This is a genomic window from Fictibacillus sp. FJAT-27399 (assembly GCF_001510655.1).
Taxonomy (GTDB): Bacteria; Bacillota; Bacilli; order Bacillales; family Fictibacillaceae; genus Fictibacillus_C; species Fictibacillus_C marinisediminis.
The window spans coordinates 1,186,744-1,302,086 of sequence record NZ_LMVC01000002.1 but is presented as its reverse complement, the minus strand read 5'-3'; the positions used below and the strand labels follow the sequence as shown (position 1 = coordinate 1,302,086).

The following is a 115,343-nucleotide window of genomic DNA, read 5'->3' as shown; positions in this document are numbered from 1 at the left end:
GGTAAATGGCGATAAGGGTGCTGTTATCAATTTGGATAATACCGATCCGAAGCATTTTCACAAAAGAATGAAGGCCTTCACTCCTGAAGATGCCATCATTTACGAGCTTCATGTCAGAGATTTATCCATGCATCCAAAAAGCGGCATCAAGCATAAAGGAAAGTTCTTGGGAGTAGCTGAAGAAAAAACAACCGGGCCAGCGGGAGTAAAAACAGGACTGAACCATATTAAAGATCTCGGTGTTACACACGTTCAGCTGCTTCCAATCTATGATTATAATACGGTTGATGAGACAAAATTGAATGAACCGCAATTCAACTGGGGCTATGATCCTAAGAACTATAATGCACCAGAAGGCTCGTATTCTACTGATCCTTATAAGCCAGCAGTCCGGGTCAATGAGATGAAACAGATGGTCAACACCCTGCATCACAACAAACTTCGGGTCATTATGGACGTGGTATATAACCACATGTTCGCAGCAGGGGAGTCTAACTTCCAGAAGCTTGTACCGGGCTATTATTTCCGCTATAACGAAGATGGGACATTGGCGAACGGTACAGGTGTGGGGAATGATACGGCATCAGAGCATAAGATGATGCGCAAATTTATCGTAGATTCTGTGAGCTATTGGGCCAAAGAATACAATCTGGATGGTTTCCGATTCGACTTGATGGGCATCCATGACGTTGAAACGATGAACCAGGTCAGAAAAGCATTGAACACAATTGATCCTTCTATTATAGTGCTTGGCGAAGGTTGGGATCTCAACACACCGATTGATCCTGAAACCAAAGCGAATCAAAAGAATGCCGGAAAAATGCCGGGAATCGCTCATTTCAACGATGGCATACGTGATGGTCTAAAAGGCAGCGTGTTCAATGATACAGATAAAGGATTTGTGAACGGTAAACCGGGTACAGAGGATGCCATTAAAGAAGGTGTAAAAGCAGGCATCGATTATCCAAGCACGACGGCGACCTATAAAGATCCGCAGCAAGTGATCACATACGTAGAAGCTCACGATAACCACACCTTATGGGATAAATTGCAGCTGACCAATCCAGAGAGTTCAGTTGATACCCGTAAGAAAATGCACAAGCTTGCGTCCTCTATTATCCTGACGTCACAAGGCATTTCGTTCCTGCATGCCGGCCAGGAGTTCATGAGAACGAAAGGCGGCGATCATAATAGCTACAGATCTCCTGATTCTGTGAACCAGCTTGATTGGCAGCGCCGAGCAGACTTCAGCAAAGAAGTAGATTATATGAAAGGCCTTATCAAGCTGCGCAAGAGCCATCCGGCATTCCGAATGAGAACAGCACAGGATATCCGAAGTCACTTAATGTTCCTTCCAGCTCCGAAAAATACAGTCATTTATGATCTGAAAGGACACGCAAACAAAGACAAGGCAAAAGATCTAGTTGTCGTGTACAACGCCAACGAAACTGTACAAACGATTTCTCTTCCAACGGTCGGACCATGGAAGGTGCTTGCCAATGGTGAGAAAGCGGGAAACAAATCACTCGGTACCCTGCTGGGCAAAAAGATAAAGATTCCTGCACTTAGTGCTGTAGTTCTTGAAGGTAAATGATAAAAAGTCTAAAGGCTGCCGGCGTAACCCGGCGGCCTTTTTGATGTCAATTTGTACGAAAACTCAATTCAATCACTATTCACTATTAACAGTAGATTACAGAATATTCATACTATATAATCCGAAGTAGGAATGATACTCAGGGAGGGGACCAGCATGAATGAAATAATAAGTACAAACATAAAAGCTGAAGTGAGGATTCGGGAGGTGTGGGAAGCCAAAAAGAGGATCGGTTCCTTGATAAAAAAAACACCTGCTGTTGAATCTTTTATTCTATCTGAAAGAGCAGGACGGCCTGTTTATCTTAAACTTGAGACGGTTCATGATACAGGAGCATTTAAAGTCCGGGGGGCAGCGAACAAAATTTTAAGTTTAAGTGAAGAGGAAAAAAAGAGGGGAGTTACAACGTATTCTACGGGAAATCATGGAATGGCAGTAGCCTATGTGGCGAAAAAGCTAGGCATTGAGGCCACTGTTTGTATATCCAACCGGGTGCCAAAAGCAAAAGTTGATTCTCTTAAGAGACTGGGTGCTGTCATTGAATTTTGTGGAGAAAGCCAGGATGAGGCTGGCGAAAGATGTTTCACATTAGAAAAAGAGCAGGGATTGACCGTGATCGAGCCATTCGATGATCCGCACATAATCGCAGGACAGGGTACCATTGGTTTGGAACTGCTTGAAGATATTCCATGTTTAACTGATGTGATCGTGCCGCTTTCGGGTGGGGGGCTGCTATCCGGCATTGGTATGGCGGTTAAGTCAAACGACCCGGGGATCAGAGTGACTGGGGTTTCCATGGCAGAATCCGCAGTGATGTATGAAAGCCTTAGAGCAGGGAAACCCGTAAAATTACCTGAGAAGGACACGCTTGCTGACAGCCTGCTCGGAGGAATTGGCCTGGACAATCGCTATACCTTTGAAATGGTAAAAAGGTATATGGACCAGGTTCTATTAATCTCTGAAGATGAAATTGCCTACAGCATGGCCTATATGATGGATCATCACCGAATGATCATGGAAGGAGCAGCAAGTACTGCAATTGCAGCATTATTAGGAAAGAAAATAGAGCGCCAGGAAGGAGCAATTGCTGTCATTATCACAGGCCATAATGTAGATCTTTCGGTGGTACAACGAATTCTTCAAACCTACTCACCTTCTTGAAATTACCCATTTTTCCGTAAGATTGTACAGGGGAATTTGGTTTTGTGTTGAAAATATAGTAGAGATCTTCCCGATTATTGTGATGTGCTATATTTAACAATATGTATAATTCAGGAAGGAACATCTTGCGGTCAGGAGGGTTCATATGAGGTTAGCAGTAGGGGATATATTAAACTTCGAGATTATGAAAAATGCCAGAGTACGAACTGGGGGCCATATCCTGAACGAACGGTATGTTCAATGGATTTCTGCTATAGAGATGCCAGTAGAGAATTTTGTCCGCAAAAATGAAGTGGTCCTGAGCACGGCCATTGGGTGCGGCCATGATGTTTTGTTATTCAAAAAATTTGTTGAAGACATCATACAATCTGAAGCTTCAGCGCTTATTATTGCTTTAGGCCGTTACATATATGATGTTCCAATAGAAGTGATGGTGCTTGCAGAAAAACATAACTTTATCATTATCGAAATTCCATGGGAAATCCGTTTTGCTACCATCATTGAAGATGTTCTTAGAGAACTCAATGACAGGCAGTTTAAAGACCGGGAAAAATCCGAAAAAGTTCAGCAGGAACTCCTTAAACTCATTCTGAAGGAGACAAGCCTGAACGAAATATCCGGTTATATTCAAAAACATATAGGCTGTCCTCTCGTTATTACGGACAGAGCGGGAATTATTCAGGACAGGGCTGAAGCATGCGAGCTTGACGCCAGATGGAAATACTATGACATGAAAGATTGCATCTCCACAGAAAAAACACCTGCCGTTCTGCCGCAGGATCCGATGTTTCAAAAGTTTCATCTTATTGAACGTGAGGGTGAGTCAATTCTTCAACTGCCAATACTAAAGGCTTCAGGTGATATACAGGGATATTTATTTGTTCTGCCTCCAAACGATTTGGTGATCGAAGAGTTTTTAAATCAATACCGTGTGAACGTGCTCGAACATTCTGCTACCACGATCGCTCTTTGGCTGTCGCGCCAAAATGCCATTGAAGAAACGGAGATACGTCTTCGCAGTGATTTTGTTCAGGAATTGGCAAAAGGAGAGTTTTCTTCCCGGGAACAAGCTGAATCCAGAGCAAAATTGCTCGGGTTTAATATTAAACTCCCTTATGTTTGTATTGCTGGCTATCCTGAAAACCTGGAACTATTGTTTAAAAAAAGAAAGCAGCACTATGATTCGTATGAGCACTGGCTTGACAGCATGATCCGCTACATTGAGGAAGAAATTTATTATGCGGCACAATATCTAAAAAAAGAAGTGATGATGACCTATCAAGGCGAAAAACTTATTCTTTTTGTAGAAATCACAAGCAATGAGAACCCTGCACATCATTTTTTGGATCTGGTTGAGAGGCGTCTCCGGAATCTGCTGCCGGATGTCATCATTTCATGGGGAATCGGCGGGCATCAGGAGGAGGTTACTGGGTTTAATAAAGGATTTGACCAGGCAAAGACCGCACTGCAGATTGGAAGAAATAAGAAGGGAGCAGGACACCGGGTACTGTATGAAAACACAAAGGTTGATCGGGTGTTGTTGACTCTTGCACAGAACGAAGAAATGAAAGAAATCATCGTATCAGCGATCGAACCGCTTATTCAATATGACCAGCAGCGCACTATGGATCTTATCGGAACGTTCACCACCTACAATGAATGCCACGGAAATGTGAGTCAGACCGCGCGCCTGTTAAATCTTCACCGGCAATCCCTATTGTACAGGCTTCGTAAAATAGAGACCCTGACCGGCCTTTCCCTGATCGACACGGATGATTTATTTTTATTGGATCTCAGTATCAAAACCTGGAAGTTAGGGTTAACTGAAGCACGATATCCTATTAACAGCTAAATACATTCAAAGATAAATTAACAATCTTTTATTTATAAAATATTTGAGAGCTTGTCTGAACATGGACAAGCTCTTTTTTTATGTGTGCTAGCTATTCTGAAAAATTGACTAAAACTTTTTACAAAAGTTCATACATATTTGCAGATGATGAATAGATGGAGGGTGTTCTATACTAAGTTTATAAATTAATTATTCATAAAATTCTAATAATTATACAGAAACAGGAGGGAAGGTCCTATGTCATTTGGGACAGCTGAATATCAGGAAAGAATTTATAAAACGAAAAAGAGTATGGCAGAGAAAGGAATAGAAGTCCTCCTGATTACAGACCCGGCCAATATGAACTATTTGTCAGGATACGATGGATGGTCGTTTTACGTCCATCAAATGCTGATCGTCATTAATGACGAAGATCAGCCGATCTGGATCGGCCGCGGCCAGGATGCCAATGGGGCAAAAGCAACGTCATGGCTTTACCATGAGAACCTGATTCCTTATTCCGACGATTATGTCCAATCGGACTCGAAGCATCCTATGGATTTTGTGGCCGATATCCTAAAGCAGATCGGGCAGGACAAGCGTTCGATCGGTGTGGAGATGGACAATTATTATTTTACGGCTAAATGTTATGAGCAGTTAAAGAAGGGGCTGCCCAATGCTTCGTTTAAAGATGCCACATTATTAGTAAACTGGGTTCGCCTCGTAAAATCAGATGCCGAAATTACGTATATGAAACGCGCCGCTGAAATTGTGGAAAATGCCATGATGAAAGGAATCGGGCTCATTAATGAAGGCGTCAGGGAATGTGATGTGGCCGCCGAGATTTTTCATACCCAAATCAAAGGGACGAAAGACTTTGGCGGTGACTATCCGGCGATCGTGCCCCTGCTGCCTTCAGGAGAAAAAACGTCTACACCTCACTTGACCTGGACGGATGACCGGTATAAAAAAGGGGACTCCGTCATTTTGGAACTGGCAGGCTGCTATAGACGGTATCATTCCCCGCTTGCAAGAACAGTAAATATCGGACCGCCATCCGACAAGCTCAAAAATCTTTCCGATGTTGTAGTAGAAGGGCTGAATGCATGCCTGGACATGATCAAGCCGGGAATTGCCTGTGAGGAAATTGAAGAAACGTGGAGAAAGACGATCCACAAAAGCGGCATTGTTAAAGAATCAAGGCTTGGCTATGCGATGGGACTTAATTATCCGCCGGACTGGGGTGAGCACACGGCAAGCATCCGGAAAGGAGACCGAACCATTCTGCAGCCGAATATGACCTTCCACCTTATCCCCGGAATCTGGCTTGATCAATACGGTTTTGAAGCCAGCGAATCTTTCCGGGTAACAGCGGACGGCTGTGAAGCCTTTGCTTCAATGCCAAGACAGCTGTTTATCAAAGATGGAGTACTGGAAACGAACATGAACTAAAAGGGGTGAAGGGAAAAATGTATATTTTCACAGAACAAGAATTGAAGCAGCATATCTCATTAAACCCGGAGGCTCTTTCCGTTGTTGAAGAAGGCTTTTCTTACCTAGCCGAAGATAAAGTAACCATGCCGCCTATCATGCGGGTTGATGTTCATGATCAGAACGGAGAAGTGGACGTGAAAACCGCCTATGTCGAAGGGAAAGACATGTTTGCGATTAAAGTGTCTTCTGGATTTTTTAACAATTACCAGATCGGCCTGCCGAGCGGAAGCGGACTGATGATGCTCATCAGTGCAAAAACAGGTGTGCCGAAGGCGATCTTGCTGGATAACGGTTATCTTACCGATATTCGTACGGCTGCCGCGGGTGCTATTGCTGCTAAATATCTATCAAGAGAAAAGATACAAACCGTTGGCGTGATCGGCTCAGGAAGCCAGGCGAGATACCAGGTAAAAGCCTTGCGGCTAGTAAGGGACTTTCAAGAGGTGCTCGTCTATGGTCGGTCAGTTGAACGGGCGAAGGCCTATGCTGAGGAAATGTCAGCTGAACTTGGGATTGAGGTAAAAGCGGTCGAAAGCGCAGAGGCGGTTGTACGTAACAGCGATCTCGTCATTACAACAACGCCGGCAAAGGAACCGGTGATTAAAGCAGAATGGCTCCATCCAGGAATTCATATTACAGCGATGGGATCGGACGCCGAGCACAAGCAGGAACTCGAGGCTGAAGTATTGGCACAGGCCGGCCGGCTTGTTTGCGACACCATCGCTCAATGTGAGCGGTTGGGCGAACTTCATCATGCATATGATCGAGGACTTTTATCCCGTGAACAACCTATCGTTGAGCTCGGGGAGCTGACTTCGCAAAAAACAGTAGGCCGGCAGGATGAAGAACAGATTACGGTCTGTGACTTAACCGGAACAGGAGTACAGGATACCGCCATCGCTTTGTTTGCTTTTCAAGAAATGTTGAAACGAGGACTTGGTTTGAAAATAGAAAACAAAGAAGCAGCCTTAAAAAATTAACGAGGAGTGATCTCATGACAAATCAAAACGTTAAAGCAGGCACGAAGTCCGTGTGGGCAGGGGAAAAAGAGTATTTGGTGCACGGTGCTACTCAGGTGCCGGTCGTTCTAAGTGTAGCGTATGGCTACGACGATATGGATGAATGGTATGACGTCGCCATCGGGAAGAAAAAAGGGCATATATACGGACGAAACACAAATCCGACGGTCCAGGCTTTTGAAGACAAAGTAAAAATTCTCGAAGGAGCCGAAGCAGCTACGAGTTTTTCAACTGGAATGGCAGCGATCAGCAATACACTTTCTACTTTTTTAGTGCCTGGTGACCGGATCGTCTCCATCAAGGATACCTATGGCGGAACCAATAAAATATTCACAGAATTCCTCCCCCGGCAGCAGATCGAGGTTGCGTTATGTGAAACCGGAAACCATGAACAGATTGAAAAAGAAGTAGCAAAAGGCTGCAGTATTCTGTATTTGGAAACACCAACCAATCCAACGGTTAAAATTACAGACATTGAGAGGATGGCCAAAGCAGGACGTGAAGCGGGTGCGTTAGTGGTAGTTGACAATACGTTCGGAACACCGATCAACCAGAATCCGCTCGCTTTGGGAGCAGATCTTGTCATCCATAGTGCGACCAAATTTTTGGGAGGACATGCCGATGCGCTTGGAGGCGTAGTCTGCGGTTCGGGGGAATTGGTGGAAAAAATCTATCATTTCCGTGAAATCAACGGAGCAACGATGGATCCGATGGCTGCTTACCTCATCTTAAGGGGGATGAAAACCCTTCAGCTGCGTGTTCGCCAGCAAAGTGAAAATGCAATGGAGCTTGCTAAATTCCTCCAAACGCAAGACTTGGTAGAAGGAGTTTATTATCCTGGACTTGAAACACATCCAAACCATGAAATTGCGAAAAAGCAGATGAAGGGATTTGGCGGAATGCTCAGCTTTGCGGTAAAAGGAGGCGTCGAAACGGTCAGGGACCTGCTTCCAAAATTGCAATTTGCTAACCGTGCGGCCAATCTTGGCGCAGTGGAAACAACCGTCGGCCCTGCACGTACGACAAGCCACGTGGAATGTACACCGGAAGAACGGGCGGCGATGGGAATTCCTGAAGGATTGATCCGCATCTCCTGCGGCATAGAGGACATCGAAGATATTATTGCAGACTTTGAGCAGGCTTTTCAACATGTGGAAATTGCTTTAAAAGTCTAAAAGATAGCAAGTGTGTTTGAGGAGATGAATGACAAATGGCAAATCATCAGTTTGTTGCTGCTTCGGTAAAAGGGTTGAATGAAAAATTGATTGCATGGAGGCGGCAGATCCATCAAAACCCTGAAGTCAGTTTTCAGGAATTTGAAACGTCAAGCCTTGTGGCAGAAACATTAAGGCGGATTCCCGGAATGAAAACGGAGATCGGAGTGGGTGTTCCCACTGGTGTTGTAGGAACCCTTACCTCAGGGGAAGGACCGGTCATCGGTATCCGCGCAGACATGGATGCCTTACCCATTCATGAGAAAAATGCAATTGGTTACAAATCCGGGAACGAGGGTGTGATGCATGCTTGCGGTCATGATGCCCATACGTCCATCCTGCTGGGGGTTGCCAGCCTTCTGGCAGATGCATTTGAACGGGGAGATATACAGGGTACGGTAAAATTTGTTTTTCAGCCGGCAGAAGAAAGCATTGATGAACAAGGACTTTCAGGTTCTCCGTATATGGTTCAGGCAGGAGTCTATGATGAAGCAGACGCAGCCATAGCCCTCCATATGTGCCCTTGGCTTCCGGCTGGTGCTATTCAAGTGAACGATGGCTACAGCATGGCCAATGTTGATGTGTTCCAGGGCAAAATTTATGGAACAGGAGGACACGGTGCTTATCCTGAACAGGGAACCGACCCCATTTGGATGCTGGGGCCTGTCATGCAGGCACTGCATGGCATTGTGGCACGGAAAGTATCGGCAATGGAGTCAGCCGTGATCAGCATAGGTGAGATCCATGCGGGTTCGGCAAGCAATATTATTCCTACCGAGGTATCCATATCGGGAACGATTCGCAGCTATTCACCTGAAATACGCGGCATGCTCGCCTCAGAATTGGAAAAGGCGTTTTCGATTGTTCAGCCTCTAGGAGGAGAGTACTCTTTCAAAGTAGACCGGGGCGAGCCTGCGCTGAAGAATCATAAAACCATCAACAAGTGGTTTATGGAGGCGGCAAGAGAGCTTTATCCCGAAATCACGATTAAAAGAGGCCCGTTTGGAATGGGCGGAGAAGATTTTGGATATGTAACACAGAAAATGCCGGGTGCCATGTTCTTTTTGGGATGTGCCGAGCAAGGACAAGACCAGAGAGATTTGCACACTCCATTTTTTGATATAAATGAAGACTGCCTGCCAATCGGGACAGCGATTCTAGCACAGACAGCTATAAAGTATTTAAAAGGCGAGGTATTCCTGCCAAGCCGTGAAAAGGTGGAGGTAGACACATATGGCACATAAACTTGCTTTTATTGGGTTTGGAACAGTCGGCCAGGGATTGGCTGAAATTCTAAGGGACAAGCACGAAGATTTAAAGGCTAATGAGCATTTTGAAGCTGAAATTGTGGCCATCTCTGATTTTAACAAAGGTTCAATCTATCACCCAAACGGTCTGAACATTAATACGGTTTTACAAGTGCTGCGGAATACTGGAAATCTGGAAAACTACCCGCCGGTCCCTGGCCTCGTGACCGGCTGGGACAGCCTAAGGACCATTCGTGAAACTAATGCGGATACCATTATTGAGGTTTCCTATACCGATGTACGTACAGGACAGCCTGCCATCGATCATTGCCGGACGGCATTCTTGGCGAAAAAAAATGTGGTCATGACCAATAAGGGCCCGGTTGCATTGGCGTATAAGGAGCTTTCTGAATTGGCAAAAGGGGAAGGCGTGTACTGGGGATTTGAGGGAACAGTTATGAGCGGAACCCCTTCATTAAGGATGCCTGCTGCCGCTTTGGCGGGGAATGAGATTACAGAAATTCGCGGCATCTTAAACGGTACTACCAATTTTATCTTAACCAAGATGGAAGAAGAGGGAGTAATGTATGAGGAAGCGTTGAAAGAAGCCCAAAAACTGGGTTATGCAGAAGCCGATCCAACCAGTGATGTTGAGGGCTATGATGCGCGATATAAGATTACCATTCTGTCAAACTATGTGATGAACGAACCTTTGCTGGTAGAAGAAGTATCATGCCGGGGGATTACAGATCTCACCCTGAAGGATATTGAAGAGGCAAAAGCCGAAGGGAAACGGTGGAAACTGCTGGCCAAAGCTCGTAAAGAAAACGGGAAAGTTAATGCTTCTATCGCTCCTGAAAAGATCGATATGACTGATCCGCTTGCTTCCATCAGCGGAGCTGTAAACGCCATTGCTTATGATTGTGATCTCTTAGGAACTGTTACGCTAAGCGGAGCAGGTGCAGGTAAGGTTGAAACAGGCTTTTCCTTGTTAATCGATTTAATTAACATTGATCGCGAAAGAAAACTCGTAAACATTTAAACAGTGGAAGGCGGGGATGTTGATGACGACTCAGGTTGCTGGCCAAAAGATGTTTTTAGCAGGAAAATGGGTACACCGTGATAGAACCATTGAGGTTCGGGACCCGCAGGATAACAGAATGATAGACACTGTTCCTGCAGCTTCAAGAGAAGATATGCTGGCTTGTATTGAGCACGCAAAAGAAGGAGCAAAGATTGCCGCCGCCATGCCGGTGTATGAACGGATGGCTGTCATTCATAAAGCGGCAGACTACATTGAAGCCAATAAAGAAAAGTACGCTTTGACCATTGCGAAGGAAGGCAGCAAGACGATCCGTGAAGCTGCAAAAGAAACCGAAAGATGCATTCAGACCCTCCGTATCAGTGCAGAAGAGGCAAGAAGGATTCAGGGGGAGACCATTCCCTTTGACCAAATGGAAGGGAACAACAACCGGGTCGGCTACTATCAGCGTTTTCCAATTGGAATCATTGGCGCGATCACTCCATTTAATGACCCCCTGAACCTGGTCGCCCATAAAGTAGGGCCGGCAATTGCTTCAGGAAACGCTATCATCGTAAAGCCGGCAACGGTCACTCCGCTAAGTGCGCTGCTGCTTGCTGAGGCATTTGCCCATGGGGGGCTGCCTACAAAAGTATTGTCCGTCATTACGGGACATGGAAGCGAGATTGGAGATGTTCTTGTCACTCACCCAGCCATTCGGATGATTTCCTTTACAGGAGGAGTAGAGGCTGGAGAAGAGATTGTAAGAAAAGCCGGCTTAAAAAAGGTGAGTATGGAACTCGGCTCTAATTCTCCGGTTATTGTTCTGGAAGATGCGGACTTGCATGATGCCGTTGAATCCACAGTCTCCGGAGCCTATTGGGCAGCCGGCCAAAACTGCCTGAGTGTGCAGAGAATCTATGTTCAGCAGAGCATTATGTCCGATTTTGAAAAGTCGTTTGTTACGCGAACAAAACAGTATATCGTAGGCGATAAGCTGTCAGAGCTTACCGATATAGGTCCGCTAATCACTGAAAAGGAGGCGATGCGTGTAGAGAGTCTTGTGAATGAAGCCGTTGATAAAGGGGCTGAACTGCTGACAGGAGGCAAGCGTAATCAAGCGTTTTATTCTCCGACCGTTCTAAAGAATATTCCGGATGACAGCACAATTGCAAAAGAAGAAATTTTTGGCCCGGTTGTACTCCTATACGCTGTTGCGGATGTGGATGAGGCCATTGAAAAATCCAATGAAGTAAGCTACGGACTGCAGGCAGGTATTTTTACAAAAAACATTGATAAAGCTCAAAAAGCGATTGCCAGGATGGATGTAGGAGGCATCATGATCAACGACAGCAGTGACTACCGAATCGATGCCATGCCGTTTGGCGGGGTGAAGAAGTCAGGCTTGGGACGGGAAGGAATTAAATTTGCGATACAAGAAATGACAGAACCAAAAGTCGTTTGTTATAAACTATCTAACTGAAAAGAGATGAGTGAGAAAACAAGCAAGATTTACGGTATTAAGAGGAGGTACGATGTGGAAAGAGGACAAATAGAAAAGCTGACCAAAGAGGATATCACAGTTGTTGACAATAAAATTGCGAAAAAATCAATATTTGGAACATCTCTTGGCAATGCCATGGAGTGGTTTGATTTTGGCATCTATTCCTACTTAGCGGTTACGATTGGTAAAGTATTTTTCCCTGAAATCGATCCTTCTGCCCAGTTAATCTATGCTTTTGCAACGTTTGCGGTGGCATTTATCGCGAGGCCGATCGGCGGTATAGTGTTTGGAATGATGGGTGACCGTTTAGGCCGAAAGAAAGTTTTGGCCATAACGTTAATCATGATGGCCATTGCCACATTAAGCATCGGACTCATTCCGGGCTATGCAACGATCGGAGCCGCAGCACCAGTTTTATTGCTTGTTGCAAGAATGATACAAGGCTTTTCTACCGGAGGAGAGTATGCAGGTGCGATGACGTTTATCGCTGAATCTACACCTGATAAGAAACGAGGGTTTATGTCAAGCGGCCTTGAAGTCGGAACACTTGTCGGGTTCATCGCCGGATCGGGATTAGTTACTCTGCTTACCTTTCTGCTTGGATCTGAAACTATGCTTGAATGGGGCTGGAGAATTCCTTTCTTAATTGCCGCACCTTTAGGGCTGATCGGGTTTTATTTCAGATCGCATCTGGAAGAAACCCCGGCATTCCAGGCGATGAAGGAATCGGCAAAAGAGAGGAAACAGCAAACCTCCCTGAAACATATTTTTACGGAGCACTGGCGTTCCCTTTTGATTTGCATTGGCGTCGTTTTTTTCTATAACACCATAAACTATATGATTCTTACGTATATGCCCTCTTATTTATCAGAACAGCTTGGTTTTGGTGAAACAAAGGGGCTGGTCCTCATCCTATTTGTCATGATTGCAATGATTCCCTTTGTTTTGGCAATGGGATACTGGGGTGATCGGATTGGAAGAAACCGCCTGATTAAAGGAGCGTTAATCGGTACGATCGTACTCAGCATTCCGGCGTTCCTCATGATGGGCACGGGTTCAAGCATTTTGGCTTTTCTGGGATTGCTGACCCTGAGCTGTTTGTTTACAGCCTTTCAAGGCACATTACCTGCTGCATTGCCGTCGTTTTTTTTCACAGAGGTACGATATGGTTCCTTGGCGATAACGTACAATGTTTCAACCTCCATCTTTGGCGGAACTACACCTTTAATCGTAGCATGGCTCGTTAAAGCAACGAATAACAGTATGCTGCCGGCTTATTATTTGATCACGGTCTGTGTTATCGGGATTTTTGTAGTAGCATTATTCGTTAAAGAAACAGCAGGAAGGTCATTAAGGGGATCGTACCCCGCTGTAGAAGATCCTGGTGAGATAAAGGAAATACTAATGAATTCAGAGGAAGCTTTGTGGTGGAAGGAAGAAGTTCGGGAGAGAAATGAAAGAGCAGCATTGAAAGAAAAAATAAGCATTTTGGGATCTCAGCAGAAAATATAGGAAACATCCGATAAAACTGTTGCAGGCTGCCGAGGCTGACTCGGCAGCCTTTTTATATGAAAATGGTTAGTTTGGGATCGATTTAGGGAAAAGGTTTAGTACAACAACTTTTTAATTTTATGCAGTATGAGGAGGCACGCTGTGGATAGAAAAAATAGTAATAGATTACAAAAAGAAGATATTACGGTTGTTGATACAAAAATCGCAAAACAATCGATCCTGGGGACCTCGCTTGGTAATGCCATGGAATGGTTTGATTTTGGTATTTATTCTTATTTAGCGGTAACCATTGGCAAAGTTTTTTTTCCTGAAGTCGATTCTTCTGCCCAGGTGATTTATGCTTTTGCGACATTTGCAGTAGCATTTATCGCGAGGCCGATCGGCGGTGTAGTGTTTGGAATAATGGGTGACCGTTTAGGGCGAAAAAAGGTACTGGCCATTACATTGATCATGATGGCGATTGCAACACTCAGCCTCGGGCTAATACCCGGCTATAAGTCTATCGGGATTGCGGCGCCCATCCTTCTGCTGGTTGCCAGATTGGTGCAAGGCTTCTCAACCGGCGGAGAATACGCTGGGGCCATGACGTTTATTGCAGAATCAACTCCGGATAAAAAGCGCAGTTTTATGTCAAGCGTTTTAGAGGTAGGAACTTTGGCCGGCTATATTGCTGGTTCAGGGCTTGTGACCCTGCTGACCTTTATTCTAGGTTCGGAAACCATGCTGGAATGGGGCTGGAGAATTCCGTTCTTTATTGCAGCTCCACTAGGTTTAATCGGTTTATATTTCCGTTCTCACCTCGAGGAAACACCTGCTTTTCAGGCAATGGAGGAAGAACAAGAGGAAAAGAAAAAGGATTCGTCTCTTAAAGAAATTTTCCTCAATCATTGGAGGTCCCTATTGATCTGTGTAGGCATTGTTCTCTTTTACAATACAATTGTCTACATGGTGCTAACCTATATGCCGACTTACCTTTCTGAACAGATCGGTTATGGAGAAACAAAAGGGCTGCTGCTCATTCTCATTGTGATGGTTATTATGATTCCTTTCGTTTTGGGAATGGGGTATTTGGGTGACCGGATTGGAAGAAATAAAATTTTGATAGGAGCTTTGATTCTAACCATTATTTTAAGCATACCGGCCTTTATGCTGGCGGGGAATGAAAATGGCAATAATGCCTTCTTCGGAGTGCTGATTTTGGGATGTCTGCTCACCGCTTTTCAGGGAACGCTCCCGGCAACACTTCCTTCTTTATTTTTTACAAACGTTCGATATGGATCACTAGCCATTACTTACAATGTATCTACTTCCATCTTTGGCGGAACGACTCCGCTCATTGTTGCCTGGCTGGTGAAAGAAACCAATAATAAACTGCTGCCGGCCTATTATTTAATGGCGGTCTGTACGATCGGTATTGTTGTTGTAGCTTTCTTTGTCAAAGAAACAGCAGGCCGTTCATTGCGTGGATCTCTTCCAGCTGTTGAAGACCCAGGCGAGATCAAAGAGATCTTGCGGGATCCTGATGAAGCTTTATGGTGGGAAGAAGAAGTGCCAGCTAGTGAGGGAAAACCGGTTGGTGAGAGTAAACAAGCGTAAAACTGTATTTAATGAGGCTGTCGAGGAGACTCGGCAGCCTTTTTTATGGTGTCTCGTCGGCGAATTGAACCAAAATCGAGGAGAATTGAACCAAAGTCCAATTAATTGAACCAAACTGAATATTGAGATAACTTCGCCGAGGGTTTTTCAGATGATTCTCCGTTCATTCATTATTCGGCAGGTTAAAAGAGGATTAGAAGACCGAGAGAAGAATAGTTTTTTAGAAGACATGGAATAAAGAAAGGAAGTTACAGATGAAATTGGAAACAGAACGGTTAACCATCATACCCTGCAGCAGACCATACATAGAATCACTATCGCCTGATGCATATCCAATCAGAAACCAAATTAAGTCCTACGTTGAACAGTTAGAACAAGACCCTGAGCTATACGGATGGGGTGTGTGGCTGGTCACAGAAAAGGAAACGGGAATGATTGTCGGAGATATTGGATTCAAAGGGAAACCCAGTGCCGAACGAACAGTAGAGGTCGGTTATGGAATCATTCCGTCTGCTCAGCAAAAAGGATACGCCACCGAATCGGTAAAGGCGATAATCGATTGGGCCTTTACTTCTGACCAAGTTAACCGTGTCATTGCAGAATGCTTGATAAACAATGATCCTTCCATCCGTGTATTGGAAAAAATGAACATGAAGCGTTTAGGGCAAGAGGGTGAAATGCTGAATTGGGAGTTAAAATAGGAAGAAGCGGGATTGACTAAGAATACTGCAGCGTTCTCATGATATGAGGGCTGCTTTTTTATTTTAGTAAAACTTTCAATTAATTTTATGATAAACTGTAAGTAATTGGGAGTTGTTTGGGAATTGATCTTAAATAGACTTCAAACAACAAGAGAATAAGCAATTGAAATAGCCTTCAATGGAAATGGGGTTTGTTGATGAAAAACGGCTGGGGAGCTGCGTTTGTGTTATCTTTTATCGCAGCAGGAATCTATTTATATGTGGTTAATTACGGGTACCACACCAAAAAAGAGGCACTGCAGAAGGGCTGGACGAAAGAAGCCATTGAATTAAACACGGAGAAGGTTCAATCGGTTACTGTCCCCAATAGCCCTTATGTTCTGGAGATAACGAACGCACCTCATAAAATTTATGTTTTTAAAATAACAAAGCATTTCGGTAAATATAAAGCATCCCTGGCTGATGTATATCTTTTATATCAGAGCATCAATAAAGATGGAATGTATTTTAACAAAAATTTACTGGAATTTGGTTTCGATACAGACAAACCGAGGAATAAAGATATTTATATTGATCATCAAAAAATGAGATACCTCTCTTTGGGCAAGTACTTTTCTAAAAGCAAGTTTGCCTGGAGCTACCAAAACTTATCCTTTTATTACCCTGAGCATCCAATGGAAACAAAGGCTATTGGTCCTGCATATCACTAAAAGCAGCATTCGAACGAGACATCATGTTCTTGTTCTTTTTTTAATTCATATAGATTAAAAAGCTGGAAAAACGGGTACTAGTACTTCTGACCTGTTTGTAATAAAAATGTAACATTTGTGAGATGTATTCGTATTATTTTCTATTAAAATAGTATAAAATTGGTGTTCAGGAAAAATAAACTATTTCAGCATAGGGAACAGCATGGAACAATTTAAGGAGAGTTAATGATGGAAAAGAAAAATTCAGCTTCACGATTGGAAAGAAGAAAACAGAACAAAAGGCCTAAACGTTTTCGAAAATTCCTTACATACAGTACACTAACTTTTCTTGTTCTCTTTCTTTTAGTGGTTATTGGCGGGGGGGCAACCGTATTTTCAGTTGCAAAAGGCGCTCCTGAATTGAACCCCGAAAACCTGAAGTATTCACGTACTTCCACCGTCTATGACATGAACAATGAGAAAGTCGTTTCAATCAGCGGGAAGGAAAAGAGAGATTATGCTCACATTAAAGATATTCCGCCGCTCGTTCGGAACGCTTTTATTGCGACAGAAGACGTTCGATTCTACAAACATAACGGAATTGATACGAAAAGGGTCGCAGGAGCCATTCTTTCCAATATAACTCACGGATTTGGTTCAGAAGGTGCCAGTACAATCACACAGCAGGTTGTAAAAAACTCGTTCTTATCACCAGAAAAGACAGTAACTAGGAAGGTACAAGAAGCCTATTTGGCGATCCAGCTTGAACGGAAATATTCCAAGGATCAGATTCTTGAATTCTATTTAAATAAAATCTACTTCGGAAATAGTGCCTATGGAGTAAAAACAGCAGCAAAAACGTATTTTAATAAGCCTCTGGACCAGCTGACCATCGGCGAGGCTGCATTGCTTGCCGGACTGCCACAGCGTCCGAGCGGGTATGATCCATTCGTACATCCAGAGTTAGCGGAACAGCGAAGGAATGTGGTCTTGTCGCTACTGCACAAAAACGGATATATTTCTGAGCAGGAAAAAGTAAAAGCGCAGCAGCAGCCAATTAAGAAAATGCTTGTGAAACCTAAGAAGTCTCAGCCGAGATACGAAGCGTTTTTACAGCAGGTCATTAAAGACGCACGAAAAGAAGGCATTTCTGAAAAAGAACTGTTTGAAGGCGGATTGAAAATCTACACGACGCTTGACCAGGATGCCCAATCTCAAGCAGAAAAAATCTTATCAACGGAGGATTATATCCGTTACCCAGACAATAAATTTCAGGCGGGGGCCGTTCTCCTTGATACTGAAACCGGCCAGATTCGTGCTATAGGCGGCAACAGGCTGGATGACAACAAACAGGCCATCAGAGGATTTAACTATGCGACCGATACAGAAAGGCAGCCGGGATCGACGATTAAACCGATTCTTGACTACGGCCCGGCGATTGAATACTTGAAATGGTCTACGAGTACTCCGATCAAGGATGAGCCGCTCGAAATCAACGGCAAGCAGTTCCAGAACTGGGATAAAACCTATCATGGTACGCTTTCTATGAGAGAAGCACTCGTCCAATCGTATAACATTCCTGCCATAAAAACGTTCCAGGCAGTAGGAGAAGCGAACGCGAAACAGTTTGCAGGAAACCTTGGAATTAAGCTGGATACGATCTATCCGTCCTATGCGATCGGCGGATTCAATAAAGGGGTTTCTCCATTAACGATGGCCGGTGCGTATTCTGCTTTTGGAAACAAGGGCGTCTATCATCAGCCAACAACATTAAGAAAGATTGAATATCCGAATGGAGAAGTGAAGCAGTTTAGCCATCAGCCAAAAACTGCCATGAGCGATTATACAGCTTACATGGTAACGGATATGCTGAAGAGTGTTGTCAATAACGGAACTGGCCGCATGGCTCAGATTCCAGGATTGGATGTAGCCGGTAAGACAGGAACGACGAACCTTCCGGCCAATGTCTATGGCAACGGCTCGACCGATTCATGGTTTGTCGGTTATACCACACGCTATACAGCAGCTGTCTGGACAGGATATGATCACCCGGGCCAGGATGCTTATGTAAAGAAAGAAGACCAAGTGATCGCTAAGCTGATCTTTAAAGAACTGGTATCCCATGTTTCAGCAAATAAGCTCACTGCCGATTTCCAAAAACCGGGATCTGTCGTTTCACGAGGCTCTGAGCTTTACGTGCAAGGAACTTCGATGCCTGCTATAGCACAGCAAAGCCATAAGGAAGACAAAAAAGAAGATCCATCAGCTGATGCTGAAAAAGAAAAGCAAGATAAAGAAAAAGAGAAAAAAGAAGAAGAACAAAAGAATAAAGATGATAAAGAAAAACCTAATGATGACGGTAAAACAAAACCGGATACTCCTGTCACACCGCCTAAAGATGATCAAGGCGGCAGCGATCAGGGTGGCAATGGCCAAGGCGGAAATGGCGGAACAGATCAGGGTGGGAATGATCAAGGCGGAGGAAATCAGGATAAGCCGACAGATCCAACAACTCCGCCTAAAGATAAGCCAGGAGACGGAACCACCAAACCGGGTACAGGTGATAAACCAACGGATCCTGAAACCGAGCCGCCGAAAGAACAGGATGATAGTAAAAAACCAGCGGAAACAAAGCCAAGTTCCTTGGAAAAGAATACCGTTGAAACAGACCAGTAACGTGAAAACCAGCACCTAGGTTCTGAAATCAGAACTAGGTGCTGGTTTTTAAATGCTCTGATTGAATCAATTCTTTATAGGATCCGATTTTATGATCCAGCATCTTTTCAGTTTCCTGAAGGGTGGTGATTTGCTCCCTCACCGAGGTTCGATGCACTTCGAGGAGACGGAGACGTGCTTCCCGCGTATGTTCTCCTTCTTGATACAGCCTTGAGTACTCCCTCATTTTACCCAACGGCATTTGCGTCTGTCGTTTGACTTAGAGTAAACTCTAACCCTTATAATCACCACAAGGCAAGAAATTATTGGAGGAGGTACTTTTTATGAAATATACCGTAATTACAGGTGCAAGTTCAGGAATTGGGTTTGAAACGGCGCTTGAATTTGCCGCACGAGGAAAAAACTTGGTAATCGCTGCACGCCGCGAAGAAAAATTGGAGGAGTTAAAGACAGAAATCGCGAAGGCTGACTCAGAATTAGAAGTTGTAGTTCGTGTCACTGACTTATCTGTTGCGAAAAATGCGTACGAGCTGTACGACAGCTTAAAAGATCTTGAAATTGAAACCTGGATCAACAATGCCGGGTTCGGAAACTTTGCTTCTGTAGGGGATCAAGATTTAAATAAAATAGGAGATATGCTTCATTTAAACATCGAAGCATTGACGATCTTGTCGTCTCTCTTTGTTCGTGATTATGCAAACACAGAAGATACACAGCTGATTAATATCTCTTCAGCTGGCGGTTATACGATTGTAGGGAGTGCGGTTACGTATTGTGCGACTAAATTTTACGTCAGTGCTTTTACAGAAGGACTTGCACAGGAATTAAAAGCAAACGGAGCAAAAATGCAAGCGAAGGTTCTGGCTCCTGCTGCCACTGAAACCGAATTTGCGCAGCGCTCCATGGATTTGGATAAATTTGAGTATGAAGGTGCGGTTCCTGAGTACCACACGGCTAAACAGATGGCCGGATTTTTGCTGGATCTCTATGACAGCAGCAAGGTTGTAGGAATTGTGAATGGCGAAACCTATGAGTTTGCGCTTAAAGACCCGATTTATCCGTATGTATCAAGAACAAGATAAATATCATTACTGAAAGGGTGGAGCTGATATCAGCTCCATCCATTTTAATGGTTACATCCAATTTCTCTTTTGCTTCGTAAAACAGTAATAAAACCATCCAATATATCATGACTCACAGTAAATCCTTTACGTTTATAGAATTCCAGTGCGTTAGTATTGCCATTTGAGACATAAATAAAATAATCTTCCACATCGTCAAATTGCTTGATCCAATCCATGGACATATGAAAAAGTTTGGATCCAATCCCATATTGCCTGTACTCTTCTTTAATATAAAATTGAGATAAACAGCCTACATGATCTCTGTTAACAGAAGAAAGATCAAAAAAAGTGGCAAATTCATTGGCATAGGCTTCTTTAGGAGAGATATTGGAATATACATAACCTACGATTTGATCATCATCTTTAACTACTACCGTATAATTGTGAACGGCATTATTTATTGATGGAATCAGCCTTGTTTCAAAATTCATATTGTCAAACAATTCAGGTGTTATGTAGGATTTTGATTTTTGAAAGGCCATGAGTTCATTGCAAATTTCTCTGCAGCATTCAATTTTTTCATCAGGTAAAACTTCATATTTTAACTTCAAAACTATCACTCCTTTATTTATCCTGCTTTTAATCAACTACGATATAATTTTATTACATAATCAAAGTAAAACAAGTGCAGTATTTTATTTCTAAGTCAGAAAAAACTTATTAATGGAGAACCAAGGACTTATCATTCGAAAGCAGTTTATGGAAATTCCACCAAGAGTAGAATACTCACTGACCAAAGCAGGCGAGGACCTGATCCCTTATTTAAAATCACTGGCTGAATGGGGAAAGTCCATGCAAAATTAAAATACGTCTCGATTGATTATGGTATATAATGGAATTGATGGATCTTTTCAGACATGTTTTTTATTTTGGGTGGTGTGTGACGGAACGCCCTTACAGAATATTTGCGATAGATGTACAAAAGAAATTACACTTAAAGATGGTTTAGTTACGGTAACGATGTTTTTTGAGGTGATTCCTTATCACGAGGAGTGCTATGCGCACGATCTAAAAAGAACAATATCTTTCTTTCTTAACAACCGTCGCTCAATGGTCTCTCAGGCAACATTTCTATGGTGATCTCTCCATTTTATTTGTGTTATGGTTGGTCTTTTTTACGGAAGGGTCCTTAAGGTTTGTTGCCCTTCTCGTTCGTTCTTATCCCGATTTTATACCGATTGTAATCTTATCTGGCGTATGAATGGCACTTGGAAGCTTAGGGGAAAGATGGATACATAATAAGGAAAGAACAAAGGGGAATGAGTGAATGCTTGATTATAAAATTAAAACGTACGAAGAAGCCATTGATATTGTGAATGAAGTAGGGTTGCTGCCGCTTGCTCCTTTGTTTCCCGATTATCCCTCACTTAGCAGTATTACGGTTAAGGAAAATTGGTATACGGAGACCGAATTTGATCCTTGGGGCTGGAGAACACGGTTTGCTGCAGATGGAATAGCCGCGTACGGAAAATTTGTTAAGAAAAAATCTGTTCTCATCTCCCGCGAACTCCTTCCTTATATAAGAACGGTTCTGGGGAATCCAATGTCTGTGAAGGACCGTTATTATAATGGCATGCTGTTAAAAGATGCCTTCGATCTTCACTCACACATCCTGCAGGAAGAAGGAATTGATACGAGGCTTTTAAGGGCAAAGGCTGATATGAAAGCAAAAGAGAAAAAGAAAGCCTTCGACAACGGATTGCTCGAGCTTCAGGCCTCTCTTGATATTGTCGTCTCAGGTACAAAGGAGAAACAAAATGCGATCGGCGAAAAAAATGGCTGGAACAGCACTTCCTATGAGACGATTGAGCATTGGACAGAAAAAAATAAGATAGAAAATATAGAGATTGATCGAGAGGAAGCACTCCAGAAGCTTTTACAGCATTTTTCAGTAATCAGCAGTCCAGAGTCTATGAAAAAATTCCAGAAACTATTTTTGTAAAAATAGGAGTGGGGCAATGAAACGAGAATTATCCCAGCTGGTTTTTACTTTTGTATTTGCAGTCATTCTGTTTTATTGTGTACGATATTTTCTTGCGACCAACGATGAAGCCATCACTTTCATCCTATGTTTATTTGTTACCCACCAGTTGCTTGAGAAAAATCAGTGGTTTATTGATTGGTATCTATCTTTTAGTACTGAAGGAGAGAACAATGATAGACGATAGACAGAAAAACTCCTGAAGTAATTCAGGAGTTTTTTTCATGCCTCACATATTGGATCAGCGATTAGCATGGAAGGGTTTGGGTATATAAATAGGAGTAGGGGATGAACCATTGAAGGAGTGAGTAGTTTGGCAGAAAGCAGAACGGTGGGACAATATTTATTGGATTGTTTAAAAAGAGAAGGAATATCAGAAGTCTTCGGGGTGCCGGGTGATTATAACTTTTCATTGCTTGATACGCTTGAAAGCGATAAAGGCCTTTCTTTTATTACGAATAGAAATGAGCTGAATGCAGGATATGCAGCAGATGCATACGCACGGATTAACGGTATATCGGCGCTCATTACAACATTTGGGGTCGGCGAAATGAGTGCGACGAACGCAATTGCCGGCGCATTCAGTGAAGACGTGCCTGTGATACAGATCGTTGGCTCGCCAAAATCAAAAATGCAGAAGGATAAAGAGCTGGCTCATCACACATTAATGGATGGTGATTATGATGTTTTTCGAAAAGTGTACGAAAACATCACCGCATATACGGCTGTTCTGACACCGGAAAACGCAGCTCGGGAAATCCCGGCTGCCATTCAAGCAGCAAAGCAAAAGAAAAAGCCGGTTTATTTAAGTGTTGCGATCGACTTGGTGACTCAGCCGGTCATCTTTCATGAAACGGAAGTAACACAGACGAAGACCAGTCAAACCGCACTTCAGGCTGCGCTAAAACAGATTACTGGAATGGTGGAAGAGGCAAAGAAAGCAATCATTCTTGTTGATATGAAAGCCATTCGCTACCGGCTGCAGGATCAAGTGCAGCATCTAGCAGAACAACTCAAAGTTCCTGTCGCTTCACTCATGCAAGGGAAGAGCGGGTTTGATGAAAGCCATCCACAGTACATCGGTGTATACGGTGGAGCTTTTGGACAGGAAGAAGTAACTAAAATGGTTGAAGAAGCCGACTGCCTTTTTGCGATTGGCGTACAATGGACCGATGTGAATACGTCAAAACATACAATTAAACTGAATCCCTTAAAAATTGTTGAGATCCAGCCTGAATCTGTAAAGGTCGGAGCAGCAAGTTATTTGAACGTAAAAGCGGAGGACCTATTACATGAGTTAACAAATATTGGATTTAAACAGGAGAGTTCAATCGGTGACATCACATTTCCTTACGATACGGTGAGCGGCGGGGGAGAGGAGCCAATCAAGGCTGCATCTTACTATCCAAGATTTCAGCACATGCTCAGGGAAAATGATGTGGTTGTTGTTGAGACGGGTTCGTTATCTTATGGAATGTCACAAATCAGGCTGCCGAAAGGAGCGATTTATATTGCACAGGGTGGCTGGCAAAGCATCGGGTTTGCTACTCCTGCGGCGTTCGGGGCATGTATGGCGGCGAAGGACCGGCGTGTTCTTCTTTTTACCGGTGATGGCTCTTTGCAGCTGACCGTACAGGAAATCAGTTCGATGCTCGAGAGGGGATGTAAACCCATTATCTTTATTTTAAATAACAATGGATATACCATTGAAAAGTACTTGAACGTTAAAGTGGAGATTGAGAAACAGAAGTATAACGAGATCCCTTCCTGGAATTATACCAAGCTGGCAGAAGCGTTCGGAAGAGATGCGTTTACGAAACAGGTGAGGACGAACCAGGAACTGGACGATGCCATCACTGAGGCTGAACGATTACAGGGAGAAAAACTTTGTATGATCGAACTGGTCGTTGAAGATCCGATGGACGCGCCGGAATATTTGCAGAAGATGCGTGCATTTTTGGAGAAACAAGAAAAAGAGAAGTAATGAAGGAGGGCCTTCCAATGAGGAAGGCCTTTTTTTGATAGACCGACTTATCGAACGGCCAGGCTTTCGCATACTTCCTGAATCGAGCGGTAGGTGATTTCCACCATCTTGTGCAGTTCTTCATCAGTCATGGACAGGATCGGCATCATCGTAATGACCGAGCCAAGTTCCCGAATGATCAGTCCATGCTCCCGGGCATTTTGGATAATACGGGAGATAACGCCTTCCTGGACACTGAACGTTTCTTTGGTCTTACGGTCCTTCACAATTTCAATACCGATCATCAAGCCTCGCTGCCGCACTTCACCGACATTAGGAAGCTCATAAAGGGTATCCAATTTTGTAGAGATCTTTTCAGCTTTTCGCTGAATGTCCGCCACAAGATTCCGTTGTTCCATCAGCTCTATATTTTTTAATGCGAGGGAACAGGCGAGCTGGTTGCCGGTATACGTGTGGCCGTGATAGAAGGTTTTGTGCTCGTCCTGTTCTCCTAAAAAGGCATTAAAGATCCTGTCATGTGTGATGGTAGCGGCAAGCGGCATGTAACCGCCGGTGATTCCTTTACCCATGCACATTAAATCAGGAACAACGTCTTCCTGCTCGCATGCAAACAGTGTCCCAGTTCGCCCGAAGCCGACTGCTACTTCATCACAGATCAATAGCACATCGTATTTTCGGCACAGCTGTTCGACCCCTTTTAAGAAGCCTTCAGGGTGTGTCAGTATGCCGGCAGCTCCTTGAACGAGCGGCTCCATAATTACTCCGGCGATCTCTTCGGAATGTGATTTTAAAAGTGACTCCAGTTCAGTAAGGCAGTAATCTTTTACTGCTTCTTCATTACCCAGATCTGTCATCCGGTAAGAATAAGGAGACGGAGAAGGGATGCGTTCAAAGAGAAGCGGCCGAAAGATTCTGTGAAACAAATCCATCCCTCCGACACTTACAGCACCGACTGTATCGCCGTGGTACGCTTCGTTCATTGATACGAATTTGTTTTTACTGGCATATTTTTCAGAATCGAGATTTTTCCAGTATTGGTAGGCGATCTTAAGCGCGATCTCTACTGCTGCTGCTCCTGTATCGGAATAAAATACGTTGGAGAGATTGCCCGGTGTGATCTCAGCCAGTTTTTTAGCCAACAGGATGGAAGGAACATTCGCTGAACCGAGCAGGGTGGAATGGGCAACTTTCTCCACCTGTTCGATGAGTGCTCTGTTCAGCTCTGGTTCTCTGTGGCCGTGGACATTCACCCATAGTGAAGCGTAGCCGTCGAGATACCGGTTGCCTTCTGTATCGTAAAGGTAGCTGCCTTTTCCGCTCTCTATAATCAGCGGTTTGGACTCTCGGTAGGTTTTCATTTGGGTAAAAGGATGCCAGACATACTCTTTGTCCCATTGTTCTAGTTCAGTGTATGGAGTACTCATTGAAAAACACCTCATTCAGTAGCTGTAAATAGTGTTGGTCTTTCAAAAGTGATGCAATGTAAGCAGGCAGATCCTCTTTTACATTCTTAAAAGCTGGGATGCGCACAAGCGGCTCCAGACCGGTCAGTTTTGTTATCGTTTCAACATTATCTCTGTGGATTATATTGTCATGTTGAAAGAAATTAAAAAGGATGGTTTTGATATCAATGTTCTGCAAGGCTGTATAGAACTGTGTGGTAAGAACATGATGGATGGATCCAAGTCCGCTGTTTGAAACGAAAATGACAGGCAGTCCACAATCTTTAATAAGATCAGCTGTCATATAAAAATGCGTATCCTGTTCAATGAGAGGGACGGCAATCCCGCCGGCACCCTCAACAAGGACAATCTCGTATTCTTCTTTAAGTGCGTGAATTCGATCAATGACGCGCTGTTCGTCAACCTTTCTGCCTGTCAATTTAATCGCGAGGTGGGGAGAGGTTTCCGGCTCCAGCATATACATGCCGCAATCTTTAACACCGAGCTGTTCCTCATACCAGGAGATATCAGGATATGTATGATTTTCACGATCAAGGCCGGTCTGAAACGGTTTGAATATCGTTACGCTTTTTCCCAAGGAAGTGAGGGATAGGTACAGCAGGCTGGTGGCCACCGTTTTACCGATTTCGGTTCCGGTGCCGGTTATAAAGTAGGCTTGGCCCATGTTCTTTCATTCTCCTTTCTGTTGATGAATCGTGCCATACGGGGACGGGTCTGCACGATAAATACCGCACATAAAAAACAGAGAAGCAAGTCTCCGGGAACAGGCAGCAAAAAGCCGTAAAGAAACGTTTGGCTTAGCGTAAATGGCGTATTCACAAACCAGTTCATGGCGGCATAAAGCCAAGCACAGCCGAAAAAATAGACAGTTAGCAGTGAGGCTAAATTAGCAGCAAACACAGATTTAACTTTTTCAAGCTGAAAGCGGTGGATAATCCAGCCGTTGACAAAGGCAGCGATGACATAGCCGATTAGATAGCCAAAAGTCGGTTTAAATACATAGCTGAACCCCCCGCCATCAGCAAAAACAGGAATTCCGATGAGGCCGATCAAAACATAGCAAAGCTGGCTGATCAGGCCCAGTCGCGGACCGAGCAGGGCACCGGCAAGATAGACCGATAGAATCTGCAGGGTAAAGGGGATATACGGGATGGGAACCTTAATAAATGCACCAATTGCGGTCATGGCAGCAAATAAAGCTACATACGATATGCTTCTGGCGTTCATGATGATCACCTCCTTCAATATTAAAAGCCTAGTACAAGTTTGCCTGATTAATAAATTAAATGTCAACCAAAAATAAAATTAAGTTGACATTAGGAATGAAAAAGATGACCCTTAAACTAAAGGGTCATCTTTTGAATTCTTATAATTGTGCAAATTCCTCTACCAGTTCCTCAAACCGTTTCAGCGCATTGACGATCGGCTCTGGGGTTGTTAAGTCGACACCTGTCTTTTTCAAAAGATCGAGCGGATAATCAGAGCTTCCGCTTTTTAAGAAATCCAAGTAGGAGTCAAGAGTCTGTTGGTCGCCGTCTAAGATTTTTGTAGCGAGGTGGATAGCTGACGCAAACCCTGTAGCATATTTGTAAACATAAAATGGACGGTAGAAATGAGGGATTCTGGACCAGCCGTATTTCACTTCTTCATCAAATACCACAGTATCGCTGTTGTATTCTCTAAACAGATTTTCATAGATTTGGTTGAAAACCTCAGCATTCAGCGGCTGGCCTCCTTCTGCGAGTGCGTGGGTTTTCATCTCAAACTCGGCAAACATCACTTGCGTAAACAATGTTCCTTTGAACTGATCGATAAAATGATTCAGCAAATGTTTTTTAATATCTTTGTTGGTTTCCTTGTTCAGCAGGTAATTGATCAGAAGTACTTCGTTAACGGTAGAAGCAACCTCTGCGACAAAAATGCTGTAGCCGGCTGTGATTTTTGGCTGCTGCTTATTGGAATAATGGCTGTGCATCGCATGTCCCATTTCGTGGGCCAGCGTAAAGAGGCTGTCTAGATCATCCTGATGGTTCAGAAGCACGAAAGGATGAACGCCGTACAACCCAAGATTATAAGCTCCAGAACGTTTTCCGCGTGTTTCCCTAACGTCGATATAACGTGCATTTTTAAACTCTTTCAATCGTTCAACATAATCCTCGCCAAGCGGAGCGAGTGCTTTAACCATCGTTTCATAGGCTTCTTCATAGGGAATGTCCAGCTTAACTCCTTTTACAAGGGGAGCGCTAAGATCGTATTGGCGCAGCTCATCAAGTCCCAGTTTCTCTTTTCTGATTTCTGTGTACCGATGCATGGACTTAATGTTTTCTTTTGTGGTGGCTATGAGATTTTCATAGACTTCTTTCGGTACGTTATCACCAAATAAACCTTTTTCAAGAGCAGAAGGATAGTTGCGGATTTCAGCAAGCGAGACATTGTTTTTAACCGCTGATGAAAGGGTGGAAGCAATCGTATTTTTTAATGCCACGTAGGGTTCATAATAAGCTTTGTATGCTTCTTTTCTTACTTCACGGTCTTCATCCTCAATCAATTTTGAATACATGCCGCGGGTCATTTCTACCTTTTTACCATCTTTATCAGTGACTTCGCCGAACTTAATATCCGCATTATTAATCATGCTGAATGTGCCGCTTGGAGAGGAGAGCGCTTCACCCAGGCGGGAAACAATCTTCTCCTGTTCTTTACTCAGGACATGGGACTTGTAGCGAAAGGAATCAAACAGATCTTCTTCAAAGTAGTTCAGCCCTTCATCCTCTGCGATATATTCCTTCAGCTGTGCTTCGTCCAAACTTAACAGGAAAGGCATAAAGAATGAAGTGGCAGAGCTGATTTTCACTCCGGCATGCTTCGCACGATCCAATAAGGATTGAGAATCTGAGTTTCGAGTATCCACGTCCACATTCAGCATGGCATAAACATAAACGAGATTGAAGGTGTAGGAGAGCTCTTCTTGTTTAGTGAGATATTCAAGCAGTGACTTACCTGAATCAATGTTTCCATCAAACGCCTTTAATTCTTCAGCCATTACCTTCACCTGTTCATAATCTTTTTCCCATTCAGCCAGTGAAGGATAAATATCGGTCAGGTTCCATTTCTCTTGTTCTGGAACGTCATTTCTTGATTGGTATGTGGTCATATAAGTAACTCCTTCTGCATGAAATATCTTTATTCTCTTATGTGTATTATAGGTCCCATAATATGATTATTGAATTTATTAGACTTATAGGGTGGATTCTCCTTCTTTCAAAGGAAATAAGAGGAAGATGGAGAATGAAATAGGTTAGAAAAAAAACAAAAAGATAGGAAACCTGCGATGACAGTAATAAGGAGAACGAGGGGTTCAGCTGTTTTAATGGAAGAAGGCCGAGTGGCTTTGATTAAAAGAATAAAAGATGATGAAGTGTATTATGTGTTTCCTGGAGGGGGTACAGAGGACGGAGAAACACCGGAAGAAGCTGTTGTAAGAGAGGCTTGGGAAGAGCTGGGTATTGTCATCACGGCAGGCAAATGCATAGCACAAGTTGAGTTCAATGGGCCCCAGTATTTCTTTTTTTCTGAGATTGTCAGCGGTGTTTTCGGAAGCGGTGAAGGGGAGGAGTTTTACAGTAGCGGGCGGGGGAGCTATGAACCGATTTGGGTGCCTCTTGATGAATTGCCGAAGTTGGATGTGAAACCGAAAGAGCTGGTGAGAAAGATCCTTGCTGATAAATAAGTGGGTGGACATATAGAGGTTTTGTCGAAGGTATTCAATTCGATAATAAATGAACTTTGCCTTCTCATACACCGACAAAATTGGATCAAAAAAACTAAAAAGCCGGCAAGGGCTGTGAAAACTCACAGAACTTGATGTGCCGGCTTTCTTTTTTGAAGAATTTCTTTAATTTGGTCAATGGCTTCTGCAATATTATTAACTTTTAAAGTAATTCGCTGGTCTTCTGGATATTCGACATCATGATGCTCGTAACGTGGATCATAATAGTGCTCAAGCAGCAGGCGGACTGCTGAATGATAGTTTCCTTCACTCAGATCATGTTCAATCTGAGCAGCTATTGGTGTATGAATGCGTCGTTTGATCTTTTGAAATGCGGCAAGACATTCCTCGTGATGCTCCCACGGAAGATAGTCTTCAAGGATATGATTGACCCGTTCCTCAATCGGCATGTCCAGGAAAATATGGAGACCTTGCTGCTTTTTATCCGTTACAAAACCCGGAAGCACGACTTTTCCGATTCGTTTGCTCTCAGCCTCCATCAGAACAAAAGGTGTATCTTTCAGTGCAAACAAATGATGAAAAAGGAGAGATTCAAACATTTTCTGGTTGTTTGGCTGAAGACCGATTTCTCCAAAAATGGAACCGCGGTGACCGGCCAATTGCTCAAGATCAAGAACGGGAAATCCTTGCTTGGCAAGCTCTTGAAGGATTAATGTTTTACCGGTGCCGGTATTTCCATGGAGAACGCAGGCTTTGGGAGCAAACTCCATCTCCTCTAGGTTTTTTATAATCCACTGCCGGTACACACGGAAACCGCCCTGCAGCCGGTAAGCACGAATTCCCATGAGATCAAGCACGGTCGCAGTCGTTCTGCTGCGCATTCCTCCTCTCCAGCAAAAAACAGCTTTGGGTCCAGCGATCTTCGAGAATTCTTTAATAAAAGCAGGAAGCTTGGCAGAAACAATCTCGAGTCCTCGTTCCTTAGCGGCTTCAACACTTTGCTGTTTATATAGAGTCCCAACTTCAGCACGTTCTTCATCATTAAAAAGAGGGATGTTCAAACTTCCCGGAATCGTAGAATCCTTAAATTCGGAGGGTGACCGTACATCAATGAGTGTAATCTCTTTTTTATTGTAGGATGACATAAGCTTTTCAATGGCAATATCCTGAAACACTGGTTTTTTCCGCCCTTCTGTACTGCACGTCTATATCCTATTATAAAATACTTCTTCTCTAATTTCATTTTAGCCGAATTTTGGAAAGCTTAAAAATATGTTTTTGCAGGAACTGTGATATAATTTACTATCCAATCTTAAGGTCGGAAAAAAAACTGGGGTGGGGTATATATGTCTCAAATCAATCATAGTGTTCAAAATGGAAAATCCACCAGCAAAGAGGCAATCTGGGTCATTGTTATATTCATGGCGGTTGCTGCGGCTGGTTTGCTGTATGTAAAATGGTGGCCGTATTTTCAAAAGGTGATCTCAGTTTCAGCTACTCATTCTATCGGTCCATCGATCCTTGGTGATCAAGCAGCTTCGGCGTCACCATGGGTAACTGCTTGGGACTATGCAAAAGTTTATTTTCAGTCTGTATGGAAAGCTGCATTACTGGGGGTCTTACTCGGTTCGTTGATTCAAGTGCTGCTTCCGTCACGATGGCTGCTTAAAGTGCTTGGAAAAACATCGTTTGGCAGTACAGCAGCAGGAGGATTGGCGTCCATTCCAGGCATGATGTGTACTTGCTGTGCGGCGCCCATGGCCGTGGGGATGCGCAAGAAGAAAGTGTCGATTGGAGCAAGCCTTGCTTTTTGGCTAGGTAATCCGACCATTAACCCGGCAACCCTGATTTTTATGACATTTGTATTATCATGGAAATTTACGGTACTGCGATTATTCTTTGGAATAATACTCGTGTTTGGTGTCAGTTACTTTGCCAATCGTTTTGCCAAAAACGCTGAGCCGGTAGATATGGAGAAAGTGCCCGAAAGCAAGAACTTTGAGGAAGAGGAAGGACCGTTTTTCATCAGATGGATGAAGAGCCTGGGCACCATGCTGCTCCATATTGGACCAGCTTACATTTTTTCGGTGCTTTTACTTGGTGCAGCACGTGTCTGGCTGTTTCCGCAGCTAAGTGAAACAGCGTCCAACAGCTTGTTTGCTGTTATCGGATTTGCTCTTGCCGGCATGCTGTTCGTTATTCCGACTGCTGCCGAAATTCCAATTATCCAGACGTTTATGCTCGTAGGTCTTGGTGCAGGACCTGCGGCTGCCTTGCTCATTACACTGCCGGCGCTAAGCTTGCCGTCCTTACTCATCGTTTCGAGATCCTATCCCAAACGTGTTCTGTCGTTTGTCACCTTATCGGTCGTCGTTTTAGGTGTGTTTAGTGGAATGGTGGGAATGCTGTTTCTTTAAGGCTTACTTCTCTCTGACAGAATGGGTTGCACAATTTTACCATAATCGTGTTATACTAATACCAACAATGTGAAGGAGGTATCCAATTAGACATTATGTGGAACTGATCCCCTTGTCGATCATGAAATCTGATTGCACGGCAAGTGATGCTCTGCGGCTTTGGAGCGGGATGGGATACGTATGTCTATAGGAGACCCTCAACGGTTAAATTCAATGTATCAGTGTGCTGAAGCTGGTCTAACGGTCAATGCACTTTGAGGTGTTTTTTCGTATCTTTTTTCGCTTACCCAAAAACCGCAGGAATGCGGTTTTTTTTCGTCTTCAGATATCATGAGTCCCTATTGCCTTTGAACGAAACGCAAAGCGGTGATTTTTGATGACTCTATTAAGCTGTCACGAATTAAGTAAAGAATTTGGCGAGCGCCTGATTTTAAAAGAGGTTTCTTTGAATATAGACTGTAATGAAAGGATAGGTTTGGTTGGTGTTAATGGAGCGGGAAAGACAACTTTGGCTAACCTGATTTTCGGAACACTTCAGCCCGGTAAAGGTTCTATCGTTAAACATAAAAATCCACTGAAGATCGGTTATCTTCAGCAGTCCACCTCCTATACGACTAATACTTTTTCGCATATGCAGAGTGAAGAAGAGGATTTTCTGCAGATGACCAGCCGTCTCGGTTTAAAGAAAGTACAGAATTGGGATGAGAGCCGTTTCTCAGGATTAAGCGGAGGGGAGAGGACGAAGCTGGCTATCGCACATATCTGGTCAACAAGGCCCGACCTTCTTATACTGGATGAGCCGACCAACCACCTTGATTTTAAAGGAGTCGAATGGCTGATTCAGGAGCTGAGATCATTTATAGGTACCACACTGATCATCTCGCATGACCGGTATTTTCTTGATCAAACCGTGAATCGAATCATTGAACTGGATGATGGCAAGTCTGTTGATTTTCCGGGGAATTATTCATTTTATCGGGAAGAGAAGGAGAGAAGGCACCATGCACAGCTGAATCAGTATGAAACACAGAAAAAGTACGAGCAAAAAATACAGTCTGAGATTGAAAGGCTGGACAACTGGTCGTCGAAAGCACATAGAGAAGCAGGAAAAGTCGGTAAGATGGCAGATATGCGCGGCACAAAAGAATTTTACAGAAGCAAAGCAAAGAGCATGGATAAACAGATCAGTTCCCGGATCAAACGCCTGAAAAAGATTGAATTGGAAGGTGTGGAAAAGCCAAAGGAGGAAACAAAAATACAGTTTGGCTGGGACAATCCGGAGAAACGGGGAAAGCGGCTGGTGGATGCGAAGGAAATCTCCAAATCTTTTAGTTCTCGACCGCTCTTTCAGAAAAGCTCGTTTTATATTAAACGAGGTGAAAGACTGGGATTGACAGGTCCGAACGGGTGCGGCAAGACGACGCTCCTTAAAATGCTGACAGGTAGGGAGACCGTCGATTCGGGTGAGCTTTGGATCAGTTCAAGCGCAAAAATGGCCTATCTGACACAGGATGTTACAGACCTCCCATCGGAACAAACGGTAGTAAACTTGATACACGATGTTTTTGAAGTCCGGTCAGAAGCCTCTACGGCCCGGACACTGCTCGCCAATATGGGGTTTGATGAAAGAATGCTGAAGAAGCAGATTCATCAATTGAGTCTTGGTGAACGGATGAGGGTGAAGCTCGCCTTGCTCATCATGCAGAAACATGATCTTCTGATTCTGGATGAGCCGACGAATCACCTTGATCTGGCAAGCAGGGAACAGCTTGAGGAAGCATTGCTGTCGTTCAGCGGTACACTGCTTATCGTTTCCCATGACCGCTATTTCCTGGAAAAAACGTGTGAAAAGCTGCTGGTTTTTGAAGATGGAAACATAAGAAAAACGCAAAAGGGCTTTAAAGAGTTTGCTGAAGCCAAACAAAAACCGGTACAGCCGCAAAATCATAAAAAAACGGATCTTCTTGAAAAAAGGATGATTATTGAGAACCGAATCAGTGCTGTTTTGGGAGAGCTTAGCCTCCTGTCTCCTGGTGATAAGGAATACACGAGGCTGGATCAGGAGTTTAAGCGGCTGATGGAGGAGAAGAGAAAGCTTTCTTAGCAATACGGAATAACCAGACAAAAGCCGTCCCTAAATCTCGACGGCTTCTGTCATTCTTCCAGCTTTTTAGATAACTCCTTTAAGTCTTTGTTTTTTCCAATAATGACGAGAAGATCGCCGGTTTTCAAAGAATAATCCGGACCAGGAGCAACCGTAACCTCTTCGTCCGTATGCCGGATTGCAATGACGTTCAGCTGGTATCTGGCTCTGATGTCGAGGGCTTGTATGGTTTGTCCGACCAAGTCTGAAGGAATCTTAATTTCTTCTATACTGTAATCGTCCGATAATTTGAGATGATCGATGATGTTCGGATGCATCAGGTTTTGAGCGAGACGAAGCCCCATATCACGTTCAGGGAAAACCACCTGATCTGCGCCGATTTTGGTCAGTACCAGCCCATGGCGTTTACTGAGTGCTTTGGCGACAATATAGTGAACTCCTAATTCTTTTAACAGGACGACAGTTAAAATACTGGCTTCCATGTCATCCCCGATTGCAACGATTACAACATCAAAGTTTCGGACACCAAGGCCTTTCATACTGTCCTCATCTGTACTGTCAGCGATAAATGCCTGACTCAGGCCATTCTGTAGATCTTCCACCTTATCTTCGTTAATATCAATACCAATAACCTCGTTGTCTTCCTCATAGAGTGCTCTTGCTAAATGTGATCCAAACCTTCCGAGTCCGATTACTGCATATTGTTTCTTCATGCTCTGTTTTCTCTCCTTCATTTTAGCCGATCAAATATTTTCCTTTTGGATAGCGATAGAGTTCTTTTTCATTTTGTTTAGCCAAAGCGATGGCCACGGTCAGAGGTCCCAGCCTACCGATAAACATCGTTAGTGCAATAATAATTTTGCCGAACGAAGAAAGATCGGGTGTAAGTCCCATGGACAATCCCACCGTTCCGAATGCAGAGACCGCCTCAAACAGGATTTTCAAAAAGTTGTTTTCCTGTTCTGTGATCGAGAGCAACATCGTCACCACAATAACAAGAATCAATGCACTTAAAATAACGGTCAATGCTTTATAGATCATGGTCGGAATAATCCGCTGTTTAAAGAACACCACATCCTCTTTTCCTTTGATCTGTGACCAGGCCGCTCCAAACAATGTCACAAATGTCGTAGTCTTGATCCCGCCGCCGGTTGATCCTGGTGAAGCCCCGATAAACATAAGAATAATAGTTAGCAACAGAGTAGGATGAGCCAGGTCCGGAATGTTCAGAGTATTGGAACCGGCCGTCCTTGGAGTTACTGCTTGATAAAAGGAAGCGAGGAGCTTACCAGAAGGAGATAGAGGCTGAAGGGTCTTGCTGTTATGCATCTCCAACAGGAAGACAAGAACAGTGCCGGCCACAAGCAGGATAGCGGTCGTGGAAAGCACGACCTTTGTATGTAAAGAAATATTTTTTAGTTTTTTCCGATGTTCGATAAGGTCACTGACAACTATAAATCCAATTCCTCCTAGAATTATAAGGATCCCGATTGTCAGCGTAACGACGGGGTCTTCTTTATAATCCGTCAAACTCTTAAATCCTCCCATAATATCAAAGCCGGCATTATTAAAATTAGAAACGGAATGAAAGATGCCAAAATAAATGGCTTTCTTAACTGGCATGTCCATGGCAAAGCGGAATGAAAGCAAGATGGAGCCAAGCAGTTCCGAAACAAACGTAAACAGAACAATGGTTTTCGCCATTTTTACAATGCCTTGGGTGGAGGAATTATTTAACGCTTCCTGCAGAAGAAGACGTTCACGAAACGAAATTCTCCGGCCGACGATTAGTGCAAAAAAGGTGGAGAACGTCATAAATCCAAGACCGCCAATTTGAATGAGAGAGAGTATAACCATTTGTCCAAAAACGGTAAAGGTATCTCCGGTATCCACGACGATCAGCCCCGTGACACACGTTGCTGAAGTTGAGGTGAAAAAGGCGTTAAGAAAAGACATTCCCTGTCCGTTACGAGTTGCTTCAGGCAAGCAAAGGAGAAAAGCTCCGGCCAAAATGATAGCGGCAAAGCCTAATACCAGTATTTTAGGAGGAGTCAATGCAAAGCGCTTCCTGCGATTTCGATCTGTCATATTTGGCCTTCCTTTCAGCAAATGGTGATTATGTATTACCCTTTATTATCCTATTTTAATGCTTAATTATAACGGCAGTAGTTTATTGCATTTGTTTTTGTTTTAATTGTTAAAGGATATAAATACTTTACATCAAGAATATTGAACTCCTCCAAGGCCATTCTGGCATATAAAAAACAGCCCATCTGAACCGTGCAGATGGGCTGTTTCCTTATTTTTTTACTCCCGTATAAATGTGAATCGCATCTCTCAAGAACTCAGCAGTCCCCAGCTGGTCTTTGTCATAGTGCTGTTTGAACCGTTCGTCGTCCACGTACATTTGCGCCAGGCCTGCATGAGCTTCTTTGCTGTATTCATTCCAGTAAAAGCAGAGCCATTGCTTATGAAGTTCTGCCGCCTTCTGGGCAAGATCTCCAGCAGGATCCCCTGTTTTAAAGGCTTCAGCTAATGAGGTCTTCAGTTCGTCCGCCAAATGAGTTACTTCCTCATGATTTTCCTTCGTCATGTTTTTCAGCTTTTCATTGGATTGATTAATCATATTATCACCGTATTTTTCACGAATCTCTTTTCCGTATTGTTTCTCGTTATCATCAATGAGCTTCTGTTTAAAGCCTTCGAATTTTTCTTGATCTGTCATCGTCATTCTCCCTTCAGATGAAGCAATCGTTTTTTCCACATTCGTAATAAGCAGTTCCAATTGCTTTTTCTTGTCAAGGAGCTTCTCACGGTGTTCTTTAAGAGCCTCAGTCCCGTTAAAGGAAGGGTCAGTCATGATCTCCTTAATCTTTTCCAGACTGAGTCCAAGCTCCCGGTAGAATAAAATCTGCTGCAGACGGTCGACTTCCGGCTGGCCATAGATCCGGTAACCTGAAGAATTGATCCTTGCCGGCTTAAGGATGCCAATCTCATCATAATACCTTAGTGTTCTCGTACTGATTCCGGCCAGTCTTCCCAGCTTTTGCACCGTATATTCCATGTGATTACCTCCTGACATCCTAAATGTACACCTTGACGCAGCGTCAATGTCAAACCTGTTTTTAAAAGGCTCATTTCTAAAAGATTGTTGCTTTGGGAACATTTTTGTAAAGAGCTTCAGTGACAAGTTGATTGGAGTGGAAGGTGCGAGACTCCTCGAAAATGAATTTCACATTTTCTTCGTGCGATATAACGCTGCCGAAGCCTTCCTTGTCCTGCGGGACGAGCGTGACAGGGGAAACCCGCAGGCGCTTTCGCCGAGGGGTTCAGCGCACGCCCCGCGGAAAGGGAGCAGCCTGAAATGGAAATCAACCACTCCCAAGGGCAACAAAGGTTACGAAAACAGCCAAATTTAAAGGGTAAAGATGGCTTCTTTCAGTCTTTTTACAAGAAAGGCTGCATCCTCATCCGTAATATTCAGAGGGGGAGCAAGAGTAAGCACATTATTAAAGCCCGCAACCGTGTCTCCGTTTTTGCCGATCAGGAGTCCTTTCGCCTTGCATGCACTGATGACTCCGTTAACCTGGTCTACTGACAGCGGTACTTTCGTTCTTTTATCCTGAACAAGCTCTATGCCGAACAGCAGTCCCTTCCCTCGGACGTTTCCAACATAAGGATGTGCTTCAAGTTCAGACAGCTCCTTTAATAGCTCTGCTCCCTTCTCTCTGGAGCGGTCGATCAGATTTTCGTTTTCCATGATCTCAAGGTTTTTCAGGGCGACTGCACAGCAAGCCGGATTTCCTCCAAACGTATTGACGTGGCGGAAGTGATCATACTCTCCGTCTCCTTTAAATGCCTCGTAGATCTCACGTTTTACAGCTGTTGCAGACAGCGGCAAGTAAGAACTTGTAATCCCTTTTGCCATGGTCACAATATCAGGCTGCACGCCGTAATTCATGAAACCGAACGCCTTACCCGTCCGTCCAAAACCGTTGATGACTTCATCAGAGATGAGCAGGGCACCGTGTTTTTCACAGATTTCTTTTACTTTTTTCATATAGGAATCATGCGGGATGAGGACACCGCCCCCAGTAATGATCGGTTCCATAATGACACCCGCAATGGTTTCCGAAAGCTCCCATGTCATCACCCGGTCAATCTCAGAAGCACATTCTTCACTGTAGGACTCGGCATTATGATAATCAGGGAACCGGTAACTATCAGGTGGAGCAACATGGAGAAAGCCCTGTCCGAGCGGTTCGTATTTGTACTTACGCTGCGCCTGCCCGGTTGCCGCAAGAGCACCCATGGAGTTGCCATGATATCCTCGGTAGCGGGCAATGAATTTACAGCGTCCTTGCTCGCCCTTCTGCTGATGGTACTGCCTTGCGATCTTAAAGGCTGTCTCATTTGCTTCTGATCCGCTGTTTGAGAAAAAAATAACATAGTCACCGCCAAGCCATTGATTCAGTTTTTCACCTAATTCTATGGCTGGCTGGTGGCTTTGTGTCAGGGGGTAATAAGGCAGCTCTTTTAATTGGCTGTAAGCGGCTTCGGCCAGCTCTTTTCTCCCGTATCCCACATTGACTGACCACAGACCTGCCATTCCATCCAGATATTTTTTGCCTTCATTGTCTGTAATCCATGATCCGTCTGCTGATTTCACGACCATGGTAGAAGGGTTATACCGTTTCATAGAATGCCAGATGTACTGTTCATCTTTTTGCTGAAGAAGATCCCTTTGCTCGGTTTGCATCACAGTCTCTCCTCTCAAATTAAACAAAACGGGAAGTGATCATTTTTTTCTTTGTAAAAAAGTTTAGGCCGTCCTTACCGTTCGCATGCAGATCTCCATAGAACGAATCCTTTGCCCCGGAAAACGGAAAGAATGCCATTGGAGCTGGCACACCAACATTAACGCCAAGCATGCCAGGCTCAGCTTCTTCACGGAATTGGCGCACAGCTTTTGCATCCTGTGAATAGAGGGTAGCTGAGTTTCCAAACCTTGATGTGTTGACAATTTCAAGCGCCTCATCCAAATCGGCAGCCCTAAGAATACTGAGAACCGGAGCAAACAACTCTTCCCGAGCAATCATCATATCAGGTGTTACCTGGTCAAAAATCGTTGCCCCAAGAAATGTTCCGTCAGCATGGTCGCCCATATCTTCTCTTCCGTCCCGCACTAATACAGCGCCTTCTTCCTTGCCTTTTTCGATTAAGCCCAATACTTTTTCACGGTGGCTCTGACGGATGATCGGTGTCAGCAGAACATCCTCATCCATGCCATATCCCATTTTCATTTCATCCGCTTTATCCTTTAATGCTTGAACAAAGGTATCCTGATGGCCGACTAATACGACAGCGCTGCACGCCATACAACGCTGGCCAGCACTTCCGAACGAGGAACTTAGGACGTTCTGGACCGCTTTATCCAGATCAGCATCCGGCAAGACGATATGATGATTCTTTGCCCCTGATAATGCCTGAACTCTTTTTCCTTTAGCTGCTGCTTTTTCATAGACGTACTTCGCCACTGGCTGAGAGCCGACGAACGAAACCGCTTTCACATCTTCGTGCTCAATCAGTCCGTTAACGACATCGTGGGCACCATGGACAATATTGAAGACTCCTTCTGGCAATCCTGCTTCTGCCAATAGCTCTGCAAGACGGTTAGCAAGAATTGGTGTTCTTTCAGAAGGCTTCAGTACAAACGTGTTTCCGCATGCGATCGCCAGCGGAAACATCCAGCATGGCACCATCATCGGGAAGTTAAAAGGTGTTATGCCTCCTACAACACCGAGCGGATATCTAAACATTTCTGAATCAATGTCTTCAGCGATACTGCCAAGGGACTCACCCATCATAAGGGATGGAGCTCCACAGGCAAACTCAACACATTCAATGCCGCGAAGTACTTCCCCATAGGCTTCTTTATAGCTTTTGCCGTTTTCCATAACGACAAGCTGTGCAAGCTTGTCGTGGTTTTCTGTTAACAGCTGCTGGTATTTAAATAATACTCGGGCACGCTTTGGCACGGGAACCTTCTTCCAAGTTTTAAACGCTTCTTTCGCTGCCTGCACTGCCTGTCCTACCTCTTCCTTCGTCGAGATTGGCACGCTCGCAAGAACTTCACCCGTAGCCGGGTTGGGCACATCGAGAAATTCAGAGGCCGATGAATCCACCCACTGGCCATTTACGAAATTTTTTAGCGTTTGAGCTTTATTTGTCAACACTGTCATAAAATTACCTCCCGTAACAATTTTTAAAATATTCTAAACTTTCCAATTCTATTATATCTGTATAATACACAACTTTCATTAGACATAACGTAAAATGGTTTCCCGTAATTGGTGTACATAATGGTAAATAAAAAGAGACTGATATAGGTTCAGCCTCTACAGTTCCATATATTCATGAGCCATCGCGGCAAATTCAAGGGCTTGGCGCTTTCCGGGTTCCATAAAATCTTTGCCCAGCAATTCCTCCAGCTGCTTAATCCTGTGGTACAAGGTCTGCCTGACAATAAAAAGATGGCCGGCTGTTTCTTGCTTGGAACCGTTGCACATTAAAAATACCTTCAGTGTGTTCAGAAGTCTTGTATTATTCTTTGTGTCATATTCAATCACAGGCTTGAGATAATCTTGAATAAAATCATCGAGCTCTTGATTGTCCTGAATCATGGAAATCAGGCGGTACATGTGGAGATCGTCATAAAGCGGACTGATTTTTCCTTTTGCAAGTTTGGTTTGAAGCATTAACGCCTTCTGAGCTGTATCATAGCTTTTATCCAGTGCACTTAGTCTGCTTATCCATTTACCGACCGCCATAAATAGCAAAGGAATATTCTGATTTTCCCTTGCCAGATGGATTCCTTTGCGCACCCTTTCTTTGTATGAAGAAGCATCCCTAAGATTAATGAGGATAAAGATAAGATGGTCGCTTTTTACATAGGGCAGGATATAAAAACCGAGTGGTTCGAAAATGGACCGGATAACAATCTGTATGTACGGATATTGTGTTTCAGTAAAACCGGCCTCTCCGTTTTCCAATTCAACACAAAAAACAGACGCCCCTTGATGCCGGCCTTTCATTCCCAAATATACGAGATGCTTTTCGATCTCCTCGTCACGGTGGCGTCCCTCCAGCCACTCTTGCATCCAGCTGTTTTCTTCCGCTCTCTTTTTTTCAGCGGTATACATCTCCCGGAGCAGCTGGTTGGCAAGGGCTGTAGCCGTCCGGTCTGCCAGGAGGATGTGCAGATCAGTAATCGGCTGGTCTTTCGAACAGAGAATCAGCTCTGCGAATAGATGGTCAAGTGCCTGGATCGGCTGCCTTACCACAGAGGAGCTTTCCTGGTTTTTTTCAATAAAATCCAGCCATTCTTCCTGCTCTGGAGAATCCACGGCAGGGAACAGTGTCACGTTTTTCTGGCTGTGTATAAAAACCACCTGCATCTTGACGGATTGGTGGAGAAGTTTAAGTATATTTTCCTGTGGTTTTGAGCTCAGCAGCAGCTGATTCAGCGCTTGTGAAAAACTCTCAAGCTCTGTGATCATCTTAAAATGCTGCTGGATGAGATAAGTATGCAAGTCCTGGGTAATATCGATGAAACGGACTTCTTCTTCAAACAATATGATGGGAAGCCCGTGATTTTCAGCAGCTTCAAGAACCGATGCCGGCACAGCCGACAGTTGAGTTCCAAGCTCGATGCATAAACCAGAAACATTCAGCTCAATAAGTTCCAGCACAAAGGAAAGAAAGGCTTGTTCGTTGTCTTTCCATGCCATACCTGTCGAAAGAATTAGCTCGTTTCCGTTGAGGAGATTTCCGATCTGAGCGACCTCCATCACGTGAACCCATTTGACGAGACGGTTCAGCCCTTTGCTGCCGGCAGCCACTTTCGCTTTAGAGAAGGTTGTTCTCTCCAGTACATCATTCACAGTAATTTTCAAATGAAGAACGATACCGGCACCTCATTTCTGTCAGAATTCTTTTATTTTTCACTCTTTTATTGTACAACAGGCGAAGCCGTTTGGGCTAATGATTATCCATTTCAAAATTATCATACAAGTCGTTGTCATACGTAAGTGTGCAACTGCAGCCAGTGTGGACTGAAATATTGAATCCTATGTTGCCCCATGTAAAGAAACTAGAGAAGGTCGATCTTTTGAAATAGAAAAGGGGCTGTCCTGAAAGTCGAAAATTGACCTTCAGGCAGCCCCTTTTTGGCTTGAAAAATCTTCAATGAAAAGTTAATTGAAGTGGAAGATGCGAGACTCCTGCGGGACTAGCGTGACAGGTGAGACTCCCGCCGGTGCTTGCACCAAGAGGCTCACCGCACGCCCCGCGGAAAGCGAGCAGCCTGGAACGGAAATCAACAGCTTACAGACTTCTTGGACAGCCCCTTCAGCGTGTGCTTTAAGGAATGGCATATATTTCAACGGTAAATTCTTTCCCATTTGATTTTTCCGGGTTTGCAATGTAGATGTCTTTCGTAGTTTTTATATCTGTTGTAGACCCGTCGCTCAAATGATTAAAAATGGTTTCATCAATACCCAGGTTGTCATCATGCATCACATCAAACTGAGCAGTTTTTGGACCTGAGGTGACTTTCCATTTCAGTTTGCTAGTATAAGCAGGTATGTTTTTTAGGGAAAAGTTATCGCTGGATCTATGGTCCTGTCCTGGCTTGGGAGTACCATATGATGAAATGGTCCCCACTTTTACAGGAGCCTTTACTTGTACGTAAAACGGATCATCATCCAATATACGGTCATAGGCATACCAGGCAGCAAGCCATCTTCCTGCCGCATTATTGGATTCCTTTGGTATGAGTTTGACCGAAAACCAATCCTGGCCATTTGTTGATGACCCTTCCCAAGTGGAAGCAAATGGGAATTCATCGCACTCTTTACCTGTCCGGTCTTCATCCTTAAATTCCTTGTTGCATACGGATCTAGTCTTAGCCCTGTTTTTTGCATATTCTTCGGGATGCCTTTTCGTATACATACGTGTAAGAGGACGGTCTCCCAATGCTCCAGGTATTTTTTTCCCTAACTTATAAGGTTTGGTCTTCTCCGGATGATCCATCGCAAACTTCCAATGTTCACCTGCTTCTTTTAGAGGAGCGAATTCCGCCTTGGTAATCGGTACATTTAAAACGGCATCCGTTTTACTAAATATCGCTCCCTGCCAAAAATGCTGGTCTGGAAAAGCAAACATGTATTTTGCTGAATCAAAACGAACTCTCTGTTTAATACCATCAATGGTTTTAGTAAACTTCTTAGGTGCATGCTTAATGGTGAGTTTGGGCCAGAAATCCATATACCCGAGCTGATCAGGGTTATATTCACTGGCAGGAGGAGCATTTGAAAGGAATGTTTTCAAACCAAAGTTTGTGTTTTTCCACTGGGCAATGGTACGTTCTATGGCAGGAGTCTTAGAATCGGGTTTGCAGTCACCTGCATTGATTTTAGCCTGACAAACTAGATCAATTTTCAGTTTGGCACCGTTTAACGAAGGATTGGTAACAAGAATATCATCAATGCTGTAATATACTCTCATTTTCCGACTCTGATTGGATCCGTATCCGATTTCTGTAAACTGAATTTGCACACCGTCATATGAGCAGAAACCAAAGCGGCATGACCTTGGTATCTGGTAAGTAGCCACATGGGACCAACAGAAAGAATAATGATTTTTTATATAGCCTGTTTTTGAGCTGCTGGATGGGTTGTCTCGGCACTCTTCTACAGTACTGATATGATCATAATCAAATGCCGGCGGCTCCCAGCCCAACGCAGTAAACGTTGGCGGTCCCATCTTTGATTCATATGCCGAGTTGCTTTGCTTGTCTTCTTTTCTTAGATCTCCTAACGTCTGAACTCTTTTTAGAGTTTTTTCCTGAATCGTTTCCTCGCTATACCTTTCTACAGATTTCCCTTCCTTCATGAGCATTGTTGCCTGTTTCATCTTCTCTTTACCGCTTTGAAGCCAATAACCTCCTCCGTTTGGATTTGATTGTGCCTCTGCTGGTGTAACTATCCCAATGATCAAAAATAACAAGAGTGCAGCGGAAACGGTCAGCCTGTACGACCTGGACATTTCATTACCTCCTCTTTTATTTTGATTTGGAAACCAGGGCTTTAAAAAAAGGGAAGGGCTTTGTTCCCCGCATATCGACCTAGTACTCCCCTTTTACATCCTCCAAATCGGAGTCATATTACTATACAAACATATCATTTACAATACATTCCATAGAAAATACTTCCAAAATACCAATCAACTTTTTTCAATTGAAATGAACTAGGTAAATAGGTTAACTGCAAAGGTCATAGTAAAAAGCATCCTCCTATGAATCGGAGAATGCTTTTTCCCCAAAATATTATTTTACCCAAGAACCAACTATCGGATATTGGTAAGGCCGGTCATTTAATGCACGGAAAATCCCCACTAAAGGGGCGATGATTGCCATTAATCCAAAAACAATCAAGAATGGCAAACCGATGAGTACCCATGAGAAGAATGCCGAGATAGCGATTAACACCCCAATTACAATATGAAAGAGCGCAGCTTGAAGCGCCAGGCTTTTCACTTCCCGATCAGATATCAAAAGGTAAACGATCAGCGGTACGAGTATAGGTGCAAACCACGTACTGGCGTGAATAAGAATTCGAAGCCCTTTATGTTCCAATTATCATAAACTCCTTTTTCTGCTGTAATAAACTATATGTTTAGTTTATTTGATTTCCCCCCATTTTGTAACTCGCCTTGAGTCTAATTTTACATACGCCTCAAGTCTTATGAGTATAAGCGGAATGTGCTTGATGCTGCCAGCGCTGAAGCTGCTCCATTCCTTTACGGCCATTCAGCAGCTGTTCTGCCAGTGCCGTTCCTTCCGCCATGGAAGAGGTATGCCCAAGTATATAGAAGCGCAGCCCTGCGTTTAGAACCACTTGATTCCGATATGGGGCAATCTCTCCTGATTTTTCTCCTGCTAGTACTCTTTGAATAGTTGTACATTGCACATCAGGAGTCAGGTTCTCTTTGTTTACTTCCTTTGCATGCTTTAATCCATAGTCCTCCGGATTAATAATGATAGATTCACTTTTCTCTTGGGTTACTTCATAAATAAAGCTGCTTCGGTGTACAGGAAGATCTTCTGAACCTTCCGCCCCCTGCACGATAAATGCTTTTTCATAGGTTAGCCGCTGAAGGCTGGGTATGATTTTATTGACTGCGGATCGATGAAAAACACCAAGGATAATGTATTTGGCACTCGAAATATCCAGCAGCTTCTCAACCGTGTTCATGATTGTCCGCACGCCGATTTCTTTGCGTATTCTTCTTAATGAACCAAGCGGTGGACAAAGCTTTTCCGTCCACCCAAACCCGATCTCTGTCTGATCAAGAGAAGATTCCACTTCTTCCAAGCTATGCGCGATCGGAACCTTTAAATGGTCCAATATTGTTTTTAATGAAGTTCCGTGTTTAGGAGGAAGCGATTCATCCGCATGCAGAAACACTGGCAATCCTTGCTGTGATAACAGGATACTTACAGGAATCGTGGCGGCAAATGAGTTTCTGCCATTATAAGGGCCTGCGCAGTCGAGTATCTTTCGAGTGGTCTGCTGCGTCAAATGCTCGGTATGGTTTCGGAATTCATGAATGAAAGCGAGAAGTTCATCCGGAGTTTCCATCTTGATGCGTTCGGCCATAAAAAATGCGGCGATTTGAGCATCCGTTGCCTCCCCTGAAGCAATACACGCAGCAGCTTTAAGCGCCTCTTCATATGTGAGGTCTTTGGCACCCCGCTTTCCTCGTCCTACTTCTTTAATCCATTGCTGCATATCCGTCACCTCTCATATCTGTTAATTTTAGAATTATCTCATTTTTTAGCCTGAAAGAAAAATAAAAAAAGAGATTCAGTTTAAGAATCTCTTTTCCTGTTTCTCTATTACAGCATTCCCAGCCTTTTTTTGGTTGCCGGTCCCACAATTCCGTCGACTTTCAGTTTGTTTGCCTTTTGGTACTTGCGTACAGCCGAATCTGTATTTTTCCCGAAGATGCCGTCGATTCCTTTCGTACTGTAACCTTTATTGGTAAGTGTTCTTTGCAGCTCTTTCACTTCGGTTCCTTTGCTCCCAAGCTTCAGGTTCCCAGAGGAGTTCGCAGGAAGTGAGGATGGTTTCAGACCGTTTGCCGCTGCTATGGAATCATAAGATTTGCTCGAACTCGCTATCACCACAGGTGTATTCACTTTCACCTTGCTGAAGAGCCACTGTACTTCGTTGTTGTACATGCGGATACAGCCGGCACTGGCATAGGTGCCAATGGAATTCGGGTTGTTGTTTCCGTGAATAGCGTAAGTGGTACCCCATGTCCCTCTGGCATTTAATCCCATCCAGCGGTTTCCAAGCGGGTTCCTCGGATCTCCTCCAGGAATATGGCCAGAGTAGTACGGCCGGTTAACGATTTTGTTTACAATTTTGAACTTTCCTTCAGGCGTAAAAGACCTTTCTCGGCCAGTAGCCACTTTGAACACACTGTTCAGCCTGCTGTTTTCATAGTAGGCCAGTTCATTCTTTGATTTGTTGATGATAATGAATTGGCTTACTCCAGCTGCACTGGCAGGCTGAGCAAAAAACAACACAAAACTGAACGTTAAGAGGAGCGCTAAAAATTTCTTCATCTGTTCCCTTCCTTACTTTAAATTTACGTTTGTTGCCAAACAATAAATCATATGCTCCTCCGCAGGATTTAGATTACAATTTTTACAAATTTATTTCATTTCAATGAAAACCGCTTCTTCGGTATCTTGTTAAAGTTACCAACCCTCTTTCTTTTGGAAAGAAGTCATTGATAATCTGGTGAATTGATCTTATCCTTAGATAAACAAGAGGATGAAAGGAGTAAACCATGAGCACCTTCAAGAAACAGCAGAATGGCATCTTCCCCTCAGTCTGCCCTCTGGATTGTCCGGATCAATGCGGTCTGCTTCTACATAAAACAGATGGGAAAATAACGAGAGTTCAGGGAGATCCAAATCATCCCGTTACAAAAGGGAACATCTGCAACAAAGTAAGAAATATGCCGGAACGAATCTATGATTCGAAGCGGCTGACCACTCCTTTAAAACGGACAGGCCCTAAAGGGTCGGGGCAATTTGAACCAATTACATGGGACGAGGCAATAGAATCAATCGCCTCCAAATGGAAGAATCTTATAGCATCTGAGGGTCCTGAGAGCATTCTTCCCTACAGTTTTTATGGAAACATGGGGATATTGAGCGCTGAAGGCATGGACAGGCGTTTCTTTCACCGTCTCGGTGCCAGCCGCCTGGACCAGACTATCTGTTCAGTGGCAGGATCGGTTGGCTATAAATACACAATGGGAGGAAGCTTTGGAATAGATCCTGAAGACACCATCCATTCAAAATTAATCATCTTTTGGGGGATAAATGCAGTCAGCACCAACATGCATCAGGTCGCACTGGCGCAAAAATCACGAAAAAACGGAGCAAAAATCGTCGTTATTGATGTCCATAAGAACCGGACAGGTATTCTAGCAGACTGGTTTATTCCTATTCTTCCGGGAACAGACAGTGCTCTTGCTCTCGGCTTGATGAACCTCCTTTTTGAAGAAGGCCTGGCGGATCTGGAGTTCTTGCAAGAATACTCCATCGGCTATCAGGAACTCCGGGAACATGTAAAACAATATGATCCCCATACCGTAGCAGCAATTACCGGTATTCCGGTTGACGATTTAAAGGAACTTGCAGCGCTATACGGTACCGTCTCACCTTCTTTTATCCGCATCGGAAACGGTCTGCAGCATCATGACAACGGCGGTATGGCTGTCCGTACCATCGCATGCCTTCCAGCCATAACAGGGCATTGGATTGTAAAAGGCGGTGGCGCGATAAAAGGAAACTCCGGCTACCTTGCCCACAATACAGCAGCGGTTCAACGGCCAGATCTGCTTGAGAATAAAGAGACACGCGTCATTAACATGAACCAGATCGGAAGTGCTTTGCTTGACTTAAAGCCGCCCATCTCATCGATGTTTGTATACAATTGCAATCCAGCTGTAGTAGCTCCGGAAGGGAATAAAGTACGCAAAGGGCTGGAACGGGAAGATCTGTTCATTGTCGTTCACGATCTGTTCCTAACCGAAACAGCGTCCTATGCGGACATCGTGCTGCCCGCTACCTCATCGTTTGAAAACACGGATTTTTATACGTCCTACTGGCACAAGTACACACAGATACAGGAACCTGTAATCGAGCCATATGGGGAAAGCAAGTCCAATCCCGATGTTTTCCGCCTACTGGCCGAAGCGATGGGGTTCCAGGATGATGTGTTTACAGATTCTGATGAAGAAATGATTGAACAGGCGTTCCATTACCCGGCCAATTCATATATTGAAGACATTGATTTGCAGGCGTTAAAAGAAAATCAGTTTGTCAAAGCAAAAAACACACCATTGTTTCCAGGAAGACTCCCGACACCAAGCGGGAAAATCGAGCTGTATTCCAAAAAGATGGAGGAAGACGGCTACCCAGCACTGCCGACGTATATTCCACTTCCTGCTGACGGTGATCATCCATTTTTATTCGTACCGGGACCCAATCATAATTTCTTAAACTCGACGTTCAGTAATAACGATAAACATATCCAGTTGGAAAAAACACCTCAGCTGCATATCAATTCGAGAGACGCAGCTGAACTGAACATTGAAAACGGAGAAATGGTAAGAATATGGAACAATCGTGGAGAATGCTTGCTGCAGGCATCCATCGGTGAAAACGTTCTGTCCGGAGTAGCGGTTACACAGGGGCTTTGGGCAGACCTTCCTGGTACAAAACAGTTAGTCAACGTTCTAACGCCTGACCGGGTCGCCGATATGGGCGGCGGTGCGACTTTTTTCTCCGGACGGATCAGTATTGAAAAAATACAATAAATAACCAATAGGAGGAAACGATGTATCAGAGCAGCATCCGGCCAAAAAATGATGACCGAAAGAACGTGAATACGACTTTGAGCCAGTCATTGTATAAGGAATTAAAAGCATTGGCAGCAAAGCTTGACAGACCTGCAAACGACCTTCTAGAAGAAGGCATGAGGCACGTACTAGAAAAATATAAAAATAAGAGGACTTCAAAATAAGCAAAAAAATAAAGGATGTACGCCCCGCTCATGAGGTGTACATCCTTTTGCTTGTTTCAGGCTGATGCAAGTACAATTGAAGATTGATCCTGCCATCTGATGAAACAGATATCCCTTCACTCTCGAGAGAAAACCGTTGCACAGCGTGCATTTCTTCGTCTGTAAACCCGATTTCTCCCTTTGCATTGATGACCCGATGCCAAGGAAGGCGATGCTTTTTACTCATCGAATGAAGAATTCTCACAACCTGTCTTGCACCGCGGGGACTTCCAGCGAGGCGGGCGATCTGTCCATAAGTCATGACTTTTCCTTCAGGTATTTGTTTTATGATAAGAAGTGCCCGGTCAGTAAACGTCATAGATACATCCCTTTCAACGAGAGGTTTACTGTTAGTGTACAACAAAAATTCGGTACAACCCAGTGAGAGCTGTACCTAAAAAACTAAATCTGCCGTTCTTTGATAAATCCACGCTTACTCATAAAGTTAACAATCTCCTCTCGATAACATTCAGGATTGTCAAAATAGACCGCATGGCCAGCTTCAATACTAACAAGCTCTGTGTTCGGTCTTTTTGACACCATTTCCTGAGCATGCTCAGATGATAGCACTCTGCTTCAATAAGGCCGGAACGGTTGAGGCGGTCCATTCTTTCCAATAGTCCCCGTTTAGTTCACGTTGTGAGCGGAGGATGTCCTCCACGTCGAATGGAAGCCCCCACCTTTTCAATGTTGAGATGATTCAGCAGAGCAATCGCGTCTTCAACATACAAGTCATTTTCATAGCTTGACGGACGGCCGGATTCACCGTGCCCCCTCTGATCAAGCGCAATCATACGGCAGGCTTCCTGAATATGTTCGGCTAATCCTTCTGCAAAGAGCCCCTCATTCATGTGTCCGTGCAATGCGAGAATAGTCGTTCCTTCCCCGCCAAAGTCCAAATATGAAAGCCTTGTGTCCGGTCCATCAAAAAACAATCCTTTCTCATTTGTTTTCTTTTTCATCATAAGTGATCTCCCTCTTTCCTAATGTTTAATCAGTAAAGATTAAACATGTTTACGTCATAGCCCTGTTCCTTCAAATAATTAAAGAGCTGCGCCCGGTGATGCTGAGCATGAGTGACGATTTCAATCAGCCATTTGGCCTGCACAGTCCCATGATCTAAATAAAACGGCTTCGTTTTCTTTTGAAGAAATTCTTCATCCGGCATCTGTTCCATATAGCTCCTTACATCCTGCAGCCCATTTTTCATCCTCACGATCCATTGTTCTGGCTCGTGATCAGAGGCAACCTCCGATTCGAGTTCCCGAACCTCTTCTTCGCTTTTCTCCTGCAGGATCAGAAGGTCAGTAGAAGGCACGGAAACGAGGTGCAGCACCAGTTCATGCAAAGATCTCATGTTTTCTCTTGGGCGGTAATCCAAGTGGTTCGGTGATATTTTACCGATTAAATTTGTTGAAGTTCTTACAATCAGCTCCAATTCTTCAAGAAGCATCTCTTTCAATTCGTTTATTCCCTGCATCTTGCTCACTCCATTTCACTTATTTGATTTCTTTAAGTGCTAATGTACTTGTTGTGGTTTCATTGTAGCTTATAATAGTGACAGGGAATGTCATAAATAAAAAATGGAGAAAATTAAGATGTCAAAATCGAAACGTATCCTGGAATTAATGATGACTGTAAACCGAAAAAGAAAGTTTACCGTAAAAGAACTGGCTCAGGAATTTGACGTATCACAACGCACGATACTCCGTGATCTGCAAGAGCTAAGCGAGTTGGGCATCCCTCTGTATTCAGAAGTGGGCCCCCATGGAGGCTACCAGGTGCTGAATGAACGGATACTACCCCCCATCGTTTTTACGGAAGAAGAGGCCGTCTCCATTTTTTTTGCAGGCCACGCTCTGCGCCATTTCTCATCATTGCCGTTTGAAACGGAATACTCTTCAGCGCTAAACAAATTTTATTTTTATATGTCCGGTGAAGTCAGGGACAGGATTGATGAAATGAAAAATCGTGTAGACATCATCACCCCTCATCGGAGCTCAAAATCTCCCTATCTGTCTGCTCTTCTGAAGGCGTCCATCCAGCAAAAAGTCATTGTGGTGGAATATGCATCTAAGGGTTTAACCACAAAAAGGGAGATCCAGCCGATTGGAATTTATGCAAGCAATGGTTTATGGTACTGTCCTGCTTATTGTTTTCACCGGGAAGATTTTCGGAGCTTCCGCTGCGATCGTATCCAAAATGTTGGCTATCCTTCGAAAAAAACTGAACCAATGGACTTTTCCTCGCTTCACCTGGGAAACAGAAGATCCCACAACCAGCCAAGAGAAAAACTGGTCAGGCTCAAAGTTGTACTGAACAAAGAGGGCGTCCAGCAGTGTGAATCAGAAATTTGGGCCGCACCCGAGCTAAAGACACGAAAAGATGGCACAGGATGGCTAGAGTGTCCAATTCCTATAACCGATTTGGACTATTTTGCGGAATTTTTTATTGGATTGGGTAAAAAAGCGAGGGTAAAGCAGCCTCAAGAATTGCTTGAACTCATGAGGATACGACTGACGGAATTATTGGACCTTTATAAATAAAAAGGAAAAAACCGGGGTCACAAATGGGCCCGGTTGGTGTTTACGTAAAATATTCAATTTTCGCATTAGGAAAGTATTTGTCAATGTCTGACTCCAGGCTCTCCCGCAGCTCGTGTTCTTCCTCCTTACTGTAGATATACTTTCCAATCCCATAGCGGCCCCACTTATAGCGCCGCTCTTCTTCATTCATCTCAAGTTTCGTTTTTGGATAGTTTTTCTCGATTACCCGTTTGGCTGGTTTTGTAAATCGATGCTGAATCATTTCGAACGTAATATCATCCCTGGCACTTTGGGGAAGTGCGGCATCCAGCTTCTCAAACAATTGACGGTATCCCTCCTGCCAGCCTTCATGGATATAGATAGGCGCTACGATGAAGCCCAGCGGGTATTCCGCATTGGCAACCTTTTTTGCAGCCTCTATCCGCATGTCGAGGGGCGATGTTCCCGGTTCAAAATATTTAATCACATAGTCAGCATTCACACTGAAACGGAATCGCGTGCGTCCGTTATGTTTTGCGTCCAGCAGATGATCGACATGATGAAATTTGGTTACAAATCGAAGGCGTCCAAGGTCAGACTGGCCAAAATATTCAATGGCATGCTTCAATGTATGTGTCAAATGATCGATTCCAACAATATCGGACGTACAGGAAGCTTCAAACCGTGTGATCTGCGGAGCTCGTTCTTCCATATATTTTTGAGCCTGGTCCAATATTTCTTCCACGTTCACATAAGTGCGGATATAAGGCTTGCTTCCCATCGTAGTTTGAAGGTAACAGTAATGGCAATGTCCCATGCATCCGGTGGCAAATGGTATGGCATACTCAGCTGACGGTTTCGAGGAATCAAAATTCAAGGTCTTCCGGACGCCGACAACAAGTGTTGATTTGGCATTCCTGTATTTTTGCAGATCGTTATCTCCTGGGATATTTCGCACTTGATTATGTGAGGTTGTTTCCCGGATCTCGAGGCCCATATCTTCAAATTTCTTTTTCAGCTGAACCCCAAGAGGGTACTCCAGCGCTCTCGGTTCAATGTATACCAGCTGCGGTACAAAAGGTTTAATCAAAAATTACACTCCCTTTACTGATACTGTTCATAATCAAAGATTTCTTTATATTGCTTCTCTGCTTCTTCAAAGGTGTCATATACAGCATCATCTTCGGCCAGAAGATGATAGGACTCGTGCAAAAACAGCGCCACTTCATTCTCATGTTCAGGATGCTGGACAATTTCACCCTGCGTAATGTTTGCAACATTCGGCGTATGCGGGTTTCTATAGATGACAAAGACTTGATCGCCGGCTTGATATTCCCTTTTTTGCATGTTGATCCATTCCTTCCTGATAAATTGCTTTCCGTTTCTATCCTTGCCCCTAGCTCCTCTTTTTATGTTAGGCTTAGTTAAAGCATATTGTTGATTCTCAATCATATTGGGCATCGCATACTGATGCTAAAAGAGGCCCTCAAGTCTTTTTCTCCAATAATAAGGAGTGATCGCTGGCGATGATAAGAGCCGGCTGATTTGTGAAACAAATGAAGCGCCCGAAAAGCAGATGGGAAAAGGTTGCTTATACCTTTCTGATTTTCAGAAGGCGTTCAATAACACCCCACTAAAAATCAACAACATGGACTAACAGAACTTTATGTTAAAAAAGTATAGAAAAAAGACTTTCCTTATCGGAAAGCCTTCGTTTATTCATCATATGGATTAATGCTGGCCAAGACTTGATGATCCTCCCATTTTCCATTGATCTTTACATTCTTAACAGCCAGGCCTTCTTTATGAAAACCCGCCTTCTCTAAAACCCTGATCGATCCGACGTTATGCGGCATAACACCGGCTTCAATGCGGTGAAGTTTCAGTTCTTCAAATGCATACTGTACGATAAGCTTGGCTGCTTCTGTCGTGTACCCATTACCATTATGCTCCTGATCCAGGAAATATCCGATGAACGCACTCTGAAGGGAGCCGCGCAGTACTTGAAAAAGATTGATCGTGCCAATTAGCGCATGCTTGTTCTTTGTAAATATACCAAACTGATAATCCGAATCATTTTTTTGAGATTGTTCATATTCTTTTATCCTTTTCCGCTGGCCTTCTATACTGTAAAAATCGTCGGGACGTCCCATGGAAAATCGCTCAAAAAAACTACGATTTTTCTTTTGCAATTCAAGCAGCGCCTCCGCATCTTCCAACGCGAACGGCTTTATGTATATTCTTGCCCCTAACAACAGATTCCCCCCTCTCTTATAAGCGCACCTCATTTGAAACTTCAAACATGTAGCTGACGGTCTGTTTTATTATTTTACTTCATTAATAACCAGTTAAACATTACCATAAAAGGACAAAATTTTCACGTGGTAACTTGTTTTTTCATTCTTTTTACTGTAGCGATGCCTATGATAAAAATACAGAAAACCGCAATAGCCGACACCATGATACCTGCCCAAACTCCAAAGGGAGGAATGGTGTGAAGCGATTTATATAAAAGCAGTGCACCAAATGACAAAATAAATAAGGTCACTGAAAAAAGAAAGAGCAAAACATAATGCACAATATAAAGGATCATGAACCGGCTTAAGGGCATATGCTGAAGCGTTAGCCCCTCCCAAACAAAATCTATTAATCTTTTCATTGCGGCCTCCTTTATAACCATAATAGACATTCGGAGGAAAAGTTATTCGTATATTCTTACTTTCAGCACATTTTACTTAACACCCTCATTGGCTTCGGCTATAATGTGTATATTCCAATCAGAAAGGTCGGATATTAAAATGCGCCAGCCTACAGTCTCTATTCCACGACCCTTAGTACGGCTTAATCAGTGGTTTATTGTCCTTTCTGTTGCGGCAGTTTGGTTGACAGGCTTTGAATGGGTCCTTCTTCTCCCGCTCGCTGCAGGTGTCTCTGGACTTTTGTTCCGCTTTAATCCGGTCATGCAGTTTGGAAAGCTGTTTCTGCAAAAACCACCTTCTTCCTATGTTCCGGAAGAATGGAATCAGCAGCAGTTTAACCAGAAGATTGCAGTGGCATGCCTTTTCTTCGCTTATCTTTCTTATATCCTTCATTACACGATCGCTGCCTATGTATTTACGATTATGGTTTTCTTTGCCGCTTTTATCGCGATCCTCGGATTTTGCATCGGGTGCTTTATCCGTTTTCAATGGCAGCAGTATCAATACCGCAGATCATCCAGCCATTAAAAAAGCAGCGTTCCTGAATATATGGAACGCTGCTTTTTTGTTATACGTTTAATATATGCTGTTTTGCTAGAAGAATAAGAGCAGCGATCATTAAGATTCCTGAAACAGCTGCTTCCGTATTGGAGCCCGTCTTGGTATATAGCGGAGACCGAAACCGTAAAGGAATCGGATACAAAAATTGAATGCCTCTGGATGTGCAGGCATCCAGAATGAGATGGCTGATCACACCAGCGAGTAACCCATATTTCAGATTCAGACTGTAGGTTGAATGGAGGTCATCAGCAAGCAGGATGACTGCTGCAATGAACAGCCAGCTATGTGTAATCGTTCGATGACCAAACGTTTTGCTGACAAACTTTGAAAATAGCTTTGTTTTTCGCCCAGCCCATGAATTAGGATGGCATAGGTCTGGAAGCAGACTGCCGAGAAGCCCTGCTCCATAAAAGACAAGCTGATGGTCTAAGGAAGCTGGTCCATCTATCCATTCGTTTACAAGTGCTGCCGCTGCCAAACCTCCCATTAAATGTGTGTTCCCTTTCATCGTTCACCTTTTTTCTTGTTGTTAGTTTACATAATCCTATGCAGGTTAACTAGTAGAGAGAAATAACAAAAGAGCAGCAATTGCTACTCTTTGTTTTCTTCCGTACGGACATGCTCCCATACTTCTGTCACTTCACCTGAATCACTGATATCCACGACATATGAACCGTTATTATACCGATCTGCATTTTTAAGTTTTGCCGGTTCAACCAGTACGATACTGTTGTTCTTTGTTTTTACTTCATAACTGGCATTTGCATTTGCCAGCTCCAGACCGATGACACGGTGTGGATTGCTTTTCAGTTCCCGCAGCATGACAAGCCCGCGTTTTGCTCTTGATGATTTATCAAATTCCGTAATCTTCATTTTTTTAACAGATCCGCGATGTGTAATTAAGACAAGCTGGCTGGCTTCTTTTTCAGGCAGCGCTTTTCCGCTCACAACAAAATCGCCATCTTTAAGGTTTATTCCTTTGACTCCAGCAGCCCGCTGTCCGACCACATTGATCTCTTCCTCACCAAACCAGAGACCGTATCCATAATGTGTAGCGATAAAGACATCCTCACTGCCGTTCGTCAGGTGTACATCGATCAATTCATCGTCGCCTTTAAGCTTGAGAGCCATCAACATCTTGTTATACCGCTGTGCCTTATACTGCATTAACTCTGTTTTCTTTGCCATCCCTTGTTTCGTGAAGAAGACCAGGAATTGATTCTCCTGAAATTCCTTGACAGGTATGACTTTAATCAGCTGTTCATCACGGTCGAATCCAACCATGTTGGCCAAATGCTGGCCTGTATCCTTCCATCGTGCTTCCGGAAGCTCATAGACCGGCATAAAAATGTAATTTCCTTTGCTTGTGAAAATCAATATAGTATCGGTTGTGTTCAGCTGAGAAGCCATCAGAAGCCGGTCAGTCTCTTTCATCCCAGGCGCTTCTCCGTTTGAAGCGGAATAAGAACGAAGGGACGAACGCTTGGAGTAGCCGTCTTTCGTTACGGTGACCATCACTTCTTCTGAAGGAATCATGACCTCCATATTGATTTTGATTTCTTCAATTTCATCTTCAATCTTCGTTCGGCGTTCATCACTATATTTCTTTTTGATTTCAGCCAATTCCTTTTTGATTACATTGAACAATTTAGCTTCACTGTTTAAGATGCCTGTTAAATAAGCAATTTTCTTTTCAAGTTCTGAAGCTTCATTTTCAAGGGTTGTTACGTCCGTATTCGTCAGTCTGTAAAGCTGTAATGTAACGATCGCTTCAGCCTGAGCCTCTGTGAAGGAATATGTTTGAATAAGATTGTCTTTCGCATTCCGCTTATCTTTTGAACCGCGGATGATCGCGATGACTTCATCAAGAATTGAGATCGCTTTAATCAAGCCTTCAACGACATGCTGGCGTTCTTTCGCTTTGTTAAGATCATACTGGGAGCGCTTAGTAACAACTTCTTTCTGGTGCTCGATATAAGCTGAAATGATTTGTTTGAGCCCCATCAACTTCGGCGTCTTATTATGGATGGCGACCATGTTGTAGTTGAACGAGATCTGAAGGTCCGTATTCTTAAACAGAAAAGCTAGTACGCCTTCAGCATTACCGTCTTTTTTCAGTTCAATAACGATACGCATTCCAGTACGGTCGGTTTCATCCCTTACTTCGGAAATTCCCTCAACCTTCTTGTCCAGCCGTAGCTCGTCAATCCGTTTTACCAGGTTGGCTTTGTTTACTTCAAAAGGAATCTCGGTAATAACGATCTGCTGCCTTCCGACCTTTAGATCTTCAATCCGAGTCTTCGCGCGTACGATCACACGGCCTTTACCTGTTTCAAACGCTTTTCTTATGCCTTCTTTTCCTTGTGCGATTCCTCCTGTAGGAAAATCTGGCCCTTTGATCACCGTCATCAGCTCATCGAGAGTCACGTCGGGATTAGCGATCTGCATCGTTACAGCGTCAATAACTTCTCCAAGATGATGTGGCGGAATGTCTGTAGCATATCCAGCAGATATACCGGTTGATCCGTTGACAAGCAAGTTCGGATATCTTGCAGGAAGTACGACAGGCTCATCAATCGTATCATCAAAGTTTGGTGCGAATTCCACCGTGTTTTTTTCAATATCCCTTAACAGTTCCGAAGAGATTGAAGCGAGTCTTGCTTCGGTATAACGCATGGCCGCTGCCGGGTCTCCGTCAACACTTCCGTTGTTGCCATGCATTTGGATCAGCACGTTTCTAACTTTCCAGTCCTGGCTCATCCGTACCATCGCCTCATATACGGAAGAATCTCCATGGGGATGATAGTTCCCGATTACGTTACCGACAGTTTTTGCTGATTTTCGGTACGGTTTATCGGCGGTGTTGCCTTCCTGAAACATCGCGTACAGAATACGTCGCTGTACTGGCTTCAGGCCATCCCTGGCATCAGGCAATGCACGGTCCTGAATAATGTATTTACTGTACCTCCCAAAACGGTCTCCGATGACCTCTTCGAGCGGTAAATCCATAAATCGTTCTACTAATGACAAAATCTAAACCTCCTCAGGATACTGCTGATCTGATATGTTTTCATTATCCAGAATGTTGGTATCCTCGTTTAACCCGAACTGAACATGTTCTTCAATCCATTTTCTTCGCGGCTCTACCTTGTCTCCCATCAGTACGGAAACCCTTTTTTCAGCTCTGGCAGCATCGTCGATCTTCACACGGATCAATGTTCTCGTTTCAGGATCCATCGTTGTTTCCCAGAGCTGATCAGCGTTCATCTCACCAAGTCCTTTATAGCGTTGAATGATATAGCCTTTTCCGACCTTTTTTATCGCCGTTTTTAACTCATCATCATCCCATGCATATTCGATGATTTCTTTTTTTCCGCTTCCTTTGCTCACCTTGTATAGCGGCGGCAGAGCGATGTATACTTTTCCGTTCTCGATCAGCGGTTTCATATAACGGTAAAAGAAAGTCAGCAGCAGGACTTGGATATGCGCGCCATCCGTATCCGCATCGGTCATGATGATGACTTTTTCATAATTAAGGTCTTTCACTGTAAAATCAGAACCTACTCCTGCTCCAAGTGCATGGATGATCGTATTGATTTCTTCATTTTTAAAGATATCCGCAAGTTTTGCTTTTTCTGTATTGATGACCTTACCCCTTAGAGGCAGAATCGCTTGAAAACGCCGGTCACGCCCCTGCTTGGCTGAACCTCCGGCAGAATCACCCTCTACGAGATACAGTTCGTTCTTGGCAGGGTTCTTTGAGGTTGCCGGGGTCAGTTTTCCGCTTAGCATCGTGTCTTTCCGTTTGTTCTTCTTGCCGTTACGCGCATCTTCTCTCGCCTTGCGTGCTGCTTCCCGTGCCTGGGCGGCTTTAACGGCTTTCCTGATCAGCATTTCACTGATCTGAGGGTTTTCCTCAAGAAAGTACGAAAGATTGCCTGAAACGACGCTGTCGACGCTTGATCTGGCATCACTGCTGCCAAGCTTGCTCTTCGTTTGGCCTTCAAATTGAAGCTTTTCTTCCGGAATGCGGACCGAGATAATAGCGGTCAAGCCTTCACGAATGTCGGATCCGTCCAGGTTCTTATCGCGTTCTTTTAAAAGAGATACCTTTCGGGCGTAATCATTCATGATCCGTGTGATAGCGGTTCTAGCACCTGATTCGTGCGTTCCTCCGTCCTTCGTACGAACGTTGTTAACGAACGAAAGGACGTTTTCTGCGTACCCGTCATTAAACTGAAACGCAAAGTCGACTTCGATGTCATTTTGAGACCCTTCGAAACTGACTACAGGGTGCAGCACATCTTTATCCTCGTTCAAGTACGTGACGAAGGCTTCAATGCCTGACTCATACTGATACGTATCACTCTGTCCGGTCCGTTTATCCGTCAGTTCAATCTTTACGCCTTTCAATAAGAATGCCGCTTCTCTTAACCGCTCACTAAGCGTTTCATAGTTATAATTGGTCGTGCTGAAGATCAAGGCATCCGGTTTAAAATGAATGATCGTCCCCGTCTTCCTTGTCGTACCGATTTCCTCGAGCGTTGTAACCGGCTTGCCGCCGAATTCAAATCGCTGCTGAAAGATCGTACCGTTCCTGTGAATCGTCACTTCGAGCCATTCAGACAAAGCGTTAACGACTGAGGCGCCTACACCATGGAGACCGCCGGACGTTTTGTATCCGCCCTGGCCAAATTTACCCCCTGCATGCAGAATGGTCAGGATTACTTCCGGTGTCGGCTTGCCCATTCTATGCATACCAGTCGGCATACCCCGTCCTTCGTCTCTGACGCTTACACTGTTGTCTTTATGTATCGTGACATATATATTATTGCCGTGCCCCGCGAGTGCTTCATCGACGGCATTATCTACGATTTCATAAACAAGATGATGCAATCCTCGGCTATCGGTGCTCCCGATATACATACCAGGACGTTTTCTGACTGCTTCAAGGCCTTCTAATACCTGTATGGCATCATCGTTATATTCTAAATGTGGTTTACTAGCCAAAACACTTTCTCCCTTCAAAAAACTTGCAGTATAACTAATCATACCAGAACATTTGTTTCTATTCCAGATAAGAAAAGCGTAAGCGACCTGGGACGAAATGTGTTTATATTTCGTCTTCGGAGGACCTAAACTGAAGCCAGACATTCCTTCTCTGCCAGCTAATTTTATATTTTCCTGCATCTTAAAAAATGATAGACCGCTTTCTATTTTAACTTTTCTGCTTCAATCGTGCAAAAACCTTTTGAGTTTACACAAAAAACCACCCCATCAAATCGGGTGGTTCAAGCTTATCTGACTAATCTGGCGTACTCGATTTTGATGCATTTATCCATGATGGAAACCGTTTGATGTTCCTTCAAATAGTCATATGCTTCATCGTTCGCAAGTCCTAGCTGTGCCCAAAAAACATCTGCCCCGATGGAAACGGCATCCTTCGCAACCTCAAGCAGGTATTCACTTCTGCGGAAAACATTCACGATATCAACATGACCTTCAATCTCCTGCAATGTTTTTACCGCTTTTACCCCAAGTACTTCATCAACTGCCGGATTTACCGGAATGATTTCATAGCCGGCATCCTGCATGACCGAAGATACCATGTAAGAAGTTTTCATGGGATTGTCCGAAAGGCCTACAACAGCGATCCTCTTTTTTGATGTGAGAATATCCCTGATTTCATGATCAGCCGGATTTTTAAAATGCATACCGTTTCCCCCTTAAGATTTCGACTAATACTCTATATATGAACCTAAAATCCGATTTTCAAACACATGAAAATGCCAGCCGTTATGGGGCTGGCACGTTTTAAGACTAATTCAGCTGATAGATCGAGGAATACTTCTCTTCAAAATATCGGATCAAATAGTCAGGATTTAAGCCCTCACCTGTAACATCTTGAAGGATTTCCATCGGTTTTTTCATTTTCCCGTATTGGTGGATATTTTTGCTCAGCCACTCCTGAACTGGTTTAAGATCCCCTTTTTCAACAAGCTGATCAAAGTCAGGGAGATCACGGATTAGGGCTTCTTTTAATTGTGCTGCATAGATATAGCCCAATGCGTAAGAAGGGAAATAGCCAAAGCTGCCTCCTGACCAATGAACATCCTGAAGGACACCCTCACTGTCATTCTCGGGCTTCACTCCGAGATATTCCTGCATTTTTTCATTCCAGATACGAGGAAGATCTTTCACTTCAATTTCATCGTTAAATAAACCTTTTTCAATCTCATACCGAACAATGACATGAAGAGGATAAGTCATCTCATCTGCTTCAATACGAATCAGTGAAGGTTCTACTACATTTATCGCTTTATAAAAACTCTCCAGATCTACATTATCGAACTGGCTACCTGCATATTGCTTGAGCGAAGCATAATGATGATTCCAGAATCCTTTATGGCGGCCAACGAAGTTTTCCCAGAACAGCGACTGTGACTCATGGATACCCATGGATGTACCCGTGCTGAGCGGTGTTCCTACGAGTGCTTCTGATAGGTTTTGCTCATATAGGGCATGTCCGCCTTCATGAATCGTACCAAAAATCGCTGTACGGAAATCTTTTTCCACATAGCGGGTCGTTACACGGACATCTCCAGGATTCAAACCAATAGCAAACGGATGGACCGTTTCATCCAGACGTCCTGATTCAAAATCGTATCCCATCTCTTTTAGGACATGAAGACTGAATTCCTTTTGTTTCTCTTTTGGGAACGCCTCAAACAAGAAAGCCGTCTCAGGCTTCCCAGCTTCGGTCACCTTCTGCAAGAGCGGAACGATGCGATCGCGCAGTTTAGCAAACGTCTCATCCAAAATTTCTACAGTGACACCAGGCTCATACATATCCAAAAGGGTATTGTACTTATTGCCTTCATAGCCCCAATATCCGATAAACCGTTTATTAAATTCCACAAGCTTTTCCAAATAAGGCTGGAACATAGCAAAATCAGATTTGGCCCTCGCTTCTTCCCAAATGCTTTCTGCTTTTGACTGCAGAATCACATATTCCTTAAACTCATCTGCGGGAATTTTTGTATTGCGGTCATAATCTTTTTTGACCTCATCCAGCGTTTTTCTTGTTACTTCCGAGAGCGAATCATAAACGGAGCTTACAGAAAGTTCTTCTATGTATTTTTTCATTTCATCTGATGTGGACATAGCAAATACATCCGCAGAAAGCGTACCTATGACTTCTGAACGCTGGCTGACTCCTTTTTTTGGCGCACCTGTACGCAGATCCCAGTACATCAAACCAATGGCTTCATTCATATGCGTCATTTTTTTTACGTAATTAAGAAATTCCTTTTCTACCGATTGCAAGGTCTGTGACATTATGTTCTTCCTCTCTAAACTTAAGTAAATTAACCATACCATCTAATTATTCGGCAGAAAACATAAAACTCCTGCAAGAAAGAAAGGCAAAAGCGCCCTGAAAAGTCCGACAAGCGCTGGAGATCTTACACTGCATCACGTTTTTTTGTGTTGTGGAGTAAGAGTGAAGCGACCTAAGACGAAATTGTGATTTATCAATTCGTCCTCCTAAGACATTGTGATTTATCAATTCGCCCACCGAGGACTTAAGCTGAAAACTGAAATTCGTTTTCAGCCCTGGGCGCTCGAGCTAGACATCACATCTATGCCTTTTTAAGGCTGTCTTGGAAACATAATTAATGTAAACGTTCTAGAAATGAGGAGGTTCCATGTTCTCCTCTGATGCCAAATTCGTAAGATAACGTCTGTTTTAATGCATGATCAGCTTCTATAAAAGCCTAATGATATTGATCACCGTATTGTTCTTTTAATGCTTTTATCGTTTCATACGCGCGCTTCAGCTGCAGGATATATTCCGCATTCTGTTCCAATGCCCATCACCTCTGATCACAGTATGGCCGGTTCCTGTGTTAAGCATTACTCATCCAACAAAAAAGATCTCCCGAAGGAGATCCTTTATGTTAGCTGCGGGGCTGTCTTTTTCCGAAGTACTGGTAATAATCGGTCTTAATATGCCCATTATATAATTTTCTCTTTTTCGTAGCTGCTTTGCCATAGAGCTGCTCAAATTGCTCATTGGAGGTAATGACATATACCGACCAAGTTTCAAGTGGACGGAAGACCTCACCCATGTCTCTATAAAGCTGTTTCACTTCTTCCTTCTCACCCAGACGTTCCCCATAAGGCGGGTTGCTGATCACATATCCGTACTCTTTTCTTGTCGTAAAATCTCTGACCTGCATCTGTTTAAACGAAATGAAATCGCCAAACCCAGCTTCTTCAGCGTTATTGATCGAGAGGTCGATCATTTTATGGTCGATATCCGATCCTTGAATATCAAGCGGTGTATCATACTTGGCGAGATCATGCGCTTCTTCAACCGCACGATACCATACTTTTTTATCAATCCAATTCCAATTTTCAGAAGCAAATTCTCGATTAAGCCCTGGCGCCACATTCTGCCCGATCATGGCTGCCTCGATCGGAATGGTTCCTGATCCGCAGAATGGGTCTACAAACGGCTTGTCCGGTGTCCAGTTCGTTAATTTGATGAGAGCTGAAGCCATTGTCTCTTTTAGCGGCGCTTCACTGTGCAGGGCACGGTAACCCCGTTTATGGAGGCCCGTCCCGCTCGTATCAATCGTAAGAGTAGCCAAGTCTTTTAATAGTGCGACTTCAATTCGATAAAGAGCACCATCTTCCGGAAACCATGTTTCTCTTTGATAAGCATTCTTCATCTGATCGACTACAGCTTTTTTAACGATGGCCTGACAGTCAGAAACACTGAATAATTTTGACTTAACGGACTTTCCGATAACAGGAAATTCTCCATCCTCAGGGATAAAATCAGACCAAGGCAACGCTTTCGTCTGTTCAAACAGTTCATCGAATGTTTCCGCTTTAAATTCTCCGACAAGAAGTTTAACACGGTCTGCGGTCCTCAGCCATAGATTGGAGCGGCAGAGGGCAGACTCGTCTCCTTTAAAAATAATCTTGCCGTTTTCAACTTTTACGTCCTCAAACCCAAGGTCACGGACTTCCTGTGCAACAATGGATTCCAGGCCCATGGCTGCGGTAGCAATATACGTAAGATTCATAAGAGATCTCCTCATGGTTGTTTTTCCAGTCTTAATATACCCAAAATTGTTTATGTAAAAAGAAAAAAGGCCACTAGGGCCCTCTTACATTCTCAAGTGTCACCAATAACGTTCTGTAAGCCATGTTCTGTTCCATCGTACTGCATTCGGCTTCCGCCTCGTACTCCGGTGGTAATCATCTATCTCCAGATGAATAGTCATCTGTTCTTCTTCGCGTTCAATTCCGCTCAGAAAACTCCCCTACCATAATTTGGGTTTCTCGCTCGTGGGGTTTACCGCGTTCCACTCTTGCCGTTTCCGGAAAGACTACGTCACTGTGGCACTTTAAAGGTAGTGTCACCATATCCGAAGACTTAGGTGAGTTCCCTGCCGTTAATCCAGTCGAAACCAGAATACCCTGGCTTATCTTTTCGCCAGGCACGAACACTACGGCCATCGCAGACCGTGCGAGCATGGACTTTCCTCAACATCTTTAAAAAGATGCCGCGATTACCCGAACGTTATTAGTTTTAAATTGTCAAAGCAAAATTTAGTATAGCAGGAAGCTGTTTAAAAATCAAATGGATAATAATTACTGAATCAATCGTAAAGTTTGCTTCCGAATACGTGCTTTTCCAGATTTGACAGACGCTGAAGAATGTCGGAATTAATGTTCATGGATGATGTTGGAACTCTTCTTGTCTGTTCAGATGTATTTTGCACTTCTTTGCGAAGCCTGTTGTTTTCCTGAATGACTTTGTCAAATTCCTTTTGGAAGTTCTCATAGTCTTTAATGATCAAATCAAGAAATTTATCTACTTCATCTTGATCATAACCTCGAAAACCCTGTTTAAAATCTTTTTCGAGAATTTCTTTTGCAGTCAGATTCAATCGTTTTTCTCCATTCATCGGGCTCACCTCAATGTTTAACTTCATTTTTCCTGCGTTCGCAGCATAATTCAAACAAATACACCGTTCTTTATTTATACATGATGACTTTTTATTAAATCTAGCCTATATTTTTTCAAATTCAATAGAAAAAGTCAATTTCTAGCCAAATCATTCCCAAAATTCCCCTTTGGCGTCCTGTTCATCCTGATAGATCAGTTCAAGGTCAGACGGTGTGATATATAGTACTTCGTATGCCGGATCTTTTTCTTGCCTCCGTCTGGCAGGTTCAAGATAAAAACGCGGTGTTCCCGGAGTATCTTCATCATATAAAATGAGCATCCCATCGGTTTTCTGCACAAGAAACCCATTTTTTGCGGCCAGCTGCTTCGGACTGAAGTACGGTTTATTGGAGATCGATTCTACAAAATCCGCCTGCGCCAGCAGTTCATGATACTGCTCCTGCCGGGCTTCGTTCCAATTCGCTTCCTGATCCAGGAATGGGGTAAGCACTGCAAGTTTGAGATCCGGAAATCTTTGATCCCGAAGCTCAACAGCGACTTCCCCCGCCCATATTTCAACACCCGGCTGGCCGCTGATGATCACCCATTCCAGTCCTTCTTCCAAGAGCACTGTCAGTTGTTTCTCAATGGCTTTTTTTATATAGTGTACCCCCGGATCTTTCTCTTTAAAAATCCCGAGTTCATGGGATTTATATCCAGTTATCAGCAAGTTTTTCACCATGAACTTCTCTCCCAGCACTTCATTTACTTTGAAAAAAGGAACCAATCAAAATGATCAGTTCCCTCACGTAACATGACTAAATTCATTTGCAATAAAAAACGTCAGTCCCAAAACAAGAAAAAATGCAAATACTACCCATTGCCTCACGGATCCATCTCTCCATCGCTTAATATACTAGCATATTTTTACAGGAAAATTGCCGATTCCCCAAATTTCTACATCACGTGTAACGTTTTAGCGATTATCGTCAAAGCGGCGCACATTTTGCGCTTGCCTGGGGAATAATTATTATTTTCCTATGAAAAATCTCTTTTTTTATTCTACACAAAAAGTGTCCAAATTTAAATACATTTATCGGCCAAAATTTATATTTTTTTAGGAGTTTTCACATTTTTTTCTTAATCTCTGAATTCTGTTGTCAAAAGCGGCTTTTTCTTTCTCTTCCGGCCGTTTTAACAACCTCTTTTTGCTCTTCCAGATCCCGTACGCAGCTTCTGCATAATAAAGCGCTTTTTCATAGTCTTTTCCCTGATGTTCATGCCATTTCGCCAATTCGACATACGGTTCTTCATCATTTCCCAGCGAACCATTGGTGCAAAGTTCCTGCCAGAGCGGAACTGCCAGATGATCTTGCTTTGTTTTTTTATAAAGAGCCGCTGCTGCCTTTTTGGCCATTTTACTTTGGCTTCCTTCCCCGTTCATCATCTCCGTATATTTTTGCAGAGCAATGCCAAACTGGCCGGCAGATTCATACCACCTTGCCGATTCATACTGTTCAATGCTCGTCACTGCAGATCCGCCCTGCAGGAGTTTGGAGATATGGATATAGAGGGAAATCAGCGATAAAACATCCCATTCATTATGGGTCATGACCCCTTTTACAAGTTCGGGATCGTTTTCTTTTAAATATTGAAAATAGAGCATGGGCGCCAGATAACCTGGAGTGTCATGCTCCCGCTTCACACCGAGGATCTCCTTTTCAACGACAGAGAGCCTTACGGATTCAAGGCTCTGTTTCCAAAGCCTTCTGGATCCATGGAGAAGATCAAAATGTCCAAACGCCGGCAGAGAAGGTACAAAATCCCGAATCAATGTATGTCTCGTTTTAACTTGAGGCCAGTCAAAGGATTTCCCATTGTACGTAACCAAGTTTTTCAGTTCCTTGATTTGAGTTAAAAAAAGATGGTACATCGCAATTTCCGATCCAGGGCCTGGAAGGAAAAACTGTTTCACTTTTACCTGATCTTCTTCCACTTGGCTGTAGCCGAGGAGAAAGATGGTATTTCCTGCTCCACCGCTTAGTCCAGTCGTTTCCGTATCAAAGAAAACAAGATCGGATGGATATAGGTCATGAGAAGATAGCGGATGAACGGCACCAGCCTTCCTCCAGTCTTCCATCACTTCTTCCAGTTCTTCGAATGAATAATTTCCCCAGCGCTGATCCAATGGATAGCTGACTTCCCTGACGAGGCAATAATCTTCTTCATAAAAATAAGGCGTCGTTTGAAAACTGTTCCAAGCTTCATGATGCTGAATGACTGGCTGAGAAGGCGGCGTCTGGATGCTCGTCCGGGCTTCCTTCTTCTCAGAGACGAGGTGCTTCTTAAAACGATTCAGTTTCGACTGCATCGACATTTTCATCTCTCCTGACTGCATCCAGCAGCTTCAGTGCCAGAAATTTCGCATTTTCCCCTTCAAGCATTGTTCCCGTACAAGAAGGGCATCCTGCTTCACAAGGGCATGTTTGGATAACCTGGTAAGCTTCGTGTATCACCGTATCCCATATCTTATATACATTCTCACTCAACCCGATTCCGCCTGGATACCGGTCATAAAGGAAAATAGTCGGCTTTCCGGAATGAACCGCTTTGATCTGCGGAACAACATGCAGATCGCTCGGATCGCACATAACAAAAAGCGGAGCTACATGCCGGAACACATTTGCAATCCCGATCAGCCCCTGTTCGATGGAGCTTTCACGTATATTTTGAAGCTGATCCCGGTCAAATTCAAGCCAGGTAGCTGACGTGTGAAGCTCCTCTTCCGGAAGATGGATGGGGCCAGATCCGATATTCTCATGGGTTTCAAATTTTATTTTCTTAAAAATGGTAGCCATCGCATTGACGGTTACTTCCCCAAATGCCCTCTCCTGATCTTTCAGCTTCGTATTCTTGTCGATTTCGAGCACTTTTAAGGAAACGGCAAGATTGGCATCTGTAAAATAATCAACATCTACTTCCCGGACGAATGCTTTCTTTTCTTCATAATCCAGTTTTTCAACCTGATATTGAACACCCTGATGAAGATAAATGGCTTCTTCATGCAAAAGAGTCATTGAGCTGAAACGGTCCATCTCCCCGATGATTCTTACGTTTGCTACATCACTTTGATCCACGATCACCACATTTTCCTGAGAGGCGGACCGTAACGAAATGTTGTGGGCCGGAAAGGAATCGTTCATCCAGAAGTATCGTTTTCCCTGATGATGAAGGACTTGTTCTTCCGTTAAAAACTCAAGTATCTCTTCAATCTCTACTCCCCCAAATGCATCTCCTTCTTTAAAGGGAAGCTCATATGCCGCACATTTGACATGATCCACAAGGATGATCAGATTTTCCGGGTTGATACGGGCAGATTCAGGCGACCGGTCAAAAAAGTATTCCGGCTGCTGAATGATATACTGATCCATCGGACTGGAGCTAGCGACCATGATCACGACAGATTCATCCTGACGGCGGCCCGCTCTTCCCGCCTGCTGCCACGCACTGGCGATCGACCCGGGATACCCTGTTAAAATACAAGCGTGGAGCTGTCCGATATCGACACCAAGCTCAAGGGCGTTTGTACTGACGACACCCATAATCTCCCCGTTTCGCAAGCCCTTCTCGATGGCCCTCCGCTGGGTCGGAAGATAGCCGCCTCGATACCCTTGAATGGACTTCATGCCGAATTCCTTTTTGGCTAGTTCCTGAAGGTACGTCAGCAGAATTTCCACTCTCACGCGGCTTCTGGCAAAAACGATCGTTTGGATCTTGTTTTTAAGAAACTGGCCTGCAAGATCTCTCGCCTCCAGTGTGGCTGATTTCCGAACGTTCAGCGGCTTGTTCACAATCGGCGGGTTATAGAAGATGAAGTGTTTCTTACCGCTCGGCGCGCCGTTGTTGTTGATGAGTTCCATTCCTGTTCCCGTGAGATTTTCCGCCAGTTCTTTCGGATTGGCAATCGTAGCTGAAGTACAGATGAAGATCGGATCGCTTCCATAGAATGAGCAAATTCTCTTCAAACGGCGGATGACATTTGCGACATGGCTGCCAAACACCCCTCTGTATGTATGGAGCTCGTCGATGACGATATACTTCAGGTTTTCAAACAGTGAGACCCACTTCGTATGATGAGGCAAAATCGCTGAATGCAGCATGTCCGGATTTGTCATAACGACATTTCCGGCTTTTCTTACCACCTGCCTGATGTTGGCCGGTGTATCGCCATCATACGTATAGCTCTTGATATCAAGACCGATCGCATCAATAAACTCGTTGATCTCAGCCTTTTGGTCCTGTGCGAGCGCTTTGGTCGGAAATAAGTACAAGGCTCTGCTGTCCGGGTTCCCCGCGATTTCTTGCAGGACCGGCAAGTTATAGCACAGGGTTTTCCCTGAAGCTGTCGGCGTGACCGCGACAAAACTCTTTTGGTTCTGTGCGGTTTGGAAGGCAGTCAGCTGGTGGGAATATAGTGAAGTTACTCCCCTGTCTTGTAATGCTTGTTTTATATGTGGATGAAGTGTTTCAGGTATTTGCCCTGTCAACGCTTCTTTTTCTTCTATTATTTTCCAGTGAACAATCTGTTCATTAATGGAAGGCTCCGTTCTTAATAATGCAAGCAGTTCCTGCATCGTTTTTTTCGTTTCCATATCGTCACCTCATCCTCTATTTTATCGAATAAACGTTCGTAAGAAAACTAATATCTCATTTAGGGGGGATTGGTGTATGTAAATTGTTGCGACGGAACCGGGAAAATAAACAAAAACTTAAAATCCCTCTCAAAATCAGATGAAAGGAGCTTTAATTGTATGAATACCTCTAATTCCCTGCTTAAAACGGCTTAAGAAGAAAGAAAGTTTAATATTTAGGGGGGAATGGACTCTGATTTTATCTTTTAGGAGCTGTACGCAGGCTTTATTATCGAAAAAAATTTTTTATTATCGAAAATCCAGATATATTATCGAAATTCTAATTTTATTATCGAAACGCGCACTTTTATTATCGAACTGCTTGCGGTGCCAGGCACCACACAACAAAAAAACAGCAAACCCGCGGGCTTGCTGTTCCTATTATTAAAGATTTTGTAAAACTTGTTCTAGATCGGTGGTCGGCTGACGACAGCTGAATTTTTCGCAGACGAAAACCGTCGGCTTGCCGTTTTTCAATTGAACTCTTTTGCATATGGTGCCATTGAAGTAAACTCATAAGTGGTCCTTGAGGTAAAAGGGCCACTTATCCACTGCTTTTAATTATTCTGCTCCCTCTTTCCTGCGGCCGTTATATGCGACACCGCAAGAACAGCGATTTTCCCCAAATAATAAATTATAAGAAGCCGGGAATTCCTGATTGACTCGCTGTACCTCTCTTGCAAATTCTTTGCTGTCAGCAGGTACTTTTGAAAGGGCATCAGCTTTTTCTTGGGTATCAATATTAGCGCCCGGTGGGACGAACCTGTTCTTTGGAATATGAACACCATTGATGACGACTGCATTATTGGAAATGAACACTCCACTTTGTACAATCGCGTTATATACAATGGATTTAAATCCAACAAATACCTTATTTCCAATATAACAGGGGCCATGAACGAGAGCTCCATGAGCAATGGTGACTTCCTTGCTTATGAAGATGGAATACCCCTTTCCACCTACAGATATGAGTTTATTTAATAAACCATGTAAAATGACTCCATCCTGAAGATTTGTATTAGACCCTATATAAAATGGGGTCCCTTCATCCGCACGTATACTAACATTAGGTGCTACATAAACATTTTTTCTTATGACTACATCACCAATTACACTGGAGAAAGGACTAATGAATGATCTTTTGTCAATTTTGGGGGAGATTTGAACGGGATTAAATGAAGTAATTGGATTGGGACTGATAAATGGTCTAAAACATTCATCGCGTTTCAAACTGATCACCTCTTTGATCACTTTATCTCATCAGGTTATGCAGGTTGGTGAACATACGCAACAGGATCGTTATATTAAAATTGAATACGATCATCGTAACTGAGTGAAAAAATAGTTCACTCTGCCTTTGTCGGAAGGAGAAATGATTTCTGATATAGAATACCTGATAAAACCCTATATTTTAACAAAATTTCAAACCTTGGCTAAGGAGTTGCACCGTATGAATATCGTAGATCTCGTTCAGTCACAAGTCATTGCTGCTATTAAAAATGAAGAAGAAATCGAAAAAGCGATAACAAGCAATGCAAATATTGTATTCCTCTTAACAGGAAACTTGTTGAATATAACAGAATATCTTGATCGATTAAAAGAAGCTCAAAAGAGTATCTTTATTCATATCGATTTTATAGAAGGCCTTTCCAATACGAAGAGCGCCATAAAATATATTGCTCAAAAATGGAAGCCCTTAGGCATCATTACAACAAAAAGCACCTTGATTAAATTTGCCAAAGAAGAAGGGTTAATGGTCATTCAACGAATGTTTCTTATTGACCATAGTGCCATTTCAAAGGGAATCAGCATATGCGAGACGTATCATCCGGATGCCATTGAGGTGCTGCCAGGACTTATGCCAAACGTGATCGATCATCTGACAAGACAGGTTAACCTGCCCATCATTGCGGGAGGCTTAATCAGTTCAAAAGAAGATATCATCAAAGGACTGGAAGCGGGTGCTCTGGCCATGTCTACCGGAGATTCCTCCCTATGGAATTTTGATATCTAAAAAGCACACAAAAGGGGAACTAGAGAGAATTGTTCCCTTTTTATGTGCCTGATTAACCGCTGATATCTGTCCGATGAACTTTGTTAATCTCTGTTATGCCTCTGTAAATGTCATAAATGGTATTTTTGTTTAATACCGCTACCTTTAACTCCAGAAGAAGTGAATGATCTTCCAGATCCTGGATATGAACATGGTCGATTCTAAGCCCTTGCTTCTGTACTTCAGCAATCACCTCACCCATTTCATCCCTGTATTTCAAGTTAAGTTTAAGGGAGATTTCTTTTGCTTGAATCTTTCGCCAAAAACCGAGTTTATTAATAAAAAGAGGAAGAATCTCAACACTGATCATAAGCAGGATGACACCTGCAACAGCTTCGATAAAAAACCCGCACCGGTTGCGATACCAATCCCCGCCGCTCCCCATATCATGGCAGCCGTCGTTAAACCCGTGATGGTATCATCCTCTTTTCTTAAAATCACTCCCGCTCCTAAAAACCCAATTCCCGAAACAATCTGCGCGGCTAATCGAAGCGGATCCATTTGTATTTTTACGAGAGCAGATGACGGAAAGGAATAGGAAGATTGTATGGAAACAATGGTTAACAGACAGCTAATAATGGATATAACCAAGCTTGTTTTTAACCCCAATGGTTTCCTCTTTAATTGTCTTTCTAAACCGATAGCCAGCCCCAATATGGCAGATATGAATAGTTTCATCAGCCTCTGCATCAAAGTTTGCTGCCAATTCCTTCAATCCTATCGACCTCCTTATCCTAATGACTCGTTATTGGCAAAGAGCGGTGCAATGGCAACTGGTGGATATCTTTAATGCTTTGAAGGATATAGGAGGGTTTGTGAACAGAATCCTTTACCATTTCTTTTGTTGTAATTCCAGACAGCACGAGCACGGTTTGGATCCCATTATCATTTCCCATTCGAATATCCGTCTCTAAACGGTCTCCGATGATATAGCATTCTTCAGGCTTTAAATGTAAAACCTCCCTTATGACAATATCCGCCGCGAATTTCGAAGGTTTCCCCATGATATAATCAATGGGCTTGCCAATCGTTCCTTCCATTGCCCCAATAATGGACCCACAATCAGGAATCTCACCATCCACAACCGGACACGTGCGATCCGGGTTGGTTGCCAGAATCACCGCTCCGTTTTTCGCCCATGCTTGGTAGGCATCGTTCAGTTTTTGATAATTAAATTGGCGATCCCAGCCTAAAACGACATAGGTAGCTTGGTCAGGATCCTCTGTAATTCTTATTCCTTCATGGATCAACTCTTCGAATAAAGCGTCCTCCCCGATGACATAAACAGCATCGCTGCGATTCATATGTTGTTTTAAAAACTTGGCTGTAATGTAATTGGAGTTGATAACTTCATCTATTGACGCCTCGATTCCCAGTCCCTTCAGCTTTTTTACATAGTCATGACGGGTCGAGATGGATTTATTCGTGAAAAAGACGACCTTGTGCCCGCCATTCCGCAAATATTCTATCGCTTCCTTCCCCCCCTCAATCATCTGGTTTTCTACATATAAGGTTCCATCCAAATCAAATATAAAACCTTTTGCCATATGAATACCTCCATTTAAACTGCACTAAAATGAATAAAACCCCCAGCTATAGAAGCCTTATAAGCAAAGGCTGAAATAGCTAGGGGTTTCTCTTATTCTCTTCCCGCTGTTATTCAGTTGTAAGTTTCAGAGATGCCTGTTATCGTACGATAGAATTAACGTTCGATACATGATTGATAATATCCTGGATCGAGTATTGATACGGATTAATTTCATAGATAACCGGTCCATCAAAGAATTGCTTCTCTAAAAAGCCCTCCAGCCCCTCCGTGAAATGATTTCCCTCCCCAGGAAGCAGATGAAGATCCGATTTCCCATCATTCTCTGATAAATGGATGCCGCCTAATGATCCAGCCAGCTGATCAATCGTTGTTTCCAAAGCATCCCCCATCAAATCCAAATGGCCGATATCCAAGCACGCCTTTACATTTGCAGCAGTGATTAAATCGATCCATTCTTCTACATTAGAAGCAATTTGATGGCAATAGTTTAATTTATCCGGAATGAGGTTTTCCAACAGTAATTCTACCCCATGCTGCATGGCGACTTCATTTAGCTTTAAAATTCGCTCTTTTACCCTTATTAAGGACTCATTTCGTTCTTCAGAAAACCAGGCATATCCTCCATGGAAGGTCGCATGCTTCCCTCCATATTCAGCAAGCTTTGCCAGCCATTGTGATAAAACATTAAATGTTCTTTCGTATACAATCGAATCAGGAGTAGCCAGATTGAGATCGTGGAAAGGCAAATGCAATCCAACTTTAAAACCTAAATCACTGGCAAACTTTAAATAGTGATGAGCATTGTTCTGTTCTGCCAGTATTTCAATGCCTTCGAACCCTGCTTTTTTAATCCTGGTAAAGTCATTTACATTTGCATTTAGCCCCAAGGACCAGCTATTAAGCCATTTTTCCATGATTTTCTCCGTTTGTTGAATTAAAATTAGAGGTTCGGTCGTTATTCAGTTCTTCTAATTTTTTGCCTTTAGTTTCAGGGGCTAATAATACCGATACAATTAAGCCTAATAAACTGATAACGGCAAAGAACCAGAGGGCTTTGCTGCTTCCCCACGCCGCAATCAAATTAGGAAATACCAATATCCCCATAATGGAACCAATTCGGCTGAATCCCGTGGCCAAACCGGAAGCACTCGCTCGGATACTTGTTGGGAATAATTCTGTCGGATAGACAAAGTTAAGGATTCCTCCACCCATATTGGCAAACAGCACAGCCAAACTGAACAGAATGACCAGAAATGCAAACGTAGGACTTGGATTAAGAGCCAGAATAATCAGTGCAATCGATAAACCGATGAACGAAGTAATAATAAGAGGCCTTCTTCCAATCCTTTCTACAAGATTCATTCCGACAATGGCTCCCAATAAACCTAATAAACTAACCGTTCCGGATCCCATATAAACCATCATTTGTGAACCATTGGTAAAGGGTTTTAATATCGTTGGTGTATACATGGAAATTCCATAATAGGCGACAGCATAGCAGAACCAAAATCCGCAAACAAAGAACGTACGTTTAAAAAGAGTCTTTGAAAATAAATGGCTGACTTTTGTTTTCGGAGTAGAATCCGCTGGAATGATGACTTTTTGCCCTGTGATTTTCAGCATGATTTCCTCTGCTTCTTTCTCCCGTCCTCTTGAAGCCAGCCATCTAGGAGATTCCGGAAGGGTGACTCTAAAAAAGAAAACGATTAATGCAAAAACAGCTCCTACCAGAAGCATGTATCTCCAGGCACTCGGCCCCGCCGGCACTAACAAGATCCCGACGAGATAGGCCGTAACAGCGCCTACAAACCACATGGCCCCCAGAGATGTACTATGTTTTCCCCGGCTTTTGGTTGAACTGAATTCCGATACAAGAGTAGCAGAAATCGGATAGTCTGCACCGATTCCAATTCCTAACAAGAAACGGAATAAAATGAGCTCCCATGGAGCCTGTGCGAATGCGGTTAAGGCGGCAAACACAACAAAAGCCATTAAATCAACAACATACATCGCTTTTCGGCCGAATTTATCGGTTAAGTTACCAAGCCACAACGCACCGATCAATGAACCAATAACAGCCGAAGATGTGATCAAAGCCTGAATCCCGGGAGTAATTTCCCACTGGCTTAAAATTAACGGCATGGCAACAGCAATAACCGTTAAATCAAAGCCATCAAGAAAAGTACCGGCAGCTGATAAGAGGGTGACTTTTCTTTGAAAGCGCTTTAATTTCGGAGAATCCAAATGCTCAAAACTCATAATCTGACCCCTTCCCTTTTTCATTATGTAAAATTATAGAAGAAGAAAAATAAAAGCCATAGTCAAAAAAACATGTAACATGTTTTTAATGACTATGGCTTCTCTTCATCTCCGGCCATAAATCTACACAATGCATTATTTTTTTATTTGCTAAACAATTTATACAATATTCAAACGAGTCTGTCAACTATTATTTGGAAATGCTCTTTTCTAAAAGATTGTTGCTTTGGGAACATTGTTGTAAAGAAACTTCATTGACAAGTTGATTGTAGTGCAAGGTGCGAGACTCCTCGAAAATGAACTTCACATTTTCTTCGTGCGATGCACCGCTGACGAAGCCTTCCTTGTCCTGCGGGACGAGCGTGACAGGTGAGACCATGAAGGCGCTAGCGCCGACGGGCTCAGCACACGCCCCGCGGAAAGCGAGCATCCTGTAACGGAAATCAACCACTCCCAAGAGCAACAGAGCTTACGAAAACAGCTTTTGATCATGTACTATAGATGACCGAATGAAAATATTGATGAACCATTTAGCAGGTTAATATAAACTATTCTGGATCGTCCCGGTTTATGTTGCTATCTTTTCCAAATTTATGTATAATTAAAAATAATCAGATAACTTAAACTAGTTAGTGTTTCGGGTAGAGATACGGAGAACCCTGTGAACATGCATTCGTACGGCATTTATTGCCGCACATGCTATGTCATGGGGTTTTTTTGTGTGTTTATCCTCTCTAAATGTTATCTGGAAAGAATAGGATCAACAAAATATTACCGGGGAGGGGAAAGAATGAAAGGTTTGAAGTATAGGAAGTGGTTCGTCTATGCTGCAACGCTTGTTCTGGCAATGGGAAATGATTGGGGACTGCATGCGTTTAAAGCAAATGCTGCTGAAAATGCAGTACCCGATCTATTGATTACAGAGGTCATTCCAGATACGGATAACTATGCGGGTTATGATGCATTTGAGTATATCGAAATCTATAATAACAGCAATCAGGAGATCAATCTGCAAGACTATCACATTCAAACAGGAGGCTGGAACAAGACAATTGATAACGCAGCCAAAATCGGCCCGTGGGATACGATGCTGTTCTGGACGAGAAGGCAGGAAACTCAGCCGATGACATTGGAAGGCTTCAATCACTTTTATTTTTCGTCTTATTCTAGTAAATACATTGAGGAAGATCACTTGCAAAGAATAGAAGATGTTGGCGGCCTGGTGAATAGCAAAAACCAGACGGTATCTGTTTTTGATTCGAGCGGAAAGGAAGTCGTTAAAGCGAATTACACCGGTGACCAAGTAGCCGCAAATAAGTCCATTATGTTCGGTTATCCAACCAATGGAAGCATCACGATGAAAACGTTATCCGGCAATCAAAATCCGACACCTGGCTGGGTCGAATCGGCACAAGCTCCTCCAAGACCAAAACAAGACGATGCGGCACCTCCCATTCCTGCCAATATAAAAGCAGAGGCAGGAAACGGTGAAGTGCAGCTAAGCTGGGATTCAAATCCGGATTCCGACCTCTATCGCTATAATATCTACAAGAATGGAAATTTAGAGTTTTTCGTCTCTCCATCCAAGCATGAATTTACGATATCCTCGCTGATTGGCAATCTTGATTATACCGTGCAAATGACTGCCGTTGATACTTCAGGAAATGAATCGGCGAAATCAGCCCCCCTAACGGTTAGACCCGGACATCAGCTCATTACACAGGTAGAAAGATCATCCAATGACAGAAACCCAAAATATCAAACACTGTGGGATATCAGCAAGGATGGCCCGATCATCCCTGGATTAGTACAGGATCTTGTCCCGCAAGGACTCGGCTATTACAAGAAAAAAGATTGGTTATTTACCATTAATTATTTGGATAATGGAAGGCCCGGAACGCTATCCGTGATTGATGCCACAACTGAAAAACTGGTGAAATCCATTGTATTGTATAACCAAGACGGCACACCATACACCGGCCACGCGGGAGGCGTTACCGTAAGCATGGACCATGTTTGGATCTCTTCCGAACAATTTCTCTATACATTAAATATCAGTGATATCGTTGCGGCGCAAAATAATGATGAGCTTACGTTCACGAACCAGATTCCTGTTCCCGTAGAAGCGGCTTATGATGTCTATGACGATGATAAAAAAATTCTATGGGTTGGTGAATTTTATGAGCCAAGCAGCTACCCGACGGATCCAGCACACCACCAGGTGAACCGTGCCGGAGAAATGCAATATGCCTGGATGGTCGGTTATAAGCTCACACCAAGTACAGACATGCTGACAAGTGAACAATGGAATCAAACATCGAATGAACCTGCAACTCCGGATTATGTCTTTTCCACCATCGGAAAGGTTCAGGGCGCCATTGTTCAAAAGAAGGGAATCTCTTTAGTTACTTCCTATGGACGGGCAAACGATAGTGTTCTCTATCGATACGAAGATCCGCTAAAAGAGGAGCCTAATCAATACGTTACGATCGGGGAAAAGCAAGTCCCTCTTTGGTTCCTTGATGGACAAACCGCCAAACCGATAGAAAGTATCACCGCGATTCCCATGAATGAAGGAGCAGTGCTAGTAAAAAGTGACCTCTATGTCTCCTTTGAATCAGGAGCGAACAAATATCGGTATACCGGGACCTATCCAAGGGATCGGATGCTCAAAATTGATATGAAGACATTAATGAAGGATGATCGGAATACAGAGAAAGAAGAACGTAAATAGAGTAACTGGCCGGTAAGCAATGCACCCATCCGTTCAATCTCCTTTAATACCGCCAAAAAAGCTGCAGATACCCCTGCAGCCTTTTCGGTATAATTTATTGAAGTATTTTATTTGTTTTGACAGACTTGTCTAGATCTTTCTCTTCTTCGTCGAAATAAACCGCCTTGCCAGATTTGGCAGATTCGTAGATTGCTTCAAGAATCTCCGTAACCACCAAAGCCTGTTCCGGTTTAACTACCGGCTCCTTGTCGTTCAGAATAGCGTCGATCCACAGTCTTGCTTCATGCTCGGCATCGCTTTCTTCATCCGCATCATAAAATGCGACTCCTTTTCCATCAACCTGAACCTCATTTGTGTATAGCTTGCCGAAGTCTTCTCCGTTTATCCTTAGTCCGTCCATCATGTCGGCTCCGCCTTCTGTTCCACATAGGGTACACATGGCTTCACCTGTCTGTAAGGTATTCAGTGCCCAGCTCGTTTCCAGCGAGATGGTTGCTCCGTTTTTCATGGTGATCATGCCAAAGGCTGAATCTTCTACGGTAAACTTTTCAGGATCCCAGGAACCCCAGGCGTTTGCTGCGTCTTTCTTTTTGCCGAGTTTGTGATAGGTCGTTCCGAGTACTGCCTTCGGTTCGTAATTGTTCATCATCCATAGGGTCATATCGAGTGAATGTGTACCGATATCGATCAGTGATCCCCCACCCTGCTTTTCTTCATCCAGGAACACGCCCCATGTTGGGACAGCACGACGGCGGATCGCGTGTGCTTTCGCATAATAGATATCTCCAAAATCTCCGCGCTCACACAGCTTATGTAAATGCCAGCTGTCTGCACGGAAACGATATTGATAGCCGATGGTCAGTTTTTTCCCTGTTCGTTTGGCGGTCTCGACCATTCGGCGGGCATCAGCTGCTGTTTTGGCCATTGGTTTTTCGCACATTACATGTTTGTCCGCTTCAAGAGAATCGATCGTGATTTCTGCATGGGAATGGTTCGGTGTACAAACATGAACGACGTCAACGCGTTCATCCTCAAGAAGTTCTTTGTAATCGAGATACACTTTGGCATCCTCGGTTCCAAACTCCTGAGCCGCTTTTCTTGCTTTTTCTTCTTCCAGGTCACAAAAGGCAACCAGTTCTGCTTCGTCAATCTTTGAAAGGCTTGGCATATGCTTTCCGTTGGCGATTCCGCCGCATCCAATAATTCCGATCCGTATTTTCTTAGACACGATAACTTCCTCCTTGATTATTGATTTAAGAGAACTTCTTTTACTTCAGAAATTGAAACCTTTCTTCCTTCAGCGTTTGATCGTGCTGCTGCTTCGTTGATTAAGGTAAGACTGCAAACATCTTCTTTCGTAATCGTCGTTTCTCCTCCATTCAGTATGGACTCCGCCCATTGTTCCATCGGCATCGGAAGTGCTTCGGGCAACTGCTGTGGTGTGGCCCAGCCCTCTTGATCAAGCTGTCTGCTAGTTAGACGAATTTCGTTTTCTTCAATCAGTAAGGCTCCTTTTGTACCGTAAACCTCTAACTGAAAAGGACTTCCATACGATAAAAATCCGGTTTCCACCGTTCCGAGCGCACCTGATTCATATTCGACAAGGACCATCGCACTCTCCTCCACATTTCTTTCATTACTTTGTTGAAAAATAGACGTTACCGCTTTTGCAGGCCCTGCCAGCCGGTTGGTTAAATAGATGGGATGGGCGCCAAGGTCGATTAACGCTCCACCTCCGCATTGTTCTTTGTTATAAAAATGTGGAGGAAGCCAGCCATTTACATTGCCGCTCTCAGGAACAGCACCATTATGTGCCAGCCGGCAGCGAATCGATGTCAGCTCCCCTAGCCACCCCTGATCTAACGCGTGCTGTGCATACAAATAGTAATTGGTTGTCAGCCTCGGCAAGGAGACAGTTAACTTAACACCTGCTTTTGCCACAGCCTCATAGATTTCTTCACAGTCAGCTGTTGTTAACGCAAGGACCTTCTCTGTAAAAACATGTTTTTTGTGTGCGACGGCTGCCATGATCACTTCTTTGTGCAAATTCGTGGGTGTGTTGACGATAACCGCATCAATTCCAGGGTCTTGCAGCACTGCTTCAAGTTCTTTTTCAAAACGTACTCCCAGTTCTTGGGCCCATTTTTCTCCCCTCGAAGGATCTTCATCCCAAACTCGTTGAATAGAAAGGGATGGATTGCTTTTTGCCTCTCTCGCATAATCATCAGCATGAACATGCCATTTGCTTAATAACGCTACGGAAACCACTTTTCATCACTCCTCCTCTTTATCATGAAATTCTTACATTTTTGAAAAGGTTTTCAATGGAGTGGACGGGTAGAATCTCCTTCTATTAATTCCACGTCCAAAAATTCTTTTTTAATAGAAGAGCTGCCGTTCATCATCTCCAGCAATCGGTTAAGAGCAAGCCTTCCCATCTCTTTTTCGTTTTGGCGAAGGTGAGTAAACTCCCAGCCGCTTAAATTGTTGTCGTACGCATCAAAACATAAGATTGAGAGATTTCCAGGAACACGAAGACCCAACTCTTCGGCTGCACGTTTGGCAAGAACCGCAATGTTGTATTCCAGGGCAAATATCGCTGTGATCTCTGGGTGCTTTTGAAGGTGTTTCTTGATGATCTCGACATCATGTTCTGGTTTAATATCTTTGCTGATAGAGGATGGCAAAGATTTTTTCAGATCAGAACACCATAATTGCCGGTTAACGATTCGGTTCTTTTCTTCATACGCGCGCAGTATACCGTTAAAACGGTCTACGACGGTCGTCGTTTCTGCAGTGGCTGGTCCCAGAACACCGACGTATTCATGTCCCAATTCGAACAAATAGTTTATTCCCTGTTGAGCAGCCTTAATATTGTCAGTCGAAACGAACGCCGCGGCCACTCCCTTAAAGGTTCGGTCAATCAGCACAAACGGATATTCTGTGATCACCATTTTAAGAATCTCAGATCCATAATGTTCAGCGTGTGCAGGATAAAGGATTAACCCGTCTACTCCAAAGTCGATCAGCTGTCTGATAGCATCTGCCTCTTTATCGATTGATCCATTTGTACGCTTTAATATCACGAAACAGCGATGATTGGCTGCTTCTTCAATACTGGCAACCACTTTTGAAACATAACTGTCATCCAAGTCAGGCACAATCAATCCGACTAAAAACTTGTTGGTTTCTTTTACGTCATTTTCTGGGTTGTCTGTTGAATCTTCAGACACGAAGGTCCCTTTTCCGCGCTGGCGAAACACGAGGCCTTCACTGACTAGTAACTCCAACGCCTTCTTGCTGGTTATACGGCTAACTTGAAAGGAGTCTGATAGTTCTTTTTCAGAAGGTACCCGATCTCCTGCTGCATACTGGCCATTGATAATATTTTTTTTGATTGATTGATAAACTTGCTTGTATAAAGGTTCCATGTTACCACTCCAAAAACAGAAATATGCATACTATATCTGGAAAACAGTGTATACATATTGATTATACCTGAAAGGTCTGACAATTCTAACAGTTAACTCCTTCTTCGAACCGGCCTGCTTCCACTCACAGTCACCCTTTGGAAGCCCCGCCCAGGCTGAAGCCTTGAGACATAAAGCGCTGCGAAAAGATGTACAAAACAATCGCCGGGAAGGTATACAGAATGGAAAATGCGGCGAGTTTACCGTACTCTACCATTCCAAAGTTGCCAAAAAACTGATAAATGGTAACTGAAGCAGGAAGCTTCTCTGGAGACTGAATGAGAATATACGGTACAAAGAAATTGCCCCAGCTGCCTGAAAAGGTAAAAATGCCGACCGTACAGATACCTGGAATCATCAATGGCGCGACAATTCTTTTCAGTCCCTGCCATACCGAGGCACCATCAATCCAAGCGGATTCCTCAAGCTCCAGTGGAACGGCATCCATGAAGTTTTTCAGCATCCAGATTGCATAAGGGAGTCCGGCCGCTGTTAAAAAGAACATCGTCCCCCATAGCGAGTCTTGAAGTTTCATATAAATAAACAACTGATATACTGGCACCATAACAGCCGTAATCGGCAGCGAAGTCATAAAGAGAATCGTAAACATAAAATGCTTTTTATATTTCATCTGATAACGAGAAAGTGGATAAGCAGCCAGCCCTGCCACCAGCACCACGAGCAGGCCTTGCCCCAAAGAAAGAAGCAATCCAATGATAAAGGCCCGAATGTTTACCGGATCGGTTAGGATGCTTTTAAAATTATCCACCGTAAATGCAGTTGGAACCTTAATGGAGGAGTTGGCATTGGGATCGACGGATGCGATAAGCACCCAAAGAAGCGGAAGGAGAAACAGAACACCTATGACCGTTAAAATGACGTATGGCAACGTTCTTTCCAGCTTTATGAATTTTCTTTTCATCGATCTCCCTCCTAAACTTTGACTTTCATCGATTTTAAATACAGAAGGCTTACCAGCACACCGATTAATAAAAGAATAAGTGAAATGGCAGTACCGTAACCAAGCTGATAGTTGACAAAGGCTTGATTGTACATAAAGATCGGCAATGTTTGTGTTGATGTGCCCGGCCCTCCGCCCGTCATTGCATAAATTAATGTGAATACGCCTAAGGTTTGAAGCGTAACTAGGATCATGTTTGTAACAACAGAGCCTTTGATCATCGGCAGGACGATCTTATAAAGAACCTGGAACCGTGAAGCACCATCCACGACCGCTGCCTCTTCAATACTTTTTGGCACATCATCCAGTGCGGCCTGAAAAACAAGCATGGAAAACGCGGTGCCGTGCCAAATGTTAGCGATGATCACACTCGTCATCGGAAAGGTAAAAAGCCAGGCAACCGGTTTCAAACCAATTTGCTGCAGAATCATGTTTAACGTCCCGCTGTCATTTAGAAACGCTACCCAGCAGAAAGCCACGACAATTTCAGGAGTCACCCAGCCGGCAATTACTATAATACCTATCACCCGGCGGAATGCCGGATTTTTCTCTTTCATGAGCAGTGCCAGAATAAATCCAAGAACTTGCTGGCCCATGATGGCTGAGAACAATAAATACACAATCGTTTTGATCACGCTGATCCGAAAGTTAGGATCCTGAAACATATTCACAAAGTTATTGAAGCCCACGAATTGGGTCGCTTGCGCCTCACTCCCTGTCAGAGACAGGTTGGTGAAGGCAAAATAAAAGGTTAAAAGGATCGGCCCGATAAAAAAGATGAGCAGCAAGATCCAGGAAGGAAGTAAAAAAAGAAGCGATGTTACTAACTTTTTATGGTTGCTTTTATGAGGTGATGATGTTCTTCCAACAGATGTTGAAGGAGAAACCACAGGGTTTGCATCCAAAGAAAACACTCCTTTTCATAAAAAGACGTTACCTTTCGATCACTTTGTCTTTGCCTACAACACGTGTTACATTTTTCTGATAGTTTTCAACTGCCTGTTTTGGCGATGATTTTCCGGTAACCACATCTTCCACCGTAGATTGGATAACTGTGGAAACAGAAGGATACTTATCGACAGACGGTCTGAAATGGGTATGTTCCAGAAATTCAGAAGCCTCTTTAAACATCGGCAGGTTTAAGTATTCCGATTCTTTTGATACGTCTTCCCGCGGAGAAAGGTTGTTTTCTTTTAACAATAATTTGAGATTATTTTCTTTAGTAGAAATGAATTTAATAAATTCCCAAGATAGATCTTTGTTATCTGATTTTTTTGGAATGGAAAACGCCCATCCTCCTGACATTGAGGTTTGTCCAGGCTCTTCACCATTTTGGGTTGGCATGGCTGCATAACCCAGTGTTTTAAATGCATCCGGCCATGGTGCAGGTCCGTCTTTTCGGTAGTTTCCTGCCTGCCATATCCCGTCTAAACCTATCGCAAGCTTTCCTTTTGGCATCAATTGAGTATAGGCAATGGTGCCTCCCTGGCCGTTTAGTACTTGTGACAAGTTTGGACCCAGTTTTTCTTTATAAATGGTATCGATGAATGTATACGTATCAAGCAGTCCCTGACTATTCACGATCCATTTTCCCTTGTCCTCATCGTATAACGGATCTTTTGTACCATACAGCAGCATCTCGAACGTTTGCATGGAAGTGCCTTCACCCGTGGCTTTGCCAGAGTTCATCCACAATGGAATAACACCTGGGTCTTTCTTCTTAATGGTTCTAGCAGCCGTTAAGATATCTTCCCATGATTTTGGTTCCCATGGTACCGGCAGCCCTGCTTTCTTAAAAAGTTCTTTGTTGTACCACAGGCCTCGCGAATCTGTATTAAAAGGAACACCATACGTTTTGCCGTCCTGGGCTTTAACACCATTCTTAACATTGTCGATATATTGATTCCACTCATCCCAGCCTTTCAGCTTATCATCCAGCGGTTCAAGATAGCCCGCACTCGCATCCGAATTCACCATAAAAGTATCTTCCGTGACGATATCTGGCGCTGACTGATCAGACTTGAGCATTAGAGCAACTTTTGCAAAATAATCGCCTTCCGATGCGCTGATTGGAGAGAGCTTGATATTCGCTTTTGGATGCTCTTTTTTAAACTCTGGAATAATGTCATTGTTTAGCCAATCGGTCAGTCCTTTGTTCGTTCCTCCCCCATCTCGGAACGTAATGCTAATCGTGTTGCTGTCTCCCGACTTTTTATTCCCCGAAGTAGAATTGGCATCTGAACAAGCCGAGCTAAAAAGAACACTCCCAGTAATAACCGAAATTGCGGCCAGCTTTTTGTAGCTTTTTACTTTCATTTTCAACACCCTCCTCTAATTTTTAAAAATATTCGTATGTAGGATCTTAGAGGCAAAGATGACAGCGTTTTCAATAAAATCTAAAAAAATATCCTTTCTGAATTTTCAGTAAATTGGTTACACTATTAACTTAATTGATATACCTGATATATGTCAATATATTATTTGATATATCTAAAAAAAGTTCTGTTAGTCAATGTTGTTGATTTATGAGGGAGTGTGATTGAACCGCCTTCAGAAAAGAAATAAAAAAGAGACATCTCTGCCTCTCAGTCGTACACTTCTAATTCTCAATATTTTAAGGATTGCCTTGATTCTAAACCTGACAGTTAGGGCAGAAGAACGATTTTCGCGAAGAAATTTCCATTTTCCTGATTTCTGTTCCGCATCTGAGACACGGTTGATGCTCCCGTTCATAGACAAGCAAATGGTTGTTATATCCTCCTGTTTTCGAATCGCCAGCATACAGCGGATTTTCCATATATCCTCCAAATTGAATTCCATTTTGCAAAACCGGCCCAATCGCTTGATACAGTTCAATAACTTGGTCTGCATTAAGTTCGCTGGCTTTTCTTTCCGGCTGCAGTCTGGCCTGCCAGCATATTTCGTCTGAATAACAATTACCAATTCCTGCTAGAAATTTTTGATCAATCAAGATGGATTTCAATGTCCCTCTCTTCGAACCTAGGCGTTCCTGTAACTTTTCGAGGGTAAAATCGGGATTAAGAGGCTCTGGACCCAGCTCTTCCAATTTTTCTTTAAGCTCAATCCACTTCAGCAAATGAAGATAACCTAACCGTAACCCAATAAAATAAAGCCTTTTATCGCCGAAGGATAAAATGACTTGCTTAGTCCGATCAGGGTTATCTTGATTATTTCCAATATACATCCACCCGCCGAGCATGAGATGGAGCAGCAGTGCGTTCCCGGTGCTCAATTGAAAAATCAGATACTTAGCCCGCCTTCTTATATCAGTAACCACCGCTCCCTGCAATTCTGCTGCAAAGATCTCCGATTTTTTATTAATGGATTTTTTACGGTTGATCTCCACCTGTGTAATTGGCTTTGCTTTCAACTGGCGGGATAACGCCATCCTGTAATTCTCCATCTCTGGAAGTTCTGGCATGTCCTCCACTCCTGTCTTTTTTCAGCTGATGTTTAGTATGCTTCATTTTTGCTGAATTGAGACAAAAGATCGTGGTTACAATATCAGCAGACAGGAGGTTAAATATGATATGACCAGTTTGATCATAAAACTTATTGCGATTCCCATTGTTTTATTCGTCGCTGCTTTTTTCTTTCCAGGTGTACATTTCGAGAGTTATTGGCAAATCATTGTGGTGGGAATGACGCTTGCAATTCTTGGAGTCGCAGTCGAATACTTTGTCCTTCGCAAAGGGGCTCTTTGGATCAGTGTATTCATTGATGTGGCGGTATCCTGTATCATTCTCTATTATGCCTCAAACTTTCAATGGGAAGCTTCTGTTACTTGGTTTGGCGCTCTTTTAACAAGTGTCTTACTGGGAATCCTCGAATTTTTTACGCACCGTTATTTATTGGCTTCTCATAAAGCTCATAGCGAACCTATATAAAGAAAGCCTCAATTCCTTAAAGGAATTGAGGCTTTCTTTACAATTTTATTTGTTATTAGATCACACGCGTTGTAATGATGCCGTCAATTTCTTTGATCTTATCTTCTAAACCAGGGATTACCTCGCCGTTTACCTTATTGTCAATGTCAATCATCGTATAGGCGTATCCTCCTCGGCTTCTGTTAACCATGTCAGCGATGTTCAAATTATAGCTTGATACAGCAAGTGTGATCTGGCCCACCATATTCGGTACGTTTTCGTGGAAAGCTGCCACTCGCAGCTTTCCTGTATAAGGAAGGGAAGCGTTTGGAAAGTTTACGGAGTTTCTGATGTTTCCGGTTTCTAAAAATTCCTTCACCTGGCGGGTCGCCATAATGGCACAATTTTCCTCTGATTCTTTCGTGGAAGCTCCAAGGTGTGGGACCGGAACAGTATTTTTCATTTTCAGCACATTTTCATTCGGAAAGTCAGTAATATATTGGCCGACGATTCCATTTTCGAGTGCGATTTCCATATCCTTTTCGTTCACAAGCTCTCCGCGAGAGAAATTTAATATATGGACTCCCGGTTTCATAACATTGAACGCTTTCTGATTAAACATCTCTTTTGTATCAGGCGTTAAAGGAACATGTACTGTAAGATAATCTGATTCGGCAAATAACTGTTCAAGCGTCATCGCCCGCTGTACATTGCGGGACAGGTTCCAGGCTGTATCCACGGAGATGAACGGATCAAACCCAATTACATCCATGTCTAAATCAAGCGCATCATTCGCTACAAGTGCACCGATTGCACCTAAACCTATTACACCCAACGTTTTTCCCTTGATTTCTTTTCCAAGAAATTGTTTCTTTCCTGCTTCTACAAGTTTTGGTATTTGTTCACCTTCGCCTTCCAAAGTCTTTGTCCATTCCACACCGGCAAAAAGGTTCCTGGATGAAGCCATTAATGATGTCAGTACCATTTCTTTTACCGCGTTCGCATTAGCTCCAGGAGTGTTAAAAACAACAATTCCTTGCTCAGTACATAGTTCAACCGGAATATTATTAACTCCCGCCCCAGCCCGCGCAATGGCTTTGAGTTCATCTCCAAATGTTAAAGAGTGCATGTTAAAGCTGCGAACAACGATCGCTTCAGGATTGTCACTGTCGTTGTCTATAATATAGTTGCCTTTGTTGAATACCTTCAGACCGCTTTCCGCTATATTATTTAAGGTTTTGATGGTTTTTCCTTTTTCTAACGTGATTGTCGTCATTTGGTTCTCTCCTCTTTTTTATGATGGTTTCCTCTTTAATCAAATTATCAAAAGTAAAGCAGGAAACTTACGAATTACCCTATACTTCCTCAAATAAACAGAAAAGAGGTAAGGGAAAAAATCTCCTTACCTCTGCCCAGGCGAACGGCTGCGACACTATGTGCTCCCTCGCGGTTATCCGCGTTTCGCCAGTTACACATAGCCTTTTAATTTGTTTTATACTAACAAACTTTCAGGCAGCTATCAACACCTGTATATTAAAAATTCAAACATTTTATTTAGAGACTATCGAATTCTCTTAATCCCTGCTAATGTGAAGGCTTTTCCGTTAACCCTCTTGAGCGGAAAAGGTGGGGCTGTCCAAGAAGTCTGTAAGCTGTTGATTTCCGTTCCAGGGTGCTCGCTTTCCGCGGGGCGTGCGGTGGGCCTTACCGGCGTGAACGCCTACTTTTTGGCGCTAGCGCCTGCGGGAGTCTCACCTGTCACGCTAGTCCCGCAGGAGCCTCGCACCTTCCACTTCAATCAACTTTTCATTGAAGATTTTCAAGCCAAAAAGGAGCTGCTGAAGGTCAATTTTCGACTTTCAGGACAGCCCCTTTTTTATATGATCGGAACTATTTTAAGGTTTTACGGTTCAGTTCTAGGCGTTCAATCCCAATATTTGAATTTCGGCGAGAATAGGAATAAACTGCTTATTAGTTTATAATGTTAAATTTTATCTCTATAAAAGATATGCTTACCTTTTAGTTCCTGATCAATTGTAAGGATGCCGTGAGAAAAATATTTTTCTCTACGTTTATCAGTTGGTGAACCTGGGTTGAACATAAGAATCTCATTGAACATATAGTTCTTAGGAATATGGGAGTGGCCAAAGATGATGCAGTCCACTTTTTCATCCTGAAAAGCAGTGATTGCCCTTTTCTCTGTCGTCTGTTTCTTTCCATGTCCATGAACGATGCCTATTTTGTATCCATTGATTTCAAGGATGAGTTTCTCACTTAGAAGTTCTTTCATTTCCAGTCCATCCACATTTCCTGTCACTCCTTTGACAGGTGCATAGAATTGCAGCTCATTGTATAAATCTAACGTATGCCAGTCGCCAGCATGGATAATGAGGTCGGCAGTTTCCAGGTCACACAGGAGCCTTTCAGGCAGCTTTTTGGACTTTTTGGGCATATGGGTGTCAGCTATCACGACAATTTTCATAAAAAATTTCTCCTTCTTTTTCACACTTGGTCATTTTTTCATAGGCCGTAATCCTTAGTGATATCAAGGAAAGCGCTTTTTTGTGAAAATATTCATTATTTTCACAATTGAATTATAATAGCTTTTCCATTTAATTGTTATTGACTACTAAATATTTAGTAAATTAAAATATTTATAGATTAAACAAATTGGAGGCATCATGATGGAAGCAACTGTAAAAGTGGAGCAGGACATTCAGCTCCATACAAAAAAGAAACATCCACCTGGATTATACTTGCTCTTCTTCACTGAAATGTGGGAGAGGTTCAGCTATTATGGCATGAGAGCCATTCTGGTCCTTTACTTGACTAAATCGCTGATCAGCGGCGGTCTAGGCATGAGTGATAGCGTGGCCATGAGTATTTATGGATTCTTCACCGGTGCTGTATACTTCACACCAATGATAGGCGGATATTTAACAGACCGATTCCTGGGCAAAAGACTTGCGATTACCATAGGCGGTGTCACAATGGCGCTTGGTAACCTTGTATTGTTTGCCAATCAGAGTAAACCTGCATTCTTCGCTGGACTTGCATTGTTGATCATCGGAAACGGCTTCTTTAAACCAAACATTTCTACGCTTGTTGGTGATCTATACTCTAAAAATGATGCCCGTAAAGATGCTGCGTTCACTATTTTCTATATGGGAATCAACATTGGTGCATTCTTCTCTCCACTCATTGTAGGATTTCTTGCTGAAGATTTCTTTAAAACAACAGTTAATGGTGTTGAGCATTTCGGATTTAAATTTGGATTCTTAGCGGCGGCCATCGGAATGATTATCGGCCAGCTCCTATTCAACTTTCTTGGAAACAAATTATTAGGCGACATCGGCAAAAAGCCCGTTGGAGCTGCTCAAAATACTGTCAGCGATAATGTGAAAAAGAAACCTCTTACTAAAGTGGAGAAAAACAGAGTGAAAGTTATCGTAATTCTGACGTTCTTTGTTATCTTCTTCATGGCAGGTTTTGAACAAGCCGGAAGCTCGTTAACCCTTTATACGGACAAGTTCATTGACCGTACAGTATTTGGATGGACGGTTCCGACTTCTTGGTTCCAGTCACTTAACCCATTGTTTATCGTAATCTTTGCTCCAATCATCTCTATCTTATGGGTTAAATTATCAAAATCAAAACGCGGAGACCTGCCAACTCCTACGAAAATGGCAATTGGTATGATGCTGCTTGGTGCTGGTTTTGCTGTTCTTGTTCCTGCTCTTATTCAAACAGGAACCGGCGATTCTTCAGCAGTTAAAGCAAACATGATCTTCATGGTACTGACTTATTTCCTCCATACGATCGGTGAGCTTTGCTTACAGCCGGTTGGTTTGTCCATGACCAGTAAACTCGCTCCAGTTAAATTGGCTTCCCTTATGATGGGTGTCTGGCTTGCTGGATCTGGTTTTGCCAACATCCTTGCCGGACAATTGGCTTCTACTACTGAATCATTAGGATACTTTGAAGTATTCATGATCATCGGCGGAGTTACCATCTTCCTTGGTCTTATACTCCTAAGCCTTTCTAAAAAACTTGTGAAAATGGCAGCTGAATAAAACATGTAAATACGCATTAAAAACAGGCAGCCTGGCCGGCTGCCTGTTTTTAATGCGTACTAATGCTTATTTTGAAGTTCAAATTCTTTCATTCTAGCTTCTGCTGCTTCAGCTTTTTTCAGTTCCTTTGTATGTAACTGTTTAAGAAATTTAACCGTCATCCACGCCAGAATCACAAAAATGATGAAGATGAAGACAGCTGGCAGAAGTTCAAGCTTATTTTCCGGGAATTCCACATCAATCATTGAATACACACCTTTCTTGATGTCTCTGCCTATATTATACACCTATTGAAAACGCCTTCCAGTATAAAAAAAGTACCCTCTCTAAATTAAAGGGTACCCGGTACTCATTTAGGCTTCAATCGAACGGTTTTCTTTTACATAGCGGTTGTCCTTATGGTCCCGGCAATGAATGCTGCATGCCCGCTTATGCTCGTGCTCACATTCTTCACACATGAGCAGGTGTTTGTTGCATTCCGGATTGCCGCACTTCACATAGCGTTCCTCGGGCTTGCCGCAATGATAGCATGTGCCTACTACCTTTTCTGTTCCTGCTCTGTTGACCGGTACTGAGATGCGCTCATCAAAGACATAGCATTTTCCGTCCCAAAGGTCTCCCTTCACTTCTTCATCATAGCCATAGGAAATGATTCCGCCCTCTAATTGGGAGACATCCTGAAACCCTTCTTTTAATAAGAAGCCCGAAAACTTTTCACACCGTATGCCTCCCGTACAGTACGTTAGCACTTTCTTGTCCTTGTACTGGCTGAAATTTCGCCTGATCCAGTCTGGCAAATCTCTGAACGTTTCAACATCAGGCCGGATGGCGCCTTTAAAATGGCCAAGGTCATATTCATAGGTGTTTCTGGCATCGAGTATAACCACATCCTCCTGCTGCATTGCTGCATAAAAATCTTTTGGCGCAAGATGATAGCCAGTCAGCTCATTCGGGTTAACATCTTCTTCCAAGTTTAGGTTTACAATCTCTCTTTTCAATTTAACTTTCATCTTTTTAAATGCGTGGGTTTCAGACTGCTCGATCTTAAATACGATATCGTGAAACCGGCTGTCATTTTTCATATGCTCTATATATAAGCCCGTTTGATCGGTCGTTCCAGATACCGTTCCGTTGATCCCTTCATTTGCTACAAGGATCCTTCCCATTAATCCTATCGATTTACAGAATTCAAGATGCTCAGCAGCGAATTGCTCTGGATCTTGAATCGTGATGTATTTATAAAACAGCAACACTTGGTAACTCATTAATTTTCACTCCATTAGCTTAGTTTCAACTCAACTATCATAACAAATTTTACTGCAAAAAGGCAGATTGTATCATGAAAACGATTTCCCTTTGATTCCCAGTTGTTTTCATTTACTGGATGTGTGAATATTTGAATTGCGAGAATCATTTAATAAGGAGGAACTATGTTTTTTAAAACGGCCGCATTAAGTCTTACCGCTTTTCTGAGTATGACGACTGCCGCTTTTGCAGCAAGTCCATATACTGCAAAGCCGGGAGACTCCATCTATAGAATTGCTCAAACCCATCAGACAAGCGTTAAAACTATAATGAATATGAATCTATTGCACCAAACGATGATCTATCCTGGACAAGTCATTTATATTCCTGATCATTCAGCATTATATACCGTCCGCTTCGGAGACACTCTCTATACCATCTCAAAAAAATATGGACAAAGCATCCAATCTTTGATTCTGGAAAATCCGCAAGTCAAGAATCCCAGCTTGCTATATCCCGGGCAAACGATTGAGCTTCCAGCAAGCAACAAAACAGAAAGTCAGACTGTCAGCCAGTCGGCTCCAAGCCAGCAGGTTAATGTAAGCGCTAACGCCAAAGAAGTGGCCAGCCTCGTTAACCAGGAACGGAACAAACAAGGGCTCACTCCGCTTACTCTCAGCCAGAAACTAAGCAATGTCGCCCAGATCAAAGCAAAAGATATGGTGGAACGGAATTATTTCTCCCACACCTCACCAACTTACGGCTCGCCTTTTGACATGATGAAAACATTCGGCATCTCATATACAGCCGCCGGTGAGAACATCGCTGAAGGGCAACGTTCTCCCCAGCAGGTGATGCAGGACTGGATGAACAGTACAGGTCACCGTGAAAACATTTTAAGCAGCAAGTATAGCCAGATTGGCGTCGGGTACTACAATGGTGCCTGGGTCCAAATGTTCATTCGATAAAAAACGTTAGATTCTCACAAAAAAAGTCCAGTACTGTTCGATCAGCACTGGACCTTTTATATATGAGCTTTAAGCGACACCCGCATCATCCATGCGAACAGAAACCGCTTTATAATGATGTTCCAAGGAAATCCTTTTTATTTTGTTGAAGAGTCCATCTGGCACATCCCTGACGAGGGCCTTCGCAATCTTCCAGGCCTGAACTTCAACTATCAGTTCAATCTTTCTTTTTTTCAGTTCATCTTCTGTATCATCGTACAGTTCCACTAGCTTTTGCAAATAGGGATCTGTGGCATGGCCCGCTTCATGAGCAAAGATGACCAGGGCATACTCCAGCATGACATCCTGTTCAGGAAACATCCACTGACACTGAGATTGAATTTCTTCCAGATACAATGTTATCGAATGATCTCCGGCATTATATTTCCCGCCGATATTTCGGTCGAGCGGATATTTGGCCTCGATCTGAACATCAACTGATAAGTTAAAACGTTCCACCATTTTATTGATTTTATAAATTAGTTTTTCATTCTCCAGCAATTATTTCCCCTTCTTTTTTGTAAAATTATGAGTTCGCTGGGGCGCTGACTTTTTGGGCGGCCTTTTTTTGTCCGTTTTTTGCTGTGTACTATGCGACTGCGGGACGAGCTGATCTCTTTTAAAGACCATTTTTTGAGGGTGGGTGTTCATCTTCTTCGCCCATTTTACGAGCACGTTCTCTTCTCTTTCGGTCACTAGAGAAATGATGGTTCCCTCTTGGCCCATCCTGCCTGTTCTTCCTGAACGGTGAATGTATTGTTTTTCTGAATCTGCTAGGTCAAAATGTATGACGTGTGTAAGTCCGCTAATATCCAGTCCGCGCGCAGCTAGATCTGTTGAAAGAAGCAATGCATGATCACTTGCACGGAATTCTCTCATCACTTTTTGCCGTTCTTGTTTGGACGCTTGTCCAGAGATCACCCCTACGGTAATACCTCTGTAAGCCATTTTTGCAGCAATCTCTTCAAGATGCATGCTATCACCAAAAAACACGATAGCCTTCATGTTCGAATGGTGTCGAATAATGCGCCTGAGATTATCTATTTTATCACGTCTTTCAGAAATCAGGTAAAGATTCTGTACTTTTTTTGCAGCAGATGCATCCCTTTCAACCTTTATGAAAAGAGGCTCATTCATCCATTCCTTTGCGAGCTCTTCTGATTTTTTTGAAATGGTCGCTGACACAAAAACAAGCTGGCGGTCTTTCATCGTCCCTTTAACAATATTTTGAACCTCGTCCATTAATTCCATATCATAAACGACATCTGCTTCATCCACTACAATCGTCTTCACCTCATGAAGCTTGAGCTTTTTATTTTTGTAAAGCTCAAGAATCCTTCCCGGTGTCCCGATGATGTACTGTGGCTTCTTCTTTAGCTTATCGATCTGCCGCTGTACGTTTACTCCGCCGATCAGTGTTGTTCCTGAGATTCCGCTTCCTTGAGCATATTCTTGAAAAACGGTATGAATCTGCATGACCAATTCTTTTGTTGGCGCAATGACCACTGCCTGTACAGAAGATGAACTGCTGTCTATGTTTTGCAATACCGGCAGACAGTAAGCCAGTGTCTTGCCTGTTCCAGTCGGAGATTCAACGATTAAGTCTTTTCTTCCAAGCATACTCGGCAGCATCTGCTCCTGTACTGGAGTCAGTGTTTCAAACGCCGCATTTTCCCAGTTCTCTTGCAGGAAAGGATGCAACTCCTTTAATTGTGTAGTCATACTCATTTATTTTCCCCTTTATGAAAAATTTGTTTACATGAAGCCATCATGCGTTCCAAGTAATCCTCAAGCTGTTCGCTGTTTTCTTCATGCAATTTGCTGTCTATGTTTATTAAAATTTCATTATGGTAGCTGCCTCTTGGCAACCCATAGATATATGAAACCTTTTGAGAGACTTCACCGTAAGGCTTCCATATCCTTCTTAAGGTTTCACCGAGCTCTGAACACTCTGCTTCAATATCCTGCACCGTTAAATAATAGGTCACAGAAAACCGGCATCCAGTATTCGCTGTCTCTCTTTCCATTATTTCATCTGCAAGGTCTTCTAAACCTGCTGCAAGTTCAATTTTTACCTTTATTCCCTGTCCTGTTTTTTCTTTTATAAATACTTCTAAATTGTATTTTCTGCTGAGAGATGCAAGATCGACCAGATCACGGCGGTTCGTAACCTTTAAGCGCCCGTCAAAATCAAGGTCATAGACCATCCCTTCCAGTATAATTTTTAAATTTTCATAGATCGTGGGATCAATCATGTAAGTACCTTCTTTGTTTTATAGTCTTAAAATACGGTACGTGAAATTATATTTGGCTCTGGATGAATACATTCATTTTACCTTCATACATCTCCGTACGCTACTCTTTCTCTTTTTTGAAACAGACAAAATAAAAAAGACGGCTTAGTTTTCCGTCTTTTACGAATGCAGCCGATCCAGCATGGTACTCAGGACGTAATCGATGGATTTGACCATCTCGGTGAACCGCTTCTCCCTCGTATCCGGCTGAAATGCAAATACCGCAATAAACTGTAAGTTATCAAACGTGTCATTAATCTGGTTAACGTGAATATATTTGGGCTGGTTAGCCGCTACCCATGGCAAGGAAAGGTTCTTCCACTCTTCCGCCATCGCGCGTATCCGGTCGGTAAAGGGCTTGACCTCTCCATAAAAGTCTACTTCATAGCCTTCTTTTTTTGTTTTTTCGATATATTGATCAAAAGCTTCCCGATTGGCATCTAAAAGCTCTCTCGTTAATTGATTTAAGCGATCCATAATTCACCCCTGACTCTTCTATCCTACCAAAATAAAGAATAGAATGCACGAGGTTCATTAAAGTTAAAGGGTAAAAAGACTGACGAGCCAATTCCTCCGGGGTTTTTTATATCCAGCGGTCTCTTCTGTGCCCTGCGGCATCTTCAGCAGCTTCACTTCGATATCTTCAATCTTCTCTTCAATTTTGATCAGACGCTTCATCATGTCATCCATCTCTGTAGCATGCTGAAGAACTTGATAGGACAATACGTCGTCTGCCTTTTCTTCAATCTTTTTTTCCAGCTTTTCGATCTGTGCCATCAGACTCTCGAACCGTTCATTAAACCTCTCGGCCTTCACCGGAACCACTGGAGATTTCACCTGAGCTGCGATCTGGATATCGTTCATGAGAAGCCCGGCGTCCAGCTGCTTTTTTATCTCACGCAAATCTTCTATGTCTTGCTCAGAGAACAGATAATGACCATGGTCATTTTTTTGGCAAGTAAGATTGAAATGTTTGACCCAGCGCTGAATGGTAGTGGGGTTGACACCAAGTTCTTCCGAAACCGTTTTTGTTTTAAACACCATTTCCATTTCTAATTCCCTCCCCGTTTTCTTATATGGTAGTAATTCCGTACCTTTTTTTGATTCCCTTCATAGGTGACAAAACTAGAAGCGATTCGGCAAAGAAAGTGATATTCCTTAAAAATATCCTCCTTTCGACACTGTTCACTCCGTATGAAACAGGTCCTCCTGCCTAACACTACAATCAGGAGGTGAACGATTATGGAAAAACACGAAAACAGCCTGGAGCAGGAGCAGGAAAAAATGACAAACGCACCTGAACAGGAAAAAGAAACAGGACACGGCGACAAAAAGCTGGAAGGCCCCAACTATCCGGCTACATAATACCAACGGCCGTCAGAGAGCATAAAACGCATTTTGTTTTCTGCTCAAGAGCGAAGCGACTCGAGGGTCTGGCCGTTGAAGCTGGATCAAGAAAGGCTGAAGCGCCTGGTCAGAGACGAAAGTTGGTGGAACTTTTACAAATCAGCACGCTCTTAGTGTTGAGATGTAAAAGTGAAGCGGCCGAGTCTCTAGGCGCTGAAGCTGGATCAAGAAAGGCTGAAACGTCCATTGAAGCTGGATTAAAAGGATGAACCACTCGTTCAGAGCTTTAGGCTGTCAATCCATTCTTAATAAAAGCAAAAAAGGTGATCCTGCCCGCTTTAACAGCGGAAGCCAGATCACCTTTTTTTATTTCAAATTCCTATCTTTAAACAGCAGTTCTTCCAATAGGATCCCGATCTGCAGCTCCAGCTCTTTTTTGTGGTACCACTCCGTCAGGTTGATTTGCCGAGGAATAGAAAAGTCTCGATAATAGGTATCCATGTTCTTTACTCGTTTACTCCAGTCCGGCAGGGACGGCCGGCCGTGATCAACGAGCGGATAGATCAGCCGGAGCAGCTGCGGCAGCCTTTCGCGGTTCGGATAGACGTACTGTTCATAATCGTGGCGTGAGCCTGTATGGGGAGTCATCTGTGCAAAATCAAAAAACAATGTCTGGTAGGGAGATTGAAACAGCAGCCATGCAAGCCTTCTTCCGAGCAGAATGCGATTTTTAATCGTACGGAAACCGTGTACAGAAAAGCCGAACACATCTCCCTCTAATGTCGGTAACAAAACTGTACTGAAATGGAGCCAATTCTGGAGCCGATACGGCATGGAAAGAAAAACTCTCCGGCGATAAACAGGATGATCGATGACCGGGCGCTGGATCAGATGCTGTTCATTGATGATCAACGATGTCCATAGCCTCTCTTCGTCTCCCACAGACCAAAACCGAAGCCACTCTCTCTGCATATACTTAGAAACATTGAGCATCGGAAGCAGTGAGAACAACGGACGGCCGGCCTCTTTGCTTTTTTCATAAAGGAGGAGCTGCGGATAGGCATCCGAGAAAATCAGCCAGTTCGCCCGCTCATACGTAAAAAAAAGCAGATGGCGGTATTTTTGGGGAATGGATCTCCTCATCCATTCCCCCTCAAGGTCACACATGTTGTAACCAGCATTTCTTGATACGATGGAAGCCAGAAAAGACCATTTGATCTCTGGGTGTTTTTCATAAAACTGCTGATAAAATACGGTACGTGAAATATTATCTCGGTTCCCTTTTTCTGTTTTTAGCTGAATCTCTCGGGTCAGCTCTGATTCTATCCATTTTTGTTCCTGGCTCAACTTTTCCCCTCCTTTTATCCTTATCGTTCTACAGCGCTGCCTAAAATATTTGTAAGCTCTATAGAAAAACGGTAAAATAAGAAGATAAACATTAAGGTTTGGAGGCATGAACATGGAGCAAAAGGTGATCATCTATACACAGGAAACCTGCCCGCCATGCTTTGCAGAGAAAGAATGGCTAAAATCAAATAACATTTCATTCGAGGAAAGAGATATCCGGAAGAATCCCCAATATATGAATGAAGTCATCGGTTTTGGAGCAAGTGCGACTCCTGTTACCGTGATTATAAAGGACGGTTCCCAGGAAGTTGTGATGGGCTTCAAGCAGGAGGAACTGCAGTCCATTCTTGCGATCGATTAAACAAATACGGCCTATCTCTAAAAAGCTATGCCAGCACTTGCCGCTCGCATAGTTTTTCTTATGTATTCATTATAAGGATGTGAAATGATGGCACCCATCAATTATCCGAATGGAAAAAAGCAGGAGCCTACCCTGCCGCATGGCGCTTCTAAAGCCCAAAGCACCATTTCCTACGGCAACAGAGGCATGACCCTGGAAGAAGACTTGAATAAAAGCAATGAGTATTATCTGGAAACCGGCAGAGCCGTCATCCATAAAAAACCGACCCCTGTTCAGATTGTCAGTGTTGAATATCCAAAACGTTCGGCAGCGGTCATAAAAGAAGCTTATTTTAAACTCGCTTCCACGACAGATTACAACGGCGTATACCGGGGAAAGTATATTGATTTTGAAGCGAAGGAATCGAAAAACAAGACCTCCTTCCCGCTCCGTAACTTCCATGAACATCAGATTCATCACATGGAAGCGATCACGGCGCACGGCGGCATTGCATTCGTCATCCTGCGCTTCTCTACACTGAACGAAATCTATCTGCTTGACGCTTCACACTTGATCTCATTCTGGAACGATCAAAAGAACGGAAGGAAATCGATACCGAAAACTGACATAGAAACCCTCGGATTCCTTGTTTCCCCAGGCTTTATCCCCAGAATTGACTATTTAAAAATTATTGATAAAATATACTTCAATCACTAGCGGACAAGTCAAGTTCATAAATAATAAGCTATTGACGAATAATCATAATGTATAATGCAGTAAGTGAAAGGTTGGTACAAATACATGTCTAATGAATACCGCAGCAGGCAGGAACGCAGACAGGTTTCCGGCGGAGGCAAAAATCCGCCCAAGAAGAAAAAGAGGTTCCCGCTCTTTAAAGCTATCATCTCGTTCTTGATCATCATGTTTCTCATTGGAACAGCAACTGTCGGGGTCATCATGGCGAAATCCCCAAAACTCGACCCTGAAAAACTGAAGACCCCTTTATCTTCCCAGATCTACGATAAAGACGGAAAGAAAGTCAGCTCCCTCTTTTCTGAAGAGAATCGGGTAAAAGCAGGAATCGCAGATATTCCGCCTAATGTAAGAGATGCATTCGTATCCGTTGAGGATGTGCGCTTCTATAAGCATCCGGGTGTCGACGTGCGCCGGATTTTCGGAGCAGCACTCGCCAACCTGACAGGCGGTTTTGGTTCTGAAGGGGGAAGCACAATCACCCAGCAGGTCGTAAAAAACACGATCCTCACCAATCAAAAATCGCTGACGCGTAAAATTCAGGAAGCGTACCTGGCGATCAAACTCGAACAGAAGTACTCAAAGGAGCAGATCCTGGAGATGTACTTGAATAAGATTTATTTCGGCCATGGTGCCTATGGCATCGGAACAGCTGCTAAAACCTATTTTGATGCGGACAAACTTGATCAGCTTAAGCTTCATCAAGTGGCCCTGCTCGCCGGACTTCCAAAAGCCCCGAGCAACTATGACCCGCTCACGCATCCAAAAGAAGCGGAACAGCGCCGAAACGTTGTATTAGGACAGATGCAAAAGTATGGTTTCATCACAAAGGCCGAAGCGGATAAAGCAAAAGCCACTCCGGTAACAGACGGCCTGCGTAAAGGAAAGCTGCAGGAAACACGGGTTCACGAAGCTTACCTGCAGCAAGTCATCAAAGACCTTCATAAAATTAAAGGCATGGAAAATGTCGATGTCTTTGCCGATGGTCTGAAAATCTACACGAACATGGATACAAAAGCTCAGGAAACAACGGAGGATGTGCTTCAGAACGCCTCATTCCTGCGTAATGAGAATAAAAAGCTTCAATCCGGTATCGCGATTGTTGATACGAAAACCGGTGGAATCCGGGCGATCGGCAGCGGACGCGATGAGAACCTAATGAGCGCCTACTATGCTTCTGGAAATCCAAGGCAGCCGGGATCTACGATCAAACCGATCCTTGACTACGGCCCTGCGATCGACAACATGAAGTGGGATACCGGGCACATTCTGAAAGATACACCGGTTACAATCAATGGCGCGACCATCAATAACTTTAATAATGAACAATTTGGAGAAGTAACGATGCGCAAGGCTCTAGAAAAATCGGAGAATACACCTGCCGTCCGAACATTCCTTGAAGTCGGCGAAAGCAAAGCAGTCGATTTCGCCAATAAACTTGGTATCAAGATTGACTCTGCACCTCCAGCTTATGCGATCGGCGGATTCCAAAAAGGGATCACCCCACTTAACCTTGCGGGTGCCTACGCCGCTTTCGGAAATGAAGGCGTCTATACCGAACCGACAACGATCCGGAAGATTGAGTTCCCGAACGGACAGGTTGTAAAACCAGAGACAAAACCAGTCGCTGCGATGAAGGATTATACTGCTTATATGATCACCGATATGCTGAAAGGCGTCATGAGAAGCGGTACAGGAATTATGGCGAACGTCCCAGGCCTTAATATCGCCGGTAAAACGGGAACGACCAACCTTCCTAAGGAAATCCGAGAACAGTACGGCATCCCTAAGAGCGCAACGAACGATGCGTGGATGGCAGGATATACAACCTCCTATTCCGCTGCTGTTTGGACCGGATACAACAAATACAAAGATGAAGACGGCGTTCACTATCTCGATACGAACCAAAAAAACTATTCCAAGTTAATCTTTAAAGAAGTGATGAGCCGCTTAAATCACAGCAACACTGACTTCAAGAAACCGAACTCTGTAGTAGATGTAACACTTGAAAAAGGAACACATAAAAAAGCAAGCGAATTTACACCTGATGATCAGAAAACGACCGAATTGTTTGTTCGCGGAACGGAACCAAGCGAAGTTTCTAACAAGTATGAGAAACCAGCTTCGATTGAAGGCCTGACCGCCAAGTACGATGATAAGAGCAAGTCCATTGATGTGAAATGGAATTACAAAGGCGGCAAGGGCAAAACGGTCTATAAGGTAGCAGCGAGCGTTGACGGCGCAGCTGCTGCTGAACAGACGATCAGCGACAAGAAATTCACCGTGCCAAACGCAGAACCTGGCAAGACGTATACCTTCCAGATCGCAGCGGTTGAAACAGATACTGGGAAAGAAAGCGACCCTGCTCAAACATCCGTAACCGTACCAGGTGAACAGCAACCGCCTGCAGAAGGACAAACGCCTGATCAGGGGAATAACCCTGGACAAGGAAACAACCCGGATCAAGGGAAAAAACCTGGACAAGGGCAGGAAGGCAGCAACCCAGGAACAAATCCTGGAGACAACACCAATCCTGGACAGGGAAATAACGGCGGCAACAACGGCCAGCCTGATCAGGGCGGCGGCCAGCAAGGAGGCGGAACGGAGCCTCAGAATCCGCCAGGACAAGGACAGCAGGATCAGCAACAACGAAAACAAGAAAAGAAACAGCAGCAAGAACAAGGCGGTTTCCCTTCCCTACCAGACTTAAATCAATAAAGTAAAATAAAACAGGCCATCGCCGTATGCGGCGATGGCCTGTTTTATTATTGAAACCGGATCGTATAGCGGTCCTGAAGGTAGTTCCATAATCCCGGGTAATCAAAAGCAAGGTTCCAGAAACTTGCTCCTCCCAGCCGATATTCATCGATCAGATCAAACTTTGCTTTCATGCTGCGGTAATCTTCAAACCAAACCTTATGCTGCTTCTTCTCTTTATCCCAGTATTCATAATATGGAGCCTGAACGTCTTCTGCGTATCGAACAGCGGTTTTCCTTTTTCCTGCGAGCTGCATCGCCTGAACCGGGCTGAGGGCTTTAGCTTGCGGCCCGCCTTGGACGTAGGGAAGTGTCCAATCGTAGCCGTACAGGTTGATCCCCATCAAAATCTTGCTTCTTGGTATCGCTGTTACTGCATAATCCAGCACCTTTTTTACTTCGTTGATCGGGCTGACCGGGAGCGGAGGGCCTCCGCTGTATCCCCATTCATAGGTCATCAGGATCACATAATCAACAGTCTGTCCATGTGCTTTATAATCGTGTCCTTCATACCAGACGCCTTTTTGTTTTTCTTTAATCTTCGGCGCGAGCGCCGATGTGGCAACATAGCCCTCTTTGTGCATGCGGTCGGTAATATTCCGCAGAAACCGGTTATACCGTTCTTTGTTTTGCCGCCCAATATATTCAAAGTCTACGTTTACCCCTACGTACCCTTTTTCTTTCATGATCTTTACAGTGTTCTCAATGACTTTATTGCTGATCTCAGGACTTTTCAGAATAGTCGTCGCTAGTTCCTGGCTAAACGCGCCGTCTTTGATCGTCGTGATCGAGATAAGAGGCCTGACGTTCTCATTTTTTATCTCACGCAAAAAAGAGCTGTCGTCAAGCGGCTTTAAATCACCCTTTTCGTTCACTTCATAGCTGAACAGCGATATATAGCTTAGTGCTTTTACTGCTTTTTTAAAATTTTCCCTTGATTTTTCAGATGGTTCTGCAAATGCATTTATCGTCAGCGTCCTCTTCCTCTTTTGCGGGACATTCAGCGTCTGTCCTTCCTTCAATGGCTTGTCATCAGCCTCGGGATTGGCCTGCTTCAGCTCAAATACTGTGACTCCAAGCTTAGAGGCTACCGTTTCAAACGTATCCCCTTTTTTAGCTTTATAAATGAATGGCGCGGGTATGAGCAGCGTCTGCCCGACAGTCAGGACATCCTGAGCACCAAGAGCATTTACGGAAGCGATCTCTTGCCAGGGCAGGTTATAAAACTGAGAGATTTTATAAAGCGAGTCTCCCTTTTGAACCACATGAATCTGCATAGCTCCCCCTCCTACACGTTCTCATGAATTAGTCTATGTAGGGAGAATTTGTCCATATTCCGGTCAGCCATTGTGTTTGATGGCAGCCGCCTTTTTCTGAAGCTCCTGAAACAGCTCGTTCAGCTGGATATAAGAATGATAATGATCCGGCTCTGAACAGATCATCTCGAGGCGTTCTGTGACATTCACTGGCTTGATATCCAAAGGTTGAATCTCTTCTTTCCATCCTAACAGGTTGCCGGCAGGCTGGCCGTTGCACCACATCAAAGCCTGCAGAAAACAGCCCAGCTGGAAAATCATCGGATTCCTCGCTTCTTTTCTGTTTCTCTCGGAAAAGAAGGATCGGATAACTGAGCTTGCTGCTTTCCAATTAACAAACTTTGCTTCTATTCCTTGTTTTTGTTGAGTATGCGGAGAAGGCCCCATACCGTTATAAAAGAGGAGTTCTTCCAGAAAAGGGACGTAAGCATCCCTTTCTTCCAGCTGCTCTTCATTGCCGAAAAAAAGGGGATGCCTCATGGATTCAGGAATGTTAAGCATTGGAGCGCGGCGAGTCTTTCTTTAACTTTACTTTCATACGTTTTTGGCCTTCGCGGCATAGTTCCAGGAGTGGACATTCGGGGCACTTCGGGTTTTGCGCTTTGCAATGATACCGTCCAAAAAAGATCAGCCTGTGGTGGGTGACACACCAGTCTTCTTTTGGAACTTTTTTCATCAGCGTCTCTTCCACCTGCAGGACGGAATCCTTCCATTTACAGATGGCAAGCCGCTTGCTGACCCGTTCAACATGGGTATCGACAGCTATGGCCGGCAAACCGAATGCGACTGATACTACGACGTTCGCTGTCTTTCGCCCAACGCCTGGAAGCTTCGTGAGTTCATCCCTTTCTTCCGGCACTCTTCCGCCGTATTCGTCCAGAAGAAGCTCGCACAGCTTTTGAATATTTTTAGCTTTATTGCGGTAAAGTCCGATGGAGCGAATATCATCCTGCAGTTCTTCCAAAGGAACCTGCAGGTAATCTGCGGGTGTTTTATATTTTGCGAACAGGCCCGGTGTAACTTTGTTCACCAGGGCATCAGTACATTGTGCAGACAGGAGTACGGCGATGGTCAGTTCAAATGGATTGCTGTGGTTCAGCTCGCAGTGTGCATCCGGGAACATCTTGCCGATCGTGTCTAGACAATAGGCGATCTGTGATTTATTAAGCATCGTAACCTCCAGAATTCTTGTAGAGCAGACATAGAAAAATAGACGAGGGTCACTCGTCTACGATTGCTCAAGCCAGTTATAAACAGGAACCGAGAACTGATTGTGGCTCTCAGATTGCTCTGCCGCCCGCGATGTTCCGCGGGTTTGCCGCGCTCTGAACTTCTCCCCGTACGTTCTGGCCTGTTCGGGTGTCTGTATATTATTTTTCTTCCATTCGAACAGAATGCGATCGATATACCGGAAGTTCAGCTTTCCGCTGATCACCGCTTCTTTTAGCGCTGAAATGATCAAAGCAGGCGAGTGCCTGTCCTGGTCGATCCATATTTTTAACGTTTCGCATTCCATCGGCGATAGCGGCCTTCCGAATTCACGTTCAAAGATGGAGTAGACGTTTTCTTCATCCTTTTCTTTTTCCTGCTGATCCTGCTCCGCTTCTTGGCTTGAAAGCAAGGAGAGCAGCTTTTCCCAAAGCGGGTTCAAAGAATAGGCTTCATAGTACATGCCTTTTTCACCGTCTTCGAAATGGTCGATCTCCAGAAGCCCCTGCTGGATAAAACTTCTGAGCAGCGCCATGCATCTTGCAGCTGAGATGCTCATCCGTCCAGACAGTTCTTCCGGTGTCGGAAACGGGTTTCCGGATTCTATAAATGTGTGGACATGAAGAATCAGCATGCATTCTTCATCCTGCAGCCCGATGGCCCGGTAATGTTTAAACAATACATGGGGTATAGAAACCGTGCCTTCAGACAGCCATTTAAGAAACAATGCCTTTTCCATCATAACACCCCTCCTTCATCAGTATACCACGATCAACCCAGCTTCCTGCAATCATGATGAAATCGTGATAGACGAAATGAAGCAAATGGGCATCACTTAGATGGCTAAACGGTGAAAAACCTCCGAAAAAGGAGGTTTTCCATCATCATGGATATAAACGGTTTAACAGTCTTGGGAATGGGATGGTCTCACGTACGTGTTCTGCACCTGTGATCCAAGCAACCGTACGCTCAAGCCCCAGGCCAAAACCTGAATGCGGAACGCTGCCGTATTGGCGCAGCTCGAGATACCATCTGTAGGCATCGTCTGTCAGTCCGTGTTCTTCATAGCGTGCTTTCATGAGCTCCAGGTCATCGATACGCTGGCTTCCGCCGATGATCTCTCCGTATCCTTCCGGAGCTATCAGATCCGCACAGAGAACAACGTCATCACGTTCTGGATGAGGCATCATGTAGAATGCTTTAATCTCTTTTGGATAGTTCGTGATAAAGACAGGCTTGTCAAAGCTCTCAGCGATGGCTGTCTCATGAGGGGCACCAAAATCGTCTCCCCAATCAATGTCATCGAACCCCTTGTCTTTAAGCAGTGTAATCGCATCATCGTAGGATATGCGAGGGAACGGAGCTTTCACGTTTTCAAGTTTGGAAAGATCGCGGCCAAGTATTGTCAGTTCAAGCTTGCAGCGCTCAAGGACTGATTGAACCACATGGCTGACAAACTGCTCTTGAATCTCGAGAGATTCTTCATGCTCAACAAACGCCATCTCAGGCTCGATCATCCAGAATTCGATCAGGTGGCGGCGAGTTTTTGATTTTTCAGCACGGAACGTCGGGCCAAAGGAGAATACCTTCCCGAGTGCCATTGCTGCAGCTTCCATATAGAGCTGCCCGCTCTGAGAAAGGTAGGCATCCTCATCAAAATATTTTGTATGAAACAGTGTGGTCGTTCCTTCTGCCGAGCTTCCAGTAAGAATCGGCGGATCGACTTTGATGAACTCATTCTTATGGAAGAATTCATACATGGAATGGATGATTTCGTTTCTTACTTTCATAATCGCGTGCTGGCGTTTGGAACGAAGCCATAGGTGTCGATGGTCCATCAAGAACTCTGTTCCATGTTCTTTCGGTGTGATCGGATAATCGACCGCTTCATGGATCACTTTCACATCTGTAACCACCAGCTCAACACCCGTCTGGGAACGGTCGTCCTGCTGAACTTTTCCAGTTACATAAAGGCTTGTTTCCTGAGTAAGGCTCTTTGCAGTCATCCAGATATCTTCAGCGACTTCAGCTTTAACGACGACTCCCTGGACAAAGCCTGTCCCGTCGCGCAGCTGCAAGAACGCAATCTTACCGCTGGAACGCTTATTGCTCAGCCAAGCACCTATGGTAACGGTTTGATCGATATGGCTTTTTAATTGGGATATAGTAGTTTTCACGTGACACCCTCCAAAATATTCTATGTATAAGTGATTATCGTCTAATCACTTACAAAAATCAAATAAGCCTGTATAGATTATTTGCTGTTTTTCTTCATGAAACGTTCAATGCGCTCCAGTGCCTCTTCAAATTTCTCTTGAGTAGTGGCATAGGAAAGCCTGACGTTATCCGGTGAGCCGAATCCTGATCCCGGCACGAGAGCAACCTTTTCTTCCTCAAGCAAGGCAGACACCCATTCGTCTACTGTTTCAAAACCGGTCAGCTTGATCGCTTCTTTTACATTAGGAAACAAGTAAAAGGCACCCTTTGGTTTAACGCAGGTAAAACCGGGAATCTGGATCAATTTTTCATAGACGGTATCCAGCCTGGATTCAAAAGCCTTTCTCATCTCTTCAACCGGCTCCTGGGTTCCTTCATATGCTGCAATCGCCGCATATTGGGAGATGGTCGTCGGATTGGATGTGCTGTGGCTGTCCAGGTTCGTCATCGCCTTAATGATCGCACTGTTTCCAGCAGCATAGCCAATCCTCCAGCCTGTCATGGAATGAGACTTGGAGACGCCATTAATGATGATGGTCTGTCCCTTCAGTTCAGGTGAGAGCTGGGCAATGGAGGTATGTGATGCCCCGCCATAGATCAGCTTTTCATAGATCTCATCAGAAACGATCAGGATGTTATGCTTCAAGCAAACCTCTCCCAGCTGCTTCAGTTCGTCTTCTGAATAAAGAGATCCGGTTGGGTTGCTTGGAGAGTTGATGATGATCGCCTTTGTTTTATTGTTCACTGCCTGTTCGAGCTGTGAAGGAGTGATCTTAAAGGCGTTCTCTTCTTTGCCTTCTACATAGACCGGAACACCTCCGGCAAGCTTCACTTGTTCAGGATAGCTGACCCAATATGGAGTAGGAATGATCACCTCATCGCCATCATTAAGCAGGACCTGAAAAAGCGTATACAATGATTGCTTTGCCCCTGTGCCTACAACAATTTCAGCCGGTGAATAGTCCAGGTTCTGATCTTCTTTAAACTTTTGCGAAATAGCATGTTTCAATGAAAGCAGGCCGCCGGAAGCCGTATATTTTGTATGGCCTTCCTTCATCGCGCGGTAAGCGGCTTCGATGATATGGTCCGGAGTGTTGAAATCGGGTTCTCCTGCTCCAAGACCGATCACATTGTGCCCTTCAGCCTTCAGGGCGTTAGCCTTTGCTGTTATTGCCAATGTAGTTGATGGTGTCAGTGCTTTAACTCGGTTTGCCAGTTCCATTTCTTTCATCCCTCGCTTTTAGATTTCTTGTTTCATACTATATTTTTTATAGCGTTCACCGTTCTCAAAATAGCCGTAATAAAACGTATATCTTCCTTTTTCATCCAGATAGACAGCTTCCCACAGCACTTGATCATGCTCCATGCCAAGACGGAGATTGACCCATTTTTTCGGGTTCAAATTCCTGTCGACAAAGGCCTTCATCTGATTCTTGGTCAGTCCGTCGCTTTGTTTAACAAGCTTTGTTTTATTCTTTGGACCAACGAGAACATAGACTTTTCCGTTCTTTGCGGATGTCCCTTGTACGGTCTCATACGCCTGGTTTCCGTGATAATATTCCACACTGTCGATGCGGGACAATCCATACTGGTCCTTGGCGATTTCCTCCGCTTTGCTTTGGCCAGCTTCCTGGCCCGACAGGATTTGCCGATACATTGAGATTCCCTGCCAAAGAATGACACCTGCACAGGCAATCCCCAAAATAACCCACCATTTTTTCATTTTCGGCCGCCTCTATGTCTTATAGATGGTAAATATCATTGTATTTTCGTCGTGGTCATCAAGTGCCAGGCCAAACATCACATCTTTTGTTTTCAGCGTTTTGTTCAGCTCAGTCACAACTTTATACAAGTCCGGCGATTTTTTTACTTTTACCGTGGAAAGAACTTCAATCTTGCTTTCCAAAGTACTACCTCCTTACAGCTGCCATGATTACAGGCGAAAACGGGACTCACCAGGAAATCGGTGCTGTGCTGCTGTTCCCGCTTTATTCGTCTCGTTTCCTACTATATCAAACTTCAGCCCATTTTGGGACAGGCTTCTGCTATCATTTTTCATGATTCGTTCAGCCAGCCTTCAAGATCGATCAAAAGATCGTGCATCAATCCTTTTTGCACTGGAACTGGAGGGAGAGACGTAATAAATGACTTGCCGTAGCGCGTTTCTGTGATCCTCCTGTCAAAAACAAACACGACACCGGTATCCCGCTGTGTACGGACAAGCCGGCCAAATCCTTGTTTAAAGCGGATGATCGCCTGAGGAAGAGAAAGCTCCATAAAGGGATTGCCGCCCTCGCTTTTCAGTTTCTCCGCTCTCGCCGCGGTTACCGGATTATCCGGTGGAGTAAAAGGAAGCCGAATGATTACGAGGCAGGAAAGATCATCTCCCGGGATATCGATCCCCTCCCAAAAACTGCTCGTGCCGAAAAGGATGGACTGTTCGAACTTCTTAAAGTTCTTTGTAAGGCGTGCACGGCTGCCGCTGTCAATTCCCTGTCCGAACAGAACAAAGTCATCTTGCGCGATGATTCCTTTAAAGACGTTGTACGTTTCCCGGAGCATATCGTTGGACGTAAACAAAACGAGCATCCGTCCTTTTGTGACTTTTGCGATATTGTGAAGCTGGCGGGCGATAACAGCGACGAATGTCTCCTGATCCACTTCATTGATCAGAGGGACATCTGTCGGCACCATAAATTTCACCTGCTGGTCATAAGAAAAAGGAGAAGGAAGATTCGCAGTCATCGGCCCGAAATCATCAAGTCCGAGTCTTGACGTCATATAATGAAACGAATTCCTAACAGACAAAGTAGCTGAAGTCATGATGACACTATTTTTCTTGGCGAAGAATTCATCGGCCAGCAGCTCACTGATCACAATGGGTTTGCTGTATAGATAGACCGCGTTCTTTGCGCCCTTCGCTTCGACCTCAAACCAGAAAACCTCGTTATCATTGACTTCTTTTAGCAGATGGCGAAGCTTTTCTTTCTCTTCCTCAAGCTGGTTTCTCAATCCGTCGAAATCAGCCAGCAGACCTTTTTGCGCAAAGTTCAGATGTTCTTCCTTTTCATCTGCAAGCTTGTTCACTTTTTTTAGCGATTTCCCAAGGTCACCCAACCCGAAGAGCACACGCTCGACCATCTCAAGGATCGCCTGCCACATTGCGCTCTTTGTGTCCCGTCCGCCGTAACGGTAGCTCACACGGCCAAAGTCATTCATGCTGCTCTTCTTGGCTTCCAGCACGTAAGCCCGTATGGAGCGGAACAACTCGTCTATCTCCATCTTTGCTTCAGGCAGCTCCTTCGCGATCTGTTCCAGCACGGGCTCAAGCCCCGGCAGTTCAACAGTCTCTATCAGCTGATAAAGCTTTTTCACCAGTCCGCTGTCATCGTCGTGTCCAATACGTTCAAGCAGTCTCGTAAATACGAAGTAATCGGTCTGAATGCCGAAATGGTCGCTGACCACTTCTTCTACATGATGAGCCTCATCAATTATGACTTCTTTGTAGGAGGGCAAGAGCTGCGCATCGGATTTAACATCGCTGAAGAGCAGTGCATGATTGGTGATCACAAGATCGGATGCCAGTGCGGCTCTTCTTTTTCTATGATAGAAACACCTGGAGTACCAGGGGCAGCGGTGGTTCAGGCACGAGGCAGAATCGCTTTTCACCTGATGCCAAAAAAGTTTGCCTCCTGATGCGAGGTTCAGTTCTTCAACATCTCCTTGATCTGTCTCCGTCAGCCAAACGAGCAATTGTGCTTTCGTAAGGTTTGTATCATAATTATCTTCTGAATGATCATCCAGCGACTGTTCAAACTTTCGTAAACAAAGATAATTGTTGCGCCCTTTTAGGACCGTAGCATGGAATGGAAAAGGCAGGATATTTTTCAAAATGGGAATGTCCCGTTCCAACAGCTGCTGCTGAAGCTGGATCGTATGTGTGCTCACTACGATCGGCCGGTCTTCCCGTTTTCCATAAAGGATTGAAGGGATCAGATAGCCCATTGACTTTCCTACTCCTGTTCCAGCCTCGATCATCGCATGCTGATGATCCTCCATCGCATCGTACACCATTTCCATCATCTTCTGCTGGCTCTCACGTACTTCATAATGTTCCATTTCCTGTGACAGATCTTCCAATAGTGCAGACGGATCCATCTTGATCTGCAGCGCATTCTCCTCTTTCTCGATTGGAGAAAAAGACTTCAATACTAGCTGCCTGAAATAGTCCATTCCATGATCATCTTCTATTTTGGAAGATTTCAGGATGATCAGATCCCCTACGATCTCCTCCAGGCTGCTCTGCATCTTTTTAAGAAACGGATCCATCCGCTGCAGTGTGAGCAGAGGAAGCCTGGACAGTCTATGCAGCAGTTCGATCAGCAGGTAAGCCGTCACTTCAGCATCACTGTCTGCTTGATGGGGATTCTCATGAACAATGCCAAGATAATCTGCCAGCTGGCCGAGCTGATATCCATCAGCCTGCAGGAGCAGAATCCGCGAAAGTTCAACCGTATCCAGAAGGGGGCCGGTAAATCGCTGATATCCGCTGTTTTCAAACTCTTCCTGCAGAAAGTTCAGATCAAATAGGACGTTGTGGGCAACAAAGTAGGACCCTTCAAGCATCTGCAGAATAACGGGAGCCACCTCTTCAAACAGTGGAGCATCCGCGACCATTTCATCGTTGATGCCGGTCAGCTGTTCAATAAACGGCGGAATGGGTATCTCCGGGTTAACAAAGGAAGAAAACCTGTCAACAATTATGTTATTTTCAACAACAACGGCACCGATCTGAATGACACGGTCTCCTCGGGCAGGAGCGTTTCCTGTAGTTTCTACATCTATGACAACATAACGGTTGTTCATCCTTTTCACCTCGGGTCAAGCGGCTCGGTATTCAATAAATGAATCCAAGTCCTTTATGTAAATAGAAAAACCCCTTTAGCAAGGGGTTAAAGAATCGTTGAAGCCGGTTCATAACCTAGTATTTCAGTAATTGAGTTATTTTCATCCATGATCGCCACTCTCGGCTGGTGGAACGGAACTTCCTCTTCTGCCATCATGGCGTAGGAGATCACGATGATAACGTCTCCTTCCTGAACGAGCCGGGCAGCAGCACCGTTCAGGCACATCACACCTGTGCCGCGGGGCCCCGGGATGATATACGTCTCAAATCTGGCTCCGTTGTTGTTGTTGACGATCTGCACCTTTTCGTTGGGCACCATGTCAACCGCATCCAGGATATCCTCATCTATCGTTATGCTTCCCACGTAATTTAAGTTAGATTCTGTTACGCGGGCGCGGTGTATTTTGCCTTTCATCATTGTTCTGAACATATGAATCACCTATGGTTCCTTCCATCAGGAATTATGGTTAGATTATCAATCAGTCTCGCATTCTTAAACTGAACGGCGAGCGCGATGATCTTTTTCTGGTCTGCTGCTGAAGCTTCTTCAAGTTCCGGATAGGACAATATCTCAAAATAGTCCACTTTCCCGCTTGTATGCTCCTCTAAATACTCTATCATTTTTTCTTTGATGTGTATAACATTTTTCCCTTCCAAGAGACGAGCTGCTGCCTCCTGGAGCGACCGGTATAAGACAGGCGCCTCCTGCCTCTCCTGAGGTGAAAGATAAACATTCCTTGAACTTTTTGCGAGCCCGTCTTCTTCTCGGACGGTAGGACAAGGGACGAGTTCGACCGGAAAGTTCAAGTCTGAGATCAACCCTTCCACGACCGCCACTTGCTGTGCATCTTTCATCCCGAAATAAACCCTGTCAGGTGAGATGATATGAAACAGCTTGGTCAAAACGGTGGCCACGCCGTCAAAATGGCCTTCCCTCGTTCTTCCGCAAAGAGCACCCACCCTCTTGTTTACCCTCATGGTGACTGAAGGCTCGGAAGGATACATATCCTGTACCTCCGGATAAAACAAAGCGTCCACACCATAGTTCAGGGCCACTCGTTCGTCTCGTTCAAAATCCCTCGGATAACGGTCAAAATCTTCGTTTGGGCCAAACTGGAGCGGATTGACAAAAATACTCAGTACGGTAAGAGCATTCTCTTTTCCCGCGCGTTCCAAAAGTGAGGCGTGCCCCTCGTGTAGATAGCCCATCGTCGGTACGAAGCCAATGGTCCTACCCCCGGTCTTCGCTTCAGCACTGAACGCCCTCATCTCGCTGATACTTGTGATGATTTTCACTTTATTTCCCTCCGTACAGCGCTTCTGCTTCTTCCGGCTTCATCGTAAATGAATGCTCTTCAGCAGGAAACGTTCCTTCTTTTACTTCAGCAATAAAGTCTGCAATCCCCTTTTGCATAGCCTCCGCCGAATGGGCGAACATCTTCACAAATTTCGGAACATGATGAAAACCGTAACCGACCAGGTCATGATACACGAGCACCTGGCCGTCGGCAGAATTCCCTGCACCAATGCCGATAACAGGAATTTTCACAGACTCCGCAACGAGCTGTGTCAGCTGTTTCGGTACACATTCAAGCACAAGAGCGAAAGCTCCCGCCTCTTCGATCGCTAGGGCATCCTGGAGCAGCTGTTTTGCCTTTTTCGATTCTCTTCCCTGTACTTTATAGCCGCCAAGCACGCCAGCTGTCTGAGGTGTAAGCCCGAGGTGGCCGATGATTGGAACGCCCGCATCCACTAAATATCCGATCGTTTCGATCACATTCTTTCCACCCTCAAGCTTAAGAGCATGGGAACCTGTTTCCTGCATGATCCTCATTGCGTTCTTCACCGTCTCCGCTCTGCCGGCATGGTAGCTCATAAAGGGCATATCAGTCACGATAAACGTGTTCGGTGCCCCTCGTTTTACAGCGCGGGCATGATGGATCATATCCTCTACGGTTACCGGTACTGTCGAATCGTACCCAAGTACCACCATTCCGAGCGAATCGCCGACGAGAATCATATCCACTGCCGCTCGTTCGGCGAGCTGGGCTGATGGAAAGTCGTATGCAGTAATCATCGTGATCTTTTCTTTCTGCTGCTTCATAGCCGAAAAACTTTGCGTGGTCTTCATCCTTTTTCCTCCTTTTTTGGGAGGAACAGAGGAAAAACCCCTCAAATAAGCAGAGGGGTCCATTGCATCTTTAACATTTCCAATCCCTCTGTCCCGGTCCTTGATGGATCTAGGCAGATGTAAAGCTATCTGTCACACGTTCAAAGAAAGTGCAGTTCCCGCACTGCGGGATACCACCTTTTCTACACTTAATAATGTACCATATTATTTATGTTCCGGGTATCTCAATATCCGCTGAATAGATCGAATGCACCTTTCCATTATCATCTTCAAGGAGCAGGATGCCTTCATCAGTAATTCCTTTGGCCACGCCCTCAAGCTGCTGGCTCGCTGTCCTCACTTTGATTCGCCTTCCGATGCTGTGGGCATATCCTTCCCACAACAGTTTGATCAGCCCAAAGCCATTGTTTAAATATTCACGATAAAGAACTTCCATCTCTTCAAGAATGGCTGCGATCAGATCGGCTCTTTTCGTCTCATTTCCTGATTCGATCTTCAGCGATGTTGCGATCTTCCTGACATCTTCATTAAAATCCTCGCCTGTTACATTCACGTTCAGGCCAATCCCGATGATCACAGCGTGCACGCGATCAGATTCCGCCTGAAGCTCCGTCAGAATGCCGACTGTTTTTTTGCCGTTGATCAAAATATCGTTCGGCCATTTGATCTCTGCATGCAGCCCTGTCACTTTGTAGATTGCTTTCGTGACACTGACAGCAGCGAGAAGAGTGAGCTGCGGCGTTTTTTGAAGGGGGATTTCCGGCCGCAGGATGAGGCTCATCCAGATTCCGGTGCCCTTTGGAGACTGCCATGGCCTTCCTAGTCTGCCCCTGCCGCCTGTCTGTTCGTCAGCAACTACAAGCGTACCCTCCGGCTTTTGTTCATAAGAAAGCTTTTGTGCGATTTCCTGTGTGCTTTTCACCGATTCTTCATACACGATGTTCTTGCCTAATACATCTGATTTCAGACGGGCGCTGATCTCATGCTCAGTCACGCGGTCGGGAGAAGACACGATACGATAGCCTTTCCGCTGTACGGCTTCAATCACGTATCCTTCTTTCCTCAGCTCTGTGATATGCTTCCAGATCGCCGTACGGGAGCAATTCAGCTCATCACTGATCTGCTGTCCGGAAACAAACGTATTTCCATTCTCAATAAGCATCTGAAGCAAATGCTGTCTCATTTTCCCTTCCAACTCCTCACCCACTCCAAGATGGCCCTTTTTTCATTTAGAACTTTTCCTTCAACTACCCCGTGTTCGATCCTCTGCAGCATCTCCTGTATCCAGGGGCCTTTCTCTGATTCATCAAGACTTACGATGTCCTTCCCGTTTACAGCAAGCTCTTTCCGCTGATGAATCGGCAGTTTTTGAAAGCGCTGCTGAACAGAAACAAGATCCTCATCCACAATCCGTCCCTTCAGTGCATTTCTCACCCTCTGACAGGACACTGCCTGCAATTCTCCCAATTCATAAAGATCGTGCGGCCGCAGTTCCTCCTTGTCCAGATAACGGATGAGCTGCAGTACCGAACGGATCAAAGAATTGGACTGCTTCCAAGCTTTCAGGAAGACGGCTGGATCTTCCTCCCCAAGGAGAAACAGCAGCGCGGCCCACCTTTCTTCATCACTCTCCAAGCAGGCCCACTCCAAAGCATGCAATCGTTCTGAAGAGCTCCTGAAACGGTTGAGCTCAGGAAGGGAGGAAACCACCCCTGTTTCAAACATAAACCTGAGGCATGAAGATGCTTCTATACCTCTTAAAAGTTTTATAAACTCA

108 protein-coding genes, 1 other RNA gene, 1 pseudogene and 1 riboswitch (2 of these 111 only partly in view) are annotated in these 115,343 nt (G+C 43.9%); of the genes and pseudogenes, 36 read left to right on the top strand and 74 right to left on the bottom strand.

What is annotated here, in order from left to right:
- From pulA to AR335_RS11525, 14 genes are all read left to right on the top strand, one after another.
- Positions 1-1,594, top strand: partial view of a type I pullulanase gene (gene pulA / locus AR335_RS11590; protein ID WP_062235680.1) — the 3' portion only. The gene continues 1,316 nt to the left of window position 1, outside the view; 1,594 of the gene's 2,910 nt are visible here — the last part of the coding sequence; the start codon falls outside the window, past its left edge; it ends in the stop codon at positions 1,592-1,594.
- A gap of 156 nt (positions 1,595-1,750) precedes the next feature.
- Entirely contained in the window at positions 1,751-2,755 is a 1,005-nt protein-coding gene (gene eutB, locus AR335_RS11585) for a hydroxyectoine utilization dehydratase EutB (protein WP_062235677.1), read from the top strand.
- A gap of 145 nt (positions 2,756-2,900) precedes the next feature.
- Positions 2,901-4,607: a PucR family transcriptional regulator gene (locus AR335_RS11580; protein WP_062235674.1), complete on the top strand. Its 1,707-nt coding sequence runs from the start codon at positions 2,901-2,903 to the stop codon at positions 4,605-4,607.
- 237 nt (positions 4,608-4,844) lie between these two features.
- A complete protein-coding gene (locus AR335_RS11575; protein WP_062235671.1) occupies positions 4,845-6,038 on the top strand; it encodes a M24 family metallopeptidase in 1,194 nt (397 codons plus the stop codon).
- Positions 6,039-6,055: 17 nt separating this feature from the next.
- On the top strand, positions 6,056-7,060 hold the full coding sequence (locus tag AR335_RS11570) for a cyclodeaminase (RefSeq protein WP_062235668.1): 1,005 nt from the start codon (positions 6,056-6,058) through the stop codon (positions 7,058-7,060).
- Between the two features lie 14 nt (positions 7,061-7,074).
- Positions 7,075-8,274: a cystathionine gamma-synthase family protein gene (locus tag AR335_RS11565; protein WP_062235665.1), complete on the top strand. Its 1,200-nt coding sequence runs from the start codon at positions 7,075-7,077 to the stop codon at positions 8,272-8,274.
- Positions 8,275-8,309: 35 nt separating this feature from the next.
- Positions 8,310-9,557 (top strand): M20 metallopeptidase family protein, encoded by a 1,248-nt coding sequence (locus AR335_RS11560; RefSeq protein ID WP_062235662.1) that lies wholly within the window; start codon positions 8,310-8,312, stop codon positions 9,555-9,557.
- The gene (locus AR335_RS11555; RefSeq protein WP_062235660.1) at positions 9,547-10,602 is read left to right on the top strand and encodes a homoserine dehydrogenase; all 1,056 of its coding nucleotides are present in this window, start codon (positions 9,547-9,549) and stop codon (positions 10,600-10,602) included. The genes AR335_RS11560 and AR335_RS11555 overlap by 11 nt, the downstream gene beginning before the upstream one ends.
- A 22-nt stretch (positions 10,603-10,624) precedes the next feature.
- Positions 10,625-12,064 (top strand): aldehyde dehydrogenase family protein, encoded by a 1,440-nt coding sequence (locus AR335_RS11550; protein WP_062235656.1) that lies wholly within the window; start codon positions 10,625-10,627, stop codon positions 12,062-12,064.
- Between the two features lie 6 nt (positions 12,065-12,070).
- Positions 12,071-13,597, top strand: coding sequence for a glycine betaine/L-proline transporter ProP (gene proP / locus AR335_RS11545; protein ID WP_082683459.1), 1,527 nt, complete (start codon positions 12,071-12,073; stop codon positions 13,595-13,597).
- Positions 13,598-13,723: 126 nt separating this feature from the next.
- Positions 13,724-15,193 (top strand): MFS transporter, encoded by a 1,470-nt coding sequence (locus AR335_RS11540; protein ID WP_062235651.1) that lies wholly within the window; start codon positions 13,724-13,726, stop codon positions 15,191-15,193.
- Positions 15,194-15,447: 254 nt separating this feature from the next.
- Positions 15,448-15,894 carry a GNAT family N-acetyltransferase gene (locus tag AR335_RS11535; RefSeq protein WP_062235648.1) on the top strand — a complete coding sequence of 149 codons (447 nt, stop codon included), beginning with the start codon at positions 15,448-15,450 and terminating at the stop codon, positions 15,892-15,894.
- 197 nt (positions 15,895-16,091) lie between these two features.
- Positions 16,092-16,604, top strand: a complete 513-nt coding sequence (locus AR335_RS11530) for a hypothetical protein (RefSeq protein ID WP_062235646.1) — start codon at positions 16,092-16,094, stop codon at positions 16,602-16,604.
- A gap of 228 nt (positions 16,605-16,832) precedes the next feature.
- On the top strand, positions 16,833-19,259 hold the full coding sequence (locus AR335_RS11525) for a transglycosylase domain-containing protein (RefSeq protein ID WP_082683458.1): 2,427 nt from the start codon (positions 16,833-16,835) through the stop codon (positions 19,257-19,259).
- A gap of 34 nt (positions 19,260-19,293) precedes the next feature.
- Here the strand turns inward: AR335_RS11525 and AR335_RS11520 are convergent, their stop codons facing one another.
- Positions 19,294-19,500 carry a MerR family DNA-binding protein gene (locus AR335_RS11520; RefSeq protein WP_062235643.1) on the bottom strand — a complete coding sequence of 69 codons (207 nt, stop codon included), beginning with the start codon at positions 19,498-19,500 and terminating at the stop codon, positions 19,294-19,296.
- A gap of 82 nt (positions 19,501-19,582) precedes the next feature.
- Between AR335_RS11520 and AR335_RS11515 the strand changes: the two genes are divergently transcribed.
- Positions 19,583-20,341, top strand: coding sequence for an SDR family NAD(P)-dependent oxidoreductase (locus tag AR335_RS11515; protein WP_062235640.1), 759 nt, complete (start codon positions 19,583-19,585; stop codon positions 20,339-20,341).
- 44 nt (positions 20,342-20,385) lie between these two features.
- Here AR335_RS11515 and AR335_RS11510 read toward each other — a convergent pair whose 3' ends face one another.
- Positions 20,386-20,934, bottom strand: coding sequence for a GNAT family N-acetyltransferase (locus tag AR335_RS11510; protein ID WP_062235637.1), 549 nt, complete (start codon positions 20,932-20,934; stop codon positions 20,386-20,388).
- A 112-nt stretch (positions 20,935-21,046) separates the two neighbouring features.
- On the opposite strand from AR335_RS11510, the gene AR335_RS23140 reads away from it, so the two are divergent.
- The 4 genes from AR335_RS23140 (at position 21,047) to AR335_RS11495 (ending at position 24,348) form a co-directional block, all read left to right on the top strand.
- Positions 21,047-21,187, top strand: a complete 141-nt coding sequence (locus AR335_RS23140) for a winged helix-turn-helix transcriptional regulator (protein WP_082683457.1) — start codon at positions 21,047-21,049, stop codon at positions 21,185-21,187.
- A gap of 463 nt (positions 21,188-21,650) precedes the next feature.
- Positions 21,651-22,325 carry an AlkZ-related protein gene (locus AR335_RS11505; RefSeq protein ID WP_062235634.1) on the top strand — a complete coding sequence of 225 codons (675 nt, stop codon included), beginning with the start codon at positions 21,651-21,653 and terminating at the stop codon, positions 22,323-22,325.
- 16 nt (positions 22,326-22,341) lie between these two features.
- The gene (locus AR335_RS11500; protein WP_062235631.1) at positions 22,342-22,551 is read left to right on the top strand and encodes a hypothetical protein; all 210 of its coding nucleotides are present in this window, start codon (positions 22,342-22,344) and stop codon (positions 22,549-22,551) included.
- Between the two features lie 117 nt (positions 22,552-22,668).
- Positions 22,669-24,348: an alpha-keto acid decarboxylase family protein gene (locus AR335_RS11495; protein ID WP_082683456.1), complete on the top strand. Its 1,680-nt coding sequence runs from the start codon at positions 22,669-22,671 to the stop codon at positions 24,346-24,348.
- A gap of 47 nt (positions 24,349-24,395) precedes the next feature.
- Here the strand turns inward: AR335_RS11495 and bioA are convergent, their stop codons facing one another.
- The 4 genes from bioA to pepF form a co-directional block, all read right to left on the bottom strand.
- The gene (gene bioA / locus AR335_RS11490; protein ID WP_062235625.1) at positions 24,396-25,772 is read right to left on the bottom strand and encodes an adenosylmethionine--8-amino-7-oxononanoate transaminase; all 1,377 of its coding nucleotides are present in this window, start codon (positions 25,770-25,772) and stop codon (positions 24,396-24,398) included.
- Entirely contained in the window at positions 25,753-26,475 is a 723-nt protein-coding gene (bioD, locus tag AR335_RS11485; RefSeq protein ID WP_062235623.1) for a dethiobiotin synthase, read from the bottom strand. The genes bioA and bioD overlap by 20 nt, the downstream gene beginning before the upstream one ends.
- Positions 26,454-27,038: a biotin transporter BioY gene (locus tag AR335_RS11480; RefSeq protein ID WP_062235620.1), complete on the bottom strand. Its 585-nt coding sequence runs from the start codon at positions 27,036-27,038 to the stop codon at positions 26,454-26,456. Before AR335_RS11480 ends, bioD begins: the two co-directional genes overlap by 22 nt.
- Positions 27,039-27,177: 139 nt before the next feature.
- Entirely contained in the window at positions 27,178-28,965 is a 1,788-nt protein-coding gene (gene pepF / locus AR335_RS11475) for an oligoendopeptidase F (protein ID WP_062235617.1), read from the bottom strand.
- A 186-nt stretch (positions 28,966-29,151) separates the two neighbouring features.
- On the opposite strand from pepF, the gene AR335_RS11470 reads away from it, so the two are divergent.
- A complete protein-coding gene (locus tag AR335_RS11470; RefSeq protein WP_062237052.1) occupies positions 29,152-29,541 on the top strand; it encodes an NUDIX hydrolase in 390 nt (129 codons plus the stop codon).
- Between the two features lie 122 nt (positions 29,542-29,663).
- Here AR335_RS11470 and mnmH read toward each other — a convergent pair whose 3' ends face one another.
- Positions 29,664-30,716, bottom strand: a complete 1,053-nt coding sequence (mnmH, locus tag AR335_RS11465; protein WP_062235613.1) for a tRNA 2-selenouridine(34) synthase MnmH — start codon at positions 30,714-30,716, stop codon at positions 29,664-29,666.
- A gap of 171 nt (positions 30,717-30,887) precedes the next feature.
- On the opposite strand from mnmH, the gene AR335_RS11460 reads away from it, so the two are divergent.
- Together AR335_RS11460 and abc-f are read left to right on the top strand one after the other, a co-directional pair.
- Entirely contained in the window at positions 30,888-31,958 is a 1,071-nt protein-coding gene (locus AR335_RS11460; RefSeq protein WP_062235610.1) for a permease, read from the top strand.
- 376 nt (positions 31,959-32,334) lie between these two features.
- On the top strand, positions 32,335-34,062 hold the full coding sequence (gene abc-f / locus AR335_RS11455) for a ribosomal protection-like ABC-F family protein (protein ID WP_062235607.1): 1,728 nt from the start codon (positions 32,335-32,337) through the stop codon (positions 34,060-34,062).
- Between the two features lie 50 nt (positions 34,063-34,112).
- On the opposite strand, the gene AR335_RS11450 is transcribed toward abc-f, so the two are convergent.
- From AR335_RS11450 to AR335_RS11400, 11 genes are all read right to left on the bottom strand, one after another.
- Positions 34,113-34,775: a potassium channel family protein gene (locus AR335_RS11450; RefSeq protein WP_062235603.1), complete on the bottom strand. Its 663-nt coding sequence runs from the start codon at positions 34,773-34,775 to the stop codon at positions 34,113-34,115.
- 22 nt (positions 34,776-34,797) lie between these two features.
- Positions 34,798-36,150, bottom strand: a complete 1,353-nt coding sequence (locus AR335_RS11445) for a TrkH family potassium uptake protein (RefSeq protein WP_062235601.1) — start codon at positions 36,148-36,150, stop codon at positions 34,798-34,800.
- Positions 36,151-36,361: 211 nt separating this feature from the next.
- A complete protein-coding gene (locus AR335_RS11440; RefSeq protein WP_062235598.1) occupies positions 36,362-37,126 on the bottom strand; it encodes a MerR family transcriptional regulator in 765 nt (254 codons plus the stop codon).
- A gap of 351 nt (positions 37,127-37,477) precedes the next feature.
- On the bottom strand, positions 37,478-38,824 hold the full coding sequence (locus AR335_RS11430; RefSeq protein WP_156418938.1) for an aspartate aminotransferase family protein: 1,347 nt from the start codon (positions 38,822-38,824) through the stop codon (positions 37,478-37,480).
- A gap of 16 nt (positions 38,825-38,840) precedes the next feature.
- A complete protein-coding gene (locus AR335_RS11425) occupies positions 38,841-40,304 on the bottom strand; it encodes a CoA-acylating methylmalonate-semialdehyde dehydrogenase (protein WP_062235589.1) in 1,464 nt (487 codons plus the stop codon).
- 156 nt (positions 40,305-40,460) lie between these two features.
- Complete coding sequence (locus AR335_RS11420; RefSeq protein WP_082683455.1) at positions 40,461-42,017, bottom strand: PucR family transcriptional regulator; 1,557 nt, start codon at positions 42,015-42,017, stop codon at positions 40,461-40,463.
- A gap of 300 nt (positions 42,018-42,317) precedes the next feature.
- Entirely contained in the window at positions 42,318-42,443 is a 126-nt protein-coding gene (locus AR335_RS25175) for a hypothetical protein (protein WP_255357535.1), read from the bottom strand.
- A 40-nt stretch (positions 42,444-42,483) separates the two neighbouring features.
- Positions 42,484-44,169 (bottom strand): NucA/NucB deoxyribonuclease domain-containing protein, encoded by a 1,686-nt coding sequence (locus AR335_RS11415; RefSeq protein WP_062235584.1) that lies wholly within the window; start codon positions 44,167-44,169, stop codon positions 42,484-42,486.
- A gap of 280 nt (positions 44,170-44,449) precedes the next feature.
- Positions 44,450-44,758, bottom strand: coding sequence for a DUF4870 domain-containing protein (locus AR335_RS11410; RefSeq protein ID WP_062235577.1), 309 nt, complete (start codon positions 44,756-44,758; stop codon positions 44,450-44,452).
- 100 nt (positions 44,759-44,858) lie between these two features.
- Positions 44,859-45,914: an anthranilate phosphoribosyltransferase gene (locus tag AR335_RS11405; RefSeq protein WP_062235573.1), complete on the bottom strand. Its 1,056-nt coding sequence runs from the start codon at positions 45,912-45,914 to the stop codon at positions 44,859-44,861.
- A gap of 107 nt (positions 45,915-46,021) precedes the next feature.
- Positions 46,022-46,756, bottom strand: coding sequence for a L,D-transpeptidase family protein (locus tag AR335_RS11400; RefSeq protein ID WP_082683454.1), 735 nt, complete (start codon positions 46,754-46,756; stop codon positions 46,022-46,024).
- Between the two features lie 227 nt (positions 46,757-46,983).
- On the opposite strand from AR335_RS11400, the gene AR335_RS11395 reads away from it, so the two are divergent.
- A complete protein-coding gene (locus tag AR335_RS11395; RefSeq protein ID WP_062235570.1) occupies positions 46,984-49,026 on the top strand; it encodes a molybdopterin oxidoreductase family protein in 2,043 nt (680 codons plus the stop codon).
- Positions 49,027-49,046: 20 nt separating this feature from the next.
- The gene (locus AR335_RS11390; protein WP_053358194.1) at positions 49,047-49,232 is read left to right on the top strand and encodes a ribbon-helix-helix domain-containing protein; all 186 of its coding nucleotides are present in this window, start codon (positions 49,047-49,049) and stop codon (positions 49,230-49,232) included.
- Positions 49,233-49,260: 28 nt separating this feature from the next.
- Here AR335_RS11390 and AR335_RS11385 read toward each other — a convergent pair whose 3' ends face one another.
- From AR335_RS11385 to AR335_RS11375, 3 genes are all read right to left on the bottom strand, one after another.
- Positions 49,261-49,590 carry an MGMT family protein gene (locus AR335_RS11385; protein ID WP_062235567.1) on the bottom strand — a complete coding sequence of 110 codons (330 nt, stop codon included), beginning with the start codon at positions 49,588-49,590 and terminating at the stop codon, positions 49,261-49,263.
- A gap of 313 nt (positions 49,591-49,903) precedes the next feature.
- Positions 49,904-50,233 carry an alpha/beta fold hydrolase gene (locus tag AR335_RS11380; protein ID WP_156418937.1) on the bottom strand — a complete coding sequence of 110 codons (330 nt, stop codon included), beginning with the start codon at positions 50,231-50,233 and terminating at the stop codon, positions 49,904-49,906.
- Between the two features lie 32 nt (positions 50,234-50,265).
- On the bottom strand, positions 50,266-50,751 hold the full coding sequence (locus AR335_RS11375) for a DinB family protein (RefSeq protein WP_062235558.1): 486 nt from the start codon (positions 50,749-50,751) through the stop codon (positions 50,266-50,268).
- 118 nt (positions 50,752-50,869) lie between these two features.
- Here AR335_RS11375 and AR335_RS11370 point away from each other — a divergent pair, with 118 nt between their 5' ends.
- On the top strand, positions 50,870-51,817 hold the full coding sequence (locus AR335_RS11370; protein ID WP_062235555.1) for a helix-turn-helix transcriptional regulator: 948 nt from the start codon (positions 50,870-50,872) through the stop codon (positions 51,815-51,817).
- 40 nt (positions 51,818-51,857) lie between these two features.
- Here the strand turns inward: AR335_RS11370 and splB are convergent, their stop codons facing one another.
- The 4 genes from splB to AR335_RS11350 all read right to left on the bottom strand — a co-directional run bounded on the left by splB (position 51,858) and on the right by AR335_RS11350 (position 54,455).
- Positions 51,858-52,886: a spore photoproduct lyase gene (gene splB / locus AR335_RS11365; RefSeq protein ID WP_062235550.1), complete on the bottom strand. Its 1,029-nt coding sequence runs from the start codon at positions 52,884-52,886 to the stop codon at positions 51,858-51,860.
- A gap of 14 nt (positions 52,887-52,900) precedes the next feature.
- A complete protein-coding gene (locus tag AR335_RS11360) occupies positions 52,901-53,143 on the bottom strand; it encodes a transcriptional regulator SplA domain-containing protein (RefSeq protein WP_062237050.1) in 243 nt (80 codons plus the stop codon).
- A gap of 368 nt (positions 53,144-53,511) precedes the next feature.
- The gene (locus tag AR335_RS11355) at positions 53,512-54,054 is read right to left on the bottom strand and encodes a GNAT family N-acetyltransferase (protein WP_062237047.1); all 543 of its coding nucleotides are present in this window, start codon (positions 54,052-54,054) and stop codon (positions 53,512-53,514) included.
- A 119-nt stretch (positions 54,055-54,173) separates the two neighbouring features.
- Complete coding sequence (locus tag AR335_RS11350) at positions 54,174-54,455, bottom strand: hypothetical protein (RefSeq protein WP_062235547.1); 282 nt, start codon at positions 54,453-54,455, stop codon at positions 54,174-54,176.
- A 139-nt stretch (positions 54,456-54,594) separates the two neighbouring features.
- Here AR335_RS11350 and AR335_RS11345 point away from each other — a divergent pair, with 139 nt between their 5' ends.
- The gene (locus AR335_RS11345; protein WP_062235544.1) at positions 54,595-55,023 is read left to right on the top strand and encodes a DUF4395 domain-containing protein; all 429 of its coding nucleotides are present in this window, start codon (positions 54,595-54,597) and stop codon (positions 55,021-55,023) included.
- A 40-nt stretch (positions 55,024-55,063) separates the two neighbouring features.
- Here the strand turns inward: AR335_RS11345 and AR335_RS11340 are convergent, their stop codons facing one another.
- The 12 genes from AR335_RS11340 to AR335_RS11285 form a co-directional block, all read right to left on the bottom strand.
- A complete protein-coding gene (locus AR335_RS11340) occupies positions 55,064-55,564 on the bottom strand; it encodes a metal-dependent hydrolase (protein ID WP_053358185.1) in 501 nt (166 codons plus the stop codon).
- Positions 55,565-55,647: 83 nt separating this feature from the next.
- Complete coding sequence (parC, locus tag AR335_RS11335; RefSeq protein WP_062235540.1) at positions 55,648-58,086, bottom strand: DNA topoisomerase IV subunit A; 2,439 nt, start codon at positions 58,084-58,086, stop codon at positions 55,648-55,650.
- 3 nt (positions 58,087-58,089) lie between these two features.
- Complete coding sequence (parE, locus tag AR335_RS11330; RefSeq protein WP_369795814.1) at positions 58,090-60,066, bottom strand: DNA topoisomerase IV subunit B; 1,977 nt, start codon at positions 60,064-60,066, stop codon at positions 58,090-58,092.
- A 287-nt stretch (positions 60,067-60,353) separates the two neighbouring features.
- Positions 60,354-60,770, bottom strand: a complete 417-nt coding sequence (locus AR335_RS11325) for a CoA-binding protein (RefSeq protein WP_062235537.1) — start codon at positions 60,768-60,770, stop codon at positions 60,354-60,356.
- A gap of 106 nt (positions 60,771-60,876) precedes the next feature.
- Complete coding sequence (locus AR335_RS11320) at positions 60,877-62,394, bottom strand: carboxypeptidase M32 (RefSeq protein WP_062235534.1); 1,518 nt, start codon at positions 62,392-62,394, stop codon at positions 60,877-60,879.
- 620 nt (positions 62,395-63,014) lie between these two features.
- Positions 63,015-64,151 (bottom strand): THUMP domain-containing class I SAM-dependent RNA methyltransferase, encoded by a 1,137-nt coding sequence (locus tag AR335_RS11315; protein WP_062235531.1) that lies wholly within the window; start codon positions 64,149-64,151, stop codon positions 63,015-63,017.
- Between the two features lie 111 nt (positions 64,152-64,262).
- Positions 64,263-64,652, bottom strand: an RNA gene (rnpB, locus tag AR335_RS11310) — RNase P RNA component class B.
- A gap of 78 nt (positions 64,653-64,730) precedes the next feature.
- Complete coding sequence (gpsB, locus tag AR335_RS11305) at positions 64,731-65,039, bottom strand: cell division regulator GpsB (RefSeq protein WP_053358547.1); 309 nt, start codon at positions 65,037-65,039, stop codon at positions 64,731-64,733.
- A 150-nt stretch (positions 65,040-65,189) separates the two neighbouring features.
- Positions 65,190-65,762, bottom strand: a complete 573-nt coding sequence (locus tag AR335_RS11300) for a DUF1273 domain-containing protein (RefSeq protein WP_272885609.1) — start codon at positions 65,760-65,762, stop codon at positions 65,190-65,192.
- 375 nt (positions 65,763-66,137) lie between these two features.
- Positions 66,138-67,397 (bottom strand): ribonuclease H-like domain-containing protein, encoded by a 1,260-nt coding sequence (locus AR335_RS11295; protein WP_062235528.1) that lies wholly within the window; start codon positions 67,395-67,397, stop codon positions 66,138-66,140.
- A complete protein-coding gene (locus AR335_RS11290; RefSeq protein ID WP_062235526.1) occupies positions 67,366-69,672 on the bottom strand; it encodes a DEAD/DEAH box helicase in 2,307 nt (768 codons plus the stop codon). Before AR335_RS11290 ends, AR335_RS11295 begins: the two co-directional genes overlap by 32 nt.
- Positions 69,673-70,272: 600 nt before the next feature.
- The gene (locus tag AR335_RS11285; protein WP_234293251.1) at positions 70,273-70,941 is read right to left on the bottom strand and encodes a carbonate dehydratase; all 669 of its coding nucleotides are present in this window, start codon (positions 70,939-70,941) and stop codon (positions 70,273-70,275) included.
- Between the two features lie 220 nt (positions 70,942-71,161).
- On the opposite strand from AR335_RS11285, the gene AR335_RS11280 reads away from it, so the two are divergent.
- Positions 71,162-71,725 carry a glycerol-3-phosphate responsive antiterminator gene (locus AR335_RS11280; protein ID WP_062235523.1) on the top strand — a complete coding sequence of 188 codons (564 nt, stop codon included), beginning with the start codon at positions 71,162-71,164 and terminating at the stop codon, positions 71,723-71,725.
- A 52-nt stretch (positions 71,726-71,777) separates the two neighbouring features.
- Here AR335_RS11280 and AR335_RS11275 read toward each other — a convergent pair.
- The 5 genes and pseudogenes from AR335_RS11275 to AR335_RS11255 form a co-directional block, all read right to left on the bottom strand.
- Positions 71,778-72,454, bottom strand: a pseudogene (locus AR335_RS11275) (MgtC/SapB family protein).
- 44 nt (positions 72,455-72,498) lie between these two features.
- Positions 72,499-73,311 carry an HAD-IIA family hydrolase gene (locus AR335_RS11270; RefSeq protein ID WP_062235520.1) on the bottom strand — a complete coding sequence of 271 codons (813 nt, stop codon included), beginning with the start codon at positions 73,309-73,311 and terminating at the stop codon, positions 72,499-72,501.
- A gap of 139 nt (positions 73,312-73,450) precedes the next feature.
- On the bottom strand, positions 73,451-74,227 hold the full coding sequence (locus tag AR335_RS11265) for a sugar phosphate isomerase/epimerase family protein (RefSeq protein WP_062235517.1): 777 nt from the start codon (positions 74,225-74,227) through the stop codon (positions 73,451-73,453).
- Entirely contained in the window at positions 74,211-75,572 is a 1,362-nt protein-coding gene (locus tag AR335_RS11260; protein ID WP_062235514.1) for an MFS transporter, read from the bottom strand. The genes AR335_RS11265 and AR335_RS11260 overlap by 17 nt, the downstream gene beginning before the upstream one ends.
- A gap of 190 nt (positions 75,573-75,762) precedes the next feature.
- Positions 75,763-76,029 (bottom strand): hypothetical protein, encoded by a 267-nt coding sequence (locus AR335_RS11255; protein ID WP_156418934.1) that lies wholly within the window; start codon positions 76,027-76,029, stop codon positions 75,763-75,765.
- A gap of 333 nt (positions 76,030-76,362) precedes the next feature.
- On the opposite strand from AR335_RS11255, the gene AR335_RS11250 reads away from it, so the two are divergent.
- On the top strand, positions 76,363-78,306 hold the full coding sequence (locus tag AR335_RS11250; protein WP_062235508.1) for a lamin tail domain-containing protein: 1,944 nt from the start codon (positions 76,363-76,365) through the stop codon (positions 78,304-78,306).
- Between the two features lie 94 nt (positions 78,307-78,400).
- Here the strand turns inward: AR335_RS11250 and AR335_RS11245 are convergent, their stop codons facing one another.
- The 7 genes from AR335_RS11245 to mutM all read right to left on the bottom strand — a co-directional run bounded on the left by AR335_RS11245 (position 78,401) and on the right by mutM (position 86,179).
- A complete protein-coding gene (locus AR335_RS11245) occupies positions 78,401-79,534 on the bottom strand; it encodes a Gfo/Idh/MocA family protein (RefSeq protein WP_062235505.1) in 1,134 nt (377 codons plus the stop codon).
- Between the two features lie 17 nt (positions 79,535-79,551).
- On the bottom strand, positions 79,552-80,574 hold the full coding sequence (locus AR335_RS11240) for a Gfo/Idh/MocA family protein (protein ID WP_062235503.1): 1,023 nt from the start codon (positions 80,572-80,574) through the stop codon (positions 79,552-79,554).
- 53 nt (positions 80,575-80,627) lie between these two features.
- Positions 80,628-81,737, bottom strand: a complete 1,110-nt coding sequence (locus AR335_RS11235; protein WP_062235500.1) for a GntR family transcriptional regulator — start codon at positions 81,735-81,737, stop codon at positions 80,628-80,630.
- Positions 81,738-81,867: 130 nt separating this feature from the next.
- On the bottom strand, positions 81,868-82,698 hold the full coding sequence (locus tag AR335_RS11230) for a carbohydrate ABC transporter permease (protein ID WP_062235497.1): 831 nt from the start codon (positions 82,696-82,698) through the stop codon (positions 81,868-81,870).
- A gap of 11 nt (positions 82,699-82,709) precedes the next feature.
- Positions 82,710-83,627, bottom strand: a complete 918-nt coding sequence (locus AR335_RS11225; protein WP_062237036.1) for a carbohydrate ABC transporter permease — start codon at positions 83,625-83,627, stop codon at positions 82,710-82,712.
- Positions 83,628-83,670: 43 nt separating this feature from the next.
- Positions 83,671-85,053 (bottom strand): extracellular solute-binding protein, encoded by a 1,383-nt coding sequence (locus tag AR335_RS11220; protein ID WP_062235494.1) that lies wholly within the window; start codon positions 85,051-85,053, stop codon positions 83,671-83,673.
- A gap of 316 nt (positions 85,054-85,369) precedes the next feature.
- The gene (gene mutM / locus AR335_RS11215) at positions 85,370-86,179 is read right to left on the bottom strand and encodes a bifunctional DNA-formamidopyrimidine glycosylase/DNA-(apurinic or apyrimidinic site) lyase (RefSeq protein WP_062235491.1); all 810 of its coding nucleotides are present in this window, start codon (positions 86,177-86,179) and stop codon (positions 85,370-85,372) included.
- A gap of 109 nt (positions 86,180-86,288) precedes the next feature.
- Here mutM and AR335_RS11210 point away from each other — a divergent pair, with 109 nt between their 5' ends.
- Positions 86,289-86,645, top strand: coding sequence for a DUF2512 family protein (locus tag AR335_RS11210; protein ID WP_062235488.1), 357 nt, complete (start codon positions 86,289-86,291; stop codon positions 86,643-86,645).
- 55 nt (positions 86,646-86,700) lie between these two features.
- On the opposite strand, the gene AR335_RS11205 is transcribed toward AR335_RS11210, so the two are convergent.
- A complete protein-coding gene (locus tag AR335_RS11205; protein WP_062235486.1) occupies positions 86,701-87,900 on the bottom strand; it encodes a phosphoglycerate dehydrogenase in 1,200 nt (399 codons plus the stop codon).
- A 127-nt stretch (positions 87,901-88,027) separates the two neighbouring features.
- Positions 88,028-88,106: riboswitch (ZMP/ZTP riboswitch) on the bottom strand.
- Between the two features lie 173 nt (positions 88,107-88,279).
- On the opposite strand from AR335_RS11205, the gene AR335_RS11200 reads away from it, so the two are divergent.
- Positions 88,280-88,606: a hypothetical protein gene (locus AR335_RS11200; protein ID WP_156418930.1), complete on the top strand. Its 327-nt coding sequence runs from the start codon at positions 88,280-88,282 to the stop codon at positions 88,604-88,606.
- A gap of 2 nt (positions 88,607-88,608) precedes the next feature.
- Here the strand turns inward: AR335_RS11200 and AR335_RS11195 are convergent, their stop codons facing one another.
- Entirely contained in the window at positions 88,609-89,106 is a 498-nt protein-coding gene (locus tag AR335_RS11195; RefSeq protein WP_062235479.1) for a metallophosphoesterase family protein, read from the bottom strand.
- Between the two features lie 202 nt (positions 89,107-89,308).
- Between AR335_RS11195 and AR335_RS11190 the strand changes: the two genes are divergently transcribed.
- Positions 89,309-90,697, top strand: a complete 1,389-nt coding sequence (locus tag AR335_RS11190; protein WP_062235476.1) for a peptide MFS transporter — start codon at positions 89,309-89,311, stop codon at positions 90,695-90,697.
- A 59-nt stretch (positions 90,698-90,756) separates the two neighbouring features.
- Here AR335_RS11190 and AR335_RS11185 read toward each other — a convergent pair whose 3' ends face one another.
- Positions 90,757-90,942 carry a hypothetical protein gene (locus AR335_RS11185; protein WP_053358100.1) on the bottom strand — a complete coding sequence of 62 codons (186 nt, stop codon included), beginning with the start codon at positions 90,940-90,942 and terminating at the stop codon, positions 90,757-90,759.
- A 108-nt stretch (positions 90,943-91,050) separates the two neighbouring features.
- On the bottom strand, positions 91,051-91,962 hold the full coding sequence (locus AR335_RS11180) for a rhodanese-related sulfurtransferase (RefSeq protein ID WP_062235473.1): 912 nt from the start codon (positions 91,960-91,962) through the stop codon (positions 91,051-91,053).
- A 165-nt stretch (positions 91,963-92,127) separates the two neighbouring features.
- Between AR335_RS11180 and AR335_RS11175 the strand changes: the two genes are divergently transcribed.
- On the top strand, positions 92,128-92,910 hold the full coding sequence (locus AR335_RS11175) for a LysM peptidoglycan-binding domain-containing protein (protein ID WP_156418929.1): 783 nt from the start codon (positions 92,128-92,130) through the stop codon (positions 92,908-92,910).
- 69 nt (positions 92,911-92,979) lie between these two features.
- Here the strand turns inward: AR335_RS11175 and AR335_RS11170 are convergent, their stop codons facing one another.
- The 5 genes from AR335_RS11170 to AR335_RS11150 all read right to left on the bottom strand — a co-directional run bounded on the left by AR335_RS11170 (position 92,980) and on the right by AR335_RS11150 (position 96,293).
- Complete coding sequence (locus AR335_RS11170) at positions 92,980-93,450, bottom strand: hypothetical protein (protein WP_062235467.1); 471 nt, start codon at positions 93,448-93,450, stop codon at positions 92,980-92,982.
- Entirely contained in the window at positions 93,451-94,671 is a 1,221-nt protein-coding gene (locus AR335_RS11165) for a DEAD/DEAH box helicase (RefSeq protein WP_082683522.1), read from the bottom strand.
- Between the two features lie 2 nt (positions 94,672-94,673).
- Positions 94,674-95,204 (bottom strand): hypothetical protein, encoded by a 531-nt coding sequence (locus AR335_RS11160; protein ID WP_062235464.1) that lies wholly within the window; start codon positions 95,202-95,204, stop codon positions 94,674-94,676.
- A 159-nt stretch (positions 95,205-95,363) separates the two neighbouring features.
- Positions 95,364-95,720 carry a YppE family protein gene (locus AR335_RS11155; RefSeq protein ID WP_062235461.1) on the bottom strand — a complete coding sequence of 119 codons (357 nt, stop codon included), beginning with the start codon at positions 95,718-95,720 and terminating at the stop codon, positions 95,364-95,366.
- 63 nt (positions 95,721-95,783) lie between these two features.
- On the bottom strand, positions 95,784-96,293 hold the full coding sequence (locus AR335_RS11150; protein WP_062235458.1) for a MerR family transcriptional regulator: 510 nt from the start codon (positions 96,291-96,293) through the stop codon (positions 95,784-95,786).
- Between the two features lie 192 nt (positions 96,294-96,485).
- Between AR335_RS11150 and AR335_RS25170 the strand changes: the two genes are divergently transcribed.
- Positions 96,486-96,608, top strand: coding sequence for a hypothetical protein (locus AR335_RS25170; protein WP_255357569.1), 123 nt, complete (start codon positions 96,486-96,488; stop codon positions 96,606-96,608).
- A 348-nt stretch (positions 96,609-96,956) separates the two neighbouring features.
- On the opposite strand, the gene AR335_RS11145 is transcribed toward AR335_RS25170, so the two are convergent.
- Positions 96,957-97,937 carry a DUF2515 family protein gene (locus AR335_RS11145; RefSeq protein ID WP_053358093.1) on the bottom strand — a complete coding sequence of 327 codons (981 nt, stop codon included), beginning with the start codon at positions 97,935-97,937 and terminating at the stop codon, positions 96,957-96,959.
- Positions 97,938-98,049: 112 nt separating this feature from the next.
- Here AR335_RS11145 and AR335_RS11140 point away from each other — a divergent pair, with 112 nt between their 5' ends.
- The 3 genes from AR335_RS11140 to AR335_RS11130 all read left to right on the top strand — a co-directional run bounded on the left by AR335_RS11140 (position 98,050) and on the right by AR335_RS11130 (position 101,748).
- A complete protein-coding gene (locus tag AR335_RS11140; RefSeq protein ID WP_062235455.1) occupies positions 98,050-98,298 on the top strand; it encodes a glutaredoxin family protein in 249 nt (82 codons plus the stop codon).
- 87 nt (positions 98,299-98,385) lie between these two features.
- The gene (recU, locus tag AR335_RS11135) at positions 98,386-98,994 is read left to right on the top strand and encodes a Holliday junction resolvase RecU (RefSeq protein WP_062235451.1); all 609 of its coding nucleotides are present in this window, start codon (positions 98,386-98,388) and stop codon (positions 98,992-98,994) included.
- A gap of 84 nt (positions 98,995-99,078) precedes the next feature.
- Positions 99,079-101,748: a transglycosylase domain-containing protein gene (locus AR335_RS11130; protein ID WP_062235447.1), complete on the top strand. Its 2,670-nt coding sequence runs from the start codon at positions 99,079-99,081 to the stop codon at positions 101,746-101,748.
- Positions 101,749-101,795: 47 nt separating this feature from the next.
- On the opposite strand, the gene AR335_RS11125 is transcribed toward AR335_RS11130, so the two are convergent.
- The 15 genes from AR335_RS11125 to AR335_RS11065 form a co-directional block, all read right to left on the bottom strand.
- Positions 101,796-103,064, bottom strand: coding sequence for a glycosyl hydrolase family 18 protein (locus tag AR335_RS11125; protein WP_062235444.1), 1,269 nt, complete (start codon positions 103,062-103,064; stop codon positions 101,796-101,798).
- A gap of 63 nt (positions 103,065-103,127) precedes the next feature.
- The gene (locus AR335_RS11120) at positions 103,128-103,604 is read right to left on the bottom strand and encodes a YpoC family protein (protein WP_062235441.1); all 477 of its coding nucleotides are present in this window, start codon (positions 103,602-103,604) and stop codon (positions 103,128-103,130) included.
- Positions 103,597-104,274 (bottom strand): endonuclease III, encoded by a 678-nt coding sequence (gene nth, locus AR335_RS11115; RefSeq protein WP_062235439.1) that lies wholly within the window; start codon positions 104,272-104,274, stop codon positions 103,597-103,599. The genes AR335_RS11120 and nth overlap by 8 nt, the downstream gene beginning before the upstream one ends.
- Before the next feature lie 57 nt (positions 104,275-104,331).
- A complete protein-coding gene (locus tag AR335_RS11110; protein WP_062237030.1) occupies positions 104,332-105,051 on the bottom strand; it encodes a DnaD domain-containing protein in 720 nt (239 codons plus the stop codon).
- 145 nt (positions 105,052-105,196) lie between these two features.
- Positions 105,197-106,489 carry an asparagine--tRNA ligase gene (gene asnS / locus AR335_RS11105; RefSeq protein ID WP_062235436.1) on the bottom strand — a complete coding sequence of 431 codons (1,293 nt, stop codon included), beginning with the start codon at positions 106,487-106,489 and terminating at the stop codon, positions 105,197-105,199.
- 77 nt (positions 106,490-106,566) lie between these two features.
- Positions 106,567-107,751, bottom strand: coding sequence for a pyridoxal phosphate-dependent aminotransferase (locus AR335_RS11100; protein WP_062235433.1), 1,185 nt, complete (start codon positions 107,749-107,751; stop codon positions 106,567-106,569).
- Between the two features lie 18 nt (positions 107,752-107,769).
- On the bottom strand, positions 107,770-108,252 hold the full coding sequence (locus AR335_RS11095; protein WP_053358084.1) for a DUF5590 domain-containing protein: 483 nt from the start codon (positions 108,250-108,252) through the stop codon (positions 107,770-107,772).
- 12 nt (positions 108,253-108,264) lie between these two features.
- Positions 108,265-108,435: a YpmA family protein gene (locus AR335_RS23135; protein WP_082683449.1), complete on the bottom strand. Its 171-nt coding sequence runs from the start codon at positions 108,433-108,435 to the stop codon at positions 108,265-108,267.
- A 27-nt stretch (positions 108,436-108,462) separates the two neighbouring features.
- Entirely contained in the window at positions 108,463-108,588 is a 126-nt protein-coding gene (locus AR335_RS25165; RefSeq protein ID WP_255357568.1) for a hypothetical protein, read from the bottom strand.
- Entirely contained in the window at positions 108,585-111,395 is a 2,811-nt protein-coding gene (gene dinG, locus AR335_RS11090; protein WP_062235430.1) for an ATP-dependent DNA helicase DinG, read from the bottom strand. The genes AR335_RS25165 and dinG overlap by 4 nt, the downstream gene beginning before the upstream one ends.
- An 86-nt stretch (positions 111,396-111,481) precedes the next feature.
- Positions 111,482-111,865 (bottom strand): aspartate 1-decarboxylase, encoded by a 384-nt coding sequence (gene panD / locus AR335_RS11085; RefSeq protein WP_062235427.1) that lies wholly within the window; start codon positions 111,863-111,865, stop codon positions 111,482-111,484.
- 5 nt (positions 111,866-111,870) lie between these two features.
- Positions 111,871-112,731, bottom strand: coding sequence for a pantoate--beta-alanine ligase (gene panC / locus AR335_RS11080; RefSeq protein ID WP_062235424.1), 861 nt, complete (start codon positions 112,729-112,731; stop codon positions 111,871-111,873).
- Position 112,732: 1 nt separating this feature from the next.
- Positions 112,733-113,566, bottom strand: a complete 834-nt coding sequence (gene panB, locus AR335_RS11075) for a 3-methyl-2-oxobutanoate hydroxymethyltransferase (RefSeq protein WP_053358080.1) — start codon at positions 113,564-113,566, stop codon at positions 112,733-112,735.
- A gap of 208 nt (positions 113,567-113,774) precedes the next feature.
- Positions 113,775-114,761, bottom strand: coding sequence for a biotin--[acetyl-CoA-carboxylase] ligase (locus AR335_RS11070; protein WP_062235421.1), 987 nt, complete (start codon positions 114,759-114,761; stop codon positions 113,775-113,777).
- Positions 114,746-115,343, bottom strand: the 3' portion of a protein-coding gene (locus AR335_RS11065) for a CCA tRNA nucleotidyltransferase (protein WP_062235418.1). The gene runs 590 nt beyond the window's last position; 598 of the gene's 1,188 nt are visible here — the last part of the coding sequence; the start codon falls outside the window, past its right edge; the stop codon is at positions 114,746-114,748. The genes AR335_RS11070 and AR335_RS11065 overlap by 16 nt, the downstream gene beginning before the upstream one ends.

Bases quoted from the DNA above. Each gene is read 5' to 3' on its own strand.
- AR335_RS11515 (WP_062235640.1), top strand. From the start codon at position 19,583: ATGAAATATACCGTAATTACAGGTGCAAGTTCAGGAATTGGGTTTGAA.
- AR335_RS11155 (WP_062235461.1), bottom strand. From the start codon at position 95,720: ATGGATCGCTTAAATCAATTAACGAGAGAGCTTTTAGATGCCAATCGG.
- AR335_RS11395 (WP_062235570.1), top strand. From the start codon at position 46,984: ATGAGCACCTTCAAGAAACAGCAGAATGGCATCTTCCCCTCAGTCTGC.
- AR335_RS11140 (WP_062235455.1), top strand. From the start codon at position 98,050: ATGGAGCAAAAGGTGATCATCTATACACAGGAAACCTGCCCGCCATGC.
- AR335_RS11325 (WP_062235537.1), bottom strand. From the start codon at position 60,770: ATGCATTTTAAAAATCCGGCTGATCATGAAATCAGGGATATTCTCACA.
- eutB (WP_062235677.1), top strand. From the start codon at position 1,751: ATGAATGAAATAATAAGTACAAACATAAAAGCTGAAGTGAGGATTCGG.
- AR335_RS11350 (WP_062235547.1), bottom strand. From the start codon at position 54,455: ATGAAAAGATTAATAGATTTTGTTTGGGAGGGGCTAACGCTTCAGCAT.
- AR335_RS11505 (WP_062235634.1), top strand. From the start codon at position 21,651: ATGCTTGATTATAAAATTAAAACGTACGAAGAAGCCATTGATATTGTG.
- AR335_RS11220 (WP_062235494.1), bottom strand. From the start codon at position 85,053: ATGAAAGTAAAAAGCTACAAAAAGCTGGCCGCAATTTCGGTTATTACT.
- AR335_RS11180 (WP_062235473.1), bottom strand. From the start codon at position 91,962: ATGAGTTACCAAGTGTTGCTGTTTTATAAATACATCACGATTCAAGAT.
- AR335_RS11445 (WP_062235601.1), bottom strand. From the start codon at position 36,150: ATGACAGATCGAAATCGCAGGAAGCGCTTTGCATTGACTCCTCCTAAA.
- AR335_RS11535 (WP_062235648.1), top strand. From the start codon at position 15,448: ATGAAATTGGAAACAGAACGGTTAACCATCATACCCTGCAGCAGACCA.
- AR335_RS11390 (WP_053358194.1), top strand. From the start codon at position 49,047: ATGTATCAGAGCAGCATCCGGCCAAAAAATGATGACCGAAAGAACGTG.
- AR335_RS11230 (WP_062235497.1), bottom strand. From the start codon at position 82,698: ATGAAAAGAAAATTCATAAAGCTGGAAAGAACGTTGCCATACGTCATT.
- AR335_RS11450 (WP_062235603.1), bottom strand. From the start codon at position 34,775: ATGAAGAAACAATATGCAGTAATCGGACTCGGAAGGTTTGGATCACAT.
- AR335_RS11440 (WP_062235598.1), bottom strand. From the start codon at position 37,126: ATGGAATATACGGTGCAAAAGCTGGGAAGACTGGCCGGAATCAGTACG.
- panD (WP_062235427.1), bottom strand. From the start codon at position 111,865: ATGTTCAGAACAATGATGAAAGGCAAAATACACCGCGCCCGCGTAACA.
- AR335_RS11195 (WP_062235479.1), bottom strand. From the start codon at position 89,106: ATGAAAATTGTCGTGATAGCTGACACCCATATGCCCAAAAAGTCCAAA.
- AR335_RS11480 (WP_062235620.1), bottom strand. From the start codon at position 27,038: ATGAACGCCAGAAGCATATCGTATGTAGCTTTATTTGCTGCCATGACC.
- AR335_RS11185 (WP_053358100.1), bottom strand. From the start codon at position 90,942: ATGATTGATGTGGAATTCCCGGAAAATAAGCTTGAACTTCTGCCAGCT.
- AR335_RS11290 (WP_062235526.1), bottom strand. From the start codon at position 69,672: ATGGAAACGAAAAAAACGATGCAGGAACTGCTTGCATTATTAAGAACG.
- gpsB (WP_053358547.1), bottom strand. From the start codon at position 65,039: ATGAATGGAGAAAAACGATTGAATCTGACTGCAAAAGAAATTCTCGAA.
- AR335_RS11190 (WP_062235476.1), top strand. From the start codon at position 89,309: ATGGAAGCAACTGTAAAAGTGGAGCAGGACATTCAGCTCCATACAAAA.
- AR335_RS25165 (WP_255357568.1), bottom strand. From the start codon at position 108,588: ATGAAAAATGATAGCAGAAGCCTGTCCCAAAATGGGCTGAAGTTTGAT.
- AR335_RS11315 (WP_062235531.1), bottom strand. From the start codon at position 64,151: ATGAATCTTACGTATATTGCTACCGCAGCCATGGGCCTGGAATCCATT.
- AR335_RS11120 (WP_062235441.1), bottom strand. From the start codon at position 103,604: ATGCTTAACATTCCTGAATCCATGAGGCATCCCCTTTTTTTCGGCAAT.
- panB (WP_053358080.1), bottom strand. From the start codon at position 113,566: ATGAAGACCACGCAAAGTTTTTCGGCTATGAAGCAGCAGAAAGAAAAG.
- AR335_RS11265 (WP_062235517.1), bottom strand. From the start codon at position 74,227: ATGGAAAAATGGCTTAATAGCTGGTCCTTGGGGCTAAATGCAAATGTA.
- proP (WP_082683459.1), top strand. From the start codon at position 12,071: ATGAGTGAGAAAACAAGCAAGATTTACGGTATTAAGAGGAGGTACGAT.
- AR335_RS11125 (WP_062235444.1), bottom strand. From the start codon at position 103,064: ATGCAGATTCATGTGGTTCAAAAGGGAGACTCGCTTTATAAAATCTCT.
- AR335_RS11380 (WP_156418937.1), bottom strand. From the start codon at position 50,233: ATGAAAAAGAAAACAAATGAGAAAGGATTGTTTTTTGATGGACCGGAC.
- AR335_RS11295 (WP_062235528.1), bottom strand. From the start codon at position 67,397: ATGTCGATGCAGTCGAAACTGAATCGTTTTAAGAAGCACCTCGTCTCT.
- AR335_RS11520 (WP_062235643.1), bottom strand. From the start codon at position 19,500: ATGCCGTTGGGTAAAATGAGGGAGTACTCAAGGCTGTATCAAGAAGGA.
- AR335_RS11150 (WP_062235458.1), bottom strand. From the start codon at position 96,293: ATGGAAATGGTGTTTAAAACAAAAACGGTTTCGGAAGAACTTGGTGTC.
- AR335_RS11565 (WP_062235665.1), top strand. From the start codon at position 7,075: ATGACAAATCAAAACGTTAAAGCAGGCACGAAGTCCGTGTGGGCAGGG.
- AR335_RS11360 (WP_062237050.1), bottom strand. From the start codon at position 53,143: ATGCAAAAAAGGGAATATCAAGCCGGCGATCAAGTCTTTGTCATCTAT.
- AR335_RS11210 (WP_062235488.1), top strand. From the start codon at position 86,289: ATGACCAGTTTGATCATAAAACTTATTGCGATTCCCATTGTTTTATTC.
- AR335_RS11095 (WP_053358084.1), bottom strand. From the start codon at position 108,252: ATGAAAAAATGGTGGGTTATTTTGGGGATTGCCTGTGCAGGTGTCATT.
- AR335_RS11100 (WP_062235433.1), bottom strand. From the start codon at position 107,751: ATGGAACTGGCAAACCGAGTTAAAGCACTGACACCATCAACTACATTG.
- AR335_RS11165 (WP_082683522.1), bottom strand. From the start codon at position 94,671: ATGACTACACAATTAAAGGAGTTGCATCCTTTCCTGCAAGAGAACTGG.
- AR335_RS11400 (WP_082683454.1), bottom strand. From the start codon at position 46,756: ATGAAGAAATTTTTAGCGCTCCTCTTAACGTTCAGTTTTGTGTTGTTT.
- AR335_RS11320 (WP_062235534.1), bottom strand. From the start codon at position 62,394: ATGTCACAGACCTTGCAATCGGTAGAAAAGGAATTTCTTAATTACGTA.
- AR335_RS11530 (WP_062235646.1), top strand. From the start codon at position 16,092: ATGAAAAACGGCTGGGGAGCTGCGTTTGTGTTATCTTTTATCGCAGCA.
- mutM (WP_062235491.1), bottom strand. From the start codon at position 86,179: ATGCCAGAACTTCCAGAGATGGAGAATTACAGGATGGCGTTATCCCGC.
- AR335_RS11340 (WP_053358185.1), bottom strand. From the start codon at position 55,564: ATGAAAGGGAACACACATTTAATGGGAGGTTTGGCAGCGGCAGCACTT.
- AR335_RS11130 (WP_062235447.1), top strand. From the start codon at position 99,079: ATGTCTAATGAATACCGCAGCAGGCAGGAACGCAGACAGGTTTCCGGC.
- AR335_RS25170 (WP_255357569.1), top strand. From the start codon at position 96,486: ATGGAAAAACACGAAAACAGCCTGGAGCAGGAGCAGGAAAAAATGACA.
- AR335_RS11160 (WP_062235464.1), bottom strand. From the start codon at position 95,204: ATGATTGATCCCACGATCTATGAAAATTTAAAAATTATACTGGAAGGG.
- AR335_RS11175 (WP_156418929.1), top strand. From the start codon at position 92,128: ATGTTTTTTAAAACGGCCGCATTAAGTCTTACCGCTTTTCTGAGTATG.
- AR335_RS11415 (WP_062235584.1), bottom strand. From the start codon at position 44,169: ATGTCCAGGTCGTACAGGCTGACCGTTTCCGCTGCACTCTTGTTATTT.
- AR335_RS11570 (WP_062235668.1), top strand. From the start codon at position 6,056: ATGTATATTTTCACAGAACAAGAATTGAAGCAGCATATCTCATTAAAC.
- AR335_RS11345 (WP_062235544.1), top strand. From the start codon at position 54,595: ATGCGCCAGCCTACAGTCTCTATTCCACGACCCTTAGTACGGCTTAAT.
- AR335_RS11375 (WP_062235558.1), bottom strand. From the start codon at position 50,751: ATGCAGGGAATAAACGAATTGAAAGAGATGCTTCTTGAAGAATTGGAG.
- AR335_RS11425 (WP_062235589.1), bottom strand. From the start codon at position 40,304: ATGACAGTGTTGACAAATAAAGCTCAAACGCTAAAAAATTTCGTAAAT.
- AR335_RS11205 (WP_062235486.1), bottom strand. From the start codon at position 87,900: ATGACGACAATCACGTTAGAAAAAGGAAAAACCATCAAAACCTTAAAT.
- AR335_RS11235 (WP_062235500.1), bottom strand. From the start codon at position 81,737: ATGGAACCTTTATACAAGCAAGTTTATCAATCAATCAAAAAAAATATT.
- AR335_RS11575 (WP_062235671.1), top strand. From the start codon at position 4,845: ATGTCATTTGGGACAGCTGAATATCAGGAAAGAATTTATAAAACGAAA.
- AR335_RS11540 (WP_062235651.1), top strand. From the start codon at position 13,724: ATGAGGAGGCACGCTGTGGATAGAAAAAATAGTAATAGATTACAAAAA.
- AR335_RS11385 (WP_062235567.1), bottom strand. From the start codon at position 49,590: ATGACGTTTACTGACCGGGCACTTCTTATCATAAAACAAATACCTGAA.
- AR335_RS11525 (WP_082683458.1), top strand. From the start codon at position 16,833: ATGGAAAAGAAAAATTCAGCTTCACGATTGGAAAGAAGAAAACAGAAC.
- AR335_RS11555 (WP_062235660.1), top strand. From the start codon at position 9,547: ATGGCACATAAACTTGCTTTTATTGGGTTTGGAACAGTCGGCCAGGGA.
- AR335_RS11560 (WP_062235662.1), top strand. From the start codon at position 8,310: ATGGCAAATCATCAGTTTGTTGCTGCTTCGGTAAAAGGGTTGAATGAA.
- AR335_RS11460 (WP_062235610.1), top strand. From the start codon at position 30,888: ATGTCTCAAATCAATCATAGTGTTCAAAATGGAAAATCCACCAGCAAA.
- nth (WP_062235439.1), bottom strand. From the start codon at position 104,274: ATGCTTAATAAATCACAGATCGCCTATTGTCTAGACACGATCGGCAAG.
- AR335_RS11550 (WP_062235656.1), top strand. From the start codon at position 10,625: ATGACGACTCAGGTTGCTGGCCAAAAGATGTTTTTAGCAGGAAAATGG.
- AR335_RS11260 (WP_062235514.1), bottom strand. From the start codon at position 75,572: ATGAGTTTTGAGCATTTGGATTCTCCGAAATTAAAGCGCTTTCAAAGA.
- recU (WP_062235451.1), top strand. From the start codon at position 98,386: ATGGCACCCATCAATTATCCGAATGGAAAAAAGCAGGAGCCTACCCTG.
- AR335_RS11300 (WP_272885609.1), bottom strand. From the start codon at position 65,762: ATGGTGAAAAACTTGCTGATAACTGGATATAAATCCCATGAACTCGGG.
- AR335_RS23140 (WP_082683457.1), top strand. From the start codon at position 21,047: ATGGAGAACCAAGGACTTATCATTCGAAAGCAGTTTATGGAAATTCCA.
- AR335_RS11580 (WP_062235674.1), top strand. From the start codon at position 2,901: ATGAGGTTAGCAGTAGGGGATATATTAAACTTCGAGATTATGAAAAAT.
- bioD (WP_062235623.1), bottom strand. From the start codon at position 26,475: ATGGGCCAAGCCTACTTTATAACCGGCACCGGAACCGAAATCGGTAAA.
- AR335_RS11110 (WP_062237030.1), bottom strand. From the start codon at position 105,051: ATGGAAAAGGCATTGTTTCTTAAATGGCTGTCTGAAGGCACGGTTTCT.
- AR335_RS11370 (WP_062235555.1), top strand. From the start codon at position 50,870: ATGTCAAAATCGAAACGTATCCTGGAATTAATGATGACTGTAAACCGA.
- pepF (WP_062235617.1), bottom strand. From the start codon at position 28,965: ATGACCACATACCAATCAAGAAATGACGTTCCAGAACAAGAGAAATGG.
- AR335_RS11250 (WP_062235508.1), top strand. From the start codon at position 76,363: ATGAAAGGTTTGAAGTATAGGAAGTGGTTCGTCTATGCTGCAACGCTT.
- bioA (WP_062235625.1), bottom strand. From the start codon at position 25,772: ATGAGTACTCCATACACTGAACTAGAACAATGGGACAAAGAGTATGTC.
- AR335_RS11500 (WP_062235631.1), top strand. From the start codon at position 22,342: ATGAAACGAGAATTATCCCAGCTGGTTTTTACTTTTGTATTTGCAGTC.
- AR335_RS11280 (WP_062235523.1), top strand. From the start codon at position 71,162: ATGAATATCGTAGATCTCGTTCAGTCACAAGTCATTGCTGCTATTAAA.
- dinG (WP_062235430.1), bottom strand. From the start codon at position 111,395: ATGAACAACCGTTATGTTGTCATAGATGTAGAAACTACAGGAAACGCT.
- AR335_RS11270 (WP_062235520.1), bottom strand. From the start codon at position 73,311: ATGGCAAAAGGTTTTATATTTGATTTGGATGGAACCTTATATGTAGAA.
- AR335_RS11405 (WP_062235573.1), bottom strand. From the start codon at position 45,914: ATGCAGCAATGGATTAAAGAAGTAGGACGAGGAAAGCGGGGTGCCAAA.
- abc-f (WP_062235607.1), top strand. From the start codon at position 32,335: ATGACTCTATTAAGCTGTCACGAATTAAGTAAAGAATTTGGCGAGCGC.